This window comes from Micrococcoides hystricis, assembly GCF_042434215.1.
Classification (GTDB): domain Bacteria; phylum Actinomycetota; class Actinomycetes; order Actinomycetales; family Micrococcaceae; genus Micrococcoides; species Micrococcoides hystricis.
Window position 1 is genome coordinate 288,169 of the sequence record NZ_JBHLUB010000001.1, and the last position, 115,343, is coordinate 403,511.

Annotated in this window: 100 protein-coding genes and 1 pseudogene (1 of these 101 running past the window's edge); 26 read left to right on the forward strand and 75 right to left on the reverse strand. The window is 61.1% G+C overall.

Translation table 11 applies throughout. The features are described from left to right. The 4 genes from qcrB to ACFFFR_RS01330 all read left to right on the forward strand — a co-directional run. A protein-coding gene (gene qcrB / locus ACFFFR_RS01315) for a cytochrome bc1 complex cytochrome b subunit (RefSeq protein ID WP_377457533.1) crosses the window boundary here: on the forward strand, positions 1 to 169 show its end. Its footprint begins 1,568 nt before the window's first position; 169 of the gene's 1,737 nt are visible here — the last part of the coding sequence; the start codon falls outside the window, past its left edge; the stop codon is at positions 167 to 169. 172 nt (positions 170 to 341) lie between these two features. After that, positions 342 to 1,616: a sensor histidine kinase gene (locus ACFFFR_RS01320; RefSeq protein WP_377457535.1), complete on the forward strand. Its 1,275-nt coding sequence runs from the start codon at positions 342 to 344 to the stop codon at positions 1,614 to 1,616. Next, complete coding sequence (locus ACFFFR_RS01325; RefSeq protein WP_377457537.1) at positions 1,604 to 2,272, forward strand: response regulator; 669 nt, start codon at positions 1,604 to 1,606, stop codon at positions 2,270 to 2,272. Before ACFFFR_RS01320 ends, ACFFFR_RS01325 begins: the two co-directional genes overlap by 13 nt. Continuing rightward, positions 2,269 to 3,105, forward strand: coding sequence for a DUF4097 family beta strand repeat-containing protein (locus ACFFFR_RS01330; protein ID WP_377457539.1), 837 nt, complete (start codon positions 2,269 to 2,271; stop codon positions 3,103 to 3,105). The genes ACFFFR_RS01325 and ACFFFR_RS01330 overlap by 4 nt, the downstream gene beginning before the upstream one ends. Here ACFFFR_RS01330 and ACFFFR_RS01335 read toward each other — a convergent pair. After that, a complete protein-coding gene (locus ACFFFR_RS01335) occupies positions 3,102 to 4,508 on the reverse strand; it encodes an MFS transporter (protein WP_377457541.1) in 1,407 nt (468 codons plus the stop codon). The genes ACFFFR_RS01330 and ACFFFR_RS01335 overlap by 4 nt on opposite strands. A gap of 91 nt (positions 4,509 to 4,599) precedes the next feature. Between ACFFFR_RS01335 and ACFFFR_RS01340 the strand changes: the two genes are divergently transcribed. Next, positions 4,600 to 5,199, forward strand: coding sequence for a helix-turn-helix domain-containing protein (locus ACFFFR_RS01340; RefSeq protein WP_377457543.1), 600 nt, complete (start codon positions 4,600 to 4,602; stop codon positions 5,197 to 5,199). 90 nt (positions 5,200 to 5,289) lie between these two features. Here ACFFFR_RS01340 and ctaF read toward each other — a convergent pair whose 3' ends face one another. From ctaF to ACFFFR_RS01365, 5 genes are all read right to left on the reverse strand, one after another. After that, positions 5,290 to 5,691, reverse strand: coding sequence for an aa3-type cytochrome oxidase subunit IV (gene ctaF, locus ACFFFR_RS01345; RefSeq protein ID WP_377457545.1), 402 nt, complete (start codon positions 5,689 to 5,691; stop codon positions 5,290 to 5,292). A 9-nt stretch (positions 5,692 to 5,700) separates the two neighbouring features. Continuing rightward, positions 5,701 to 7,419: an aa3-type cytochrome oxidase subunit I gene (ctaD, locus tag ACFFFR_RS01350; RefSeq protein ID WP_377457547.1), complete on the reverse strand. Its 1,719-nt coding sequence runs from the start codon at positions 7,417 to 7,419 to the stop codon at positions 5,701 to 5,703. Between the two features lie 2 nt (positions 7,420 to 7,421). Continuing rightward, complete coding sequence (gene ctaC / locus ACFFFR_RS01355; RefSeq protein WP_377457548.1) at positions 7,422 to 8,285, reverse strand: aa3-type cytochrome oxidase subunit II; 864 nt, start codon at positions 8,283 to 8,285, stop codon at positions 7,422 to 7,424. A 220-nt stretch (positions 8,286 to 8,505) separates the two neighbouring features. Next, a complete protein-coding gene (gene erpA / locus ACFFFR_RS01360) occupies positions 8,506 to 8,865 on the reverse strand; it encodes an iron-sulfur cluster insertion protein ErpA (protein ID WP_377457550.1) in 360 nt (119 codons plus the stop codon). A gap of 60 nt (positions 8,866 to 8,925) precedes the next feature. Next, the gene (locus ACFFFR_RS01365) at positions 8,926 to 10,353 is read right to left on the reverse strand and encodes a dipeptidase (RefSeq protein ID WP_377457552.1); all 1,428 of its coding nucleotides are present in this window, start codon (positions 10,351 to 10,353) and stop codon (positions 8,926 to 8,928) included. 95 nt (positions 10,354 to 10,448) lie between these two features. Between ACFFFR_RS01365 and ACFFFR_RS01370 the strand changes: the two genes are divergently transcribed. After that, positions 10,449 to 10,988, forward strand: coding sequence for a DUF3043 domain-containing protein (locus ACFFFR_RS01370; RefSeq protein WP_377457554.1), 540 nt, complete (start codon positions 10,449 to 10,451; stop codon positions 10,986 to 10,988). 91 nt (positions 10,989 to 11,079) lie between these two features. Here ACFFFR_RS01370 and ACFFFR_RS01375 read toward each other — a convergent pair whose 3' ends face one another. Then, positions 11,080 to 12,177, reverse strand: a complete 1,098-nt coding sequence (locus ACFFFR_RS01375; RefSeq protein ID WP_377457556.1) for a quinone-dependent dihydroorotate dehydrogenase — start codon at positions 12,175 to 12,177, stop codon at positions 11,080 to 11,082. A gap of 282 nt (positions 12,178 to 12,459) precedes the next feature. On the opposite strand from ACFFFR_RS01375, the gene ACFFFR_RS01380 reads away from it, so the two are divergent. Then, positions 12,460 to 13,473, forward strand: coding sequence for an alpha/beta hydrolase (locus ACFFFR_RS01380; RefSeq protein ID WP_377457558.1), 1,014 nt, complete (start codon positions 12,460 to 12,462; stop codon positions 13,471 to 13,473). Here ACFFFR_RS01380 and ACFFFR_RS01385 read toward each other — a convergent pair. The 7 genes from ACFFFR_RS01385 to ACFFFR_RS01415 all read right to left on the reverse strand — a co-directional run bounded on the left by ACFFFR_RS01385 (position 13,452) and on the right by ACFFFR_RS01415 (position 20,860). Further along, a complete protein-coding gene (locus ACFFFR_RS01385) occupies positions 13,452 to 14,234 on the reverse strand; it encodes an isoprenyl transferase (RefSeq protein ID WP_377457560.1) in 783 nt (260 codons plus the stop codon). The genes ACFFFR_RS01380 and ACFFFR_RS01385 overlap by 22 nt on opposite strands. A 6-nt stretch (positions 14,235 to 14,240) precedes the next feature. Continuing rightward, a complete protein-coding gene (gene recO / locus ACFFFR_RS01390; RefSeq protein WP_377457562.1) occupies positions 14,241 to 15,020 on the reverse strand; it encodes a DNA repair protein RecO in 780 nt (259 codons plus the stop codon). Between the two features lie 32 nt (positions 15,021 to 15,052). Next, positions 15,053 to 16,792: a 2-isopropylmalate synthase gene (gene leuA, locus ACFFFR_RS01395; RefSeq protein WP_377457564.1), complete on the reverse strand. Its 1,740-nt coding sequence runs from the start codon at positions 16,790 to 16,792 to the stop codon at positions 15,053 to 15,055. 267 nt (positions 16,793 to 17,059) lie between these two features. Then, entirely contained in the window at positions 17,060 to 18,022 is a 963-nt protein-coding gene (gene era, locus ACFFFR_RS01400; protein ID WP_377457566.1) for a GTPase Era, read from the reverse strand. After that, entirely contained in the window at positions 18,012 to 19,334 is a 1,323-nt protein-coding gene (locus tag ACFFFR_RS01405; protein ID WP_377457568.1) for a hemolysin family protein, read from the reverse strand. Before ACFFFR_RS01405 ends, era begins: the two co-directional genes overlap by 11 nt. A gap of 24 nt (positions 19,335 to 19,358) precedes the next feature. Beyond that, positions 19,359 to 19,859 carry an rRNA maturation RNase YbeY gene (gene ybeY / locus ACFFFR_RS01410; RefSeq protein WP_377457570.1) on the reverse strand — a complete coding sequence of 167 codons (501 nt, stop codon included), beginning with the start codon at positions 19,857 to 19,859 and terminating at the stop codon, positions 19,359 to 19,361. Beyond that, positions 19,856 to 20,860 (reverse strand): PhoH family protein, encoded by a 1,005-nt coding sequence (locus ACFFFR_RS01415; RefSeq protein ID WP_377457572.1) that lies wholly within the window; start codon positions 20,858 to 20,860, stop codon positions 19,856 to 19,858. The genes ybeY and ACFFFR_RS01415 overlap by 4 nt, the downstream gene beginning before the upstream one ends. Before the next feature lie 214 nt (positions 20,861 to 21,074). Here ACFFFR_RS01415 and ACFFFR_RS01420 point away from each other — a divergent pair, with 214 nt between their 5' ends. Then, positions 21,075 to 22,166 carry a GerMN domain-containing protein gene (locus ACFFFR_RS01420; RefSeq protein WP_377457574.1) on the forward strand — a complete coding sequence of 364 codons (1,092 nt, stop codon included), beginning with the start codon at positions 21,075 to 21,077 and terminating at the stop codon, positions 22,164 to 22,166. Positions 22,167 to 22,169: 3 nt separating this feature from the next. Here ACFFFR_RS01420 and ACFFFR_RS01425 read toward each other — a convergent pair whose 3' ends face one another. From ACFFFR_RS01425 to hrcA, 3 genes are read right to left on the reverse strand one after another with little or no spacing between them, the layout of a single operon-like run. After that, complete coding sequence (locus ACFFFR_RS01425) at positions 22,170 to 22,949, reverse strand: 16S rRNA (uracil(1498)-N(3))-methyltransferase (protein WP_377457575.1); 780 nt, start codon at positions 22,947 to 22,949, stop codon at positions 22,170 to 22,172. A 30-nt stretch (positions 22,950 to 22,979) separates the two neighbouring features. Then, positions 22,980 to 24,110 (reverse strand): molecular chaperone DnaJ, encoded by a 1,131-nt coding sequence (gene dnaJ, locus ACFFFR_RS01430; RefSeq protein ID WP_377457577.1) that lies wholly within the window; start codon positions 24,108 to 24,110, stop codon positions 22,980 to 22,982. Positions 24,111 to 24,134: 24 nt separating this feature from the next. After that, on the reverse strand, positions 24,135 to 25,184 hold the full coding sequence (gene hrcA / locus ACFFFR_RS01435) for a heat-inducible transcriptional repressor HrcA (protein WP_377457579.1): 1,050 nt from the start codon (positions 25,182 to 25,184) through the stop codon (positions 24,135 to 24,137). A gap of 137 nt (positions 25,185 to 25,321) precedes the next feature. Here hrcA and ACFFFR_RS01440 point away from each other — a divergent pair, with 137 nt between their 5' ends. Both ACFFFR_RS01440 and ACFFFR_RS01445 read left to right on the forward strand, forming a co-directional pair. Continuing rightward, positions 25,322 to 26,197, forward strand: coding sequence for a DUF3097 family protein (locus tag ACFFFR_RS01440; RefSeq protein ID WP_377457581.1), 876 nt, complete (start codon positions 25,322 to 25,324; stop codon positions 26,195 to 26,197). Between the two features lie 121 nt (positions 26,198 to 26,318). After that, positions 26,319 to 26,720 carry a DUF4870 domain-containing protein gene (locus tag ACFFFR_RS01445; RefSeq protein ID WP_377457583.1) on the forward strand — a complete coding sequence of 134 codons (402 nt, stop codon included), beginning with the start codon at positions 26,319 to 26,321 and terminating at the stop codon, positions 26,718 to 26,720. Between the two features lie 101 nt (positions 26,721 to 26,821). On the opposite strand, the gene ACFFFR_RS01450 is transcribed toward ACFFFR_RS01445, so the two are convergent. The 3 genes from ACFFFR_RS01450 to lepA are packed head-to-tail and all read right to left on the reverse strand — an operon-like array spanning position 26,822 to position 30,961. Next, positions 26,822 to 27,844, reverse strand: coding sequence for an asparaginase (locus tag ACFFFR_RS01450; protein WP_377457585.1), 1,023 nt, complete (start codon positions 27,842 to 27,844; stop codon positions 26,822 to 26,824). 21 nt (positions 27,845 to 27,865) lie between these two features. Further along, positions 27,866 to 29,104 carry a radical SAM family heme chaperone HemW gene (gene hemW / locus ACFFFR_RS01455; RefSeq protein ID WP_377457587.1) on the reverse strand — a complete coding sequence of 413 codons (1,239 nt, stop codon included), beginning with the start codon at positions 29,102 to 29,104 and terminating at the stop codon, positions 27,866 to 27,868. Between the two features lie 3 nt (positions 29,105 to 29,107). Beyond that, positions 29,108 to 30,961 (reverse strand): translation elongation factor 4, encoded by a 1,854-nt coding sequence (gene lepA / locus ACFFFR_RS01460; RefSeq protein ID WP_377457589.1) that lies wholly within the window; start codon positions 30,959 to 30,961, stop codon positions 29,108 to 29,110. An 89-nt stretch (positions 30,962 to 31,050) separates the two neighbouring features. Here lepA and ACFFFR_RS01465 point away from each other — a divergent pair, with 89 nt between their 5' ends. Both ACFFFR_RS01465 and rpsT read left to right on the forward strand, forming a co-directional pair. Then, positions 31,051 to 31,629: a type II toxin-antitoxin system PemK/MazF family toxin gene (locus ACFFFR_RS01465; protein WP_377457591.1), complete on the forward strand. Its 579-nt coding sequence runs from the start codon at positions 31,051 to 31,053 to the stop codon at positions 31,627 to 31,629. Between the two features lie 196 nt (positions 31,630 to 31,825). After that, a complete protein-coding gene (gene rpsT / locus ACFFFR_RS01470) occupies positions 31,826 to 32,086 on the forward strand; it encodes a 30S ribosomal protein S20 (RefSeq protein WP_377457593.1) in 261 nt (86 codons plus the stop codon). Positions 32,087 to 32,201: 115 nt separating this feature from the next. Here the strand turns inward: rpsT and holA are convergent, their stop codons facing one another. The 6 genes from holA to glpK all read right to left on the reverse strand — a co-directional run bounded on the left by holA (position 32,202) and on the right by glpK (position 41,646). Next, positions 32,202 to 33,206 carry a DNA polymerase III subunit delta gene (gene holA / locus ACFFFR_RS01475; protein WP_377457595.1) on the reverse strand — a complete coding sequence of 335 codons (1,005 nt, stop codon included), beginning with the start codon at positions 33,204 to 33,206 and terminating at the stop codon, positions 32,202 to 32,204. Positions 33,207 to 33,231: 25 nt separating this feature from the next. Continuing rightward, positions 33,232 to 35,742, reverse strand: a complete 2,511-nt coding sequence (locus tag ACFFFR_RS01480) for a ComEC/Rec2 family competence protein (protein WP_377457597.1) — start codon at positions 35,740 to 35,742, stop codon at positions 33,232 to 33,234. Continuing rightward, on the reverse strand, positions 35,723 to 36,421 hold the full coding sequence (locus ACFFFR_RS01485) for a helix-hairpin-helix domain-containing protein (RefSeq protein ID WP_377457598.1): 699 nt from the start codon (positions 36,419 to 36,421) through the stop codon (positions 35,723 to 35,725). The genes ACFFFR_RS01480 and ACFFFR_RS01485 overlap by 20 nt, the downstream gene beginning before the upstream one ends. 128 nt (positions 36,422 to 36,549) lie before the next feature. Continuing rightward, a complete protein-coding gene (locus ACFFFR_RS01490) occupies positions 36,550 to 37,527 on the reverse strand; it encodes a DegV family protein (RefSeq protein WP_377457600.1) in 978 nt (325 codons plus the stop codon). A 15-nt stretch (positions 37,528 to 37,542) separates the two neighbouring features. Further along, complete coding sequence (leuS, locus tag ACFFFR_RS01495) at positions 37,543 to 40,056, reverse strand: leucine--tRNA ligase (protein ID WP_377457601.1); 2,514 nt, start codon at positions 40,054 to 40,056, stop codon at positions 37,543 to 37,545. 99 nt (positions 40,057 to 40,155) lie between these two features. Continuing rightward, positions 40,156 to 41,646: a glycerol kinase GlpK gene (gene glpK, locus ACFFFR_RS01500; protein WP_377457603.1), complete on the reverse strand. Its 1,491-nt coding sequence runs from the start codon at positions 41,644 to 41,646 to the stop codon at positions 40,156 to 40,158. Between the two features lie 85 nt (positions 41,647 to 41,731). Between glpK and ACFFFR_RS01505 the strand changes: the two genes are divergently transcribed. Beyond that, on the forward strand, positions 41,732 to 42,721 hold the full coding sequence (locus ACFFFR_RS01505; protein WP_377457605.1) for an alpha/beta fold hydrolase: 990 nt from the start codon (positions 41,732 to 41,734) through the stop codon (positions 42,719 to 42,721). 5 nt (positions 42,722 to 42,726) lie between these two features. On the opposite strand, the gene ACFFFR_RS01510 is transcribed toward ACFFFR_RS01505, so the two are convergent. From ACFFFR_RS01510 to ACFFFR_RS01635, 26 genes are all read right to left on the reverse strand, one after another. Continuing rightward, positions 42,727 to 43,422 carry a PKD domain-containing protein gene (locus ACFFFR_RS01510; protein WP_377457607.1) on the reverse strand — a complete coding sequence of 232 codons (696 nt, stop codon included), beginning with the start codon at positions 43,420 to 43,422 and terminating at the stop codon, positions 42,727 to 42,729. A gap of 284 nt (positions 43,423 to 43,706) precedes the next feature. Beyond that, positions 43,707 to 44,384, reverse strand: a complete 678-nt coding sequence (locus ACFFFR_RS01515) for a DUF6318 family protein (RefSeq protein WP_377457609.1) — start codon at positions 44,382 to 44,384, stop codon at positions 43,707 to 43,709. Positions 44,385 to 44,503: 119 nt separating this feature from the next. Further along, complete coding sequence (locus tag ACFFFR_RS01520) at positions 44,504 to 46,654, reverse strand: primosomal protein N' family DNA-binding protein (protein WP_377457611.1); 2,151 nt, start codon at positions 46,652 to 46,654, stop codon at positions 44,504 to 44,506. A 65-nt stretch (positions 46,655 to 46,719) separates the two neighbouring features. Next, on the reverse strand, positions 46,720 to 47,913 hold the full coding sequence (gene metK / locus ACFFFR_RS01525) for a methionine adenosyltransferase (RefSeq protein ID WP_377457612.1): 1,194 nt from the start codon (positions 47,911 to 47,913) through the stop codon (positions 46,720 to 46,722). Positions 47,914 to 47,960: 47 nt separating this feature from the next. Then, complete coding sequence (gene coaBC / locus ACFFFR_RS01530; protein WP_377457614.1) at positions 47,961 to 49,205, reverse strand: bifunctional phosphopantothenoylcysteine decarboxylase/phosphopantothenate--cysteine ligase CoaBC; 1,245 nt, start codon at positions 49,203 to 49,205, stop codon at positions 47,961 to 47,963. 2 nt (positions 49,206 to 49,207) lie between these two features. After that, a complete protein-coding gene (gene rpoZ, locus ACFFFR_RS01535; protein ID WP_377457616.1) occupies positions 49,208 to 49,477 on the reverse strand; it encodes a DNA-directed RNA polymerase subunit omega in 270 nt (89 codons plus the stop codon). 80 nt (positions 49,478 to 49,557) lie between these two features. After that, positions 49,558 to 50,136, reverse strand: coding sequence for a guanylate kinase (gene gmk, locus ACFFFR_RS01540; protein WP_377457618.1), 579 nt, complete (start codon positions 50,134 to 50,136; stop codon positions 49,558 to 49,560). A 2-nt stretch (positions 50,137 to 50,138) separates the two neighbouring features. Beyond that, positions 50,139 to 51,020 carry an orotidine-5'-phosphate decarboxylase gene (gene pyrF, locus ACFFFR_RS01545; RefSeq protein WP_377457620.1) on the reverse strand — a complete coding sequence of 294 codons (882 nt, stop codon included), beginning with the start codon at positions 51,018 to 51,020 and terminating at the stop codon, positions 50,139 to 50,141. A gap of 53 nt (positions 51,021 to 51,073) precedes the next feature. Then, a complete protein-coding gene (carB, locus tag ACFFFR_RS01550; RefSeq protein ID WP_377457622.1) occupies positions 51,074 to 54,370 on the reverse strand; it encodes a carbamoyl-phosphate synthase large subunit in 3,297 nt (1,098 codons plus the stop codon). Positions 54,371 to 54,391: 21 nt separating this feature from the next. Next, positions 54,392 to 55,552, reverse strand: coding sequence for a glutamine-hydrolyzing carbamoyl-phosphate synthase small subunit (gene carA / locus ACFFFR_RS01555; RefSeq protein WP_377457624.1), 1,161 nt, complete (start codon positions 55,550 to 55,552; stop codon positions 54,392 to 54,394). Further along, on the reverse strand, positions 55,549 to 56,085 hold the full coding sequence (locus tag ACFFFR_RS01560) for a PH-like domain-containing protein (RefSeq protein WP_377457626.1): 537 nt from the start codon (positions 56,083 to 56,085) through the stop codon (positions 55,549 to 55,551). The genes carA and ACFFFR_RS01560 overlap by 4 nt, the downstream gene beginning before the upstream one ends. Before the next feature lie 15 nt (positions 56,086 to 56,100). After that, complete coding sequence (locus ACFFFR_RS01565; RefSeq protein ID WP_377457628.1) at positions 56,101 to 57,438, reverse strand: dihydroorotase; 1,338 nt, start codon at positions 57,436 to 57,438, stop codon at positions 56,101 to 56,103. After that, a complete protein-coding gene (locus ACFFFR_RS01570) occupies positions 57,435 to 58,436 on the reverse strand; it encodes an aspartate carbamoyltransferase catalytic subunit (protein ID WP_377457630.1) in 1,002 nt (333 codons plus the stop codon). The genes ACFFFR_RS01565 and ACFFFR_RS01570 overlap by 4 nt, the downstream gene beginning before the upstream one ends. Before the next feature lie 6 nt (positions 58,437 to 58,442). Beyond that, positions 58,443 to 59,051, reverse strand: a complete 609-nt coding sequence (gene pyrR / locus ACFFFR_RS01575) for a bifunctional pyr operon transcriptional regulator/uracil phosphoribosyltransferase PyrR (protein ID WP_377457867.1) — start codon at positions 59,049 to 59,051, stop codon at positions 58,443 to 58,445. Between the two features lie 221 nt (positions 59,052 to 59,272). Beyond that, positions 59,273 to 59,683 carry a transcription antitermination factor NusB gene (gene nusB / locus ACFFFR_RS01580; RefSeq protein WP_377457632.1) on the reverse strand — a complete coding sequence of 137 codons (411 nt, stop codon included), beginning with the start codon at positions 59,681 to 59,683 and terminating at the stop codon, positions 59,273 to 59,275. Next, positions 59,680 to 60,243, reverse strand: coding sequence for an elongation factor P (efp, locus tag ACFFFR_RS01585; RefSeq protein ID WP_377457634.1), 564 nt, complete (start codon positions 60,241 to 60,243; stop codon positions 59,680 to 59,682). The genes nusB and efp overlap by 4 nt, the downstream gene beginning before the upstream one ends. A 120-nt stretch (positions 60,244 to 60,363) precedes the next feature. Continuing rightward, positions 60,364 to 61,464 (reverse strand): 3-dehydroquinate synthase, encoded by a 1,101-nt coding sequence (gene aroB / locus ACFFFR_RS01590; RefSeq protein ID WP_377457636.1) that lies wholly within the window; start codon positions 61,462 to 61,464, stop codon positions 60,364 to 60,366. Between the two features lie 78 nt (positions 61,465 to 61,542). After that, positions 61,543 to 62,130, reverse strand: a complete 588-nt coding sequence (locus tag ACFFFR_RS01595; RefSeq protein WP_377457638.1) for a shikimate kinase — start codon at positions 62,128 to 62,130, stop codon at positions 61,543 to 61,545. Next, positions 62,123 to 63,364, reverse strand: a complete 1,242-nt coding sequence (aroC, locus tag ACFFFR_RS01600) for a chorismate synthase (protein WP_377457869.1) — start codon at positions 63,362 to 63,364, stop codon at positions 62,123 to 62,125. Before aroC ends, ACFFFR_RS01595 begins: the two co-directional genes overlap by 8 nt. Before the next feature lie 23 nt (positions 63,365 to 63,387). Further along, positions 63,388 to 64,275, reverse strand: a complete 888-nt coding sequence (locus tag ACFFFR_RS01605; protein ID WP_377457640.1) for a shikimate dehydrogenase family protein — start codon at positions 64,273 to 64,275, stop codon at positions 63,388 to 63,390. Continuing rightward, positions 64,265 to 65,980 (reverse strand): endolytic transglycosylase MltG, encoded by a 1,716-nt coding sequence (gene mltG, locus ACFFFR_RS01610; RefSeq protein ID WP_377457642.1) that lies wholly within the window; start codon positions 65,978 to 65,980, stop codon positions 64,265 to 64,267. The genes ACFFFR_RS01605 and mltG overlap by 11 nt, the downstream gene beginning before the upstream one ends. A 3-nt stretch (positions 65,981 to 65,983) precedes the next feature. Then, on the reverse strand, positions 65,984 to 66,493 hold the full coding sequence (gene ruvX, locus ACFFFR_RS01615; protein ID WP_377457644.1) for a Holliday junction resolvase RuvX: 510 nt from the start codon (positions 66,491 to 66,493) through the stop codon (positions 65,984 to 65,986). Positions 66,494 to 66,525: 32 nt separating this feature from the next. Next, on the reverse strand, positions 66,526 to 69,204 hold the full coding sequence (gene alaS, locus ACFFFR_RS01620; protein ID WP_377457645.1) for an alanine--tRNA ligase: 2,679 nt from the start codon (positions 69,202 to 69,204) through the stop codon (positions 66,526 to 66,528). Between the two features lie 20 nt (positions 69,205 to 69,224). Next, positions 69,225 to 69,482 carry a hypothetical protein gene (locus ACFFFR_RS01625; protein WP_377457647.1) on the reverse strand — a complete coding sequence of 86 codons (258 nt, stop codon included), beginning with the start codon at positions 69,480 to 69,482 and terminating at the stop codon, positions 69,225 to 69,227. Between the two features lie 149 nt (positions 69,483 to 69,631). After that, a complete protein-coding gene (rpsD, locus tag ACFFFR_RS01630; protein WP_377457649.1) occupies positions 69,632 to 70,264 on the reverse strand; it encodes a 30S ribosomal protein S4 in 633 nt (210 codons plus the stop codon). Between the two features lie 167 nt (positions 70,265 to 70,431). Continuing rightward, positions 70,432 to 72,024 (reverse strand): replication-associated recombination protein A, encoded by a 1,593-nt coding sequence (locus tag ACFFFR_RS01635; protein WP_446686088.1) that lies wholly within the window; start codon positions 72,022 to 72,024, stop codon positions 70,432 to 70,434. A gap of 40 nt (positions 72,025 to 72,064) precedes the next feature. Here ACFFFR_RS01635 and dtd point away from each other — a divergent pair, with 40 nt between their 5' ends. Both dtd and ACFFFR_RS01645 read left to right on the forward strand, forming a co-directional pair. Next, positions 72,065 to 72,559: a D-aminoacyl-tRNA deacylase gene (gene dtd, locus ACFFFR_RS01640; protein WP_377457651.1), complete on the forward strand. Its 495-nt coding sequence runs from the start codon at positions 72,065 to 72,067 to the stop codon at positions 72,557 to 72,559. 169 nt (positions 72,560 to 72,728) lie between these two features. Further along, positions 72,729 to 74,243, forward strand: coding sequence for an HNH endonuclease signature motif containing protein (locus ACFFFR_RS01645; RefSeq protein ID WP_377457653.1), 1,515 nt, complete (start codon positions 72,729 to 72,731; stop codon positions 74,241 to 74,243). 114 nt (positions 74,244 to 74,357) lie between these two features. Here ACFFFR_RS01645 and aspS read toward each other — a convergent pair whose 3' ends face one another. Further along, positions 74,358 to 76,184 carry an aspartate--tRNA ligase gene (gene aspS, locus ACFFFR_RS01650; RefSeq protein WP_377457655.1) on the reverse strand — a complete coding sequence of 609 codons (1,827 nt, stop codon included), beginning with the start codon at positions 76,182 to 76,184 and terminating at the stop codon, positions 74,358 to 74,360. A gap of 76 nt (positions 76,185 to 76,260) precedes the next feature. Beyond that, positions 76,261 to 77,604 (reverse strand): histidine--tRNA ligase, encoded by a 1,344-nt coding sequence (gene hisS / locus ACFFFR_RS01655; protein WP_377457657.1) that lies wholly within the window; start codon positions 77,602 to 77,604, stop codon positions 76,261 to 76,263. A 179-nt stretch (positions 77,605 to 77,783) separates the two neighbouring features. On the opposite strand from hisS, the gene ACFFFR_RS01660 reads away from it, so the two are divergent. Further along, positions 77,784 to 79,151: a DUF349 domain-containing protein gene (locus ACFFFR_RS01660; RefSeq protein WP_377457659.1), complete on the forward strand. Its 1,368-nt coding sequence runs from the start codon at positions 77,784 to 77,786 to the stop codon at positions 79,149 to 79,151. Positions 79,152 to 79,265: 114 nt separating this feature from the next. After that, entirely contained in the window at positions 79,266 to 80,015 is a 750-nt protein-coding gene (locus tag ACFFFR_RS01665; protein WP_377457661.1) for a hypothetical protein, read from the forward strand. Here ACFFFR_RS01665 and ACFFFR_RS01670 read toward each other — a convergent pair. The 8 genes from ACFFFR_RS01670 to ACFFFR_RS01705 form a co-directional block, all read right to left on the reverse strand. Next, entirely contained in the window at positions 79,989 to 82,343 is a 2,355-nt protein-coding gene (locus ACFFFR_RS01670) for a RelA/SpoT family protein (RefSeq protein WP_377457662.1), read from the reverse strand. The genes ACFFFR_RS01665 and ACFFFR_RS01670 overlap by 27 nt on opposite strands. A 141-nt stretch (positions 82,344 to 82,484) precedes the next feature. Next, positions 82,485 to 83,540 (reverse strand): protein translocase subunit SecF, encoded by a 1,056-nt coding sequence (gene secF / locus ACFFFR_RS01675; RefSeq protein ID WP_377457664.1) that lies wholly within the window; start codon positions 83,538 to 83,540, stop codon positions 82,485 to 82,487. After that, a complete protein-coding gene (secD, locus tag ACFFFR_RS01680) occupies positions 83,533 to 85,269 on the reverse strand; it encodes a protein translocase subunit SecD (RefSeq protein ID WP_377457666.1) in 1,737 nt (578 codons plus the stop codon). Before secD ends, secF begins: the two co-directional genes overlap by 8 nt. A gap of 89 nt (positions 85,270 to 85,358) precedes the next feature. After that, positions 85,359 to 85,811: a preprotein translocase subunit YajC gene (locus ACFFFR_RS01685; protein ID WP_377457668.1), complete on the reverse strand. Its 453-nt coding sequence runs from the start codon at positions 85,809 to 85,811 to the stop codon at positions 85,359 to 85,361. A gap of 84 nt (positions 85,812 to 85,895) precedes the next feature. Then, positions 85,896 to 87,005 (reverse strand): Holliday junction branch migration DNA helicase RuvB, encoded by a 1,110-nt coding sequence (gene ruvB / locus ACFFFR_RS01690; protein WP_377457670.1) that lies wholly within the window; start codon positions 87,003 to 87,005, stop codon positions 85,896 to 85,898. 42 nt (positions 87,006 to 87,047) lie between these two features. Beyond that, positions 87,048 to 87,686, reverse strand: coding sequence for a Holliday junction branch migration protein RuvA (gene ruvA / locus ACFFFR_RS01695; RefSeq protein ID WP_377457672.1), 639 nt, complete (start codon positions 87,684 to 87,686; stop codon positions 87,048 to 87,050). A gap of 100 nt (positions 87,687 to 87,786) precedes the next feature. Beyond that, entirely contained in the window at positions 87,787 to 88,479 is a 693-nt protein-coding gene (gene ruvC / locus ACFFFR_RS01700) for a crossover junction endodeoxyribonuclease RuvC (protein ID WP_377457674.1), read from the reverse strand. Positions 88,480 to 88,488: 9 nt separating this feature from the next. Then, positions 88,489 to 89,247: a YebC/PmpR family DNA-binding transcriptional regulator gene (locus tag ACFFFR_RS01705; protein WP_377457676.1), complete on the reverse strand. Its 759-nt coding sequence runs from the start codon at positions 89,245 to 89,247 to the stop codon at positions 88,489 to 88,491. A 150-nt stretch (positions 89,248 to 89,397) separates the two neighbouring features. On the opposite strand from ACFFFR_RS01705, the gene ACFFFR_RS01710 reads away from it, so the two are divergent. Then, entirely contained in the window at positions 89,398 to 91,455 is a 2,058-nt protein-coding gene (locus ACFFFR_RS01710) for a M3 family metallopeptidase (RefSeq protein WP_377457678.1), read from the forward strand. 7 nt (positions 91,456 to 91,462) lie between these two features. Here ACFFFR_RS01710 and ACFFFR_RS01715 read toward each other — a convergent pair whose 3' ends face one another. The 7 genes from ACFFFR_RS01715 to ACFFFR_RS01745 form a co-directional block, all read right to left on the reverse strand. Then, the gene (locus ACFFFR_RS01715) at positions 91,463 to 92,254 is read right to left on the reverse strand and encodes a GOLPH3/VPS74 family protein (protein WP_377457680.1); all 792 of its coding nucleotides are present in this window, start codon (positions 92,252 to 92,254) and stop codon (positions 91,463 to 91,465) included. 14 nt (positions 92,255 to 92,268) lie between these two features. Continuing rightward, positions 92,269 to 92,898 (reverse strand): phosphatidylinositol phosphate synthase, encoded by a 630-nt coding sequence (gene pgsA, locus ACFFFR_RS01720; protein WP_377457682.1) that lies wholly within the window; start codon positions 92,896 to 92,898, stop codon positions 92,269 to 92,271. After that, a complete protein-coding gene (locus tag ACFFFR_RS01725; RefSeq protein WP_377457684.1) occupies positions 92,898 to 93,524 on the reverse strand; it encodes an HIT family protein in 627 nt (208 codons plus the stop codon). Before ACFFFR_RS01725 ends, pgsA begins: the two co-directional genes overlap by 1 nt. Further along, entirely contained in the window at positions 93,521 to 95,551 is a 2,031-nt protein-coding gene (gene thrS / locus ACFFFR_RS01730) for a threonine--tRNA ligase (protein WP_377457686.1), read from the reverse strand. The genes ACFFFR_RS01725 and thrS overlap by 4 nt, the downstream gene beginning before the upstream one ends. Positions 95,552 to 95,687: 136 nt before the next feature. Beyond that, positions 95,688 to 99,206, reverse strand: a complete 3,519-nt coding sequence (locus ACFFFR_RS01735; RefSeq protein WP_377457688.1) for a DNA polymerase III subunit alpha — start codon at positions 99,204 to 99,206, stop codon at positions 95,688 to 95,690. Positions 99,207 to 99,257: 51 nt separating this feature from the next. Further along, positions 99,258 to 99,623, reverse strand: a complete 366-nt coding sequence (locus tag ACFFFR_RS01740) for a DUF6504 family protein (protein WP_377457690.1) — start codon at positions 99,621 to 99,623, stop codon at positions 99,258 to 99,260. A 93-nt stretch (positions 99,624 to 99,716) separates the two neighbouring features. Beyond that, on the reverse strand, positions 99,717 to 100,511 hold the full coding sequence (locus ACFFFR_RS01745) for an SOS response-associated peptidase (RefSeq protein ID WP_377457691.1): 795 nt from the start codon (positions 100,509 to 100,511) through the stop codon (positions 99,717 to 99,719). Between the two features lie 81 nt (positions 100,512 to 100,592). On the opposite strand from ACFFFR_RS01745, the gene ACFFFR_RS01750 reads away from it, so the two are divergent. Next, a complete protein-coding gene (locus ACFFFR_RS01750; RefSeq protein ID WP_377457693.1) occupies positions 100,593 to 101,684 on the forward strand; it encodes an S-(hydroxymethyl)mycothiol dehydrogenase in 1,092 nt (363 codons plus the stop codon). Between the two features lie 69 nt (positions 101,685 to 101,753). Further along, a complete protein-coding gene (locus tag ACFFFR_RS01755; RefSeq protein ID WP_377457695.1) occupies positions 101,754 to 102,401 on the forward strand; it encodes an MBL fold metallo-hydrolase in 648 nt (215 codons plus the stop codon). A gap of 19 nt (positions 102,402 to 102,420) precedes the next feature. On the opposite strand, the gene ACFFFR_RS01760 is transcribed toward ACFFFR_RS01755, so the two are convergent. Both ACFFFR_RS01760 and ACFFFR_RS01765 read right to left on the reverse strand, forming a co-directional pair. After that, positions 102,421 to 103,203 carry a lipoate--protein ligase family protein gene (locus tag ACFFFR_RS01760; protein ID WP_377457697.1) on the reverse strand — a complete coding sequence of 261 codons (783 nt, stop codon included), beginning with the start codon at positions 103,201 to 103,203 and terminating at the stop codon, positions 102,421 to 102,423. Positions 103,204 to 103,205: 2 nt separating this feature from the next. Then, complete coding sequence (locus tag ACFFFR_RS01765; RefSeq protein ID WP_377457699.1) at positions 103,206 to 104,000, reverse strand: thioesterase family protein; 795 nt, start codon at positions 103,998 to 104,000, stop codon at positions 103,206 to 103,208. Positions 104,001 to 104,144: 144 nt separating this feature from the next. On the opposite strand from ACFFFR_RS01765, the gene ACFFFR_RS01770 reads away from it, so the two are divergent. Continuing rightward, entirely contained in the window at positions 104,145 to 105,146 is a 1,002-nt protein-coding gene (locus ACFFFR_RS01770; protein WP_377457700.1) for a pirin family protein, read from the forward strand. 6 nt (positions 105,147 to 105,152) lie between these two features. Here the strand turns inward: ACFFFR_RS01770 and ACFFFR_RS01775 are convergent, their stop codons facing one another. After that, positions 105,153 to 106,391, reverse strand: coding sequence for an MFS transporter (locus tag ACFFFR_RS01775; RefSeq protein WP_377457702.1), 1,239 nt, complete (start codon positions 106,389 to 106,391; stop codon positions 105,153 to 105,155). A gap of 146 nt (positions 106,392 to 106,537) precedes the next feature. On the opposite strand from ACFFFR_RS01775, the gene ACFFFR_RS01780 reads away from it, so the two are divergent. Beyond that, on the forward strand, positions 106,538 to 107,695 hold the full coding sequence (locus tag ACFFFR_RS01780; RefSeq protein ID WP_377457704.1) for an ArsO family NAD(P)H-dependent flavin-containing monooxygenase: 1,158 nt from the start codon (positions 106,538 to 106,540) through the stop codon (positions 107,693 to 107,695). Here ACFFFR_RS01780 and ACFFFR_RS01785 read toward each other — a convergent pair. The 3 genes from ACFFFR_RS01785 to rarD all read right to left on the reverse strand — a co-directional run bounded on the left by ACFFFR_RS01785 (position 107,692) and on the right by rarD (position 110,595). Continuing rightward, positions 107,692 to 107,877 carry a hypothetical protein gene (locus tag ACFFFR_RS01785; protein ID WP_377457706.1) on the reverse strand — a complete coding sequence of 62 codons (186 nt, stop codon included), beginning with the start codon at positions 107,875 to 107,877 and terminating at the stop codon, positions 107,692 to 107,694. The genes ACFFFR_RS01780 and ACFFFR_RS01785 overlap by 4 nt on opposite strands. Positions 107,878 to 107,948: 71 nt before the next feature. Beyond that, a complete protein-coding gene (locus ACFFFR_RS01790) occupies positions 107,949 to 109,592 on the reverse strand; it encodes an SDR family oxidoreductase (RefSeq protein ID WP_377457708.1) in 1,644 nt (547 codons plus the stop codon). Between the two features lie 115 nt (positions 109,593 to 109,707). Next, complete coding sequence (gene rarD, locus ACFFFR_RS01795) at positions 109,708 to 110,595, reverse strand: EamA family transporter RarD (protein WP_377457710.1); 888 nt, start codon at positions 110,593 to 110,595, stop codon at positions 109,708 to 109,710. Positions 110,596 to 110,733: 138 nt separating this feature from the next. Between rarD and ACFFFR_RS01800 the strand changes: the two genes are divergently transcribed. The 4 genes and pseudogenes from ACFFFR_RS01800 to ACFFFR_RS01815 all read left to right on the forward strand — a co-directional run bounded on the left by ACFFFR_RS01800 (position 110,734) and on the right by ACFFFR_RS01815 (position 114,393). Beyond that, entirely contained in the window at positions 110,734 to 111,912 is a 1,179-nt protein-coding gene (locus tag ACFFFR_RS01800; protein WP_377457712.1) for a calcium:cation antiporter, read from the forward strand. Then, a complete protein-coding gene (locus ACFFFR_RS01805; protein ID WP_377457714.1) occupies positions 111,899 to 112,189 on the forward strand; it encodes a hypothetical protein in 291 nt (96 codons plus the stop codon). Before ACFFFR_RS01800 ends, ACFFFR_RS01805 begins: the two co-directional genes overlap by 14 nt. 393 nt (positions 112,190 to 112,582) lie before the next feature. Next, positions 112,583 to 112,786, forward strand: a complete 204-nt coding sequence (locus ACFFFR_RS01810) for an EamA family transporter (protein ID WP_377457716.1) — start codon at positions 112,583 to 112,585, stop codon at positions 112,784 to 112,786. 193 nt (positions 112,787 to 112,979) lie between these two features. Further along, positions 112,980 to 114,393: pseudogene (locus ACFFFR_RS01815) on the forward strand (IS3 family transposase). The last annotated feature ends 950 nt before the right edge of the window (positions 114,394 to 115,343 follow it).

Consider the following 115,343-nt stretch of genomic DNA (forward strand, 5'->3'; position numbering starts at 1 on the left):
CGCTAAGGGCCGGATCACTCGCGGTGAGAAGAGCCGCGCACGCTGGTCCAAGCTGTTCTTCGAGGACCGCGTGGCCCCAGTGACCGCAGCAGAGTTGGCCGAAGCCCGCAAGCACAGCGCCGAACTGGCCCTGATGCAGCAGCGCGGACACCAGGATCAGCTCGACTAACGTCACGGCACAGTTACAGTAGCCACAAGATGGGTGGTCTCCCGACAGGGAGGCCACCCATTTCTTGGTTTAACGCACGATCGCTCCCCCCCCCTACATTCCGGTTAACCGGAAGAACACTTCTGCCCACCACCATGTCAGGGCTATACACCCGGCCTATAGGATCGAAAACATGAACAGTACAGTCTCGGCGCCTCACCCACGATCCACGAGCAGACCAACAGCCAAGTTCCTCCAGACCTTCCTCCACCTGATCGCATTCGGTCTTATTGGTACCAGTGTGATCGCGGTGCTGTTTACCCTGCTCGGCTTGGGAATCGGACTGCTCTTAGTAGCAGGTATCGGTGTGTTGTTCCTCATCGGCTTGGTATACGCCCTCTTCGGCGTTGGTTGGCTCGAGATTGAACGCGTGCGAAGTCTGTACGAGCTACCCGTTTCTCCCCTGCGCTGGCTACCGCGAGAACGACCAGGACTGGGCGGCTTCTTTCGAAACCTGGGTCGCAACCTTGGCCAAAGTCGAATGTGGGCCGGCGTCGGAAGCTTCTTTCTTGCCACCCTGATGGGTGCCCTTTTGGTCCAAGTACTCAACGCTTTGTGGAACCTGCTCCTGGGCGCATTCGCTCCCGCTGACGGTCCAGAAAGCATCCATGTCGCCTTCCTGCTGTATCTAAACACAGACCAGAAGATCTGGTTCTTTGTCGGCGCACTCCTGTGTGTCATCATCGCAGCCGGAATTGTGGCGGTACACCGCCCCAGCTGCGGATCGATCATCAACGCCCTCGGACGTTCTGAACAACTACAACGCCAAGTCGACACCACCAGCCGCCAACGCCAAGGCGCAGTACGGGCAGCAGAGGTGGAACGAACCCGGATCGAACGAGACCTGCACGATGGCATCCAGCCACGGCTGGTATCAATCGGGATGACACTCGGTCTGGCACAGCAGAAACTTGCAGCCGATCCACAGGCCGCTGGCGAACTCGTTAAAGAAGCCCATGTCTCGACCCAAGCGGCCATCACAGAGCTGCGCCAACTGACCCGAGGCATCTACGCCTCGGTCCTAGAGGATCGCGGTCTGGACGCTGCGCTCTCGGCGCTGGCCTCACGGACGCACATACCTGTTCACTTGGACATTAGACTTTCCAAACCCTGCGGAAAAAACGTAGAGGCCGCCGTTTACTTCACCATCGCTGAGGCACTCACCAACGCCTCAAAACACTCCCGTGCGACCGAATGCCGAGTCATTGCCCGCACGCAGGATCACCACGGCTCCCCCACCCTCTGGGCTCGTGTAGAGGACAACGGGATCGGCGGGGCCAGAGTTATCCCTGGCGGCGGCCTAGACGGGGTGGCTAATCGCATCCTCGCGGCCGGAGGATCGTTTGACTTGAGTAGCCCAACAGGCGGACCTACAGCGATAGAGGTGCGAGTGCCGTGCGAATCCTGATCTGTGAAGATTCCGTCCTTCTGAGGGAAGGGCTGATACGGCTCTTAGAGGATGCCGGTCACCTCGTGGTGGACGCGTTGTCGGAGGACACCGACGTCATGGACGTGGTTGCCAGGCACGAACCGGAACTGTTGATCATGGACGTCAGGCTCCCACCCACCTATTCAGATGAAGGGATCCGTGCGGCCCTCAAGGTGCGTCAACAACGACCGGATCTACCCCTGCTAGTACTCTCACAATACGTCGAGGAACGGTATGCCACCGAACTCGTCGTCGCGCACGCCGAGAGCTTGGGATACCTGCTCAAAGACCGCGTCACCGACGTCACGGAGTTTTTGGAAACCCTAGAACAGATTCGCCAAGGAGCGACGGTCTTAGATCCAGAGGTGGTAGCTCAATTACTCACCAGACGGCAGCATGATCACCGAATGCAATCCCTCACTGATCGGGAACGCACTGTGCTGGCCGCAATCGCCGAGGGTAAAACCAACCAAGCCATCGCCAAGCTTCTACACCTCTCCGAAGCCAGCGTAGAAAAGTACACCTCCTCGATCTTCACCAAGCTCGGACTTGAAGCCGACGGAGAAGGCAATCGGAGAGTCTTAGCTACCCTCGCGCACCTCGAAAACACCAGTCAAGGAAGAACCACGCCATGACCCAGCAAACTTTGTACCGGCCGACACCTCCTGCCGGCGCGCCAACCGACCCTGCCCAACGAACATCTGCGGTCAGTATGATCTTCACCGTTCTGGGTGGATTGTGTCTCTTCTTCATGCTGCTCGTGGCCATCCTCAACATCGGCGCGGTGACACGAGCAGGAAGCAGCTTCCAATCTGCGGATATCCGAGGCATTAACGCCGTCGTGGTCGATGCAGCCGACGCGACCGTCGAGGTGAAATTTGCAGACATAGACAAGGCCGAACTTCAGCTCACCAATACCGACGAAAGCAAATGGCATTTTGGTCGCGAGAACCAAACACTTCTCCTGAGCAAGTCAAGCTCGATCGGTTTCTGCGTTTTCAACTGCGGCATAGACCGGGATAACGTCGTACTGACCCTACCCCAAGAACTCTCTGACGGTTCCTTGGCGGGAGACTTCACCGTCAGTAGCGGAAGCATCGAGATCGCCGGGAACTACGCCCAATTCAGTCTCAACGTTGATGCTGGCTCTGGAAGTTGGGTCGGTCAAGCTCACGATGTCAACGTGGAGGTGAATGCCGGACGAGCTGATATCCAAGCCGATGATGTCAGCCAGGCCGCCCTGCGAGTTTCTGCCGGTCGACTCTCCGGGACCCTCAGTGGGAACCAACCCGAGAATACTGAGCTGGAAGTCAACGCGGGAAGATTGGATGTGCGGCTGCCGCAGGGCACCTACCACGTCGAAACCGATGAAGCTGCCGGTTCAGTCGAGGAACGACTCCAGCACGACCCTACGAGCCCTCACCGGGTATCCATCAGTGTCTCTGCCGGTAGCGCGACCGTCCGTTAGTTACTCGAGACTGGACGCTTGAATGCGGACCGGCTCAAGAGGACGCCAAACAGACCGAACACGGCAGCGAGGCCAAACGCGATCTGCATACCCAATGTCACCCCGGCCGCACCAGGCTGGGAGGCGGTGGCAAGGTCGAACAGGAAGGACAAGAGCGCGGTCGCGGTGATAAAGCCCAAGTACCGCGACAGGTTGAGCAACCCGGAAACCGAACCTTGTTCGAGCTTGTCAGCCCGGCTCATGACCGACGTATTGTTGCCCGCCATGAACATCTGGTTGCCCGGGGTCAACAACACCGCCGCCAGCAAGAAACCGAGGAGTCCCCACATCGGTGGCAAGGTCACGAACGCGATCCCGGCTAGGGTCATGGCGCTAAGCCCCAACACTGTCATCCGCGGGGCTCCTAGACGGTCTACAAGGATTCCGGCAGGCACCCCGGAAAGAATGGCCATGACGGGCCCAACAGCCATCACCAGGCCCATCCAGCCGGTGTCAAGCCCTAACGCCATGGTCTGATAGAACGGCGGGATAATCGTGAAGGTCATCATGACGAAGGCGCCGGCGAAAGTCATACCGAGTTGCGGCATGATCTGCAGTTTGGCCAGCATCTGGAAGTTCACCAGTGGTGCAGCAGCACGCTTTTCAATACGTACAAAGAGTACGGTGAGCAGGATAGAACCCATCAGGAGCGCTGAAGTGCCCAACCATCCGCCGGGAGTCAACGTCACCGCCAGGGCATAGCTGCCCAACAGCAGCGCAAGGACGACCAGCCCGGCTAGGTCTAAAGGGCGCCGAGCTTGTTCGGCCTGAGAGGTCGGGAGGAACTTCCAGACCAGCAGCATCGCAAGCAACGTTAGCGGTAGGAAAAATAAGAAGGCCCCGCGCCAGCCAAGATCAGTGCTGCCAAGCAAACCTCCAACGGCTGGACCCATGGCCATGCCGGCGGCCATCGAAGAGCCAATAGTGCCCATGGCGCGGCCAATCTGGTCTGGGCGCACCGTTTGCCGAACCAACGCCACCGGAAGCGAGAGCATCGCAGCTGCCCCGATGCCCTGAACGGCACGGCCGATGATAATCAATCCAAGGTTAGGCGCGAGGGCACCGAGCAGTGAGCCGACCAGAAAGACCCCGATACCGCCTAGGAGGACTCGGGATTTACCGAGCCTGTCCCCCAACCAGCCTGCAGGCACGATTAAAACGGTGCTGGCCAGCAGGAAGGCCAGAGTTGCCCACTGGACGGTGGACATGTCCGTAGCGTAGTCCTGCACGATCAACGGCAGAACGACGTTGACGAGGCTGGTACCCAACGCGGCGACGATGGTTACCACGGCAAGCGGCGCTATCTTTGCAAAGACCGATCCCGCTGCGTCCGCCGCTGGAGCCGCCTCAGGATTCTTGGTCATGGTTGTACTCATATCTGCAGCATAAGTAACTGCGAATCATTCTCGCAAAGCTGTTTGCTGTTTTGGCAAAACACCTCGTAGGCTGAGGCGTATGAGCCAGAATGAAAGTCATGAGCACATCCTCCGTGACGTTGGTCCTCGGCTGCGGAGCCTGCGGATGGAACGCAACCTAACTTTGGGCGAGCTTGCCGAGCAAACCGGGATCTCCGTCTCTACCCTGTCTCGACTGGAGAGTGGTCAGCGCCGGCCCACTCTTGAAATGATGCTGTCGTTGAGCCAACGGTATCAAGTACCCTTGGATGATTTGGTCGGCATCCCCGAACCCGCCGATCCGCGCGTACGCTTGCAGCCACGGCAGATCAGTGGCGGTAGGACGGTCTGGCCGCTGACGAACAACTCCGAAGGCGTACAAGCCTGGAAGATTGAGTTGCCGCCGAGTACGCGTCCCCCGCATATGCACATCCACGAAGGTTACGAATGGTTTTACGTGCTGCGTGGACGCGTCCGCTTAATTCTGGGCGAACAAGACATGGAGTTGGAACCGGGCGAAGCAGTCGAATTCGATACCTGTATCCCCCATTGGTTTGGAGCGGCCGGGACGGAACCGGCCCAGATCCTGAGTCTGTTTGGTCGCCACGGAGAACGGGTCCATTTGCGTGATGAACTGGACGGGGACCACCCGGAAGACTGACGTTGGATCGATATCGGGATTTCGAACACGAAGAAGCCCCCACCGAATTATTCGGTGGGGGCTTCTTACTAGGAAGGGTTTGTGTGTCGCTTAGTGAGCGTGGTCGCCCTTGCTGAACTCGAAGGACCAGCCAATCACGAAGAACAGCGAAACGCCGATCGCGATGTAGAAGATCCACCAGCCGACAGCGATGCCCAGCAGCAACAGGGCTGCACCGGCGCCGAGGCCCAGTGGCCACCAGCTCCAAGGTGCGAAGTTGCCGTAGGTGCCGGCGTAGTCCTTGATTTCACCGTCTTCATCATCCATGGAACCCGGACCGGTGACCTTCGCAGTCTTACCTGAGTACCAGGCAAGCATGAAGGCGAACATCACCAAGACCAGAATCATGGTCATGCCGATTGGCTCGTTGAACTCCGCAACGATGGAGTAGAACGCCAACGCGGCGATGAAGAAGACTCCGATGATCCAGAAAATATGAGCGTTGATTTTCATGGTGAATAACTACCCCATATCTTTCTGGTCTGCAGGACCAAAGATCTTACCAGTCACACCGGTTGGGGTGTAGGTCTGGGAGAGCTCTGGGTGGTGCAGGTCAAGAGCAGGACGCTCGGAGCGGATACGTGGCAGGGAGTAGAAGTTGTGCCGTGGAGGCGGGCAGCTGGTGGCCCACTCGAGGGAGCCGCCAAAGCCCCATGGGTCATCAACTTCGACCTTCTTGCCGTTGCGCCAGGTGATGTACACGTTCCAGAAGAACGGGATCATGGACAGACCCAGCAGCATGGAGAACACGGTCGAGAACTGGTTCATGTTGGTCCAGTTGTCTTCGATCATGTAGTCGGCGTAGCGACGTGGCATACCCATGACACCCAGCCAGTGCTGGACCAGGAAGGTGCCGTGGAAGCCGACGAACAGCAACCAGAACTGGATCTTGCCCAAGCGTTCGTTCAGCATCTTGCCGGTGAACTTTGGCCACCAGAAGAAGAAGCCTGCGAACATCGCGAACACCACGGTACCGAAGATCACGTAGTGGAAGTGCGCGACCACGAAGTAGGTGTCAGAGACGTGCCAGTCCATTGGAGGGGAAGCTAGGACAATACCGGTCAGACCACCGAAGAGGAAGGTGACCAAGAAGCCTAGGGACCACAGCATTGGGTTTTCGAAGGTAATCGAGCCGCGCCACATGGTACCGATCCAGTTGAAGAACTTCATACCGGTTGGGACCGCGATGAGCATGGTCATCAGGGCGAAGAACGGTAGCAGCACGGAGCCGGTGACGTACATGTGGTGTGCCCACACGGTCACGGACAGTGCAGCAATCGCGATGGTTGCGAAGACCAGACCCTTGTAACCGAAGATCGGTTTGCGGGAGAAGACCGGCAAGATCTCGGAGACGATACCGAAGAACGGTAGGGCGATCACGTAAACCTCGGGGTGGCCGAAGAACCAGAAGATGTGCTGCCAGAGCATGGCGCCACCGTTTTCTGGGTCAAAGATGTGTCCACCGAACCGTCGATCCATACCCAAGCCGAACAGTGCAGCGGCCAGTGGTGGGAACGCCATCAGGACGAGAATACCGGTCACCAGGGTGTTCCAGGTGAAGATCGGCATACGCCACATGGTCATACCAGGTGCACGCATCGTCAAGATGGTGGTGATGAAGTTGACGGAACCGAGAATGGTACCGAAGCCCTGCAGGGCGAGACCGAAGACCCAGAGGTCACCACCGACGCCCGGTGAATACGTTGTATTCGATAGCGGCGCGTAGGCGAACCAACCGAAGGAAGCGGCACCCTGTGGGGTGAGGAAGCCGGCCATCGCGATCAGCGAGCCGAACAGGAAGAACCAGAAGGCCAGCGCGTTCAAGCGTGGGAAGGCAACATCTGGTGCGCCGATCTGCAGCGGCATGATGACGTTTGCGAAACCAGCGAACAGCGGGGTCGCGAACATCAGGAGCATGATGGTGCCGTGCATGGTGAACAGCTGGTTGTACTGTTCCTTGGTGTGCAGGATCTGCATGCCTGGCTCAAAGAGCTCGGCACGAATCATCAGCGCCATCACGCCGCCGATGCAGAAGAAGATGAAGGAGGAAATCAGGTACATGTACCCGAGAACCTTGTGGTCCGTGGAGGTGATCCAAGAGACGAAGAGACGTCCCTTGGAACGGGGTACCACGCGTGGTGCCTCCGTTACCTCATCAGTGGCGTATTCGTAGGTAGTCACCTTTAGTTCCCTTCCCCAACTGGATTCTGGTTCGGGTTGCGATCGTACTTGTCATCGAGCAAGCCGTCTTCCAGCGTGTTCAGATGATCAATGAATTCAGATTCTTCGACAACCTTGACGTTGAAGAGCATCTCAGAGTGGTACTCACCGCACAGTTCTGCACACTTACCGTCGAAATCACCGATCTCGCCCGGGGTCAGGTACATGTAGTTCGGCTTACCTGGGATCATGTCGCGCTTCTGCAAGAAGGCTGGAACCCAGAACGAGTGGATCACATCGCGGGAGGTCAGCTCCAGCTTCACTGGAACGTCAACCGGCAGGTACAGGGTTGGCAGGGTGTCCCGCTTGCCGTCCTGACCGTCCAGGTGGGCCTGGATGGTTGGATCGTTCTTTTCCATGCCCTTGTACTCGTAGTTGAAGTCCCAAGCCCACTGCTTGCCAACCACGTTGACAACGAGCTCTGGTTCTTCAGCCGGTGGAGTATCAACGGCGCGCTGGACCTGATCGGTGAAGCCGAAGAGGACAAACACCATGACCAGAGGTACGACGGTGTACAGAATTTCCAGCGGTACGTTGTACGCGAGCTGCTTCGGGTAGCCAACGTCGTTCTTGCGGCGGCGGTATGCGATGATCACCCAGATCATCAGACCCCACACCAGAAGACCGATAGCGGTGGCAGCAATCCACGAGTTGACCCACAGGTCGGTCAGGTATGGATTGTGGTTGGTTGTCTCACGGGAGCCTGGGAGCCAGCCACGCTGGACTTCCTCGGAGCAACCCGTCAGCACCAACGCTGCGGTGCTTGCGACCGCAACTCCTTTAAGGAGCCGTGAACGTCGATTATTGGTTCGTTTGTGCGAACTCACTGACGGCCCTTCCTCTTTGTAGTGCGATGTGATGCGTAAAGCTTGATGTCATCCCGGTGAACCTGGCTGGACCCCGGGAAGAGGGCAAGACACACTTTGCCCCTTTACATTTACTACCTACTGTAGATGTTCTTGTGTCAAAGTGCATAGCTGTGACACACCGAGGGCCCATCAAAACACTGTTTTGACAGGCCCAATGCGGCATAGATCACATGAAGATTTAGTGGAATGAATCGCCGCAAGCGCAGGAGCCGCCCGCAGCAGGGTTATCGATGGTGAACCCGACCTTCTCAATGGAATCTTCAAAGTCGATGGTGGCGCCCGCCAAGTATGGGACGCTCATCTTGTCCACCACTACCCCAACACCGTTGAATTCGACGATGGCGTCCCCATCCAGGGTGCGTTCATCGAAGTACAACTGGTAGATCAGACCGGAACAGCCACCTGGTTGGACGGCTACGCGCAGGCGCAGGTCATCGCGGCCTTCCTGCTCCAGCAGGTCGCGGACTTTATTGGCCGCAAACTCGGTCAGTGTGACCTCGTGGGTCGGGGTCGAATTTTCGGTGGTCGCGGTGCTCATGTACTGAACCTTCCCTTCGAAGAAGTATCACCTAACTAACAGGGTACAACTTCTGTTGCCTTATTTTTTATTCCGCTCAGCCAAGCTTGCCAAGAAAAGGGCTTCGGCTTCGATCGCGTGTTGGAAGTCGGTGAGGTGCAACGATTCGTTGGCGGCGTGGGCACGGGTGTCCGGGTCCTCGATGCCGGTGATCATGATTTCGGCATCCGGGAACTGGTCCTTCAGGTCTGCCACAAAGGGGATCGAGCCGCCCATGCCGATGGTCACGGCCTCGGTTTCCCAGGCAGCGGTGAAGGCCGCCATCTGTAGCTGAGCAATCTCTGAGTTGGTATCGGCAGAGAAGGGGTGGCCCTGCTCGCCCTCGATGAAGAGCACCTCAGCACCCATCACGTCTTGAGCTAGGACATGCGCCTTCAAGGCAGCCATGGCCTGAGCAGGATCCTGTCCTGGGGCCAGCCGCATCGACACTTTGGCCCGCGCGGTAGGCAGTAGCGTGTTGGACGCAACCGCGACAGCCGGTGCGTCGAAACCAATCAGGTTGATGGCGGGTTTGTTCCAGAGCCGGTCCGCGATCGAGCCGGTGCCGGCGAGTTGCAATGAATCAATGATGCCGGCGTCGCGGCGGTAGTCGGCCTCAGCGTAGTCGATCTCTGCCACATCGTGGCTGAGAAGACCCGGTACAGCCACGCTGCCATCGGCAGTGTGCAAGGAGGCGATGATACGAGCCAACAGGGTCGGGGCATCTAGCACCGGGCCACCAAACATGCCGGAGTGAACCGCGTGCTCCATCACCTTGACCTCAATGGTCGCATCCAGCATCCCGCGCAGCGACGAGGTCAGTGCAGGTTGGCCCACCTTCCAGTTGGAGGAGTCCGCTACCACGATCACGTCGGCATCGAGGACCTCGTGATTGTCCTTGAGGAAGTTTGCAAAAGAAGGGGATCCGGCTTCTTCTTCGCCTTCGATGAAGACCGTGATACTGAGTTGATCCAGGGTCTGCGGGGTGACATCTGCCAACGCTTCCAGTGCGGCGAGGTGCACCATGATGCCAGCTTTGTCGTCTGCAGTGCCTCGGCCATAGAGACGGCCGTCGACTTCGCTGGCGACGAGCGGCTCGGTATTCCACAGCGCCTCGTCCCCGATCGGCTGGACATCGTGGTGGGCGTAGAGCAATACTCGCGGTGCCCCGGCCGGGCCAGGCCGATGTGCCACAACAGCTGGGGCGCCCTGCTGTCCTGCGCGGTCAGAACGTTCTGCCGTCAGAATCTGGACATCGGTGAAGCCGGCCTGTTTGCACTGTTCTGCGACAAACTTGGCTGATTCCTCGAGCAGCGCCGGATCGTAGGCATCCCAGGCCATGGCCGGGATTTTCACGTGTTCACTCAGCGTGGCCACGGTGGCCGGGAAGGCATTGGCCACGCTGGTCTTCAGCTCGGCAATGACAGCTGGGTCCAGCGGGAGGTTAGCGGCAGGATGTGAAAGAGTCATGGAGCAATTCTTGCACGTTCTTCACGTACAATGTGGGAGTGTTTGGTCGTAAAAAAGAAGTGAAATCTAGCCCAGAACCCGTCGAAGAGCCGCAAGTGCAACAGCCTGCTGGGTCCCAAAAGAAGGGACGTCCTACCCCGACTCGTAAAGAGCAGGAAGCTGCCCGGCGTCGCCCGCTTGTACCGGATGATCGCAAAGCTGCTCGGCAGGCTCAACGCGAAGCAGCCCGGCGCGCCCAGATGGAAACCCGTATTGCCTTGGAGACCGGTGACGAATCTCGGATGCCGGTCCGTGACCGCGGCCCGCAGAAACGATTCGCCCGTGACTATGTCGACGGCAAATGGAGCCTTGGCGAATGGCTGATGCTGATTGTGGTTGCGTGGCTGATTGCCTCGTTCACGGTCACCGGTAACTTCCAGGCCCAAGCCGTCATGTACGGTGTGCTCTGGGCCGTGATGGGCTTGGTGCTGTTGGAGGCTTTCCTGCGTAGCCGCGGGCTGAAGAAGGCTCTGCTGGCTCGCTTTGGTGAGATCGAACCGGGCACCGTGTGGTACGGCGTGACCCGTCAAATGCAGTTGCGTCGCCTGCGTATGCCGCGTCCCCAGGTGGCCCGCGGTGAGGAGCCCCGCCGCTAAAAACCGGCACACGCAACGAGGTCAACATACAACAGCGGCCGATCCGGATCAGTGTAGATCCAGATCGGCCGCTGTTGTTGTGTGGAGTGATTTAGCCGCGTTTGATGGGTTGGGCTTTGAGCATCATCGCTAGTTCGGTATTGATCCGGTGGGCCCACATGGGTCCTTCGTAGAGGAACGCCGTGTAGCCTTGCACCAGATCGGCTCCGGCCACCAAACGCGCATACACGTCCGTTGCGGTCGTGACGCCACCGACTGAGATGATGGCCTTCTCGGTTGGCAGTTCGGCGCGCAGAAGCCGCAAGACTTCCATGCTGCGTTCCTTCACCGGCAGACCGGAGACCCCGCCTGCCCCTAACTGTTCAACCTCGTGCGGGTCGGTGCTGAGCCCGGCGCGGGAGATCGTGGTGTTGGTTGCCACCACGCCAGCAAGATCGAGCTTCAGAACAAGTTGCGCAACAGCCTTGACGTCCTCATCGGCCAAATCTGGGGCGATTTTCACCAGCAACGGCACCCGTCGACCGGTGACCTCGTCAGCGGTGCGTTGGACGGCTGCCAACAGCGGCTCCAGCGAGGAGATCTCCTGGAGCTGGCGCAAACCGGGAGTGTTCGGGGACGAAACATTGACGACCATATAGTCGGCGTGCATCGCCAGACGGCGGGTTGAAAACTCGTAATCGGCCGCGGCGTCCGCCAACTCGACAACTTTGGTCTTACCGATATTTACGCCGATGATGGGCCGAGTCCGGTAATTGCGCTCCGCGAGCTTGGCCTGGGAGGTCATCAGCCGGGAGGCGATCACGGCGGCACCGTCGTTATTGAAACCCATCCGGTTAATCAGCGCCTTGTCGGCGGGAAGCCGGAACAGCCGCGGGGTGGGATTGCCCGGTTGCGGCTGGCCGGTGATGGTGCCCACTTCGACGTGCCCGAAGCCGATGTCCAACAATGCGGTGGTCCCATCCCCACCCTTGTCGAAACCGGCTGCCAAACCGAACGGTGTCGGGAAGTCTAGCCCCATGACGGTGCGGGCTAAGACAGGATCCGGGGCGGTTGCCTTACGCAAGAGTGCACCCGCCCCTGTCTTCTCAGCGGCCTTGATGGCGTTAAAACCGAAGTGGTGAGCTTTTTCAGCGTCCATGTGGCTGAAAACGTTCTTGAAGATCAGGGGGTAAATGCGAGGCAAAGACATACCTTTAAAATCCCACGCGGGAGGCAACGGGAGCAACTTATCAGCAATACTGGTGGGTATGGTTCCTATCACCCAGCCGAAATCAGTTTCGACAACGGCGAGAGATTGGAGACCCGCTACCAAAAGGAGAAGCCTGCAATGTGAACCAAGCACATCGGTTCTGCAGGGGAAGGGCCGGGCCAGCAAAATCTTCAAGGAGCATGTCGCCGAGCAATCGCGTTTTTGGGTTGATTACGGTGCGTCCTGCCGGATCACGCTCCGACCACGGTGGGAGGCCCGTCTTTGATCACCTACCCGGATAGCTACGCCTCTTCCACCCCGCCCGGGCAATGGGTCACCGACGTTCTGGGATCAGACTTTTTCGCCCGCACGCTGCCACTGGCCCGCGACGAGGAGGGCGAGGTGGTGGCCACCTTGGTCAAACACGCACCCGAAGACAAAACCTTGACCAAAATCCCGGTACTGTTCGTCCACGGGTGGAGTGACTATTTTTTCAACCGTGGTTTCGCCGAGTTCTGGACCGATCGGGGCCATCCGTTCTACGCACTGGATTTGCGTAAGTATGGGCGCAGTCTGCGGTCTTGGCAGTCCCCCGGGCTGGTCAATGACTTAGTCCAATACGATGAAGAAATCTGGCAGGCATACCGGCTGATCCGCTCAGAACATGGCAGCCATCAGGTCCCGTTTCAGCTCATCTTGTCCGGGCACTCCACCGGTGGGCTCACGCTGGCCCTGTGGGCGCATCGGAACCCGCGCCGAGTCCGAGCCATGGTGCTGAATTCACCGTGGCTGGAATTCCAGGGCTCGGCTTTGATGCGCCAGTTCACCGCGGCCATGATTGACCCGTGGAGTGTGCTAACACCTCGACGCGAACTTCATCTGCCCAAACCTGAGCACTACTACCGCTCAATGGCTGACACAGACAGTGGTGAGTGGTCACTGCACCCCACCTGGCGGCCCCGCGGCGGCTTCCCCGTATACCCGGCCTGGGTCAAAGCAATCCTGTCTGGCCACGCAACCGTCGCGCAAGGGTTACAGATCCCGGCACCGATCTGGGTGAGCTTAGCTGCCAAAAGTCAGTTTTGGTCGGCCTGGCGTTCCCGGATGCAGCAGGTCGACATCGTCCTGGACGTGGAGCAAGTTGCTGCCCGGGTGTTCCGGCTCGGCCCCGAAGTCAGCCTGTATCGGCAGCGGGCGGCCATGCATGACGTATTTGCTTCGCGTGCCGAGGTGCGGGCTGAAGCGTATGCTGCGTTGGAGCGGTGGCGAGTCGGCTACTTAGCTGAGCCGACCTGATCGATGGCCCCTCCGAAGCGCCTGTCCCGGCCAGTGTAAACATCGATCGCGGACAAGATACTCTCTTCGGTTACATCCGGCCAGAGTTCTTCGAGGAAGAGCATTTCTGCGTAGGCCGACTGCCAGAGCAAAAAGTTTGAGATCCGCTGCTCCCCCGAGGTGCGGACAAAAAGATCGACGTCTGGCACATCCGGCAGGGCCAACCGTTGCCCAATCATGTTCTCGGTAATCCGGTTAGCCTTAATTTTCCCGGCGGCTGCTTCGGAGGCCAGCTGTTGGACCGCGCCCAATAGTTCTGCCCGTCCACCGTAGTTCACGCACATGATCAACTGCGTGCCGGTGTTGTTCTTGGTCAGTTCTTCTGCCTCTTTGAGCTCTTTGATCACCGAGGACCACAGCCGTTTTTCCAACCCGTTCCAACGGATCCGCACATTCCAAGAATGCAACAGGTCCCTGCGTCGGCGCAGCACATTTCGTGAGTAGCCCATCAGAAAACGGACTTCGTCGATGGAGCGTTTCCAGTTCTCGGTTGAGAACGCGTAAACCGAGACGTATTTGACTCCGGCGTTGATCGCGCCCGCCAAGGCGCGCAACAGGGCAGCTTCCCCGGCACGATGTCCGTCGGTGCGCGGCAAGCCCCGTTGGTTGGCCCAGCGTCCGTTGCCGTCCATGACGATCGCCAAGTGTTCTGGGACCGTGCCGGGTTGGTACCCGGCTGATGCGGGCACGGGGGTGGCCGGAACCTGATCTGTGGGGCTCATGGATGTTTATGACTCCTGGGGGCTGGCGTTTCGCGCGGTGCGGTGCACGTGGGCAAGGGCTTTGACCTGTCGTTCTAAATGGTAGTGCACAAACGAGTTCACGAACCGTCCGGCATCGGCTTTGGCATGGTCCGCAGCCTGGTCCGCCACCGACCAGTCCCCCGCCAGTAACGCGGCCAGCAGTTCGATGGCCTCCGCTCCGGGCGTTTGGGACCCGGGTGGTCGGCAGGAGGAACAGCAGACCCCACCAAGGGGGACGTTCAGGGAGGAATGTGGGCCGGGCGCACCGCAGCGAACACAATCGGTAAACGACGGCGCCCACCCGGCGGCTGCCAGAGCGCGCAGCAGGTACGAGTCCAGGATCAGCTGGGGATCGTGTTCGGCTTTGGCCAAGGTGGCGACCGCGCCGTAAAACAGCCGGTATTGGGCGCTGTAGTACCCGGTTTCTACTGCGGTGAGCCGTTCGGCGGTTTCCGCCATGGCACACGCGGCCGTGTAGCGGCTGTAGTCTGCTGCTAAGTATTGTCCGTAGGGGGCTCTGGTCTGCGCTTGGGTCAGGATGTCCAGACTCCGCCCGTGGACGAGTTGCACGTCCACGAGGGTGAATGGTTCACAGCTGGCGCCGAAACGGGAGGAGGTCTTCCGGATCCCTTTGGCGACGGCTCGGATGATGCCGTGTTCGGCAGAAAGCAATGTGATGATGCGGTCTGCTTCGCCCAGCGGTTGGGTCCGCAACACCAAGGCTGTAGCCCGGTAGCTGCGGGCGGCAAAGGTGGCCCGGCCCATCTGCTGTTGTCCTGCTCTACGGTTCCGTCTTGTTAGCGGTCCCGCAGAGCTCGGTTGGCTGCGGACATGACTGCACGCAGCGCCGCGACGTTGGTGTTGGCGTCAATTCCGATGCCCCAGAGCAGCCGATCGCCGACGGCGCATTCGACGAATGCTGCGGCCTGCGCGTTGTCACCTTCACTCATGGCATGCTCGGTGTAGTCCAACACGCGAATGTCGACCCCGTCTGCCTGCAGCAGAGAGACGAGTGCGGAGATCGGGCCGGTGCCGGAGGCGACACGGGTCTCGGTCTTGCCGTTGACGTCCCAGTCGATGTTCAACTCAAAGGAGCCTTCGGCATCCGTGCTGGCGGTCACCGCGTTCAGCCGGTAGGTGCCCCACCGCTGTTCGCCGGCTTCCAAGTCGGCAGGCAGGTATTCGTTGACGAACATGTCCCAGATTTCGGCCGAGGACATTTCCCCACCCTCGGCGTCGGCACGTTTTTGCACGATTTGGGAGAACTCGACTTGGGCCCGGCGGGGCAAGTCAACCCCGTGTTCGGTCTTCAGCAGGTACGCAACCCCACCCTTACCGGACTGGGAGTTCACGCGGATGACGGCCTCGTAGGTGCGGCCAATGTCCTCCGGGTCGATCGGCAGGTATGGCACTTCCCAGACCATGTCATCGATGTGCTTGCCTTCCTTCTCAGCCTGGACTTCCATGGCCTCGAAGCCCTTCTTGATGGCGTCCTGGTGGGAGCCGGAGAAGGCGGTGAAGACCAGATCGCCCGCCCACGGGGAGCGTTCGTGCACCGGCAACTGGGTGCAGTATTCGGCGGTCTGGCGGATTTCTTCCATGTTGGAGAAGTCAATCTGTGGGTCAACACCCTGGGAGAACAGGTTCATGCCCAAGGTCACCAAGTCGACGTTACCTGTGCGCTCACCGTTGCCGAACAGGCAGCCTTCGATCCGATCCGCGCCGGCCATGTAGCCCAGTTCGGCTGCGGCCACACCGGTGCCCCGGTCGTTGTGCGGGTGCAGGGAGAGGATGATGCCTTCGCGGTTCTCCAGGTTGCGGTGCATCCACTCGATGGAGTCGGCGTAGACGTTCGGGGTGGCCATCTCCACGGTCGCCGGCAGGTTCAGAATCATCTGCCGGTCGGTGGAGGCCTCTAGGACGTGGGCGACTTCATTGGAGATGCGGGCGGCAAAATCCAGTTCGGTGCCGGTGAAGGATTCCGGGGAGTACTGGTAGATGATGTCGGTGCCGGTCAGCTGCTCTTCGTACTTGCGGCACAGGCGGGCACCGTTCAGTGCGATGTCGACGATGCCATCCATGTCTTGGCGGAACACGACCCGGCGCTGCAGCACAGAGGTGGAGTTGTACAGGTGCACGATCGCCCGGTGGCAACCTTCCAGCGCCTCGTAGGTGCGCTCGATGAGGTGTTCGCGGGACTGGGTCAGCACCTGGATGGTGACGTCCTCAGGGATACGGTCCTGTTCGATGAGTTCACGCACGAAGTTGAAGTCGGTTTCTGAGGCGGAAGGGAAACCAACCTCGATCTCCTTGAACCCCATCTTCACCAGCAGGTCAAACAGGCGGTGTTTGCGGGCGGAGTTCATCGGATCGATGAGAGCCTGGTTGCCGTCACGCAAATCGACCGCGCACCAGCGGGGGGCCTTGGTGATCTTCTTGTCCGGCCACGTCCGGTCCGGCAGTTCAACGGTGATCTGCTGGTCGAACGGCACGTACTTGTGGATGGGCATGCCCGAGGATTTCTGATAATTCTTCATGATCAGTGGTAACTACCTTTTGCGTTGCGGCGTCAAAAATGGGTCAAGATTTTTTAGTGCAGTACTGGAACAGGGCCAGTGAGAAAGTCGTGGGCTGCACGTGTGGAAGGCCGAAGAAGAGTAACTCCGTAACGAGGAGGGCCTGACCGCGGAAGTTTTATGCACCTAGCCGCGGCCGTGACAGATCCCCGTCACGGCGGCTAAGAAGAAGAAGTCGGTGCATGTGCATGCTCCCACTGTAACGCCTTGGCCTGCTCCAGCCCAACTCTAGAACCCGAGTCGGTCCAATTGTTTCGGGTCACGCTGCCAATCCTTGGCAATTTTTACGTGCAAGTCCAAGTAGATGGGGCTGCCGAGGATTTCTCGGATCTGCGGGCGGGCGACCGAGCCGATCTCTTTGAGCCGGGAACCGCCCTTACCGATGATGATGCCCTTCTGGGAGGAGCGTTCCACGAACAGGTGAACGCGCACATCCAGCAACGGCTTATCTTCCGGCCGGTCCTCACGTGGCACTATCTCATCGACAACCACGGCCAATGAGTGCGGCAGCTCCTCGCGGACGCCCTCCAAGGCGGCTTCGCGGATGATCTCGGCGATCATCTTGGTCTTGGACTCGTCGCTGATCTCCCCTTCCGGATATAGCGGCGGGGAGACCGGCAAACGTTCGATAATCACGTCGGTCAGGGCGTTGAGCTGTTCGTCGGTGACCGCCGAGACGGGCACGATGTCCGCGAACCCACCTCGCTCGCCAAGGATCTCTTCACCGAGGGCGTGCACCGCCATCAGCTGCTCGGCGACGACCGGCTTTTTCACGGTGTCTATCTTGGTCACCACCGCGATGACCGGAGCCTGGGTCAGGTTGGCCAGATGTTCGGCAATGAACCGGTCACCGGGCCCGATCTTCTCATTGGCCGGGATGCAGAAGGCGATGACATCAACGTCGGCCAGTGTCTCGGCGACCAGATCGTTGAGACGTTGCCCCAGCAAGGTGCGCGGCCGGTGCAAACCAGGTGTATCCACCAGGACGATCTGGGCTTTCTCCAGGTGCATGATGCCGCGGATGGTGTGCCGGGTCGTCTGCGGTTTGTTTGAGGTGATCGCGACCTTTTGTCCAACCAGCGCGTTGGTCAGGGTGGACTTGCCGACGTTGGGGCGACCGACAAAGGACAAAAAGCCCGAGCGGAAGTCTTCCGGATAGTCGGTGCGGAAGGTGAATGCTTCAGTGTTCATGTTCGGACTCCTGCGGTGTGGTCTCTGCGGTGGCCAGCGGGTAAACCGTGGCGATGACGTGGCTGATGCGGTTGCGGCGGCCTTCTCGTCTCTCGGCCACCAAGTGGACGTGATCGATGTCGACTTCGGAACCGACCAGCGGAACTTTGCCTAGTTCTTGGGAGAAGAGACCGCCGAGGGTGTCCACATCCTCGTAATCCAGTTGCTCCAGACGTAGATTAACCAGATCGGCGAAGTCATCCACCGCCATCGCGGTGGCTAACCGGTATTTCGGATGGCCCTGCTCATCGGGGGCGAGCTCTTCGATCTCCGGGGTTTCTTCGTCGTACTCGTCGACGATTTCACCCACAATTTCTTCGATCAGGTCTTCCAAGGTCACCAGACCGGCGGTACCACCGTACTCATCAACGACGATCGCCATGTGGATGCCGGCTGCCTGCATGTACTCCAAGAGTTCGGAGACGAGCTTGGACTCGGGGATGAAATGGATGGCCCGCTGCAGCTCGGTGACGGTCATCTCCCCCTGCACCGTCTCGGTGCCGAAGAGCTCACCGGCAACGTCTTTGAGGTAGAGCACCCCGCGGATGTCGTCGGTGTCTTCACCAATGACCGGGATGCGGGAGTTGCCCGAGCGCAAGAACAGGCTCATGGCTTGTTGCAACGTTGCATCATGATCGATCGTGATCATGTCGGTGCGCGGCACCATCACGGCACGAACCCGGGTGTCCGAGAGGTCGACGACGGACTGGATGAGTTCGACCTCGGAATCTTCGATGACCTCGGCTTCACTGGCGCGGGTGACGAATTCCATGAAGTGCTCTTCGGCGAAGAACACGGTGTCTTCCGTGGGCGCCGACGGGGTGAGCTTGCGGCCCAGGCCGGCCAGCCACTGCGGGATGGGGCCCAGCACCAGCCGCAGGATATGTACCAGTGAGGCGGTGGCGGAGACCAGCTGATGGTCGTAGCGGCGTCCGAGCTGGCGTGGGGAGATGCCGACGAAAACGAAGGAGACCACGGCCATCATGACGGTCGCGCTCAGAAGCGCGATCCAGATGGTTTCGATGACGCGCAGAAACAGGGCGGTGACCAGCACGGCGGACAGGAATTCGAACCAGATCCGCCAGAACCGGAGCGCATCGGTATGGTCCCGGGGGTTGTCAAAGACCTTCGACAGCGCGCCTTTGGGCTTCTTGCTGACGAGGTCTTCGGCTTCTTTGCGCGGCAGGTAGAGGAATGCAGCTTCCGCCGCGGCCAACACACCGGCCAAAATCAAGGAGAAGACCACCAGGGTGATGGTCAGTCCAATACTCATTCTTTAGTGACTACCCTTCAGCGATTACTGTCCGGCCGTTGCGGAGGTGGGAGCGGGCCGGCCCAGGAAGCTTGATAGTAGCTGCTCCTGCAGTTGGAACATTTCCGAGCGTTCAGCGGGCTCGTAGTGATCGTGGCCGAGCAGGTGAAGCAAACCGTGCGTTGCCAGCAGCAGGATCTCATCGTCGGTGCTGTGCCCTTCTGCTTGGGCGGCAGCAACGGAGGGGCAGATCACGATGTCCCCGAGTATGCCGTCCTCCACCGGTTCTTCGGCAGTTCCGGCGCGTAACTCATCCATGGGAAAGCTCATCACGTCGGTGGGCCCGGGCAAGTCCAACCAGCGTACGTGCAGCTCCTCGATGGTGGGTTCATCCACAAACGTCACCGACAGTTCCACGGCCGGACCCAGATGCAGGGCGGCGTAGTGGTGGGCGAACATCTTCCGCAACTGCTCCAGCGGCAACTGGTCATCGGCGATGTCGGTGGTGTTCTCCAGCTCGAGGCTGGGGGTGGGCGAATCCGTCATGACTGCTCGTTTCCGGCTCCGGGGTGGCCGCTTCGGCGGTGTTGCGCGCGCACACCGGCACGGCGTTCAGCACGATTGCCGCCGGAGCGTGCCGGTTGAGAAAACTTGTCGTAGGCATCCACGATGCGGGCCACCAGTGCGTGGCGGACCACGTCCTCGCTGGTCAGATAGGAGAAGTTGATGCCCTCTACCCCATCTAAGATGCGCATGACTTGCCGCAGACCGGATGAGGCGCCGCGTGGCAGATCGACCTGGGAGATATCACCGGTGATGACCATCTTGGAACCGAAACCCAGTCGGGTCAGGAACATCTTCATCTGCTCGGCCGTGGTGTTCTGCGCTTCATCCAAAATGACGAAGGCGTCGTTGAGGGTTCGGCCACGCATGTACGCCAGCGGGGCCACCTCAATCACACCGGAGGCCATCAGACGGGGAATCTGATCCGGGTCCAACATGTCGTGCAGCGCATCGTAGAGCGGCCGCAAATACGGGTCAATCTTCTCGCTGAGAGAGCCAGGCAAATACCCCAGCCGCTCCCCCGCCTCGACGGCCGGGCGGGTCAACACGATGCGGTTGACCTCTTTGCTCTGCAGCGCTTGGACCGCTTTGGCCATGGCAAGGTAGGTCTTACCGGTACCGGCGGGACCGATCCCAAACGTCACGTCGTGCTCGTCGATCGCATCCACGTATTTTTTCTGGTTCGCCGTCTTCGGGCGGATCTTCCGTCCCCGGGAGGCCAGAATGTTGGTGCTGAAGACCGCCGCAGGCTCAGGTTCCCCGCTGCGTTGCAGGGCCAAGGTGCGTTCGATGACCTCATCGGTGATCGGCACTTGCGCCCGGGCCATGGACTTGAACTGTTCGATGGCATCGACCACAGCTGTCCGTTCCGGTTCAGCGGCCCGGACGGTGACCTCGTGTCCGGCCGCGGTTAAGATCGCTCCCGGGTACACGCCTTCGAGTACGCGCAGCAGTCGATCGGCTGCGCCCAAGGTTGCCACCATGTGTTCGTCCGAGGCAAAGCTAATAGTTGTGGTGTTCTCCCCGTGGGGATCCTGTGCAGGGATACCTGACTCCTGAAATATGTGTAGCTAATTCCAACTGCTCATCAACAGTTTATCGCGCCGGTAAGCACTTGCCTCATCGCCACAGGCAGATAAGATGGGACAGACTTCTCGCACCATCGAGAAACATGTATTGAAAGAGAGTTCTTGGACCATGAGCGCAGCACCGCGTCTCACACGGTCGGTTTATCGTTCCGGGCCCGCACTGCTGGTCGCCGGGACGATCATTGCCGGTACGTTGGCAGGATGTGTACCCGCTGATCGAACCGCTACCCCAGCCCCGGAAATTGTGGGTCGGGATGCAGCTGACGAAGAGTATGGGATCCCTGTCGAATCTGGCAGCGACGCCAAGTTTTCGGCCAGTGTAGGTGCCGACACCGATCAGGCCACCGAGCCAGAATCCGATGCGGATGACGCCGCAGCCGGCCGTGACGCCAACCTAGAAAACCGCCAGCTACAGCCCAAAACCGAGGACGGGCTGGTGCGTCCCACCCAGCAAGATAACGGGGCCATCCGGGAGAGAACGGTACCTGTCTACTGGGCTGGCGACACCGCCGAAGGGCTGAAGTTGTTCCGCGAATTCCGGACCGTACCAGATCACGGGGATCCGATCGCAACCGCGGTGCTGGCCATGTTCAATGAGCGCCCCCTTGCTCCGGACTACGCCCACCACCTGAGCAACATCGACACCGTCGGGGTGTCCCTATCGCTGCAAAACGTCATCACCTTGGACTTCCCGGCCGAAGCATTCCAACGTCGCTACTCCCAAGAACTCGCGCACACGCTGATCCAGCAGATCGTGTACACGGCCACGGCGTCTGCAGCTCAAGCCTCGCTCGGTGACGGGAGCATCCCGTATTCGGTGCGGATCTTGGTTGAGGGACAGCCTAATCAGGAAGTCTTTTCCGCCCTGAACCTAGAGGACGAATACCACCGCGATAGCTCAACCTTGGCGGCCGTGTGGATCATCGATCCGCAGGAAGGCTCCAAGGTCGGACGCACCATCACCATCAAGGGCCTGGCCACCTCCGAGGCCGAAGACTTGAACTGGGTACTGTACCGCAAGGGCGAACGAGCCGATAGCTGGGTCCGAGACAGTGCGGACACGGTCGAGCTTTCCAGTGAGGACTCGCCCTACTCGCAGGTGTACACGCTTGAGCTAGAGCTGGACCCTGGCGAATACCGGTTGCAGGTGCAAGATCCCGAGTCCTCCAGCGTGGATAGCAAGGACTTCAGCGTCGACTAGCCGCTACCACCGTTTCAGCAGGTGGTTCAACACCGCCAGCAATGCGGGTCCAGCCGAGGAGGCCCGCATGATGATTTCACCCAATCGGACACCGACGGCACCGGCCTGAAACCAGGCGTTGCGTTCGGCGTCGCTGAACCCGCCTTCGGGCCCGATCACGATGGCGATCTGCCGGTAGTTGGCCAAAGAATCCAGTCCGCCCAGTTCTTGGAGTGCTGCGCGCAGATCAGCGTGGCCGGTCTCATCGAGCACGATGACCAGCGTGTCCGGTTCCCGGCACAGTTCGGTCACATCGGTGCCCTCTAAGAGCGGACCCAAAACCGGTATCCGAGACCGGCGGGCCTGCTGTCCGGCCTTAGCAACCAAGTTCTCCCATTTCTGGTGTGACTTGGCGGCACGGTTGCCTTTCCAGCGCACGATGCAGCGTTCTGATTGCAGCGGGGAGATCTGATCGACACCGTATTCGGTGGCGGTTTCCACGGCCTGCAGGTCCCGATCTTGTTTGGCCAGCGCTTGGATCATGTGCAGCACCGGGGTCGGTGTCGCTTCGGTGCCACGGTCATCGACCTGCAGTTGCAAGGACACATCCCGGCCTTGGCCGGTGACCTCGGTGATGGTGGCGTCGACCCAAGACCCTTCGCCGTCGGCGTAGCGGATCTGGTCTCCGGCACCCAGCCGCACCACATTGTGAGCGTGATGGGCTGGCTGGCCGGTGATGGAAAACGTCTGTGAGTCGGTGGGGAAAGTGTTCTCAGAGCCTTGGTAGAACAACGGCAACGTCATGGTTTTACTCTACCGGTTCTGCGCCGAGAATTAGTGGGTGGCTTCTTCCCAACGGTCACGGAGTTTGGAGAAGAACCCGCCGCGCGTGTTCACTTTGCCTTCGGCGGCTTCTTCCCCGCGCAGTTCGGCGAGCTTGCGCAACAGTTCGCGCTGCTCCTCATCCAGTTTGGTTGGGGTTTGCACGTCGATGGTGACGCGAATCGAACCGCGGCCGGCACCCCGCAGGCGTGTCACGCCCAACTCCGGCAGGGTCAGCACGGTCCCCGGTTGGGTACCCGGTTCCACATCAAGGGTGCGTTCCCCGTCGAAGGTCTCAAACGGGATGGACGCACCCAGCGCGGCGGCAGTCATCGGCACGGTCACGTGTGCGAGCAGGTCGTCCCCGTCGCGGGTGAAGACCGGGTGGCTGCGCACGGAGATTTCCACGTACAGGTCGCCCTGCGGCCCGCCACCTGGACCGACCTCGCCCTCGCCGGGCAAGTGGATCCGGTTGCCGGTGGCCACGCCGGCAGGAATCTTGATGGTGAGTTTGCGGCGGTCGCGGATGCGGCCCTGGCCGGAGCATTCGTGGCAGGGGTGTTCGATGATGGTGCCGAAACCTTGGCACTGGTAGCAGCGCTCGGTGGAAACCACCGGGCCGAGGAAGGATTGGACTTGACGCTGGGTCATACCCTGGCCGTGGCAGATATGGCAGGTGACCGGATGGGTGCCTTCGGCGCAGCCCTTGCCACCACAGGTCGGGCACGTGACCGCGGTTTCGACTTCGGTGCTCACTTCCCCACCGAAGACCGCATCCTGCAGGTCGATCCGCACCCGAATCATGCCGTCCTGGCCGGGCTGGGTCCGGGACATCGGTCCTTGGTGTCCGCCGCCGGCGGCATTGAAGAACGTTTCGAACAGGTCGGAGAACCCGAACCCGCCGGCGCCACCAAAACCAGCCTGCGGGCGGCCGTTCTCGTCACCGGTCGCATCATAGTTCCGGCGACGCTCGGTATCGGAGAGCACCTCGTAGGCGTGGGTGACCTTCTTGAACTCCTCGGCAGCTTCCGGACCAGGGTTCACGTCCGGGTGCAGCTTGCGCGCCTTCTTGCGGTAAGCCTTCTTGATCTCTTCAGCAGAGGCGTCGGCAGACACACCGAGGGTCTGGTAGTGAGTACTCACTGAGTTTGGGTTCCTTCCAACGTTCTATCGTTGAGCCAAAATTTTGGACAAGTATTTCGCGATGGCGCGTACGGCCGCCATCGTGCCGGGATAATCCATCCGGGTCGGTCCCATCACGCCCAATTTCGCGTGCGTGTCGGCGGTGCCGTAGTTGGCCACCACCAGTGACGTTTCCGCCAACGAACCGTACGGGTTTTCCCGTCCGATCTTCACGGACAGGCCGGAGGCATCCTGTTCCATCTCTGATAACAACCGCAACAGCACAACTTGTTCCTCAAGGGCCTGCAAGATGGGGCCGATGCTGTACGGGAAGTCCGAGTTCGAGCGGGCTAGATTGGCTGTCCCAGCCATCACAATGCGCTCGGTTGCGCGGGCGTCGGCCACTGCAGCGACCGTTTCCAAAAGGATGCTAGCCGTGTTCAGTTGGTGCGCCGGCAACAGCAGCTCAAAAGGGATCTCCGCCGACGGTAGCAGAGCCATGGGCTGTCCGGCCAAGTGATCCAGCAAGATCGCCTTGATGACTTGTAAGTCTTCGTCGCTGACGGCGTCAGCGGTGGTGATGACCCGCTGCTCTACTTTGCCCGCCGAATCAATCACCACGACCAGGTGCTTGGTGGCGGCGAGAGCGACAAATTCGAGGTGACGCAAGGTCGCCGCGTCGGTGCTCGGGATCTGCAGCACCGCGACCTGATTGGTCAGTTGAGACAGCAACCGCACGGTCCGACTGAGCATCTCGTCTAAGTCCCCGGAGGACTCCAACAGGGTGTGAATCGCATTGCGTTCTGCTGCCGAAAGCGGCTTCAACTCCGCGATCTGGTCAACGAAGAGCCGGTAACCCTTGTCGGTGGGGATGCGGCCGGCGCTGGTGTGCGGGGCAACAATCAGGCCCTCTTCCTCCAGCGACGCCATGTCATTGCGGACCGTGGCCGAAGAGACACCGAGGTTGTGCCGCTCCACTAAGGCCTTGGATCCGACAGGCTCTCGTGAGTGCACGTAGTCTTCCACGATGGCGCGCAAGACTTGAAGTTTTCGGGGTTCGGCTCCCCGTGCTGCAGGTCGATCCGGGTCAGACATGGTGAAACCTCCCTTTGTTACCTCACGCATGGAACCATCTAGGTGTTAGCACTCCCTAGTGGCTAGTGCTAAAACTGCTCTATTCAGTGTAATACCTTTACCCGGTTTTGTCGGCGCGCACGCGTACAGTAGTGGTCATGAACACGCAGTGGGGACCGAGCGACCTCGGAGATTTGCGCGCCGGCCAAGGTCGGCAGATCCGTCAGCAGCCAGCCGAATCGGGACTGGTGATCGAAGAAACCGAATCCGGGTGGGTCGGTGCCATCCTTCGTGTCGAAAAAGCTGGCGGCATGCACGTGGTGGTCCTAGAAGACCGGCACGGCAAGACACGATCCTTCCCGTTGGGCTTCGGTTTCTTACTCGAAGGCGAACCAGTCGAACTGACCCCATCGGCCACACCCAAGGCACCGCGGCCGAGCACGTCAAACCGCACAGCATCCGGCTCGCGTGCGCGCAGCAGCCAGCAGGCCACGGTTGCGCGGGCGGCGAAATTCTGGGTCGAAGGAACGCACGATGCGGAACTGGTCGAGAAAATCTGGGGCGAAGATCTGCGCGAACTCGGTATCGCGGTGGAACCGATCGGCGGAATCGACGATTTGCCCGCCATGATTCAAGCGTTCGGTCCGCACCGTCAGGCTCGACTAGCGGTCCTCGTCGATCACCTCGTTCCCGGCTCTAAGGAGACGCGAATCGTAGAGCAGGTGCGCGCCAACCGGCAGTGGGCTGACACAGTTCTGGTTCTCGGACACCCCTACGTAGACGTGTGGCAATCAGTGAAACCCAAGGCACTCGGGATTGCGGCCTGGCCCAGCATTGACCGCAGCGTGGAATGGAAACGCGGCGTGTTGCAGGCCTTCGGGCTGCCACATGGCAACCAACGAGACATTGCTCACGGTTGGAAGCTCATTCTTGCCCGAGTGCGCAACTATGCCGACCTGGAACCCTCATTTCTGGGCCGTGTAGAGGAACTCATCGACTTTCTCACCCAAGACGATGAAGACAGATACGCCTAGAAAAGCCGCGTAACAGGCGAGTCTACGCGCAGGTAGTTGCAGATTGATGGATTAGAATGGAAGCAAAATTTGCACCCGATGACGCCACTGACGGCCTCACCGTTTCTGAGAAAGAGTGTTAATGACAACCGCCAATCAGGGAAACACTGGACAGCAACAGGTCCCACAGGATCCTGCCCCGGCTGTTCCGCCGTTGACCCCGGCTGAAGACCGCCAGTGGGCTACCATCGCCCACTTCGGTGCGATTCTGGGCGCGTTGCCGTCACTGGTCATCTACCTCATCTTCCGTGACCGCGGCCCGTTCACCGCGCAAGAATCCAAAGAAGCACTCAACTTCACGCTGCCGCTCACAGTGATCTTCATCCTGGCCAACATCTTGGCATTGCTGCCCTTGTTCGGCTGGATCTTCGGCCTCGGCGCCGTCATCGTCTGGATCTTCATGACCATCTCCGGGGTCATTGCCGGCATCGAATGCAATAAGGGCCGCCCGTACCGGTACCGCTTCAACCTGCGTCTGCTCTAGACCCAACGACGAAGCTTTAAAAGAACCGTCAGGAACACGCAGAGGTTCCTGGCGGTTCTTTTGTTTCCGCCGTTTTATCAGCTGCGCCGTCAGCCTCGCCTTTAGTAGGTGGCGAAAGCTTGTTCGATCGCTGCCGGACCAAACCCGTGGGCGAGGCACAACTGCAGCAAAATCCGTGCGTGCTGGGGTGACAAATCACTGTTCGGCACCAGCTTTCGGTCCAGCAACGAGGTCCGGCTCAACACGCGTGGGTCATCAAAAGCCCGGGTAGCCTGTACGACTACCACCCCGGATGCGACGGCTTCATCAAGCGCCTCATCAATGCCCGGGGTATTAGTACCCGGTGGGAACCCGATGGCAATCAAACCGGTCGCACCCGCCTCCACAAACGCCCGAACCGCTACCCCATCGGCCTGACCGTATCCGTACACGATGTCTACCCGGGGCAAAGATGCGTCGGTCTGATGGTCCCGGCACGTTTGCTCCCAACAGCGGGCGAAGGCACTGGTGCTGGTGTGTAGCTGGACCGGTACACGCGAGATTCGTACAGACCCGTCCACCGTGACGCCCCCGACAGGCCCAGCCACCGGACTGGTCAGAGCGTCCAAGCGGTGGTTACTACGTTTGGTGACATCGCGTGCACTGTGCACCGTCTGATCCATGACCACCACGACGCCAAGCCCCGAAGTCTGCTCAGCAGCCGCGGCACGAACCGCGTCAACAAAGTTCAGCTGGGCATCGCTACTGAGGGTGCGTGGCGGTCTCTGCGAACCCACGATGACCACTGGTTTTTCGGTGTCGAGAACCAGATGCAGGAAGAAGGCGGTTTCTTCCAGCAGACCGGTGCCATGAGTGATGACTAAGCCATCGACATCGTCTTCATCCAGAGTTTGCTGAGCCATGGCAGCCAACCTGAACCAGTCGGCAGTGCTGAGTCGTTTACTGCGCAACTGCCCGAAAGGCAGCGGAGAAATCTCCGCGACCTCCCGGATCTGGGGATTCAACGCCAACACGTCTTCGGTGGATAAAACCTGGCCAGAATCCAAATAGCTCAGATAATCCAGAGACCCGGTTCCAGCATTACTGATGGTCCCACCCGTGCCAATGACAGCAATTCGTTTCATACCCGAAGCATAGCGCCGCGATCAGAAATCGAGGAGACGCCGAACCACTTCATCCGCCAACAGCCGCCCCTTCAGGGTCAACACAATTCTTCCCCTCTCCAGGGCTGCTGGATCAATAAGACCTTGCTCCAGCAGCGGGGTGCAGCGATGCGCCAAGGTTTGCGGTGAGAGTCCAAGACGGCTCTCAGCCATCCCCTCAACCAAGCGTGTCTGCAGCAGCACATCCTCAAGCAGTTGGGCCTGCTCATCCGGGATCTCCATCCCCAGAGCCGGTGAATGGCCCGCCTGAAGACGATCGGCGTAAGCACGTGGATGCTTTACATTCCAGAACCGATAATTGCCCAAGTGCCCGTGCGCGCCCGGTCCATAGCCCCACCAGTCTTGATTCAACCAGTAGTAGCGATTGTGGGCGGAGCGGCGGTCATCGCTGCGCGCCCAGTTGCTCAGTTCATACCACTGGTACCCTGCGGCGTTCAGCAATTGGTCCGTGAGCTCGTATTTCTCCGCCTGATCATCCGGGTTCGGGTACGGGTAAACCCCACGCTTCATCTGGGCTGCCAGCTTGGTACCCTCTTCGATGATCAAGGCGTAGGCGGACACGTGGTCAGGTTCCAGTGCTGTGACCAGCTCCAAGGTGTGCCGGTAGTCGGCAACGCTCTCCCCCGGCGTCCCATAAATCAGATCTAGGCTCACCTGCAGGCCCGCAGCCTTGACCAGTTCCACGGCATCGGGGATGCGGGCCGGGTCATGAGTGCGGTCAAGGACCTCGAGCACATGGGGCACGGCGGACTGCATGCCGATTGAGACACGATTGACCCCGGCGTCGGCAAGCGTCTGGACCAGCTCGGCGGTGATGGTGTCCGGGTTGGCTTCAACCGTGACCTCCGCACCCGCTTCAAGCCCGAAGGTCTCCTGCAGGGCCACGAGGATCTTGGCCAAGTCCGCACCCGGCAACAGGGTCGGTGTTCCCCCGCCGAAGAAGACCGAAGACAAAGCTCGTGCCGGGATGCCGGTCTGGGCCATGACACGCTGTGACAGCTCCACCTCTGTGAGCAATGTCTGCGCATAGTTCAGCAGATCAGCCCCGCCACCCAACTCGTGGGCAGTGTAGGTATTGAAGTCGCAATAACCGCAGCGCACCGCGCAGAACGGGATATGGACGTACGCGGAGAAGGTGCGCGCCTCTTCGGCGCGGGCCTGGGGCGGGAGGCTGCCATCCAACGCTGGAATGGCAGACCCGTCCAGTTCATGGGCGGGCATGAACTATTTGCGGCCCTTCTCGGTGCCACCGTCGGCCGAGAGCGCGGCGATGAAGGCTTCCTGCGGGACCTCCACGCGCCCGACCATCTTCATGCGCTTCTTGCCTTCCTTCTGCTTCTCCAGAAGTTTGCGCTTACGAGAGATGTCACCGCCATAACACTTAGCAAGCACGTCCTTGCGGATCGCCCGGATGTTTTCACGCGCAATAATCCGGGAGCCGATGGCGGCCTGAATCGGCACCTCGAACTGCTGCCGCGGAATCAACTCACGCAGCTTCTGGGTCATCATGACACCGTACGAGTACGCCTTGTCCTTGTGCGTGATCGCGGAGAACGCGTCCACCTGCTCGCCCTGTAGCAAGATGTCCACCTTGACCAGATCGGAAACCTGTTCCCCGTCGGCCTTCCAGTCAAGGGATGCGTAGCCCTTGGTCCGGGACTTGAGCTGATCGAAGAAGTCGAAGACGATTTCTGCCAGCGGGATCCAATAGCGCAGCTCGACACGTTCCTCGGAGAGGTAGTCCATGCCGCGCATATTGCCTCGTTTGGACTGGCACAGCTCCATGACGGCACCCACATAGTCGGAAGGGGTGATGATGGTGGCGTTCACCATCGGTTCGTGAACCTCAAGGATCTTTCCTTCCGGGTATTCGGAAGGGTTCGTCACCTTGAAACGGGTCTTATCCTCGGTCACGACCTCGTATTCAACGTTCGGTGCAGTGGAAATCAGGTCTAGGTTGAACTCGCGTTCCAGCCGCTCCCGCACAATCTCCAAGTGCAGCAAGCCAAGGAAGCCAACACGGAAACCGAAACCAAGGGCCACCGAGGTTTCTGGTTCATAGGCCAGGGCCGCGTCGTTGAGCTTGAGCTTATCCAGTGCATCACGCAGCACCGGGTAGTCGGACCCATCAATCGGGTACAGCCCGGAGAACACCATTGGTTGCGGTTCTTCGTAGCCGCCCAAAGATTCTTCGGCCGGGTCCGCGGCCAAGGTGACGGTGTCACCCACCTTTGACTGGCGCACGTCCTTGGCGCCGGTGATCAGATAACCCACTTCTCCAACCGAGAGGCCTTTGGCCGGTTCTGGGGTCGGTGACGAGACACCCACTTCCAGCAGCTCGTGGGTTGCCCCGGTGGCCATCATTTCGATCTTCTGGCGGGGGCCAATCTTTCCATCGACCATGCGCACATAGGTGACCACACCACGGTAGGTGTCATAGACCGAGTCAAAAATCATGGCGCGGGCCGGAGCGTCCGCCACACCCTCAGGTGGCGGGATCTCACGAACAATCTTGTCCAACAGTTCCTCTACACCGACGCCGGTCTTGCCCGAAACGCGCAACACATCGTCGGCGTCCACGCCGATGAGGTTCGCAATCTCGGCCGCGTACCGGTCAGGGTCAGCTGCGGGCAGATCGATCTTGTTCAGCACCGGGATGATGGTCAGATCGTGTTCCATCGCCAAGTACAGGTTGGCCAGGGTCTGCGCTTCAATCCCCTGAGCCGCATCTACCAGCAGCAATGCGCCTTCACACGCTGCCAAAGAACGCGAAACCTCATAGGTGAAGTCCACGTGCCCGGGGGTGTCGATCATGTTCAGGATGTGAGCTGTACCCTCGACGTCCCAAGACATGCGTACAGCCTGAGACTTAATGGTGATGCCACGTTCACGCTCAATATCCATGTTGTCCAGATACTGGGCCCGCATCTCACGCTGCTCCACCGTGCCAGTGGACTGCAGCATGCGGTCTGCCAGCGTCGACTTGCCGTGGTCAATGTGCGCGATGATGCAGAAGTTGCGAATCACCGAAGGGTCGGTGGCGCCAGGTACCGGTGCGGTACGGGCGTGAGGAGACATACAGCTCTTCCCTTTCCAGAAAAACTACAACACCCCATTGTTTCATGTTTTAGTCTCCACCATGGTTTGGAGGTGGTAGCGTAAGGAAAATGAGTAGTCCTTTTCCGCGTAATCTCCGGCAACTCATGGGCACCGCGCGCCGCTTAAAGAACGCGCTCTCCCCACTTATGCGCTCGTCTTCGGGCACAACCAAGTCACGGCAGCAAAGCCGAGGGCGCTCTCCCCAGAATTCCGCCAACTGTACCGCCGATCAGCATCTAGGACGCGCCTACCCCGGCGACTTCACCGGAAGCGCACAGTTGGAGTACTCCCCCAAAGCCGATGGGAAACCCGATCCCGGTGAAATCGTCTGGACGTGGGTTCCCTACGAAGAAGATCACTGCCAAGGAAAAGACCGCCCGGTCCTGCTCGTCGGACGCAATGGGAAATATCTGCTGGCCGCCATGCTGACCACCCGGGACCGCAACAACACGCACGAACATGACCCGAATTATCTGGACATCGGTACCGGGCCATGGGACCGGAAACGCCGCCCCAGCGAAGTGAAATTAGACCGGATTCTGCAGATTCATCCCGACGATGTCCGCCGCAACGGCGCCATCCTTGACGAGCAACGATTCCGTTTTGTCCAGGAGCGGCTGGAACAGAATCACGGCTGGTACCACTAGGGGCGCGTGTGTTGTCAACCAACGGACGAAAAGTCTGTTAGAATTTTTAGCTGTGTGTCCGCGTAGGTCATCGGGCACATCCAGCACGTTTCGTTGCCCGGCATTCCCCCGCCACATCTCAGTTGCAGCGAACGACGCGGATAATCCCTCACCGACCAAACCGCATAAGACAACCAACCAGAGAGATTTTTACTCCGTGGCAAACATCAAGTCCTCCAAGAAGCGCATCCTCGTCAACGAAAAGGCTCGCGTCCGTAACGTCGCCGTTCGTTCCGAACTGAAGACTGTGGTGCGCAAGGTCAACAAGGCTGTCGAGGCCGCCGAAAAGGAACAGGCTCAGGAAGCCCTGCAGGTTGCCAGCCGCAAGCTGGATAAGGCCGTCTCCAAGGGCGTTATCCACAAGAACCAGGCTGCTAACCGCAAGTCCAAGCTGGCCGCTAAGGTCAACGCCCTCTAAGTAGGCTGCCGCTTAGCCGCATTCAATATTTTCTGAAGGCCGACTGCTCGACTGAGCGGTCGGCCTTCAACGTTTAACCGGCCTCATGTTTTTGCAAGCCGCTCACGGCATCGGGCTAGACGTCCCGGCCGACGGCTAGCTGGGAAACTTTCAACACGACCTGCTCGCAGGCGTATTCGGCGTCCCGGCTCAGGCCCTTGACCTGGTGGTCTGCGTGGGCAATCAGCTCTAGGGCTCGACCGATACGACGGCCGTCCCAATGCCGGGCCGAGCGTGCGGCATGTTCGGCCTGCCACGGTGGCAGACCGAGTTTTGCGGCGGCACTTTGGGAAGAATATGCGCCATCAGAAATCAAGGCGATCTGTCGGGCCTTGGCCGCCAAGGCGGCGACAACCAGCAACGGTGGAGTGCCCGTTTCCAAACAGTGGCGGTTCAACTCCAAAGCAGAGGTGATCTGACCGCCCAATGCAGCATCGGCGACCTTGAAGGTGGCTACCTCGACGCGTCCGCCGTAATACTGTTCAACGGCATCGACACCCACATCACCGGTGACGATGTTGATCAGCTGCTCGGCACCGGCGGCAAGTTCGGCCACGGAGTTACCTAAGGCCGAGACCAGAACGGTAGCAGCCTCCGGAGAGATACGGCGTTTCTCGTCAGCAAAAATACGCCGCACCAGTTCGGTCTTGTCTCGCTCCGATTTGATTTCCGGGCATTCCACGACCGACGCCTTCTTCTTCAAGGCATCTAGGAGCCGCTTGCCCCGGTTCCCGCCGCGGTGCCGGTAAACCAAAACCGCATCGGGTTCGGGGCCGGACAAGAGATCAAGTGCGTCCGTGAGGAACGCGTCATTCATCTTCTCCAACGAGTCCACGTAGATGGCGTTGGCGCCACCGAATAAGGAAGGTGCGGTCAGCATGGTTAGCTGTCCGGCCTCGTAGCTGGGGGCATCGAGCTGGTGAATCTGAATATCGGGGTCTTGGGCCCGTAGCTGTTCCCGGACACGCTGCCAGACCCACGAGGCAGAATAGTCTTCCTTACCGGCCAGCAGCATGAGCGATGCGGGAGTAAACTGGCGGAAGCTCAACACATCCGTGTTTCTTCGCTTCGGTGACGCCATCGGTAAATACTCTCCTTGCCCTGTCCTAGAATTGGCCCACAAGAAAACCGTTGTCGGTAAATTGGACCCATACTGATCCTAGTTCATCGGTGCGCACCACATGTGCCTGTTCTTCCTTCAGCGCCGCCACAATTTCTGGGTGCGGGTGCCCGTAATCGTTGTCAGCTCCGACAGAGATGAGAGCCAGCGAGGGGCCGAGCAGCTGCGGGACACGCGCGCTTCCATTGCGCGCCCCGTGGTGAGCCACTTTCAAAACATCGATGTTTTCAGGGATCATTCGATTTGCTTGAAGCCGGTTAAATTCCTCCTCTTCCAAGTCCCCGGTGAACAACAAGGACACATCCTCGTGTTTCAAGTGGACATGCAGCACGAGGGAGGCGTTGTTTTCGGTGTGATGTGGTTTCCTTCCCGGGGTGAGCGCCGTGACGGTCACGTGTGGGGTGCCAGCTTCACCACCGAAGGTGAATCGTTCTCCTTGCCGGGGAAAGCGAGGCTGGGTGCCCAGCTGTGGAATCTGGACATGCTTCTCCGCCGTGCCCACGCTGAGGGCTGCAACGGCCCTGTCGCGGAAGACCCCTTCGACTCCCCCGTAATGGTCGGTGTGTTGGTGGGAGATGAACAAGTGTTCAACATGGGTGACACCCAGTTCTTTCAGACACTGATCAGCTGCTTGGGGATCCGGTCCGGCGTCGATGACTACCGCCTGATCAGCTCCGGTGTTCATCACGAACATGTCGCCTTGGCCGACATCGCAAACAGCCAGATGCCAGTTGCTGCCCAGCCCCGTTGGTCGGAGCCACACCCCTAGGCCGATAAGGCAACAGCACGCGATGATGGTCGCTGCCAGCCAGCCGCTGGAACGCCCCAGATGGAAACGAAACCAGTTCCCAACAGAGCCATAACGAACGATTCGAATCATGGTTCGTATCCCTTCAGCCCGGTTGCGGTCAAGCGCCTGACTTCGCCGGCTAAGAACATGGGTACTGATCGCGACAAGCAACACGATGAGCATGCCCAAGCCATAACCGAGGCTTCCTTCCGGCCACGGCAGGAGCGCACCGGGCAGCCCCGCGGAAAAATGGCCCACGGCTCCAACGCCAATGGTGAGCCAACCGACCGGGTACAGCAGAACCTTGGCTAGGGCCGGCAGCCACAGAACAAACGGCAACGCGGCCGTCCCAAGCAGAGTAATCAACGGCACCAACGGGGTGACCAACACGTTGGCTGCCACCGAGTGGGTCGGCAACGCGCCCGTGGCCGGGCCGAGCACCGGAATGGTTGCGATGGTCGCCGCGACCGCCACGGCGGTGGCTTGGGCAAGGATTCTTGGCACCCAGACCGGAAAGAGGTTGCTCAACGCAGTACCCCAGACGATGATCCCCCACGTCGCGGCCACGGAGAGCTGAAATGCAAGATCGGTGACGTACCACGGGTCGAAGAGGAGGAGCCCGATACACGCGACGTACAGAAGCGGAAGCGTTTTTCGGCCGCGTCCGGCGAACACTGCGATCGCGCCGACAAGGCCCATCACCCCGGCACGCAACACGGACGGTTCAAAACCAACAACTAAAATAAATAAAATCAGGGCCACGGAACTGGCGAGCATCTGTAACCACATCGGCAACCTGAGCCTGCGCATCAGGGTGGTGACAACCCCGAAGACGAGCGCACAATTAGCTCCGGAGACGGCACTGAGATGTGACAGACCGGAGACTTTCATGTCAGTGCGCAGCTGCTCATCGTGTTCGGAGGTGTCCCCCACGATCATGGAGGCGATCAGTGCGCTACCGCGCTGGTGCTCGGTACTGGCATCGATGCCGTCAAAACCGGTCCGGTGTTCCCGCCCAAGTTCCAGCAGACGCTCCCGGAGCCGCTCGAAAATGTCGGGGTCTTGCTCGCTGAGAACTTCGACGGGACCTCGCACGGTAACGAATGCCTGAATCCGAGACAGTGAGGGCGGTTCTTGAGCGAGGACGATCCCGCGAACCACCGTCCCCGCCCCGTAGGTCAGGGGTTGATCCGAGCGCAACCACACGGGCCAAGCGCTCTTCACCGGCTGGTCAACCCCGTTGCGGTGTTGTAACGCCAACACATGGGCGGCCGCTTCATAACTGGTTTGGCCGAACTGGTTGGTTCTCTTCTGAGGCTGTTGAGATAGCTCGATCACCGCCCGGAAGCTTTGCTGCTCGCTCATGTAGTGGCGAAAGTTGGCCTCGTCCCAAGAGCTTTTCTGGGCTGCAACGGAAGAGACAACGATAACGCTGGCCGCGCAAATCAGAGCGACATGTAAGATGCTCATGCGCAACCAGCGCCGGCCCCGGCAGGTCTCTAGGGGCGAACGGTACGCCCACCAAAGGTACCCGCCGGCAGTCAATGCTATGGCTAAGCCGATCCGCCAAAAAAGTGCCAACTGCGGTTCCGGCAGCACAACCGCCAAGAGGGTGACCAGCACGAGCCCGGCGGTCAGGGGCACCAGACGCCAATCGCCGGGAGATTTACGGCGGGATGGACTGTGGTTAGAACTCGAGTTGGTCACGGAACTTCTCGACCGTGGCAGGACCTATCCCCCGGACCGCGGTCAATTCTTCGGGCGATGCGAAGGGCCCAAACTGTTCGCGATGGCTGATGATCTTCGCGGCGGTGGCGGGTCCAACACCCGGCAGTTGCTCTAGGCCGGCGGCATCAGCCGTGTTCACGTTCACCTTCACACCATCACCAGCGGCGGACTGCGAACCATCAGGTGGAGTACTTGCAGTCTGGTTCCCAGGCCGCTGTCCGGGTGGGCTGGCTGGAGCTTGCTTGGCCTCTTTCTTTGTCAAGATCCGTATCTGGGCACCGTCTTGGATCTTCTCGGCCAGGTTGACCGAGTCGGGTGCGGCCTCGGCACTGAGACCGCCAGCTTTTTCAACGGCTTCAAAGACCCGTGCGCCTTCTGCCAAGAGGACGATCCCGGGCTTGGCTACGGCGCCGACCACGTGCGCGGTGACTCGACCGCCATCTTCTTCGGTGGCGACAGCCTCCTCACCGGGACGTGGTTCGACCGGTCCCTCTTCTTCGTGACTCAGGGTCTTCGGTGGTGTTTGAACGTGCGTGTGGTCAGGCTCGATGAGTTTGAGAAACACGAAGACCGACGTGGCCAAGATGGCCAGCAGCACGACACCCATTCTCAGGTTCAGGCGTGGGCGAAGGCTGGCGGTACCGGTTGCGGATCTCATGCCGTGACAGTGACACAAGAAGACATGTCAGATCTGCGACAACCCAACACACCTGCGTATCTTCAGGCTCATGTCCTATCTGTGGAGGACAGGGAGTGGTGGTGAGCCGTTGCCGGCTCACGGCGGGGCTAGGCGGGCTTGCGCTCCTGATGCGGGCTGAGCGTCACCCCGATAGAGCCCAAGCCGGTGTGGGCCGCTAGGACCGCCGGTAGCGGCAGGAGCGGCACGGGCAAACTGGAGAGTGGCTGGAAAGTCTTGATCAGGTTTTCTGCTGCAGTGCGGTCCCCGAAGTAGTGCACGGCGATCCGGTGCGGACTGGAGCTCGCGGTCGTGGTGACCAAATCACTGATGCGCTCTAAGGCCCGGTCGAAACTACGGGTGTTTTCCGCTAGTTGGATCGCGCCGTCGGAAAGGTACAGCACGGGTTTGACGTTCAGGATCGCGCCGAGCAATCCGGAGAGGGCGTTGATTCGTCCGCCCCTGCGCAAGGCTTCCAGATTCGCCACCGTGAAGAACGCCCCCTGGGCTTTCTTTTCCGCATCAAGAAAATCCGTGACCTCGGTGGCGTTGTACCCTAGCGCGATGAGCAGCAGGGCGTCGAGCACCATATAGCCCTGGGCCATGGCTGCTGCCCGAGTGTCAATGACGTCCACCGGAATCGTGACGTCTTCGGCGGCGAGGATGGCCGCATCCACGGTGCCGGAGAGTCGGCCGGACAGATGCAGGGAGATGATGTGTTGGTAGCCTTCACGTTCCAGCTGCTGGTAGACCTCGCGGATGTGTCCGGGCGCCGGTCGGGAGGTTTGGATGCGTTTACCGGTCGCCAGTGCGACGGGTAGCTCGGAGCCGGGTCCGGTGACCCCTTCGGTGTAGATTTGTCCGTCGACCATGACCGGCATCGGGATGATCCGTAAATGCTCGGTGCCGGGGATTTCCCGTATTTCCGGTGGCAACGCGCACGCCGAGTCCGTGACGACGGCGATGCGGTTGCGTTTGGTCAGCGACCGCAGCAGTACCTGAAAGGAGGGCCGGTGCTTTTTGAGTTCACTGCGGATCCCTTCCAACCACTGTGGAAGGGATCCATCGGTGAACTCTGCCGCGACCATCTGGTGCCGGTGACCTTAGTTGTTCGGGACGATATTGATCAGTTTCGGGGCACGGTTGATGATCATGCGTACACCCTTATCCCCGATGGCGCGCTGCACATTGGCCGAGGCCAGCGCGAGGGCTTCGAGCTCTTCTTCGGAAATGTTCGGCGAGACTTCAAAGCGGTCACGGACCTTGCCCTTGACCTGGGCGACGGCGGTGATGGTGTCTTCCACCAACAGGGCCGGATCGACTTCAAGCCAACTGGACGTGGCCACGGATGGCTCGTAACCGAGCAGCTCCCACATCTCTTCGGCCGTGTACGGGGCAACCAAGGACAGTAGCTGGGCGACCACCGTGACGGCTTCATGCACGGCCGGGTCGGTCACACCGGCGCCGGAGTCAATCTGCTTGCGGGTGGTGTTGACCAGTTCCATGGTGCGGGCAATGACCACGTTGAAGCGCTGGCTGTCCAGCAGACGGGCGGCCTCATCGACCGTCTTGTGGGTGGCCTGCCGCAGCGCGGTGGCACCTTGGCTGTAGTCAACGTCCGGGCCGACGCCTGCGGCGTTGAGGTCCGCGGCAAGACGCCAAGCGCGGTTCAGGAACTTTACGGAGGCGCCCGGGGAAACATCGGCCCAGTCGATGTCATCTTCCGGTGGGGAGGCAAAGACCATGGTGAGCCGGATGGCGTCAACACCGTACAGGTCGAGCTGCTCCCCCAAATCCACGCCGTTGCCCAGCGACTTGCTCATGGCTTTACCGCCGTTGAGTACTTGGCCCTGGTTCAGCAAGGCGGAAAACGGTTCGTCAAAGTCGATCAGTTTCAGATCGTGCAGCACCTTGGTCAGGAACCGGGAGTAGAGCAGGTGCAAGATGGCGTGCTCAACGCCGCCCACATACTGGTCGACTGGACCCCACTTGTTGACTTCGGCTGAGTCAAAAATCTTCTCGTCGTTGTTCGGGTCGATGTAGCGCAGGAAGTACCAGGACGAGTCCACGAAGGTGTCCATGGTGTCGGTGTCACGCACGGCGGCACCACCACATTGCGGGCACGGTACGTTCTTCCAATCATCGTTGGCGGCCAGCGGTGACTGGCCTTTCGGTGCCAAGTCCTCGCCGCGCATGTCTTCTGGCAGCGTCACCGGTAGCTGTGCCTCGGGCACCAGCACTTCGCCACAATCGTCGCAGTGCACCACCGGAATCGGGGTGCCCCAGAAGCGCTGGCGGGAGATCAACCAGTCACGCAGACGATAGTTCGTCGCGGCCTCACCGGTGCCGGCCTCACCGAGCAGTTCGATGGCCTTGGCAATGGCTTCATCCTTGGGCAGACCATTCAGCGGGCCGGAGTTGACCAGCACACCATCACCCATGGTCGCCACCTTGGAGACAGCCGGGTCTTCTTCACCGGTGTCCACCACCATGCGGATGGGCAGATCCATAGCGGCGGCAAATTCGATGTCTCGGTCGTCATGGGCCGGCACAGCCATAATCATGCCGGTGCCGTAATCGGCCAGAACATAGTCGGAGGCCCACACCGGGATTTCTTCGCCGGAGAGTGGATTGATGGCGGTGCGGCCTAGGTAGACACCGGTCTTCTTCCGTTCGGTGGAGAGCCGGTCAATGTCGGAGAGGTGGGACAGCTGCTCGCGGTACGCGTCCAACTCGGCAGCATGCTCGGGAGCAACCAGCTCCTCCGCCAGCGCGGCATCGGCGGCCACGACCATGAAGGTGGCACCGTACAGGGTGTCTGGCCGGGTGGTGTAGACGGTCACGTCCTTGCCGGCCTGCGCGCCCTGCTCCTTGATCTGGAAGCGGACGGTGGCACCGGTGGACTTGCCAATCCAGTTGTTCTGCATGGCCAGGACCCGCTCGGGCCAGTGCCCGTGCAAGCCTTCCATGTCGGCCAGTAGCTCTTCGGCATATTCGGTGATCTTGAAGTACCACTGATTCAGCGTCTTCTTGGTGACCTCGGTACCGCAGCGTTCACACAGCCCGCCAACAACCTGCTCATTGGCTAGAACGGTCTGGTCTTTCGGGCACCAGTTGACCGGGTGGTCCTTCCGGTAGGCCAGGCCGGCCTTATGCAGCTGCTGGAAGATCCACTGAGTCCACTTGTAGTACTCCGGATCCGAGGTGTGCAGACGGCGGGACCAGTCGGATGCAATCGCGAAACGTTTGAACGACTCGGCCTGAGTCTCAATGTTGGCGTAGGTCCACTCGGATGGGTGCGCGTTGTTCTTGATGGCTGCGTTTTCCGCAGGCAGGCCGAAGGAGTCCCAGCCGATGGGGTGCAGCACATCGTAGCCGCGCAGTTTCCAGTAGCGGGCGACGACGTCCGCCATCGCAAATGCTTCGGCGTGGCCCATGTGCAGGTCCCCTGACGGGTACGGGAACATGTCCAGCACGTAGCGGCGTTCCTTGGAGCCGTCATCGAGGGGTTTGAACACCTGAAGGTCTTCCCAGACGGGCATCCATTTAGCTTCGAGCTCCTTGAACGAGTAGCTGCGTTCAGTGGTGGGTGCATTCTGGGAGTTGGTCGTGCTCAAGTTCTTCCTACCTTGTGTCTAAAAAGCTCAACTCAGTTTATCAGTGATCACGGCTCACTCCGGCCAGCCCCAGCTGTCGTCAAAGCCCTGTGATCGGGCCTATCCGAGCCAGTTGCGGGTACGCTCAATCGCGCGGTGCCAGTACCGCAGCAACTCGGCCCGTTCTTCCGGATCCATGCTCGGGCTGAATTCGGTATCCAGCTGCCAGAGTTCGGCAAGATCCTCAAGGTCGGTGAAGTGCCCGACGCCGAGACCGGCAGCCAGGGCGGCACCTCGTGCAGTCGTTTCGATCACCGTGGGGCGTTGCACAGGAACGTTCAACAGGTCAGCCTGGAACTGGAGGAGCTGATCGTTGACGGCCATCCCACCATCAACCTTGATGGACTCCAGATCCTGCCCGGTGGAGTCAGCCAACGCGGTGAGCACATCCACTGACTGATAGGCCGTCGACTCCAGTGCCGCCCGCAAAATATGGGCGTTGGTGGTGTACCCGGTCATGCCGATCAACAGCCCTCGAGCATTGGTGTCCCAGTACGGGGCATAAAGTCCCGAGAACGCCGGGACGAAGTAGACTCCCCCGGTGTCATCCACGGAGGCGGCGACCTCCACCAAAGTCTCGGTGTCCGGCACCAGTTGTACCTGATCGCGCAGCCATTGCAAAGCGGAACCCGCAACGGCAATGGAGCCTTCCAGTGCGAAGCTGCGCGGCTGATCACCGATCTGATAGGCCACGGTCGGAATCAGCCCGTGTTCAGAACTGGGGATCTCGGTACCGGTGTTCTGCAGCAGGAAGCAGCCGGTCCCGTACGTGTTTTTGGTTTGACCCGCACTCACCGCGTGCTGGCCAAAAGCCGCAGCCTGCTGATCGCCTAAAATAGCTGTGATCTTCACCCCAGCAATACACTCCGGCATCGTCACGGTGCCGAAGTCCCCGGCCGATGGGCGGATCTGAGGCAAAATCTCAGCCGGAATCTCGAACAACTGGCACAGCGTTTCGTCCCATTGATCCTCTTGAAGGTTGTAGAGCATCGTGCGGGATGCATTGGTCACATCCGTTGCAAAGACCTCCCCGCCAGTGAGGTTATGCAACAACCATGTATCCATGGTCCCGACACATACCTCACCACGTTTCGCGCGATCGGCCAGATCTGGATCATGCCGCAAAAGCCACGAGATCTTCGAGGCGGAGAAATAAGCCGTCAACGGTAACCCCGAACGCTTCTTCACCTCCGCAGAAAGAGTGTCGGAGTGCTCGTCCAACCAGTCCTGAGTACGGCTGTCCTGCCAGACGATCACCGGGGTCAGAGGCTCTCTGGTCTCCCGATCCCAGAACACCACCGACTCACGTTGGTTCGTGATGCCTAACGCCAAGAGCTGCTCGAGCTCGACTTCGGCCGCAGTCATCACGTTCTCGATGACCTGGCTGGTATTGGACCAAATCTCTTCGGCGCTGTGTTCCACCCAGCCCGGCTGCGGGTGGTACTGACGATGCTCGGCTGCAGCAACCTCACGGATCTGACCGTCCACGGTGAAGAGAATTGCCCGGGTCGAGGTCGTGCCCTGATCAATCGCCAAGAAGTATTGCTCCATGAAAACCGAGATTACCCCAGCAGCGAGGGCTCATGAAGGAACTCAAGCGACACTGGTGCGTGTGAAGCAACGGTAGGCTACAAGAGTGACTTCACTCTTGACCCGTATCCAAGGCATCATCCGGGCACCCCAGCTGGCGAGTACGCCGGAGCAACTCACCGGCTTCCCCGCTCGGACAGACAACCTGCCACGCTGGCAGCAGAGCCAGGCGAGCGATGCCATCTACTCGGCACAACTGAGCAAGGGTGAAATCAAGTACTGGGTGTACCCCACTGACACGGATCCATCGAACCGACCATGGCTGCTCATGATTCACGGTTTCCGAGGGGACCACCACGGCCTGTCTAACCTCGTGGACGGACTGGGCGATTTCAACCTGTTGGTACCTGATCTGCCAGGTTTTGGTCTCAGCCCGGTCATGAACCAAACCCACAGTGTTGGCAACTACGCCGCCATGCTGCGTGAGCTTGTTAACCAAGTCCTGCCCCAAGAACCGTTCTATCTTTTAGGTCACTCATTCGGCTCGATTGTCGCCACTAAACTTGCCACCGATCTGCCGAACCTCGCAGCTCTCGTGCTGGTCAATCCGATTGCGGAGTTGCCCCTCTCTGCCAGCAACAAAGTGATGTCGGTGCTGACCGCGCAATATTACCGAGCGAGCTCCCTACTGCCCCGCCGATTAGGTTACGCACTGCTGCGCTCGCCATTGGTCGTACGGTTCATGACCGAATTCATGGTCGTCAGTTCCGATGAACAAATCCGTGCACTGGCCCACGAACAACACGATCGGTACTTTTCGGGTTTCGCATCACGACAGGTGCTCGAAGAAGCATATCGGGCGTCCATCTCACATCACTGTGGCATGGATGCCGCCGACGTTCCGGTTCCCGTCCTGCTCATAGCTGGTGCGCTAGATCCCCTAGGTTCGGTTGAGGCTCAACAAGAACTGGCGGCGCTGTTCCCACGTCAGACGCAGTTGGTCGTCCTGCCAGAGGTCGGTCATCTGATCCACTACGAAAAAGCCCCTGAAGCCGTAGAAGCAATCCGGCGTTTTCTACCCGTGGAGCTCAACTAAGCTGATCAGCCAGTCGGTCCCTCTTCTTGGAAGAGGGAGTCGCAGCCGAAGCCGTTGGGATTTTCGTCGCAGTTTTCATCCACCGGGTAGACCTTCTTGCGCCAGATATCCATGGACGCTGTCTCCGAAGGGATCTCCAAGAACCCGACCACGGGTACCCACTCCCCGGTGCCGACCCGGAATTGTCCGCCGTAAGAGACCGTGACTTGGGCGGTGTAGGTGCCGGTCTCGGTGTAGGCGTGACTGGTCTTGGTCTCACCCTCGAACGTGCTGTCCACGGCCCCGCCACCGGTGGTGGTGGTTTGGGTGCTGCCATCTCCGTAATCCCACAGATACGACACCGGGGTGAGCTTGATCTGAACCTGCTGACCCAGCATGCTGATGGTTCGGGTGATTTCCCCGGCTTCGGTCCACATATGGATCGGCTGCTTGCGCAACCCGACGTACTTGCCCTCGCGCTTAAAATTCGCAGACAACACCTTCGTCGGAGAAACCTTCAACTTTTGCAGGTCCTCAAGGGTAACGACGATCTGGACGGTTTGGCCTTCGGCTGGTTCGACTACGGTGCCGGGGGCTGCTTCAACATCATCGGTGGCGCTGCACCATTGATGCCCGGTTGGGATCTTGGTGTTGTTGTTCCCGATCCGGTACTCCACCATCAGGTACTGTCCATCCGGGCACAAACCTAGATCGGTTTGCATGCACTCAACATCAAGGGCATCAGTCTCTGATAGCTGAGTGCAATACGGCAACGAAACCGTCGGCGGCTTCTTCGAAACGACGGACTTGTTTTCAGAATGATCAGGAGCCGGTGCTGGAGGGGCTATACCAACTTGCGGTCCTCCGGGGACTGGGTCGGAAATCACTTGCGTGGCTGTTTCCGTCTTAGCGCTAAGTTTCACCGTATCTTGATCAGCAAAGTTCACATCAGGTGATCCAAGTGCAAGGATCGCACCAAACAAGACCTGACTTACCAATCGCTTAATCATGATGTTGGTTGAGAATCAGTAGGGCCATAGTGAAGCACAACCACGCGTTGTTTCTTGGGCCAATACTGCACCCACAGAGTCCCCTTTGATAGGGAGCCAGGCTGCTCATCGTATTCGAGAGAGCTATCGTTCTTTTCGACAGCTGTTCCTGGGTTCTGTTTGACGCTGAAATTGATCCGGTAGCGTCCGTGTTCGTCGACCTCTGGTTGTTCTTGAAGCTCTAACGAGTGTGCCTTGGAGTCCACAATCCAGCCACCGGTACGGTAATGGTCGCCAATTCGTTTCTGGTACGTGTAGCAGAGCTCACAAACAGGATGAGAGACTTCGTCGAGAGCGTCCCTCTTGCCAGTTTCTTTGACGTAGTTCAAAGCTTCAAAGAAGTACCTAGCAGCTGCTTCTCGGCCTTCCTTGTTGTCCTTCTTCCCGGTTTCCGGATACTTAGGGACCTGAACGTTTTGGGCAGGATGTTCGAGAGTTGCGGGCTTGTACTCACCGGAGGTGGATGGCGAGGATCCTTGGCCCGAAGGAGATGGACTTGAAGGTGGTGTGCTTGACCCCGGGGAAGAGTTCTCTGGTGATGGTGTCTGTCCCGGAGTTTCTTCGTCGCCACAGGCAGACACAAAGAGCAGTGGCACTGCCAACGCGAGAGAAAGCAGTCGCTTGGGCAAGTTCATAGAACACTCCTTGGTGGCACACATCACGCTTTATCAATGTGGTCCACTCTAACCACGAGATTCCATCTCGGCGAAGAGTTTTCCACACCGTGACTTCATGCCATGTCACAAAGGAGGTCCTATAAGACTCCGTCAGGATCGACTTTCACCCGGACAGGATCATGCTGATACCGCTTCTTCGCACTGAAAGCGGCCTTCGTTCCGCGTAGCGCGGCCGAGACCGCGGCCCCATCTCGGTAGCTGTAAAACAGCAGGGTACGAACCTGCTTGCCGTCTGGGTCTAACGGTGAGGGGCCGATGACGGATACCGTGGGCGGATGCTCCGGATCGGCACTTGTTTCGAGCAGTTGATGCTGGACATGCTCGACGAAGCTCTTTACATCTACCGGTGCCCCGTCGACCGTTGCGTAGCGGCGCACGGGCGGTAGCTGGGTTTGCTGACGCTGGTGGTACAAGTGCGAGAAATAACCGGGTATATCTAGCCGAGCGAGCGTGTTGACTTCTTGGCCAGGGTCGGCGGTGATAACGCAGAGCCCGTCTTGGTGATGTGGCTGAGCCAGAGCGAGTGCGTCAGTCCAGCGGTGAAATACGTCGGCCGGCGCATCCAGCCCTTCACGGGCGAGCATGGTGTTACCGTCCAACAGGATGACGGCAGCGTAGCCTTCCGGTGCCACCGGTTCCCCACCGGGGGTCGCTACCACCAGCACAGACTTTTGCGTGATGGTGGTCCGAATGTGGTCCCCGGCAGATGAGATCACCGGAACGTTGGCGAAAGCTCGCCCGAGTTCTTCTGCAGTCCGTTCAGCCCCACGATGAGCGGCTTTGAAAACTGTCGAGGAGCATTCTTGGCACTGTGGCTGGTGTTCGTGTCGGCCACACCAGCGGCACACGAGCGTCCCGGATTCGGTGTCACTCTTGTCTTGGTAGCCGAGGGGTCCGGTACATTCCGGACACCGCGCTTGGGTGCCACAACGTACACATCGCACAGCTGGAATGAACCCGGTACGAGCCACTTGGACGAGCACCGGCCCACGCTTCAGCGCCCGGGTGATGACCTGCCACGCTACGGATGGGATCCGATGTGAGCCTGGCCCGTATTCGCGTTCTTGGTAGTACTCGTCAGCCGCGACAATCACGCGCGGATAGAGGCTGCCTCTGCGTTCTCGGAGCGGTTGGTAGTCTTCCAGATAGCCGATTTCCACGAGGCGTTGCGTGTGGACGGACGGGCTCGGGCCGATGAAAAGCAGACTCGTGTCTTGCTGCTGGGCTCGCAGCAATGCCACGTCGCGGGTATTCCAGTACGGTGCCCGGGGTTCGCTGTGATTGTGGTTCGCATCGTCCACCACGATCATGAGTGTTTCGTCTTGAACCGGTGCGAACACTGCAGAGCGGGTCCCGATGACGATCTTAACCTTCCCGGTGGCTACTTTCAGATAGTTTCGATACCGCGGGGTTGGGCCGTCTTCTGCTGTCAGACGCGCATATACTTCTTCCGTGAAGCCGGCACCTTGAAGTTCCTCTTCGAGCCGGTCGAGGTTTTGTTGATCCGGGACGATAACGATCGCGCCTTGCTCGGCTTCATAGACGGTGGCCAACATGGATGCGACAAGCTGCGGCCAGCCCTGTGGGCCGTACCGAAGGGGTGTCACAATCCGAGCGCGGATATGCTCTTCGGCCACCATCTTCGCCGCAAGTCGGGACACTTCATCCGGAAAGCCCTCGCTCTCCCAATGTGGGTTAAGGGCCTTACGGATCTGCTGGGCGGAGTCCTCAGTACTCTCATCGGTGCTGTTTTCGTCACCTTGCTGTTCGGCAGCAGCAAATTCTTTGTCGATGGAGGCCACTCGGGGTGGAACCGCCGACCGCAAGACATCTGCCACAGTACCGGCAAAGCGCGCCGCTACCTGCTTGCAAAGACGGTAGGTACTTTCCGGCAGGACGGGGTGAGCGGAGAGAACCTTGTCCAGTTCCTGGAGTTTCGCGTCGGTCCGGGTGGTCGACATACGCTCCAGAACGAAGCCGTTGAGGAACTGGTGCCCGAATTTGGCCCGGATCCGGGCGCCGGGTTGGGCGCTCTCCCCCAGCTCGGTGGGCACCAGATAGTCAAAGGTCCGATCCAGGTGCGGTACTGGGGTTTCTAGGTGGACACGGGCCAGTGGCGGGTCCGCCAAATCGGCTCGGCCGGAGAAATCCCGTTCGGTATCGATAGGACCGAACAACTCGTCCTGGCCATCATCGGGTTCAAAGGCGAATAGCGTCTCATCCGACACGCGATTCACCTCCTTCAGACCGTAACCAGTTACCTTCCGGCGCGCTGACCTACTCCCCTTTTAGCTTATGCGTTGAAGTAGTTCTTCAGATCTGCGACCTTGACCAACGCTTCCCACGTGAAATCGGGGTCGTTGCGGCCGAAGTGTCCGTGTGCTGCGGTCTTCTGGTAGATCGGGCGCTTCAAGTCCAGGTCTTCGATGATGCCCAAGGGGCGTAAGTCGAAAATCTCTTGGATGGCCGAGGCGATCTTCAAGGGGTCAACGGTTTCGGTGCCGAAAGTGTCCACGTACAGGCCCACCGGACGTGCTTTCCCGATCGCGTAGGCTACCTGCACTTCAGCGCGGCGCGCCAGCCCTGCCGCCACCACATTCTTGGCGACCCAACGCATGGCGTAGGCGCCGGAGCGGTCCACCTTGGACGGGTCTTTCCCGGAGAAGGCGCCGCCGCCGTGGCGGGCCATGCCACCGTAGGTGTCCACGATGATCTTCCGTCCAGTCAGCCCGGCGTCCCCGACTGGGCCACCAATCACGAACGGTCCACCCGGGTTCAAGATCAATTCGACATCGGTGATGTCGAGGTCGGCGACCTCCAAGACCGGTTTGACCACGTAGCGTTCCAGATCTTCCTTGAGCCGGTCCTGATCGAAACCGTCCACGTGCTGAGACGAGACCACCACATTTTCTACCGTGACGGGCTCGTCCCCGTCGTAACCGATAGTGACTTGGGTCTTGCCATCCGGGCGCAGGTACGCCAATTCTCCGGTCTTGCGCACCTCGGTGAGACGTTCGGAAAGCCGGTGGGCCAGCCAGATGGGGGTCGGCATAAATACATCAGTTTCATCGGACGCGTAGCCGAACATGATGCCCTGGTCCCCGGCCCCTTGCATGTCACGGTCATCTTCGGCCGTATTGGAGCGGGCTTCCAAGGAGGTGGTGACGCCGGCAGAAATCTCGGGTGACTGGTTGCCGATGGAGATGTTGACACCGCAGCGGTTGCCATCAAAGCCGTTGGCTGAGGAATCGTAGCCGATCTCCAAGATGGTCTTGCGGACGATGTCCGGGATTTCCACGTACCCTGCCGTGGTGACCTCGCCGGCTACCTGCACCAGACCGGTCGTGGTCAGGGTCTCTACCGCCACCCGTGAATTCGGGTCAACCTTCAGGAGCGCATCCAAGATGGCGTCGGAGATCTGGTCGCAGATCTTGTCTGGGTGCCCGTCAGTCACTGACTCAGAGGTGAAAAGGCGTAGACCTGTCACAGATTTGTTTCCTTATAGCTAGGGTGCAGAGCAATCATGAACAAAACTTAGAGCCGGTCGGCGATGGTGCGAATCATGGTTTCGGCAACATCGTCCTTGCTGCCGGCAACCTCCGCCACCGGGGTGTCCTGGTCCAGTGCCAAGATGGTGACCGCGTTGTCGTCCCGACCGAATCCGGCGCCACCGGAAACATCATTGACGAACAGCAGGTCGCACTGTTTTTTCTCCAGTTTGGCCTGCCCGTACTCCAATACGGAGTGTTCTTTGTCGCCGGTTTCTGCGGCGAAGCCGGCGATCAGGCGCGGCCGTGGTTTCTTGCGCTGGCTTGGCCGACGCTTGGCGTTGCGCTTGGCCACGGCTTCGGCCAGAATGTCTGGGTTTTCCACCAGTGTCAGGGTCAAGGAGTTCTCCCCCGGCCCCTTTTTCATCTTTGCCTCGGCAACGCTCTCCGGGCGGTAGTCGGCGACCGCCGCTGCCATGATCAACACGTCGTGGCTGGGAGCCTGTTTGGTCACGGCTGCCTGGAGATCAGCTGCGGTGGGTGTGGGAATCACTTTGACGCCCGCAGGGGGTGCAACATCCATGTGGGCTGCCAGCAAGGTGACCTCGGCACCTGCTCGGCGGGCGGCGGCAGCCAAGGCGACGCCCTGTTTGCCGGAGGAGCTGTTGCCCAAGAAGCGCACCGGATCTAACGGTTCGCGAGTTCCACCGGCGGAGATCAGGACTTTGCGTCCGGTTAGCGGCCCCATCCGGGTTCCGGAGGATAGGTCTACGACCTCGGCGTTCAAGAACGCGACGATATCCTCGGGCTCCGGTAAGCGTCCCGGACCGGAGTCTTGACCGGTCAATCGGCCGGATGCCGGTTCCATCACGATGACCCCGCGGCTTCGCAGGGTTTCAACGTTGGCTACGGTCGCCGGGTTTTGCCACATCTCGGTGTGCATGGCGGGGACCAGCACGACCGGTGCCGTGGTAGCTAGCACGGTGTTGGTCAGCAGGTCCGGGGCCAACCCGGCGGCGATCTTGGCCAGGGTGTCGGCGGTGGTCGGGGCGATCACGACCAGATCCGCGTGTTGACCCTGGGCCACATGGTTGACGTCCTCGACGGCAGCAAAAGTGCTGGTGTGAACCGGGTTGCCGGAAAGCGCCTCCCAGGTGGCTTTACCAACGAAGTTCAGTGCCGCCTCGGTGGGGATGACGTGTACTTCGTTACGGGCTTCGGTCAGCAGGCGCAACAGCAACGCAGCCTTGTAGGCGGCGATGCCTCCTGTTACACCGAGGACGATTCGCATGCTTAGGCCGCGTCAGTGTTTTCTTCGGCGGCGGTAGCGACCAACAGGCCGTCGTTGACTTCACGCAGTGCAATCGACAGTGGCTTTTCGTTCAGCTTGGTGTCGACCAGCGGCCCGACGTACTCGAACAGGCCTTCATGCAGCTGTGCGTAGTAGGCGTTGATCTGGCGGGCACGCTTGGCGCTGAACAGCACCAGTGCGTACTTGGAATCAACTTTTTCCATCAACTCATCAATCGGTGGGTTGATGATGCCTTCGTAGTGCTCAGACAAAGTGTTGTCTCTTTCTGTCAGAAAATTCGTGGTGTGCGGATCAAACCGTCAGGCGAAAAGGAAACCCGATGTGGGTGGGCCTATTTGCCCAAGCCCATCAAGGACACAAGCTCGCCGGCGCAGCGCTCGACCGTGTCATTAACGATGGTGGTGTCGAACTCTGTTTCCGCAGCGAGTTCTAGTTTAGCGGTTTCCAAGCGTTTTTGCTGTTCAGCGGCGCTCTCGGTCCCCCGACCAATCAGCCGATCCACCAATTCGTCCCAGCTTGGCGGTGCCAAAAAGACGAAATGTGCATCCGGCATGGTTTCCTTCACCTGGCGGGCACCTTGCAGATCGATTTCCAGCAGCACCTTCTTGCCTTCGGCAATGGCCCGCTCGACGGTCGAACGGATGGTGCCGTAGCGATTCAGCCCGTGCACCAACGCCCACTCCAGCATTTGGCCAGAATCGACCAGTTCATCAAACTCGTCGTGGCTGACGAAGAAGTAGTGTTTGCCGTGTTCTTCGCCCGGGCGTGGCTGCCGGGTTGTCGCCGAGACGGACAGCCACACCTCCGGGTAGTTATCCCGGATGTAGGTGGACACAGTCCCCTTCCCCACCGCGGTGGGCCCGGCTAGGACGATGACGTTGTGACCATTCTCATGTGCGATGGCGTTCATGCTCAGCTCTGCTCCTTCAATTGGTCGGTCACCGCGGTGATGGCGTCGATGAGCGACTGCCGATCCGGTCCGGCCTTCAGGATCCCGCGGGAGGAGTTGGGCACCACTTGGGGGTACGCCTGACCGAAACCGGAACGCAGGTCCGCCACGGTCGCGCCCTGGGCACCCAAACCTGGGGCCAGCAATGCCGCCCGGGAACGGGCCAAGTCGATACCCAATGCCTGCGCCTGTTGGGCGACTGTGGCGCCCACGACTAGCCCGATGGGGCCGAGCTTGGCCGGTTCAATCAGCGAGGACATGAAGTAATCGTTCTCGTCCTCGGCCGCTTTCACGATGGCGGCGGCCACCGAGCCCTGCCCGTCCCGGTCCCCGAGGTGCTGCACGGAGGCCCCTTCCGGATTAGAGGTGAGCGCCAACACGAACAGGCCGCGGTGATTCTGCTCGGCCAAGTTGATGGCCGGACGCAAGGATTCAAAACCCAAGTATGGGCTGACGGTCAGCGCGTCCCCGGCCAACGGTGATCCGTCGGCCAACCAGGCCTCTGCGTAGGCCTGCATGGTGGATCCGATGTCGCCGCGTTTGGCATCATTGATCACCAGCATGCCGGCGGCCTGAGCTTCGGCAATGACCTTCTCCAGCACGGCGAAACCGGCCGAGCCGAAGCGCTCGAACAGGGCCACCTGCGGTTTGAGGATCCCGACGCGGCCGGCCCCCGCCTCCACCACGGTTTTGGCGAAGGCGGACAGGCCAGCAGCTGAGTCATCCAGCCCCCACGCCTTCAGCAGGCTGGGGTGCGGGTCCAGTCCAAGGCACAGCGGGGAGTATCGCTCCATCGCAGCTGCTAGCCGGTGACCGAAGGTCGGCACAAGCTCGAACTCTCTCATGGGTGACTCTTTCTACGTTGAAGGGGAAACCGAGAACAGTAGCCAGCAGAAGGTTACTTCCCTGCCGCGGCGGCTACCGTCTTCGCGTGTTCTTGCAGTGAGGTGATGTTCCACTCGTATTGGCGCAACGCCTCGATGGCCTGTACGGCTGCGGAGAACTCGGCGACGGTGGTGATCATCGGCACGCCCACCGAGGTGGCTGCGGCTCGAATCTCGTAGCCATCCCCGCGCGCGGATCCGCCGGATGGTGTGTTCAGGATCAGGTCGATGCTGCCGCCGTGGATCTGCTCCAGGATGGTGCCGGTACCGTCCGGATCGGTGGCGTCGGCGATCTTCTCCACGACCTCGCACTGGATCCCGTTGCGGGCCAGCACATCGGCGGTACCGCCGGTGGAGACGATCTTGAAGCCCAGATCGGCCAAGTGCTTGACCGGCATGATGGCCGAGCGCTTGTCCCGGTTGGCCACGGAGACGAAGACCCGACCGTCCTTGGGCAACGGGTTGTTCGCGGCCGCCTGCGACTTGGCGAAAGCGGTGTCGTAGTACTTGTCGATGCCCATGACCTCACCGGTGGACCGCATCTCCGGGCCTAGCAGCGCGTCAACCACGCGTCCTTCCGGGGTGCGGAACCGGGCGAACGGCAACACGGCTTCCTTCACGGAGACCGGGGTGCCCAGCGGCAGGGAGGCACCGTCGCGGCCGGCCGGCAACATGCCCTCGGCGCGCAAGTCGGCGATGGTCTTACCCACACCAATCAGGGCCGCGGCCTTGGCCAGCTGAACGCCGGTGGCCTTGGAGACGAATGGGACGGTGCGGGAGGCACGCGGGTTCGCCTCGATCACGTACAGCACATCGGAGGCCAGCGCGAACTGGATGTTGATCAGGCCACGCACGCCCACGCCCTCGGCGATCGCCTTGGTGGCGGCCACCACGCGCTGCTGCGTGTCGTTGCCCAGCGAGATCGGCGGCAGCACACACGCGGAGTCACCGGAGTGAATACCGGCCTCTTCGATGTGCTCCATGATGCCGCCCATGTACAGTTCTTCACCGTCAAACAGGGCGTCCACGTCGATTTCAATGGCGTCTTCCAAGAAGCGGTCCACCAAGACCGGGTGATCCGGGGTGATCTCGGTGGCGTTCTCGATGTAGCGGGCCAGGGATGGCTCGTCGTACACAATCTCCATGCCGCGGCCACCGAGCACGTAGGACGGGCGCACCAGCACCGGGTAGCCGATCTCGTCGGCCACGGCCTTGGCTTGGTCGAAGGAGACGGCGGTACCGTTCTTCGGGGCGATGAGGTTGCCACGATCCAGCACGCGGGCGAATTCACCGCGGTGCTCGGCCAAGTCGATGGCCTCCGGGGAGGTACCCAAGATGGTGACCCCGGCATCGGCCAAGTCTTGGGCCAGCTTCAGCGGGGTCTGGCCGCCGAGCTGGACGAAGACGCCCTTGACGCCACCGGTGCGTTCCTCGGCGGCAATAACTTCCAGGACATCCTCGAGGGTCAGAGGCTCGAAGTACAGGCGGGAGGAAACATCGTAGTCCGTGGAGACGGTCTCCGGGTTACAGTTCACCATCACGGTGTCGTAGCCCTTTTCGCGCAGCACCATGGAGGCGTGCACGCAGGAGTAATCAAACTCCACGCCCTGGCCAATCCGGTTCGGACCCGAACCCAAGATGATGACCGTCTCACCCTGATGCTGCTGGACTTCGTCCTCTTCATCGTAGGAGGAGTAGTGGTACGGAACCTTGGCCTCAAACTCGCCGGCACAGGTGTCCACGGTCTTGTAGACCGGACGGATCCCCAGTGCGTGGCGCAGCCCGCGCACCACGGCCGGGTCCATGTGCCGCAACGCGCCGATCTGCGCGTCGGAGAACCCGAAGCGCTTAGCCTTGCGCAACAACTCTGCGTCCAGTTCGGTGGCGTCGCGGACCTCGAGGGCTACCTCGTTGATCAGCTGCAGTTGGTCGGAGAACCACGGGTCGATGCCGGTGGTCTCGAAAATCTGCTCCGGGCTCACCCCGGCCAGCAGAGCGCGCTGGACCTGCTTGAGCCGCTCGGTGGTGCCGGTCTTCATCTGCTCGAGCAGCTGGGCGGCCTCGGCCTCGTCGGGTACGTCGAAGGTCAGTTCGGCACCGGACTGCTCCAGGGAGCGCAGGGCCTTCTGCAGGGCTTCGGGGAAGTTCCGGCCCAGTGCCATAGCTTCACCGACGGACTTCATGGTGGTGGTCAGTTCCGGATCGGCAGCCGGGAACTTCTCGAACGCGAACCGTGGGACCTTCACCACGACGTAGTCGATAGCCGGCTCGAAGGCGGCCAGCGTGTCACCGGTCAGATCGTTCGGGATCTCATCCAGGGTGTAGCCTAGGGCCACCTTGGTGGCGATCTTGGCGATCGGGTAACCGGTGGCCTTGGAGGCCAGGGCGGAGGAACGGGAGACACGCGGGTTCATCTCGATGACGACGACGCGGCCGGTGTCCGGCTCGATCGCGAACTGAATGTTACAGCCACCGGTATCCACACCGACTTCGCGGATGATCTTAATGGAGATATCCCGGATCTTCTGGTACTCGGCGTCGGTCAGGGTCACGGCCGGTGCCATGGTGATGGCGTCACCGGTGTGCACGCCGACCGGGTCGAAGTTCTCAATCGAGCAGATGACGATGACGTTATCGTTCTTATCGCGCATCATCTCCATCTCGTACTCTTTCCAACCGAGGATGGATTCTTCCAACAGGACCTCGGAGGTGGGGCTGTACTGGATGCCGGCGCCGGCGATGCGGTGCAGATCGGCCTCGTTGTAGGCCATCCCGGAGCCCAGCCCACCCATGGTGAAGGATGGCCGGACCACTAGCGGGTAGCCCAGCTCCTCGGCCGCCTTGACGGCCTCGTCCATGGAGTGCACGATGACGGAGCGGGCGGATTCGGCGCCGCAGCGCTCCACCACGCCCTTGAACAGCTCGCGGTCTTCGCCCAGTTCGATAGCGTCAATGTTCGCGCCGATCAGCTCAACGTCGTATTTGGCCAGCACCCCGGCCTTATCCAACGCGATGGCGGTGTTCAGCGCGGTCTGCCCGCCGAGGGTCGGCAGCAGGGCGTCCGGGCGTTCTTTGGCGATGATTTTCTCCACCACGTCTGCGGTGATGGGTTCCACGTAGGTGGCGTCGGCGAACTCCGGGTCGGTCATGATGGTGGCCGGGTTGGAGTTGACGAGGATGACCCGGATGCCCTCTTCTTTCAGCACGCGCAGTGCCTGGGTTCCGGAGTAGTCGAATTCGGCGGCCTGGCCGATGACGATCGGGCCAGAGCCGATCACCATGACGGAGCGCAGATCAGCACGTTTTGGCATTGTGTGAGTCTCTTCCTACTCTTAGTTACCCGTGCGGGCGGTCAACAATTCTACAAAGCGATCAAAGTTGCTGGCGGCATCCAGCGGGCCGGCACCTTCGGGGTGGAACGCGGTGGCGAACACGGCCTTGTCGGCCAGCTCGATCCCCTCCACAACCCCGTCGTTCAGGGACCGGTACGTGACGGCGACACCGTCGATGCTGGTACCGGCGGGAATGTCCAGTGCGTACTGGTGCGACTGGGCGGTGATCTCCACCTTGCCGGTGGCGGTATTGGTCACCGGCTGGTTGGCCCCGTGGTGGCCCACGGCCAACCGGGTGGTTGGTACACCGGCGGCCATACCGATGATCAGCTGGCCTAGGCCGACGCCGAAGACGGGCAGGCCGGCCTCGATCAGCTCTTTGACCGTCTCAGCGCGTTCGGTCAGCTGTTCCGGGGTACCCGGTCCGTCGGAGACGAAGACACCGGCAACCCCGGCTTCGGTGACCTCGGCCGAGCCCGCATCGGCGCTCAGCACGGTTAGTTCCGCGCCGCGGCGGGCCAGCGAGAGCAGATCGGACTTCTTCACACCGTTGTCCAAGACGGCCACCTTCACGGCCGGTCCGCTGACCTCATCCGGGTTCAGCCCTAGATCGGTGGCGGTCAGGGTACGGGCCTGGGCGCCGGCTGCTGAGGCGCGGTAGGCGTCGGTGTCCACGGTTGTGTCGGCGACCTTGCGGGTCAGCTCGGCCACCGGTGCGGCGGCGTCTTCACCCACAAAGATGCCGGCGTTCATCACACCGTGGTCCCGGATGTGGTGGGTCAGGGCGCGGGTGTCAATACCTTCGATGCCGGTGATGCCCTGGGCAGCCAGGTCTTCTTCCAGCGAAGTTTCGCTGCGCCAGTTCGAGGGGCGGCGGGAGAGCTCACGCACAATGAGACCGGCGGCCCAGACCTTAGTGGACTGGGCATCTTCGGTGTTCATCCCGGTGTTGCCAATGTGCGGGAAGGTCAGGGTGATCATGGTGCCAGCGGAGGCCGGGTCGGTCAGGGCTTCCTGGTAGCCGGACATGGCGGTGTTGAAGTTGACCTCACCAAAGCTGGTGGTGTTGGCGCCGAAGGCGCGGCCGGCAAAGGTACGGCCATCGGCAAGGACCAACAGGGCTTGCGGCCGGTGCTGGCGGCTGGTGTTCTGCGTGTTCACGCGTTCTTCTCCTTGGGGGTGCTGGCCATGAGCTCTTCCAGAGCCTGACGAAGTGGTTTCTTCTCTTCTGCGTAGCGGACGCGAAAGCCGGTGGTCACCAGGTGGGTCTGCTCCGCACCTTCGTGTTTTCCGAGCGTCCAGGTGACCATGATCAGGCCGTCTTTTTCCACGAATTTGCCGCTCTGACCGGAGCCGTAGCCGACCTCGGTGATGGCGGAAGCGGGGATGAACAGGTCATCCTCCCCGGCCCGGCGGTAGCAGAGCCCGCCGGGATAAACCTCCAGGACCGCCAGAGATTTATTGCCGAGGCTGTGCGCGTTGACCCGGGTTAGCAGGTCGTGCGCGAACGCCGTGGAGACGTATTGGCCTTCCACCGCCAGCGCGGCCTGGCCCAGCTCGGTGCCGGCCGGTACCGGTGGTGGTATCGGGGTGTTGGCGTGGCGGCGTTGTTGGGCGCGCCATCCCCACAGCATCGCTGCGATGATGACGACGATGATGCCAATCGTGATCAGAATGGCCGGTACGTATTCCACGTGCTGTGCGTCCTGTTAGTGCCGGGCTTGGCTGGTCGTGTTGGGGGTGTTCAGTTGGGCGTCGGCGACGACGGGGTGGCCCATGTAGAAGGTGTAGGCCACCTTGCCGGTGACCTCTTTGCCACGGTACGGGGAGTTGCGGCCCTTAGAGGCGTGTTCCTCCGGCACCACGGTGTAGCTGACTTCCGGGTCCACCAGGATCAGGTTGGCGTTGGCGCCGGCCGCGATTTCCTGGCCGAACATGTGCTCGAGGTTGCCGATCTTGGCCGGGGTGTAGCTGGCGATGCGGGCGAAGTCGGCCCAGCTGATCTTGCCGGTGTCGATGAGCGCGGCCTTGACGATCGGCAGCATGGTCTCCAGCCCGGTCATCCCCATGGCGGCGTACGGCCATTCGCAGCACTTGGTTTCTGCGGTGTGCGGGGCGTGGTCGGTGCCGATCACGTCGATGGTTCCGTCGGCGACGGCGTCGCGCAGCGCCATGACGTCTTCTTCCCTGCGCAGCGGCGGGTTGACCTTGTAGACCGGGTCAAAGGTTTCCACTAGTTCCTCGGTCAGCATCAGGTGGTGCGGGGTGGCCTCGGCAGTGACGTTGATGCCCTGGGACTTGGCCCAGCGGATGATCTCCACCGAACCTTTAGTGGAGACGTGGCAGACGTGCAGCCGGGAGTTGGTGTGCTGGGTCAGCAGCACGTCCCGGGCAATGATGGCCTCTTCGGCGACCGCCGGCCAACCGGGCAGGCCGAGCTTGACCGACAGGTCGCCCTCGTTCATCTGGGCGTCCTCGGTCAGCCGGGGTTCTTGGGCGTGCTGGGCGATGACCCCGTCGAAGGCCTTCACGTACTCCAGGGCCCGGCGCATCATGGCCGGATCCCACACGCAGATGCCGTCATCGGAGAAGACCCGCACCTTGGCGCGAGAATCTGCCATCGCGCCCATCTCGGAGAGCTGCTCCCCGGCCAGCCCGACCGTGACCGCGCCGATGGGTTGGACGAAGGTCCAACCGGAGTCTTGGCCCAGCTGGTACACCTGCTCCACGACGCCGGCGGTGTCCGCCACCGGCATGGAGTTGGCCATGTTCAGCACGGCGGTGAAGCCGCCCAAGGCTGCGGCCCGGGAACCGGTCTCCACGGTTTCGGCGTCTTCGCGGCCCGGTTCGCGCAGGTGCACGTGCGGGTCCACCAGCCCGGGCAGGGCGATGAGCCCGGCGGCGTCGATGTGCTCGAAGCCCTCCGGGGCGGTGGGGTTCTCAGCCGCGTCGGTCACGGCGGTGATGGTGCCGTCTTCGATGGTGATGTCGGAGAGCTTCTCCCCCAGCAGGTTCGCGCCGGTGATGAAGTACTTGGTGGTGGTCATGTGGATACTCCTTCATTCAGCGTGCTAGCGCTGGGTCGATTCTCGCCGGTCAAAGTTAGATACAGCACGGCCATCCGGGTGGCGACGCCGTTGGCGACTTGCTTCAAAACAACGTTCTTTTCCGAGTCTGCGGCTGCGGCGCAGATCTCCAGTCCCCGGTTCATCGGGCCCGGGTGCATGATGATGGTGTTGGCGTACGCCTCGGTGGTCAGCAAGTCGTAGCGCTCCTGAGTCAGCCCCCACTTGCGGGTGTATTCGTGGGCCGAGGGGAAGAACGCGTCATGCATGCGCTCACCTTGCACGCGCAGCATCATCACGGCGTCGGGGCGCTGGGCCAGCGCCTCATCCAGGTCGTAGTAGATGGTGGCCGGCCACGCTTCACAGCCCACCGGCAGCAGGGTTGGTGGGCCGGCGAAGGACACCTCCGCGCCTAGGGTCTTCAGCAGCCACAGATTGGAGCGGGCCACCCGGGAGTGCAGGATGTCCCCCACGATGAGCACTTTCACCCCGGCCAGGTCTGCACCCCGGGAGTCGGAACCGCGTACGGCGGCGAGGTGCCGGCGCAGGGTGAATGAGTCCAGCAGGGCCTGGGTGGGGTGTTCGTGGGTGCCGTCACCGGCGTTGATGATGGTGGCGTCGGTCCAGCCGGCCGAGGCCAGCTGCTGGGCGGCGCCGGTGGCCCAGTGGCGCATCACGATGGCGTCTGCGCCGATGGCCTCTAGGGTTTGGACGGTGTCTTTCAGGGATTCGCCCTTGGATACAGAGGATCCTTTGGCGGAGAAGTTGATGACGTCGGCGGAAAGTCTCTTGGCGGCGGCCTCGAAGCTGATGCGGGTACGGGTGGAGTCTTCAAAGAAGAGATTGACCACGGTGCGGCCACGCAGGGCCGGCAGTTTTTTGACTTCGCGGCCGGAGATGGCGGCCATCTCCTCGGCCACATCTAGGATGTTGATGGCGTCGTCGTAGTTCAAGTCGAAGGTCGACAGTAGGTGGCGCATATCGCTCTAGGCTCCAGCCGGGTTTTCGATGCGGACTTCTTCTTGTTCTGTGGCCACGTCATCCACGGCGCTGGAGAGGACCCGCACCTTCTCCCGGGCCGCTGTGGGCAGGTTTTTGCCCACAAAGTCCGCTCGAATCGGTAGTTGCCGGTGGCCCCGGTCGACAAGGACGGCCAGGCGGACGGCGGCGGGGCGACCGAAGTCGGAGATCGCATCCAGTGCGGCCCGGATGGTGCGCCCGGAGTAGAGCACATCGTCAACCAGGACCACCACTTTGTTGTCGATCCCACTGACCGGCAGCCGGGTGGGTTGTGGGGTGCGGGAGGTGGAGTGGCGCAGATCGTCCCGGTACATGGTCACATCGAGCTGACCGACGATGGACTCGGCGTCGAATGCTGCGGATTCCGGGGTGGCCGCGATGGCGGCGATTTTTGCGCCCAAGCGTTGGGCTAAAGGAAAGCCACGACGCGGGATGCCTAACAGAATGAGGTCATCGGTACCGCGGTTAGATTCAACAATTTCGTGGCTGATACGCGTCAGTGCCCGATCGATGTCCGCGGCGGTCATGACCGTGCGGTGCTCGGGTGCGTTTTCATGGCCACTGTTCGGTTCCATGGTGCTCATGGGCCCGCTCCTTCCCCGCCTCACAGGACGAAATTTAAAGGATGCACAGTGCTTTTCTAGCTGAGTTTCACACTATCACAGGGCCATCTTCTGACCATGACGGGACCATTGTCGTTCCGGTCACAGCCAGCTGGTCTTAAACGACATCGGCGCCATCGAATCCGAAAACAGGATGCGATAGCGCCGACGCGGAATTTCCGTCGCTGAAAAAACTAGGAAACGTAGAGGTCCTTGACCTTGGCGATGCGGTCGAGCAGGCCGTTGACAAAGCTGGGCGAGTCATCGGTGGAGTACTCTGCTGCGATTTTGGTCGCCTCGGAGATCGCGATCGGATCATCCAATTTGGTTTCGTACAGGATCTCCCACACGGCCACCCGCAGGATGGCTAGGTCCATGGCGGGCATCCGGTCCAAGGTCCAACCGCGCGCGTGGGTGGCGATGACCTCGTCGATGTCCGTTTCGTGTTCCTGCACACCGCGGACGATCTTCTTGGTGTAGCTGGCCAAGGGTTTGCCGGCCACGTCCTCGCGGGTCTGTGCCACGTCCACGGGTTTGCGTTTGCGTTGGGCCGCCTCGAAGACGATCTCTACGGCATCGAAGCGGATTTTTCGGCGGGAGCTCACTCGGTGACGCGTCCTAGGTACTCACCGGTGCGGGTATCAACTTTGACCTTGGTGCCCTGCTCCAAGAACAGTGGGACCTGAATCTGGTGGCCGGTTTCCACGGTGGCTGGTTTGGTGCCGCCGGAGGACCGATCGCCCTGCAGACCCGGTTCGGTGTAGGTCACTTCCAGTTCCACCGAGGCGGGCAGCTCGATGTAGAGCGGGGTGCCCTCGTGCATAGCGACGATCACATCAAGGTTTTCCAGCATGAACTTGGAGGCATCGCCCACGGTTTCGGCCGGTACGGTGATCTGATCGTAGGTGGAGGTGTCCATGAACACGTAGTCGTCGCCGTCCTGGTACAGGTACTGGTAGTCCCCGCGGTCCACGGTGGCGGTATCGATCTTGGTGCCGGCGTTGAAAGTACGGTCCACGGTCTTGCCGGTGAGCACGTTGCGGATCTTGGTGCGGACAAACGCGCCGCCCTTACCTGGCTTGACGTGCAGGAATTCGATGACCTGCCAGAGCTGGCCGTCAAGTACCAGCACGGTACCGTTGCGAATATCGTTTGTGGTCGCCACTAATGATCCTTCTTATCGTCTACGTGTAGCGGGCGGCAGAATTGCTTTGATCGAACGCCCGCACCTATTTTACGCACATTTCGCCTGCGCGTCAGATTTGTTCGGTTGTGCTGGCCGCCCTTAGGCCTCCTCGGCCGCGATCTCCTGGTAGGCAGCAAACAGGATGCCGGTATCCGGTACGGTCAGCACGGCTGGTTTCGCCAAACCTTCGAGGATGATGAAACGCAGCTGATCGCCCCGGTTTTTCTTGTCCCGGCGGATGCCTTCCAGCAGGGTCTGCCAGCGATCCCCGCGGTACTGGGTGGGTAGCCCCAACAACTCGAGGATGCTGCGATGCCGGTCCGCCAATGCGTCATCAATCTTGCCCATCGAGCGGGCCAGCTCCGCCGCGTAAACCAGTCCGACGGACACTGCGGCGCCGTGTCGCCACTGGTAGCGTTCAGCTAGTTCGATGGCGTGCGCCAAGGTATGACCGTAGTTCAAGAAATGCCGGGCGCCGGATTCTTTCAAGTCGTTGGAGACGATGTCCGCCTTGACCTGGATGGTGCGTTCGACGATTTCCCGCAGTACCGGCGAATCCGGATCGGTGGCGGCCTCGGGGTCCTGCTCGATGAGATCCAAGATCACCGGGTCGGCGATGAAGCCGCACTTGACGGCCTCGGCCATCCCGGCCACGAGCTCGTTCTTAGGCAGGGTCTTGAGGGTGTAGAGGTCAGCGATCACACCCGCCGGTGGGTGGAAGGCGCCGACGAGGTTTTTGCCCTCGGCCGTGTTGATGCCGGTTTTACCGCCGACGGCGGCATCCACCATGCCCAACAGGGTGGTCGGAATATGCACGACCTTGACGCCACGCAACCAGGTGGCGGCCACGAATCCTGCCAAGTCGGTGACGGCTCCGCCGCCGACCGCCACGATGGCGTCCGAGCGGGTGAAGTCGTTTTGTCCCATCACCTGCCAGCAAAACGCGGCCACTTCCACGCGCTTGCCTTCTTCGGCATCGGGGATTTCCGCCGCCACCGCGGTGAAGCCATTGGCCTCCAGGTCGGCGCGGACAACATCCCCGGTGGAGCGCAACGCACGCGGGTGAATGACCAGCACGCGGCTGACCCCCGTGCCGAGCATCCCGGTCAGTTCCCCCAACAGGTTGGTGCCCACCAGCACATCGTAGTTTTCCTCCGGACGCTCGCCGGTGACCTCAATGACGGTGGTGTTGGCTGACATGGGTGTAGATGCTCCTTGCGAACGGGTACAGGTAGGCGGGTATGCGGTAGGTGGCCGGTGGCGGCACCGAGTCGGGGCTCAGGCCAGCTGGAAATGCTGGATGATCTCCTCGGTGACGGCTGCTACGTCCTTATCCGAGGTGTCGATCTCCAGGGTTGAGGTTTGCCGGTACAGCGGTAGGCGCTGTTGGAAGATGCGGCGCCAATTCTCTTGGGGGTTCCCCGCCAAGACGGGCCGGTTGGCGCCACCGCCGATGCGCTCTAAGGCGATGTCCTCGTTGACCGAGAGGAAGACGGTGTCCAGTTGCCCGATGCGTTTGCGGGTGTCCTCGGCCAGCACCGCTCCCCCGCCCAGACTGATCACCGCGTTGGCGGCGCCATCTAGTGCCCGGTTGATGGTGGCGGCCTCCAAGTTGCGGAAGTAGTCCTCACCGCGTTCGACGAAGATTTCCGGGATCTCCCCGTGGCTGGTGACAATCAGTTCATCGGTGTCGATGAGCTGCCAGCCGAGCCGCTGGGCAAGTTCTGCGGCGATGGTGGACTTACCGGCGCCCATGGGGCCGGTCAAAACGATGACCTGTCCGCGCGGGGTCGGCTCGGTGGCCCGAATGATTGGGATGGAACGGGTATTCAGGTCCGCCCCCAGATCGGGTGGAAATTCAGACATTCTCTGGTCCAATCATGCATGGTGCGCTCTCGTGATTCTGCCCCATGTCCGACTCGGCGTAGGCGAGGCGGTTCAGGTAGTTGCGTAGGTTGGCGGCGAGGTCGGTCATGTTGTCGCCACCGAATTTCTCGGTCAGCTGGTCAGCGATGACCAACGCCACCATGGCTTCGGCTACCACGCCGGCGGCCGGCACGGCACACACGTCGGAGCGCTGGTGGTGGGCGGTCGTGGCTTCACCGCTGGTGGTATCAACCGTGGCCAGGGCGCGAGGCACGGTGGCGATCGGTTTCATGGCCGCGCGCACGCGCAGGGTCTCACCGGTGGACATGCCGCCTTCGATGCCGCCGGAGCGGTTCGAGGAACGGCGGATCCGGCCCTGCTCATCCCGGTAGATCTCGTCATGGGCGGCAGAACCGCGTCGGGCGGCCGTGGCAAACCCGTCGCCGACTTCCACGCCCTTGATCGCCTGGATGCCCATCAGGGCGCCGGCCAGCTTAGAGTCAAGACGACGGTCCCAGTGCACGTAGGATCCCAGCCCGGCTGGCAGACCGTAGACCAGAACCTCGACCACGCCACCGAGGGTTTCGCCCTCCTTGTGTGCCTTATCCACCTCGGCGACCATCGCCGCAGAGGTCTCGGCATGAAAGCAGCGCAGCGGGTCCGCGTCCAACGCGTCAACATCGGAAGCCAGCGGCAGATGCGCATCCTCGGGCACGCTCACGGTCCCCACCGCGGTGGTGTGGGAGACCAGCGTGATGCCCAGCTGGTTCAAGAAAGCACTGGCGACGGCCCCGAGGGCGACGCGGGCGGCCGTCTCACGGGCGGAGGCGCGTTCCAACACGGGCCGGGCCTCGTCAAAGTCATACTTCTGCATGCCGGTGTAGTCGGCATGCCCTGGCCTTGGGCGGGTCAGCGGCTTGTTCCGGGCCAGACCAGCGAGGGTTTCTGGATCGACCGGGTCCGCGGACATGACCTGTTCCCACTTCGGCCATTCGGTGTTGGCCACCTCGATGGCCACCGGCGAGCCCATGGATACCCCGTGGCGGAAGCCACCCAAGATCCGGACCTTGTCCTGTTCGAACTTCATTCGGGCACCACGACCGTAGCCAAGACGACGGCGCGCCAAGGCATCTTGGATATTTGTGGTGGTAAGTTCTACCCCGGCCGGTAACCCTTCCAGAACGGAAATCAGGGCCTCACCGTGGGATTCTCCAGCAGTCAACCAACGCATAATGTCTATCTTGCCAGAACTGGCGGCTAAACCTTTCGTCGAGGAAGTTTTACGGCGTCACACATGGCATCAAGAACATCTTGGCTCTTGCCCTGCGCCCAGTGACTCGGGGCGAAAAGCTTGATTTGTTCCACCGCCTGATACAACAGCATCTCTAATCCGGAGAGCACTGCCCCACCACGATCCTGCCAACCGGTGGCCAACACCGACGGCCACGGTTCGTAAGCCACATCGAGTAAGGGTGGCAGCAGCAGCTCACCTCTGGGCCAGTTTTGCAGCCAGGTATCGGCGGCACCGGCCGGCAGCGTTGAGACGACGGCGGCGTGCCCACGCGCTAGCTCGGGAGTGAACTCGTCCGGGGCATACACCGTGCTGGCTAATCCGTAGCGGGAGGCCAGCTCGGTGGAACCGGTGGCTCGTTGCCGGTTGCGGGCCACAAAGTTCACGGCGGTGGCTCCTGCCTCGGCTGCGGCGGCGATGGCGGCGGCAGCGGTATTTCCGGCCCCAAGAATCAGCCACGGGCCAGCAGCAAGGGTGCCTGCAGCGTGCGCCAAGGCTTTTCTAATGCCGTCCACATCGGTGTTTTCGGCGCACCAGACGGTTGCTCCGTCCGGGGCGGTGCGACGGTAGACCGTGTTCAGGGCACCCAGCCGCTCCACGCGGGAAGAGCGGTGATCCAGTTCAGCTAAGAACTCGGCCTTCTGCGGCATCGTGACCGACAAGCCGATGGCGGACGGGTCCGCGGTGAAGCTGCGGTAGAACGCCACCCCCTCGCCGGTCGCCACCTGATAGCGGGCGTAGGTGCAGTCAAGGCCCAGCACCTGATAGGCCGCCCGGTGCAGATCCGGAGACTTGGAATGCTCGATCGGATCCCCGATGACCCCCGCTCGGTGCGGGCTGAGGTTAGTTGCCACAGATATCCGGGTTGTCCTTACAGTACTCGTCGTATTCGGCCTTGTACCGGTTGTGCTCGGCGTAGGTCTTGGCGAACTTGGTCTCACCGGTCTCGATGTTGGTCGTCACCCAGTAGTAGAAGTCATTCTCTTCCGGGTTAGCGGCGGCTTCCAATGCTTTCTGCGATGGGGCCCCAATCGGACCTGGTGGCAGACCCTTATGCGCGTACGAGTTGTACGGGTTGGACTTGTCGGCCTTCTCCTCGTTCGTGAACTGCAGGCGGCGCACATCCAGACCGTAGATCACGGTCGCATCGATCTGCAGGTAACCGTTAGTCTGCGGGTTGTTTGGCTTCAGCCGGTTCTCGATGATGCCGGCGACCTTCGGGTAGTCCTCCGGGTTGGCTTCGCCGACCAAAATGGAGGCGATCGTCAACGCGCGGTACTGTTCCTCAGGGTCCGTCACCCCCAGTTCTTCCAATGCCTTGAACGTCGGGGCGGTCATGTCCTTGAGGATGTCTTTTGGCTTGGCATCCACCGGTACCCGGTACTCACCGGGGCGAATGTAGCCTTCCAAGGTTTCAGCATCAGCGGGCAGCCCAAAGTCGGCAGGCTTGGCCGCCGCGGTGATGTCGTCCTCGGACAACCCGGTGGACTCAGAAATCTCCTTGTACACCTCGGAGACACGCAGCCCAGGCCGGATGGCGATGTAGTGCACCTTGTCGGCCTCTTCAAGCAGGCGGTCCACCGCGTCTGAAGCCTTCATCTCAGAACGCATCTGGTACTCGCCGGGCTGAATCTCCCGATCAGAGGTGTTGGTGGACAGCGCGTCCATGAAGGCTCGCGTGCTGGCAACCACGCCTTCTTCGGTCAGGCGATTGGCGATCGAAATAGTGCCTTCACCCTGCTGGACCGTGAAGTCGACCTGTTCCCCACCGGGGCCTGGGAAGTCCTTCGGCGCGGCGTCGCCCATCACATTGGAGATGAACATGGCCACCACCACGATGGCTAACGCGAACACGCCCAGTGAGGTGAGCAGCACCAGGGTCTTCTTGCGGTTCTTCCGACGACGATTGGCCAGCAATTCCTCGGCGGGAGTATCGGCGAGCTCAATGGTCTGATAGCCGAGCAGATCCCGGTGCTCATCAACGACGGTACCTGACTTGTTGGCCTCGATGATCTCGATGGCCTCGGTTTGGTAGGCCTCGGTTTCCGCCAGCTGCTCTTCCGGCAGCGGGGTGGCTTCTTCGGTCTCGACCTTCGGCATCGCCCAGGCAGCATTCTGCTCCCGGATGTGCTGCAAGATCCGGTCTTTTTCCCGGTGCGCCCGACGTTGTTCTTCAGCGGCGCGTGCCGCCGCTTCTGCACGGGCCTTAGCCTCGGCAGCACGGCGTTCATCGTCGGCACGCTTGTGCTCGCGCTCAATCTGTTCCTGATCGAAGAGGCTGCCGCGTTCGCGCCGACGCTCCTCCATCAAACGGGCTTCGCGACGGCTGCGCGGTTGCGGATTTTCCTGGTCAAACGGGACATCGGAGTCAGACTCGGTCACGGCGGGGACCGGTGGTGGAACCGCGCCGGATGAGGAGGCGCCGGAATGGCGGTACCCGGTACCGGAGAATTCGGAGCTGGACTGAGACTGTTGCTGACGAGCCCTGCGCAAGGCACGCCGTGTCAGCGGCTGGTCCGAGCTCTGCCCTTCGCCCGGGGGTGGTGTCTCTCTAGTCACAGATTAGTGTCCTTCGGTTCTGCCATCGACGAGTTCGCCAACGGCGCGCTGCAAAGATTCTTGCATATGAAGTGCTTGCTGCAGAATTTCGATCGCTGCCTGCTGATCGATCACCGCACGTTGTTTCTTAGCTGATCGGCCCGCCTGCTGAAGCTTTTGCGAGGCACCCACGGTGGAGAGGCGTTCATCAACCAAGCGCACCAGCGTGGCGGAACCGGTTGCGGCTAACGTTTTTGCCAGCAAGCCCGCCCAATCCCGTGCGGCCTGGGTGGATGGCGTATCCGCCCCGCGCAGATTCAACGGCAATCCGACGAAGACGGTGTGCACCGTTTCTTCATCCATCAGCTGAACCAACTGATGAATATCGGTGTTGCCCTCCGGATCCCGAGTCAGGGTTGCAACAGGCATGGCCGGCAGCAATGTTGACACGCTGCGGGCCACGCCCACGCGGGCTGCTCCGACGTCCACGCCGTAGCAGATCCCGGTTGCTACACCTTGTTCGTCCACGCTCACGCTACTTCAGTATTCCTATAGGGGGCGCGGGCCTAGGCCAGCTCGGTCACGGCTTGTTCGATGGCGGCCAAGGCGGCAGGAATCTGCTCGGCGTTCTGGCCGCCACCTTGGGCGACGTCGTCGCGGCCACCGCCGCCACCACCCAACACGGAGGTTGCGGTCTTGACCAAGGCACCGGCCTTAGCCCCGGCGGCACGAGCGGCATCGTTGGTGGCCACCAAAACCAGTGGGCGATTCTTAGCGACACCGGTCAGCGCGACCACAGCCGGTTCTGAACCCAAGCGTTCACGTAGATCCAAGGCCAGCGTGCGCAGCTCATCGGCACCGCCAATCTCGGCGGCGTTATGGCTGAGTACCCGGAACTGACCCAGCTGCTTGGCGTTTTGCACCAAGGTGCCTGCCTGCGCCTGCAATTGGGCGGCCTTGAGCTTATCCAACTGCCGTTCGGCCTGCTTGAGCTTCTCCAGCGTGGCCGCCACGCGGTCGACCACCTTGTCGGAAGGAACCTTCAGCAGTTCGGATAGCTCGGAGACGAGGGTCCGTTCGGCCGCCAAATGGTTGAAAGCGTCCAAGCCAACCAGCGCCTCGATGCGGCGGTTGCCGGAACCCACGGACTGCTCCCCCAACAAAGCCAAGGACCCGATCTGCGCCGTGGAACCAACGTGGGTACCACCACAGAGTTCGCGGGACCACGGGCCATTGATCTCCACCACACGCACCACATCGGAGTACTTCTCCCCGAACATCGCCATGGCGCCGAGGGCGCGGGCCTCATCCAGGGACATGGTGGAGGTGCGGACCACGTGGTTGTCGCGGATCGACAGATTGACGATCTCTTCTAGCTCTTGGCGGGCCGCCGCAGAGGGCTGCTCGCCCCAGCGGTAGTCAAAGCGCAGGTAGCCTTCCTTGTTGAAGGAACCAGCCTGGGATGCCTGCGGGCCAAAAACTTGGTGCAGGGCGGCATGCACCAAGTGCGTACCGGTGTGTGCCTTCTCTGCATCCAGTCGGCGCTGAATATCGATCGCGGCCACCGCGGCGGCGCCGGTGTACACCTCGCCCTCCTTCACGGTGGCCCGGTGTACCGTCAGCCCTTTCAGCGGGGATTGGACGTCCTGAACCTCAAGCACAAAACCGTCACCGGTGATCAGCCCGGTGTCAGCTGCCTGACCGCCAGCCTCGGCATAGAACGGGGTCTGCGGCAGGACGATCTCGATCTCGGTGCCGGCCTCGGCACGGTCCACCAGCTGGCCGGCGGAGATAATGCCGGCCACATTGGATTCGGTGGTGTGCTCGGTGTACCCGGTGAAAATGGTGTCGTGCTCGTGCAACGGCGCGTACACGGAAGCGTCCACGTGGCCGGCCTTCTTCCCCTTGGCGTCGGCGCGGGCACGGTCACGCTGCTCCTTCATCAGGGAGCGGAACGCCTGTTCGTCGACCTTCACGCCGGCCTCTTCGGCCATCTCGAGGGTCAGATCGATCGGGAACCCGTAGGTGTCGTGGAGCGCGAAGGCGTCGGCGCCGGAAAGCTGGCTGCCGGACTTCTTGGCAGCGGCCACCGCTCCTTCTAGGCGAGTGGTGCCCGCAGCGATGGTGCGCAAGAAAGCGCGTTCTTCGGCGTAGGCGATCTTGGAGATCCGGGCAAAATCGGTCTCTACCTCCGGGTAGACACCCTTCATGGCGTCCCGGGAGACCGGCAACAGTTCCGGCAACACCGGTTCGGTCACACCCAGCAGGCGCATTGCGCGCACGGCGCGGCGGATCAGCCGGCGCAGCACATAGCCGGCGCCCTCATTCGACGGGGTGACCCCATCGGCGATCAGCATCAGGGCCGACCGCACGTGGTCAGCCACCACGCGGAACCGCACGTCGTCGGTGTGCCGCGGGTCGTTCGGGTCCTCGGTCGCGCCATAGGTTTTGCCGGAGAGCTCAACGGCCTTATCCAGCACCGGACGGACCTGGTCGGTCTCGTACATGTTGTCCACGCCCTGCAGCAGCATGGCCAACCGTTCCAACCCGAGGCCGGTATCAATGTTCTTGTTCTGCAGTTCCCCGGCGACGTCGAAGTCCTCTTTGGAGCGAACTTCGGAAAGCTGGTACTGCATGAAGACGAGGTTCCAGATCTCCATGTAGCGGGAATCGTCGACGACGGGGCCGCCTTCTTGGCCGTAGGCCGGACCACGGTCGTAGTAGATCTCCGAGCACGGTCCACCCGGGCCGGGCTGGCCGGTGTTCCAGTAGTTATCGGCTTTGCCCATGCGCTGAATGCGCTCGGTGGGCAGTCCGATTTGTTCGTGCCAGATGTTGAACGCTTCATCGTCGTCTTCGTAGACGGTGACCCAGAGCTTATCTGCCTCCAGCCCGTAGCCGCCCTCGGCGGTCGGGGTGGTCAGCAGTTCCCACGCCATCTTGATGGCGCCGTCTTTGAAGTAGTCCCCGAAGGAGAAGTTGCCGGCCATCTGGAAGAAGGTGCCGTGCCGGGCGGTCTTGCCGACTTCTTCGATGTCGGCGGTGCGGATGCACTTCTGTACCGAGGCGGCGCGCTTGTACGGCGGGGTTTCCACACCGGTGAGGTATGGGATGAACGGGACCATGCCCGCGATGGTGAACAACAACGAAGGATCGGGGGAAACCAGGGATGCCGAGGGGACGATGGTGTGCTCGTGCTTGGCGAAGAACTGGTTCCAGCGTTCAGCGATCTGCTGAGATTTCATAGTGGTTGCAAAAATCCTAGTTAGTGGCTCTGGTTGGGAGTGTGGTGGGCACCTGGGTTGGCTCCTGGGTTGGTGCCCTGGTCGGTTTTCTTCTCCACGATCAGTGCCTTGAGGTTGTGAAAGACAAATCCGGCGGACTGTTTGGCGACGTCGATGGAGAACGCGAGACCTTTGTCGGCGATCCGACGCTGCACGTGAGTCTTAGTTTCCTGGTACTTCTGGTTGCCCAGCCAGCCGGCGGTGGCGCCGATACCGACCCACAGCAGTCGTTTGATCATGACGGTCTACTCCTTGCAGTCTTACTTCAACAAATTAGTTTACGCAGGTTTAGCCCAAATAGTGGATCTGACACCGTTAACCACGTGTGGCCCACCGACGACTGCCGGCAGGCCACACGGTGCTCGCATTTGGAGCGGAGAATTACCGCTTAGCGAGCGTAGTACTCAACCACCAGGTTTTCTTCACAGGTGACTGGGATTTCAGCACGCTTTGGTCGGCGGACCAAGGTAGCCTGCAGTTTTTCCAGTTCAACGTTCAGGTATGGTGGCACGGCTGGCAGTACATCGCGGTGTGCACCGGCAGCGGCAACCTGGAATGGTTCCATCTTTTCGCTGCGCTCGTGCACGTGGATCATCTGGCCTTCCTTCACACGGAAGGATGGGCGGTCAACACGCTTACCGTTGACCATGATGTGGCGGTGGACCACCAGCTGGCGGGCCTGGGCGATGGTGCGGGCGAAGCCGGCACGCAGAACCAGGGCGTCCAGACGCATTTCCAGCAGCTCGACCAAGTTTTCACCGGTCAAACCTTCGGTGCGCTTTGCTTCTTCGAACACGCGAGCCATCTGGGCTTCACGGATACCGTACTGAGCGCGCAGACGCTGCTTCTCGCGCAGACGCACGGCGTAGTCAGAGTCGGTGCGACGACGGGCGCGGCCGTGCTGGCCTGGACCGTACGGACGGCGTTCCATGTACTTCTCGGCCTTTGGGGTCAGAGCGATCCCGAGTGCACGAGAAAGGCGCACAGTGCGGCGCGATTCTTGAGCGTGGTTGTTAGCCATAGGGGCTTTTTGCCTTTCGTAAAGCGGTAATCTTCGCTAAAGATTCTGTGCCCGAAAAAAGCAGCAGAAAGACTGGCCTCCGAGGATGGAGAGTTGGGGCTTACCGCGTACCCTTGTCCTACAACAAGTACGCAAGGAACTTGCTTGCCAGAGCGGAAGCTAGTTTATCAGTTCTGTTGGCCGCGAACCATTTGACGCAACAGCTCCACGCGGTGATTCAACTCACGTTCAAAACCGTTGGTGGTGGGCACGTAATACTCGCTCGCTTGCAGGTCATCGGGCAAGTACTGTTGCTGGCTGACCGAATGCGGGTAATCGTGGGAGTACTTGTAGCCTTTCCCGTGGCCCAAGGCTTTTGCCCCGGGATAGTGGGCGTCTCGTAGATGCGGTGGCACCTGGGCACCTTTGCCAGCACGCACATCGGCGATGGCCTTATTGATGCCCATGTAGGACGCGTTCGATTTGGGTGCGGTTGCGATGTGCACCACCGCCTGCGCCAGCATGATGCGCGCTTCGGGCATCCCCACCAGTTGCACCGACTGGGCGGCGGCGACCGCAACCTGAAGGGCCTGCGGGTCGGCCATACCGACATCCTCGGAAGCACAGATCATGATTCGCCGCGCCACGAACCGGGGGTCCTCCCCCGCCTCCAACATGCGTGCCAAATAGTGCAGCGCAGCATCGGGGTCGGAGCCACGCATGGACTTGATGAAGGCCGAGACCACATCGTAGTGCTGATCGCCGTCCTTGTCGTAGCGTTGCACCGCCTGATTTAGGGCCTGTTCCGCGTGAGCCAGTGTGATTTCCGGGACTGATGAATCCGTTTGGGAAGCTTGCGGCGTCTCGGTCTCCGCCTCCATCTCAGCTTCGACATCAAACGGGACATCGGCGTGCCCGGACGTGTCCTCGGCAGCCTCGGCATCGTCCTCGTCAACGGCCTGGGTCGCAACCTCAGGCTCTTGGGCCGAAGCACTGTGGTCGGCGGAACGGGCAGCATCTTCCAGTGCGACCGCGGCTGCGGCTTCTAGCGCGGTCAGCGCGCGCCGGGCATCGCCTTGGGCCGTGCGCACCAAATGCTCCTGGGCATCAGCCGAGATGGTCACCGAGTTGTTCAACCCACGCTCACTTTCCAGCGCGCGTTGCAGCAGCACCGCGATGTCGTCATCGGTCAACGGCTTCAACGTCAACATCAATGACCTGGATAGCAGCGGAGACACCACGGAGAAGGACGGGTTCTCCGTAGTCGCTGCCACCAGCACGATCCACCCGTTTTCCACCCCTGGTAACAAGGCGTCCTGCTGCGCCTTATTAAACCGGTGGATCTCATCGAGGAACAAGATGGTGGTACGCCCGTAGAGGTCACGATCCAGCAGCGCCTGGTCCATCACGGCCCGGACGTCCTTGATGCCGGAGGTGATGGCGGACAGCTCGACAAACTTCCGATCTGAACCAGCGGCCAATACGTGGGCCAGCGTGGTCTTGCCGGTGCCCGGCGGGCCATACAGAATCACCGAGGACAGTCCGGCAGGACCTTTACCGGTGCCGGTGGCCAACTGACGTAACGGCGAACCAGCCTTCAGCAAGTGCTGCTGGCCCACCACCTCATCGATGGTGCGTGGGCGCATCCGAGCGGCCAACGGCTGATGCCCGCGCCGGCGGGTCGGCTCAGATGTCGGCTGGTCCTCGGGTTCAAGATCGAATAATCCGTCCACCCGTTCACTGTATCGCAGCAACAGGTACCCTGGGACGGGCCTGCACATACAGCCCACGTTGGCTCCGGCCCGCGTTAGGCTGGTGGGTATGCGCGCCCTTATTCAACGTGTCAGCCACGCCCATGTAGATGTCATTGACGATGGTGAGCTCACCGATCCTGAGGTTCCGCGCCGCCGGGTCGGGACGATTGGTGCGGGTCTGCTGATCCTGGTGGCCAGCACCCCGGACGATGACGCGGCGGTGGCCGAAGCCTTGGCCGAAAAGATCTTCCAGCAGCGCATCCTGCACGATGAGAAGTCCTTGGCCAGCACCGGCGCTGACGCGCTGATCATCAGCCAGTTCACCCTCTATGCGGATGCCCGTCGTGGTCGGCGTCCCTCCTACTCCGCCGCTGCTCCGGGGCACCTGGCAGAACCGGTCTACGAAGCGTTTTGTGCGGCCCTGACCGAGCGCGTCACGGCCGCCGGCGGCACGGTTGCCTACGGTGAATTCGGGGCGATGATGGAAGTCAGTTCCACCAACGCTGGCCCCTACAGCCTGTGGTTGGACACCGAGGAGCTCAACCGTCCGCGCCGCGGCTAGCGCAGGAAGCAAGCTCTTTCCCGCACATGTAGTGTCAAATCCTCCACTCAAGGCCCAGCCCGGGGCCCTTCTACATGCCCGCTTCCTCCCCTAGCAGCCCAGAGACCACAATCTGGTTTGCTGGAAAGCAATCGGCTCAACAACGTTTGCTTCAAGGGAGGTTCGGGCCATGTCAACACACCAGCACGTCATCGCCGGAATCGACCTCGACGCGCCTGAAACCGCTGCGGAACTAGCAGAGGTGGTTGCCGCCGATGAACTGGCGATACGCAAGGCCACCGCAAAAGCCTATCTGCACGGCTTCCAATTCCTCCTGGCTCAAGCACGCGAGCATCGGACGAGCATGCGCGCAGATCAGCTCACCGCCCATTACTTGCAGCACATCGACAAAGGCAAGCTCATGCGGCAAAGCGTTCCGGCCTATGCACGCTTGCGGCGCCTGACTGAAGCCAAAGCGCAGAACTTCTTGCTGCTGGCCGTGAACCTCATCCTGCACGCCCCAAACCTAGTTGAACAGCTCCACCATGGCCAGATTCCCCTCGAACACGTGCGTGCCGCCGGAGAGAAACTCAAGTCCATTCCCCCACCGAGGCCGGATCAAGACTGGACCGGGCAGCCCTGGCAGGACGGACACTACGAGGACGCCGTCGCCCGGACAGATGCCGCTAAGAACGACTTAGGCTCCAAGCTTGAAGACTTAGCCGCACCGGACATCCCCGAAACCGAATACACCAGCAAAGCAGCCCAGCTGCGCGACGCTCACCACCCGGAAAATCAGGCGGCACGGCATCGAGCCGCTAGGGCCAAGCGTTGTGTGCGCATCAGCCCCGCCGCAGACGGCATGGCCAACCTCAGTGCCCACATCAGTGCCGGGGACGCAGCCACGATTCAGCGGGCCCTGAACGATGTTGCCCGCACTAAGTCACCGTCCGATCAACGCACGCTGACGCAACGTCAAGCAGATTTGTTCGTGGAGTTACTCACCGTGAACAAACATACCGTCCAAGATTCGGAGCCAGCTTCGGCTCAGGGGTGCGGCTGCCAGAAACAGGCGCGCCCAACGCGTCGCATCTTTGCCTACCTGATGATCACGCTCGATCAGTGGCTAAGTCTCGGCGGGACCCTGAAGGCCAACCAGTTCGAGTTCCTTACCCCGCCAGCTGCGTCCCAGAACCAGACAAGAAACGGACTGAAGCACAAACCGAGTTCTTCCGTCCTCGGCCAACAGCACAAACTCAGCGCCCCGGAGTTGGCTCGACTTCTTCAGCAGGTGAGTACCCTACAAGCTGTTCTGACGCATCCGGCATCTGGATATCCGATCGGTCTGAGCGTCCGAACGCGCAGACCCGCGCCGAGAATCAGAGACTTACTCCTCTTGCGAGATCAACACTGTCGCTTCCCCGGATGCCGGGTACCTGGCACCGAGTGCGAGGTGGACCATGTCAACGATTTCGCACTCGGCGGCACCAGTGAGCTTTACGGTTTGGCGCTGCTGTGCAAGAAGCACCACGGCGGTAAATCAGCCGGTTGGTGGGAGGTGTCCCTGCGCCCGGAACGTGGCGATGGTGTTCTGGAGTTCAGATTCCCACAAACCGGGCAAAGTGAATTCACTTATCCGCGCTTACCGCTGCACCCGAACGCATGGGAGCAGATCCGACAACAACTGGAAGAACCCCCGTTTTAGCGAAGCGAGGAAGACCCGCGCAGCAAGTGACCCCGGCACCCAACACATGCTTGACAGCAATGTGGATACCGGGGTCACTTTTGTAAAGTTGGCCGGAAATTCTCCGATTCTCAGTTACTGCTTGGCAGGCTCAGCAGACTTGTCTGCGGCTCGGCCTTCAGCGGCATCCTTCTTCTTGTCCTTCGGCTCAGGCTTGGCGTCCACACCAGCTTCTTTACGCTGCTGGGCGGTGATCGGAGCAGGCGCCTCGGTCAGCGGATCGAACCCGCCGCCGGTCTTCGGGAACGCGATCACTTCACGGATCGAGTCGTGACCGGCCAACAGCGCCACGGTACGGTCCCACCCGAAGGCGATGCCACCGTGTGGAGGTGCGCCGTACTTGAAGCCTTCCAGGAGGAAACCAAACTTCTCCTCGGCCTCGGCTTCATCGATGCCCATGACCTTGAAGACACGCTTCTGGACTTCCTGGTTGTGAATACGGATCGAACCGCCACCGATTTCGTTACCGTTGCACACGATGTCGTACGCATAGGCCAGCGCAGAACCGGGATCGGTGTCGAAGGTATCCATGAACTCTGGCTTCGGAGAGGTGAAGGCGTGGTGGACGGCGGTCCAAGCGCCGCCACCAACCGCGACGTCACCGGAAGCAACAGCGTCGGCGGTTGGTTCAAACATCGGGGCATCAACGACCCAGAGCAGGGACCACTCGCCGTCCTTTATCAAACCGGTGCGGTGACCGATCTCAACGCGGGCCGCACCCAGAAGTGCGCGGGCGGACTTGGCGTCACCGGCTGCGAAGAAGATGCAGTCTCCGGCCTCGGCACCCACCGCGGCACACAGGCCCTCGCGTTCGGTGTCGGTGAGGTTCTTGGCCACGGGCCCGCCCAAGGTGCCATCTTCCTGAACCAGAACATAGGCCAGCCCCTTGGCACCACGCTGCTTGGCCCATTCCTGCCACGCATCCAAGGTGCGCCGTGGCTGGGAAGCGCCACCGGGCATCACCACAGCGCCCACGTAGGGGGCCTGGAAGACGCGGAAGGTGGTGTCCTTGAAGTATTCGGTGAGCTCAGTCAGTTCCAGACCGAAACGCAGATCCGGTTTGTCGGTACCATATTTGGCCATGGCCTCGGCATAGGTGATCCTTGGCAACGGGGTCGGGATGACCACGTCGATGAGTTTCCACAACTCGGTGATCAGCTTTTCGCCCAAGGCGATGACGTCGTCCTGATCGACGAAGGAGGCCTCGATGTCCAGCTGGGTGAACTCCGGCTGACGGTCGGCCCGGAAGTCTTCATCGCGGTAGCAACGGGCAATCTGGTAGTACTTCTCCAGACCGCCGACTTGCAGCAACTGTTTGAACAGCTGCGGGGACTGCGGCAGGGCATACCAGGAACCGGGTGCTAGACGTGCCGGAACCACGAAGTCGCGGGCACCTTCCGGCGTGGAGCGGGTCAGGGTTGGGGTCTCGACCTCAAGGTAGCCCTCATCGTGCAGCACGTTGCGCGCGACCCGGTTGGCTTCAGAGCGCAGCCGCATCGCCTTGGCAGGGCCAGGCCGGCGCAGATCCAAGTAGCGGTGCTTCAAGCGGGCTTCTTCGCCCACTTCTACGTGCTCATCGATCTGGAATGGCAGCGGTGCGCAGGTGTTCAGCACGGTCACCTGGTCGGTGATGACTTCAATCTCACCGGAGGCGATGGCCGGGTTTTCGTTACCTTCAGGGCGGCGTTCGACCGTTCCGGTCACCTGCAGCACGTATTCGTTGCGCAGCTGATCGAACTCGTCCTCGTCCCGGACCACAATCTGGGCAACGCCGGAGGCATCGCGCAGATCCACAAAGGCAACACCGCCGTGGTCACGACGACGGGCAACCCACCCGGTCAAGGTGACTTGTTGGCCGATGAGCTCGCTGTTTAGTTCTGCAAGGGTGTGGGTGCGAAGCACGGTAGTGCGATTCCTTCTGTGGTGCTGTGGTGGCGATACGAATTCTTCGCCGGGTCGAAAGTCCTAAGGGACAAGTTTAGCTGTTTTCAGCCAAGCTAATAAACGGACGTAGGTCTTCTTCAGCCGGGCACCACGTCAGCGCATCGGCCGGGCTCTGTTCACCGCTGCGCAGGTCCTTCACCTCATGGGTGCCATCGGAGTGCGTGAACCAAACGTACGGGATGCTGCGGCGGTCAGCGTAACGGATCTGCTTGCCGAACTTCTCCGCGGATGCGGCAACCTCGCAGGCGATGCCTCGGGAGCGCAGCTGTTGGGCGATCTTCTGCGCGGCGGGCCAGTCTTCATCGGTGGCGAGGGTGATGTACACGACCGAAGGCACAGGGCGGGATGCGCTGACGAGCTCTTGACCGAGCAGCCGGGACACGAGCCGGGTGACGCCGATGGACAGGCCCACACCCGGGTAGTTTTTCTTGCCCTTGGTGGCTAACGCGTCGTAGCGGCCTCCGGAGCAGATCGAACCCAAGTCTTCGTGACCGACCAGCACCGTCTCGTAGACGGTGCCGGTGTAGTAGTCCAACCCGCGGGCAATGGACAGATCGGCCACGCCCCTTCCGGGTGCCTGCTCATTGACCGCGGCGATGACGGCGGACAGTTCGGACAGGCCCTCCTCCAGTTGGTCACCGCTGACGCCGAGGGCGCGGACCTCGTCCACAAAACTGGTGTCCTCACTGCGGATCTGGGCCAGCGCGAGGGCCTTGTCAGCTTGTTCGGCGGAGGCACCGGCGTGTTCGATGAGGTTTTCCCGCACCGCATCGGCACCGATCTTTTCCAGTTTGTCGATTTCACGCAGCACAGCGGCGGTGTCGGTCAGGCCCAGACCAGTGTAGAAACCTTCGGTAAGTTTGCGGTTGTTGATCCGCAGTTTGAAGTCACCAATGGGCAACTTGCTCAACGCTTCAGCCATCACCACGGCTAGTTCCACGTCGTACACGAAAGGCAAGGTGCCATCTCCGACGACGTCGATGTCGGCTTGCGTGAATTCACGGGAGCGACCATCTTGGGGGCGTTCACCTCGCCAGACTTTCTGAATCTGGTAGCGGCGGAATGGGAACGCCAAGTAGCCGGCGTTTTCCACCACGTAGCGTGCGAACGGCACCGTGAGATCGAAGTGCAGAGCCAACTGGCGAGATTTGGCGGCAGCCTCGGACGCCTCCTCATGGATGCGGGAGATCACGTAAATTTCTTTGTCGATCTCTCCTTTACGCAGGAGCTGCTCGACCGGCTCAACGGCGCGTGTTTCGATGTTGGCAAAACCATGCAGCTCAAAGGTTTTCGCTAACACCTCCAAGATATGGTTCTCGATCACCCGTTCTGCCGGTAGCAGTTCGGTGAACCCGGACAGGGAGGATTTACGTGCCATGAGGGCAGAGCGCTCCTTTGGTATGCCGATGAGGGAGGGAAAGATTTCGTCTTTGGCCTATCTTACCGCTGTTATCTCGTCTGATGCGCCACCGGTGCGGTAGGCTCATCTGTGAGCTAGGGCAACTTGGCTCACCTGAAGACAACAAGCTGATCACTCGATGCGAAAAGGTTTTAGCGGTGACTGAACGTCAACAATCCGACGAAACAAACAAGCCACGTCCACCGGCGGTGCCCTCCCCCGCGGCTTTTGCCAAGAAGAAACCGGCTTTGCCGGTGGTCCCAGCCGCCACGTCTGACTTTGATGCCGAAGCGGCGCATGCCTTCGGTTCCGTGAGCGAAGACGGCCACGTCAGCGTGAAATACCAAGGTGAAACCGTTCCGGTAGGCCAGTACCCCGATGCCACTAATGAAGAGGCATTGGATTACTTCGTCCGAAAGTTCGAAGACGCCCACGCCCAGTTGGTGCTGCTGGAACAACGGGTGAAGGCTGGCGCCAAGACCAGTGACATCACCAAGGCCGTGGAGACGCTTCAGTCACAGCTTGAACAGAAGAACATGGTCGGGGACATCGCCGATCTGGAATCCCGTTTGGAGAGCCTGACCCAGGACGCCGCGAAGCTGGCCGCCGAACAAAAGGAACAGGCCGCCGCCCGCGTTGAGCAGGAAAAGGCCAACCGGGAGGCCATCGTCGCCGAGGCCGAACAGATCGCTGACACCGATGTCAAGAAGATCATGTGGAAGCAGTCCACCGCCCGCATGAATGAACTCTTCGATTTGTGGAAAGCATCGCAGAAGACCGGCCCACGGTTGGGCAAGGCGGTTGAGGACGCGCTCTGGAAGCGTTTCCGTGCCGCCCGTACCCAGTATGACAAACAGCGCCGCGCCTTTTTCTCGCAGCTCGATGTCGAACGGGCCGAAGTCAAACGTGTGAAAGAAAAGCTGATCGCCGAGGCCGAAGCCATGTCTGACTCCACCGACTGGGGTCCGACCGCGGCCGCCTACCGAAACCTGATGGACCGGTGGAAGAAGGCCGGTCGAGCGTCCCGCAATCTGGATGACGCCCTGTGGGCACGGTTCCGTGCCGCCCAGGACAAGTTCTTCGACGCACGTCAGGCGGTCAACGCCGAGGTGGAGAAAGAACTGCAGGCCAACCGCGACGTTAAGGAAGCTCTCCTTGAGCGGGCCCAACAGTTGCTACCGGTGCAGGACCTCGCCGCCACCAAGAAGGCCCTAGGCCAGATTCAGGATGAGTGGGAAGAGGCCGGCCGGGTACCGCGGGCTGACCTGAATCGTCTGGAGTCCGGGCTGCGGAAGGTCGAAAACGCCGTCAAGGCAGCCGAAGACGAGCAGTGGCGCCGCACGGATCCGGAAATCGAAGCACGTGCCAACAGCGCCCTGAACCAGCTCCGCGATTCCATCAGCGAGCTGGAAAAAGAACTCGCTGACGCCCAGGCAAGCGGCGATGCGAAGAAGATCGCCGCCGCCGAAGAGGCCTTGGAAGCACGCCAGCAGTGGTTGGCAACCATCGAGGCCGCTACCGAATAACTCGGACGGCTCAACCGGCAGGCACGGTTACACAGCCTGAAACAACCCCAGTTTGTCCACAGCTACCGACAGTAACGGTGGCAGGACAGCTGGGGTTTGTTCATTCTTGAGGGTATGAGCCGCGCATCGATCACCCGCAAAGAATCCTCCTACCTGGTTCGCAACTTCACCATTGGAGACCTCACGGCCGCCTACCGGTTGGCCGACATCGAGAATCCCGACCCGTTTGCACCCGAGGAAGTTCACTTAGTGCACGCCGGTCGAGACCTCAGCAGAACGCAGCTGGCTAGTCTGCGTTACGATGGTGCGCTGGTGCCGGCGGTGGGCAGCGTGTATGCGGAGCGTCCGTTGCGGACCCCGGCTGAACGGTCGCGGGCGTTAGCGCTGATGATTGAGGATTCGTGGGGGCAAGATCCCGTCTTCTGCAGATGGAGTGCGGCCTGGCTGTACGGGGTGAGCGGGCCACCGGCCTTCGCCGAGTTTCTTTCGAGGTTGTATGTCCATCCCGCCAAGGATTATCGGAGTCGGGAATTCCGCTCCTACCAGCTGAACCTCGATAAGGATGAGTTCTACCGCGTCGGCGAAGTCGTCGCCATCTCCCCTGCCCAATGCGCGGCAGAACTGCTGATCCATGAGTACAGCCCCAAGGCGTGGGTGGCGGCAGCTGCATTGCTGAAAAAAGATGGCCTGCCGTGTCCGCGCAAAGTTGCCCAAGCACTAGCAGCTACGGAGCGATTGGGGCTGCCTGCCATGCGGCGCAGGGCGCAGCGGCATCTGACCGAATGGCTGGCGTGTTCGGCCCGGCCACTGCCAATCGATACCGAGGAAAAGAAGAGCTTAGCGGCGCCGTCGCCGGTCCATTGAACGGTAGACGTCGTACACGCCATCAATGCGCCGGATCGCGTTCAGGATGGTGTCCAAGTATTTGGAATCGGACATTTCGAACGCGAACATGGCGATGGCCACCTGTTCCTTGGTGGTTTGCAGATCCACCTTGCGGATATCGACATGGTGATCCGAGAGCACTTTCGTCACATCCAACAGCAGCGACGGCCGGTCCAACGCTTCCACCGTGATCTCCACTAGGAAGGTGGAATGAACGGTTTCGGCCCACCGCACCTTCAGCAACCGGCCCGCCTCTTCTTTCATGTGGCGGATGTTGTCACAATCGACCCGGTGCACCGAGATTCCCGAACCGCGGGTGACGTAACCGGTGATCTCATCCGGTGGCATCGGGGCGCAGCAGCGCGCCAGCTTCACCAGCAGGCCGTCGGCTCCACCTTCGACGATGATGTCGGAGCCGCCCGTTTCGATCGGACGGACCGTGGTGCTGCGATCGGTCAGCTCGGTTGGCACCTCATCGGAGTCTTCCTCCGGTGTCGGAGCGATGAGCTGATTCAGCTTCTCCAGCACATTCTGCGTGGAGATGTGCCCCTCACCGATGGCTGAATACAGCGCCGTGGTGTCGGCGTAGTTCATGGTTTCGGCGACTTCAGCAATGAGTTGTGGTGTTGCCTTCTCGTGCGCCGGCCCGTGCGATTTACGCAGGGCTTTGGAGAGCATGTCCTTGCCGACTTCGATGTTCTCAACGCGGCGTTCTTTGGAGTACCAATGCCGGATCCGGGAGCGAGCCTTGCCGGATTGGACGAAATTCAGCCAGTCGCGCGACGGGCTGGCCGTCGGAGACTTGGAGCGAATGATTTCTACGCGGTCGCCGTTCTCCAGCGTCGTGTTCAAGGGAACCAGGCGGTTGTTGACCCGGGCACCGATGGTGCTGTTGCCGATGTCGGTGTGGATCGCGTAGGCGAAGTCGACCGGAGTTGAGCCGGCCGGAAGCGACATGACGGTGCCCTTCGGGGTATAGACGAACACCTCTTGGGCATTGATTTCAAACTGGAGGGATTGGAAGAACTCGTTCGGGTCTTGGGTGTTCTTTTGCCAGTCCACCACCGAGCGCAGCCAGCGCATATCCCCGGTCTTGGAACCTTGTTTGTACTTCCAGTGCGCGGCAACACCGTACTCGGCCAGCTGGTGCATCCGGAAGGTACGGATCTGGATCTCCACGGGACGGCCCAACGGACCCACCACGGTGGTGTGCAGGGATTGGTACAGGTTGAACTTGGGGTTGGCGATGTAGTCCTTGAAACGACCACCCAGTGGTGTCCATCGGGCGTGGACGGCACCGAGGACGGCGTAGCACTGCCCCACCGTATCCACGAGGACGCGGACGCCGATCAAATCGTGGATATCGTTGAAGGCCTTATTCTGATTGACCATCTTCTGGTAAATCGAGAAGTAGTGCTTCGGCCTACCCGAGACCTGGCCGCGAATCTTCGCTTCACGCAGGTCTGCTTCGATCTCTTGGGTGACCCCGTTGACGTATTTTTCCCGTTCCGGGGTGCGCTCCCCGACCAACCGGACAAGTTCTTCGTAGATCTTCGGTTGCAGCGCGGCAAAGGAGAGGTCTTCGAGCTCCCATTTGATGGTGTTCATACCCAACCGGTGCGCCAGCGGGGCGAAAATATCGAGAGTTTCTTTCGCCTTGCGGGCGGAGGATTCTGGGGACACGTAACGCCAGGTGCGGGCATTGTGCAGACGGTCGGCGAGCTTGATCAGCAACACGCGGATGTCTCGACTCATGGCCACGACCATTTTGCGGAGCGTCTCTACCTTGGAGTCGGTACCCAAATCGACCGAGTCGAGTTTGGTGACGCCGTCAACGAGCAGGGCTACTTCTTCGCCGAAGTCTGCCGTGAGCTGCTCGAGCGTGTACTCGGTGTCCTCCACCGTGTCGTGCAGCAGTGCGGCGGCCAAGGTGGTGCCGCTGAGGCCCAGGTCCGCCAGGATGGTGGCGACGGCCACCGGGTGGGTGATGTACGGGTCCCCGGATTTACGGCGTTGACCTTCGTGATACTTCTCCGCGGTTTCGAAGGCGCGGATGATGAAGTCGAGGTCTTCGCGCGGGTGCTGGACTCGCACGGTCCGCAGCAGCGGCTCGAGCATGGGCGAATATTCAGGCCCGCGTCCCCCGAATCCTTTGAGCCGTGAGCGTGGTCGGCGCACGGTCGGCTTCGGTGGCGGCACAACTTGGATGGGCGCGGTCGGCGGGAACGCCACAGGTGCTGGGTTTGAGGGGCCAGCGTTCTGTGGCGGATTCTTCTGCGACCCGCCTGTGGGGTCAGTGCTCGTCATTCGTGTACCCCTCCTGACCTATACATTGATTAAATCACTATACCTAGGCCGAGCGCCGCAAGGATAAACCTCGGGCCGGTGCGCAACTTGTGTTGCTACACCGGCCCGAAAGTTTTTAGTGCGTTTTAGATGGAAGGCCGATTACTCGACTTCGGTGACCCGTCGATCGTGTGCCTTGATGTCCTCATCGTTGCGGCGCAGCCACGCATACAGCGGTGCCTGGATGAAGACGGTGGCCAAGGTACCGATGATGATACCGACGAAGATCGCCAGCGAGATGTCCCGCAAGGTGCCAGCGCCCAGCAAGAACGCACCGATCCAGAGAATCGAGCCGACCGGCAGGATGGCCACCACGGAGGTGTTGATCGAGCGGACCAGAGTCTGGTTGATTGCCAGATTAACCTTCTCGGCGAAGGTCCGCACCGGCGCCTCGGCGGTCGCTATATCCGCGGTGTTCTCCCTGATCTTGTCGAAGACCACCACGGTGTCATACAGGGCGTAGGACAGGATGGTTAGGAAACCGATGATGGCCGAGGGCGTGACTTCGAAACCAGAGGCCGCGTACACCCCAGCGGTAATGACGACCACCACGATCAGCCCGATGATGGCCGCCAGTGACATCTTCCACGTCCGGAAGTACAGGGCCATCAGCAAGGCGACCAGCACGATAAAGGAGATCAGACCGATCAACGCCTGCTTGGAGACGTCCGCACCCCAGGTGGGGCCAATAAAGGTGCTGGTCACCTGGTCCGCGGAGACATCGTAGCTCTCCTGCAGCGCTTGGGCGACGGCCAGAGTCTGGTCGTCGTCGAGGCGTTCGGTCTGCACCCGGATGGTGCCCGGGGCGATGTTGGTGACCGTGGCTTCTTGGGTTTCGGCCACGGAGCTGACTGCTTCCTGACCGGGGGCAATGTCGGTGTTCTTCACCTGTGAAATGGTGAATTCGGAGCCGCCACGGAAGTCGATCCCCAAGTGGAAACCGCCGCCAAAGAGCGGGATCAACAAGGAGATGATCATCAAGGCTCCGGCCACGGCCATGGAGATCGGGAAGATCCGCACGAACGGGTAGGACCGCTTACCGGTGTAGAGCTCGTTACCCCAGCGTGCTAGCGCGGAGACTTTCGGGGTGTTCTCCCCCTCGGGGCCGGCGTTGTGCTCGGGCTGCTGGGGGTTCTTATCGTGCATGGTCTCAGTCATTCTTGGTCTCCTCTGCGCCGGAGCTCGAATGCTCGAGGGCGGCCTGGCGTTTGCGTTCCGCAATGCTCATCCGTCGGGCTGCTTCCTTCTTGGCTTTAGCACCCTTGGCCTTACCCTTGCCGGAGGTCATGACCGGGGTTGGGTTGAAACCGCGGATCTTGCCGGCGCCTTGGTACAGCGGGACGACACCCAGCAACGACGGGTCAAGACCGGAGGCACGGTGGCCTTGGCCGAAGAACCGGGTGGTGGCCAGCAGCTGCATCACCGGGTGGGTGAACAGGAAGACCACAACCAAGTCAGCCACGGCGGTCAGACCCAGGGTGAACGCGAAACCACGGACGTTACCGACGGCGACGAAGTACAGGACCACGGCGGCCAACAGGTTGACCGCTTTGGAGGCCAAGACGGTGCGACGGGCGCGTTCCCACCCGTGCTCGACGGCACCGATGAGTTCTCGGCCGTTGCGTAGCTCATCCTTGATGCGTTCAAAGTAGACGATGAAGGAGTCCGCGGTCAGACCGATGGCGACGATCAGACCGGCGATACCCGCCAGGGACAACCGGTAGTTGTCACTCCAGCCCAACAACACGATCGCCAAGTAGGTCAGCACACCGGCCACGACCAGCGAGGCGATGGTGACCAGACCCAACATCCGGTACTGGAAGATCGAATAGACCGCCACCAGGATCAGACCGATGATGCCGGCCCACAGGCCCATGCGCAGCTGATCGGTACCCAAGGTTGCGGAGATCTGCTGCTCGGACTGGATGTCGAAGCTGATCGGCAGCGCACCGTATTTGAGCTGTTCGGACAGGGCCTTGGCAGAATTTTCGTCGAAGTTACCGGAAATCTGAGCCTGCCCGTTCGGGATCACCGCGTTGGTGGTCGGGGCAGAGATCACGGCATCGTCAAGAACCACGGCGAAGCGATTTGGGTTCCCCTGCAGTGGGGCCAACCGGGTGGTGACCTTGCGGAACGCCTCGGTGCCCTCGTTGTTGAAGGACAGGTTCACGGCCCACATGCCGGTCGATACACCGGTGTTGGACTGAACCAGGCCGAAGGACGCGTCGCTGATGTCCGATCCCTTGACCTCCATCGGGCCGAGGATGAACTTCTCCCCCGTGCTGTAGTCACAGGCCACCATCGGTTCTTCTGCCTTGGTGGCGGCACGGTCTTGCTCACCGGGGCCCTGCATGCAGTCGGTGGCCTCGAACTCTTGGTAGAGCTCCTTGGTGACCCAGTTCGGATCGGAACCGTTCTCCGGTTCCCCGGTTGGTTCTGGGATTTCTGCTTCTGGGGTCCGGTCCTCCTCCGGTACCGCGGTTCCGGCGCCGGCAGCGATGACCGGGCGGAACTCCATGGCGGCTGAGGCTTGGATCAGCCGGCGGGTCTCGGGATCGGGAATACCGGGCATGGAGACGACGACGTTGCGGCCACCTTGGGTGGTGATTTCGGCTTCGGAGACACCGGAGCCGTCAACGCGTTGGCGGATGATCTCCACCGCCTGGTCAAGGGTCTCTTGGGAGAGCTGGTTATCACCCTCGGTGTCCTCAACAATGGGGGCTAGCACCATCTGGGTGCCGCCTTCCAAGTCGAGGGCGAGTTTGACCTTGCCGTCGGTCTGGTTCAGGACCACGCCGGTGATGACAGCACCGGTCATGACCAGCAGAAGCAGCAGCAAACCGATGAGGGTTTTGCGTGCCGAGGCAGTAATGCCGTTTTTAGCCATGTGGCTACTTCTTTCTTACAAGGATGCAGCGCCCAACCGGGGCCAACTTGAAGCAGCTGACACCGGCGGGCGCTTGCGGTTTCACGTGCTTAGCGACGCTCTTCAGGGTTTTGTGGATCCTGTGGGTCGTGCGGGAACTGGTCGCGCTCTGCTTCTTGAGCTTCAACGTTTGGTTCGGAAACGACGTTCTCGTCGGTTTCGGCAGCCACGGTGGCCTCTTCTGCGTCGATGACGCGGGAGATGGTCTGCAGGTGGACGGTGGCGAAGTTACCCGGAGACAGTTCCAGGATGACCTCGGAGTTGTCCGAGTCAACGGAGACGATCTCGCCGAACAGACCGAACTGGGTCATGACGCGAGTACCTGGCTCCAAGGTTGAGCGCATCTTGACCTGCTCGGCCTGGGCGTTCTTGGACTTGCGGAACATCATGAACAGCAGCAGACCGGCACCGACAAGCAGGATGATGGTGAAGAAGTCGGGTCCGGAGTTGCCAGCGGCCTGGTCTTGGCCCTGAGCGAGTGTGAGCAGAGTTGGCTGAATCACGATGTGGGTGTCCTTAAGGTTTTCGATGCACAAAGATCACCGCTATTTTACGGTGTTTGAGCTGTGGTGACCAATCTACGCGCCCTACCAGAGCGGGGTTTCTGGATTGTCTTGATCCGGGTTCGCCCCGGATTGGTCGCTGACATTGCGGGTGGACATGCGCTGTCCCTGCTGGGCGTCATCGGGGGCGCGTAGGCCCAGATGCTCCCATGCTGCGGCGGTGGCGACCCGGCCCCGCGGGGTGCGCCCGAGCAGGCCTTCCCGGACTAGGTATGGTTCGGCGACGGTCTCCACCGTTTCGACTTCTTCGCCCACGGCGATCGCCAAGGTAGACAGGCCGACCGGTCCCCCACCGAATTTCAGGCACAGTGCCTCCAGCACGGCGCGGTCGAGCCGGTCGAGGCCGCGTTCATCGACTTCGTACATGTCCAAGGCTGCTTGGGCGGCCGCCACGTCGATGGTGTGGATTTGGTGCACCAGCGCCCAGTCGCGGACGCGGCGCAGAAGCCGGTTGGCGATACGGGGCGTGCCCCGGGAGCGGGAGGCGATCTCAACGAAGGCATCCGGGCTCAAACGCAAGTCCAACATCATGGCCGAACGACGCAGGACCAGCACCAGTTCGTCGACGTCGTAAAACTCAAGGTGCCCGGTGAACCCGAAGCGGTCCCGCAGCGGGCCCTGCAACAGACCGGCCCGGGTGGTGGCGCCGACCAGGGTGAACGGCGGCAGTTCGAGTGGGATAGCGGTGGCGCCGGCCCCTTTACCAACGATGATGTCGACGCGGAAGTCTTCCATCGCCATGTAGAGCATCTCTTCTGCGGTGCGAGAGATGCGGTGGATTTCATCCAAGAACAGCACCTCCCCTTCCGTGAGGGAGGACAGGATGGCGGCCAGGTCACCGGCGTGTTGAATGGCCGGGCCCGACGAAATCCGCAGCGGGGCGTTCATTTCTTGGGCGATGATCATCGCCAAGGTGGTTTTGCCCAGCCCAGGAGGTCCGGAAAGCAGTACGTGCTCGGCCGGGGCCTGGCGCAGCTGCGAGGCCTGCAGGACCAGCGACAGCTGTTGCCGGACCCTAGGCTGGCCGACGAATTCGTCGAGGTTCTTGGGACGGAGGGCGGCCTCCAGCTCCCGCTCTTCGGCGGTGGAGGTTGCATCTACCTGACGATCACCGTGCGGTGTGGGTTCAGTCATCGAGGATTCCTTCCAGCCCGGTCTGAGTTGCTGCTGCCACGGCTACTTCCGGGCTCCGGCACGGGTTCCGGTGTGCTGACCCAGATCCGCCAGCGTGCGGCGCAAGATCTGATCAACCGGAGCGTCGACCAATTCCGGGTTGGCCTTCAGGCTCGCGGACAGGGCGGCACCGGCCTCCTTGTTACTCCAGCCAAGCGTCGTCAGGGCCGCGATCACATGATCCTGATTGGAGGCCGTCGGGACCGCCTCGGCGGTGCTGTTGGCCGCGGCGGCATCTTCGGCTGGCAAGAGCTTTCCGGCCAGTTCCAAGATGATGCGCTTGGCGGTCTTCGGGCCGACGCCGGGAACCTTGGAGAGCGCCTTGTCGTCGTGGTCGGCGACGGCGGCACGAATCTGTGCGGGTTCATACAGGGCCAGCATGGCCAAGGCGAGCTTTGGTCCGATCCCGGAAACGCTGAGCAGCGTGTCGAAGACGCTGCGTTCATCGGCGGTACCGAAACCGTACAGGGTGAGGGCATCCTCGCGGACAATCAAGGCGGTCTGCAGCTGCAGCTCGTCCCCGTAGCGGACCTCGGCTAGGGCGCGCGGCGTGGTGTTCACCAGCATGCCGACCCCGTTGATGTCGAGCACCACCGTGCTCGGGCCGATGTGTTGAACCAGACCGGTCAGGGAGTGAATCATGTCCGTGTGTGCACCTTACATACGCAAAGAGTTGAAGTGGTGGAAGGCTAGCAGCCCCGCAGGATTCGAACGAATCTACGAATAGTCTAATCTGACCGGGCTACCCTTTCTTGGATTTGAACTGGCCCGCATTGCGCCGGGCGTTCTTTTCCGCCGCCAACCACGCCTGTTGGGCTTTCGTCAGGCCCCCTGCGGCCCGGCGGGGTGCGGGGCTGGATTGGCCCGCCTTGGCGGGGGTGACGGTGCTGGTTTGCCGATGCCCCAATCCCCCGCGCCACGCGTGTGCGATGGCCAGAGCCAGCGCATCGGCCGCATCGGCGGGCTTGGGCGGGGCGTCCAACTTCAGGATGCGGGTGACCATGTTGGTCACTTGGTCTTTGCCGGCTTGGCCGTTGCCGGTGACGGCCGCTTTCACCTCGGTCGGGGTGAGCAGCGCGACGGCGGTCCGGTGGCGGGCTGCCGCCGCGATGACAACACCCATGGCTTGGGCGGTCCCCATCACGGTGGAGACGTTGTCGTAGGCGAACACCCGCTCCACGGCCAGAACGTCCGGGCGGTGCTTGCTCAGATACGCTTCGATCTGCCGGTCGATGTGCCCCAGCCGCACGTCAAGCTCATCGTGGGGTTTGGTGCCAACCACCGCAACGTCAACCAAGGTGGCGGAACGGTTGCGGGCCACATCCACCACCCCGATGCCGCACCGGGTCAGTCCTGGGTCAACGCCAAGCACACGCACGCTAGTCGGCGGTGCAGCAAGACCTTGTTGGGGGCCGGGGGAAGATTGTGCGGACACGAAGAGAAGTTAGTCTTCCTCGGCGTGCAGCTGCTCGAGGACCTCCGGGGAGATGTCCACGTTGGAGTAGATGTTCTGCACGTCGTCGAGTTCTTCCAGCGCGTCGGCCAGTTTCATGAACTTCTTGGCACCATCGAGATCTAGGTCCACCTTGATGGAGGAGACGAATTCTGCCTCATCGGATTCATACTCGATGTCGTTTTCTTCCAGTGCTGCCACAACGGCGCGAAGATCCTGCGGATCCGAGTGAATCTCGAAGGAATTGGTGTCCTCAATGACCTCTTCGGCGCCGGCATCCAAGACGGCCATCAGCAGATCGTCTTCGGTCAGGTCATTCTTCGGCAACCGAACAACGCCCTTGCGTTCGAACTGGTAGGACACCGAGCCCGGGTCGGCGACGGTGCCGCCATTGCGGGTGATGGCCACACGGGTTTCCGAGGCGGCGCGGTTGCGGTTGTCCGTCAGGCATTCCACCAGCAGGGCCGACCCCTGCGGGCCGCGGGCCTCGTACATGATCTCGGTGTATTCGATGGATTCACCGGTCAGACCTGCGCCGCGTTTGATGGCGCGATCGATGTTGTCGTTGGGCACGGAGGCCTTTTTGGCTTTGGAGACAGCCAGTTCAAGGGCCGGGTTACCAGCCAGGTCCGCCCCACCTCGGGCGGCAACTTCAATCTGTTTGATGTAGCGCGCGAATGCTTTGGCCCGCCGGGCATCAATCACAGCTTTCTTGTGTTTGGTTGTTGCCCATTTGGAGTGGCCAGCCATTAATGCTCCTTGCGTTGTAAAGATTCTTGCGAAAAACGTTTCGTGTACCGTCCATTAGTTTACTCCTTGGCGGCAAATGCGGCGTATTTTATGCAAGACACGGCCAACAGCTGGTGCTATGGGCGCTCAGCTAGCCTGCCGGGGTGGCCCATGACTAAACTCGTGCCCATGACAAATCTGCTCTTGAGCCGCTCGACCCTGCCCTTCCAACTGCCGGACTTCGCCGGGATCAGTGATGCGGACATCTTGCCCGCGCTGCAGGCAGGCATTGATGAGCACGATGAGCAGATCACAGCCATCATCGAGAACCCGGCCCTGCCCGACTTTGTCAACACGGTGGAAGCACTGGAAACCTCGGGACAACTACTGCGCCGTGTGCTGCAGGTTTTCTACGCCCTGTATGCGGCTGATGGCACCGAGTCCCGGCAGAATCTCATTGCCGAGGTTTCTGCCCGCTACAGCGCCCACTCCAGTGAGCTGTTGTTAAACACCGCCTTGTATGAACGGTGCGCGGCCGCCTTGGAAACGACGGCTCAGGCCTTGACCGAGGAGCAACGCCGGACCACCCAGAAATGGCTGGATCAGTTCACCGAGGCCGGTGCGCACTTGCCGGAGGCGACGAAAAAGAAGCTCAAGGACATCAGTGCTGAGCTCTCGGCGGTGGCGACCGAGTTCACCCAGCGGCAACTGGCCGCGCAGAAGCAGGCTGCGGTATTGGTGACCTACCGGGAGCAGCTGGCGGGTCTTTCCGAGAGTCAGATCGAATCGCTCAAGGCCGCCGCGACCGAGTCCGGTCAGGACGGCTACCTGATTCAGCTGGAGCTGCCGATGATCCAGTCCTTGGCGGGCTCCTTGAGCCACCGCCCGCTGCGGGAACGGCTCTTCAAGGCCTCCTTTACCCGCGGGGACAGTGATACTCATGGCACCGATGAGCTGGTGCTGAAGATGGTGCGGTTGCGGGCCGAAAAGGCTGCCTTGCTGGGTCAGCCGGATTATGCGCACACGGTGCTGGCGCAGCGCACCGCACCGGATGCGGCTGCGGTAGAAAAGCTGGTCAATGATGTGGTGCCGGCGGCCATGGCGCAAGCCCGCGCCGAACGTGACCGGTTGGCTGAGTTCGCCCGTGACACTGACGGGTTGGAAGACTTCGCGGTGTGGGATCACGCCTACTACGAGACCAAGTTGCGCGCCGCCGAGTATGCCGTGGATGAAGACGAGACCAAAAAGTACTTCCAGCTGGAGAAGGTTCTAGAGGACGGCGTGTTCTTTGCGGCCGAAAAACTCTACGGGATCACCATGGTGCCCCGCACCGATCTTAGTGGCTACGCCCCCGATGTTCGGGTGTGGGAAGTCCGGGACGGCGACGGAGCCGCCATCGGGCTGTTCTTAGGTGACTACTTCACCCGTTCCACAAAACAGGGCGGGGCGTGGATGACCTCGTTCCGTGACGCGACCGATCTGCTCGATGAGCTGCCAGTCGTGCTGAACGTGATGAACATTGTGCCCGCTCCGGCTGGGCAGCCGACGCTGTTGAGCCTGGATGAGGTCACCACGGTCTTCCACGAGTTTGGTCATGCCCTGCACGGGCTGCTCTCCACGGTGGAGTACCCGAGTGTCTCCGGTACGTCCGTGCCGCAGGACTTTGTGGAGTTCCCGTCCCAGTTCAACGAGATGTGGGCGCTGTGGCCGGAGGTGGTGGCGAACTTTGCCACCCACGTGGACACCGGGGAGGTCCTGGACGCGGCGACGCTGGCCAAGATCGATCAGGCCCAAAAGTTCGGTCAGGGCTATGCCACGACCGAGTACTTGGCTGCGGTGTTGATTGACTGGGCTTGGCACCGGCTCTCGGCCGATGAGGCCGCCGAGATCCCCGATGTGGCGGCTTTCGAGGAGCAGGTGCTGGCGCAGGCTGGCATTGATACTTCGATTGTGCCGCCGCGGTACCGGTCGAACTTCTTCAAGCACGTGTTCTCCGGTCCCGGGTACGCGGCCGGCTACTACTCGTACTTCTGGTCCGAGGTGCTGGACGCCGATGCCGAAGCGTGGATGCGTACCAACGGCGGGCTGGACCGCACGGCGGGCATGAAATATCGCAACGAGGTGTTGGCGATGGGCGACGCGCGGGAACCGATGGAGTCTTATGCGGCTTTCACCGGCCGGCAGCCAAGCGCCGAGCACCTGCTGCGCCGCCGGGGACTGGCGGCCTAACTGAGGTCTAGCTGAGGTCGGTCCCGGTGGCTGCGACCGAGGAGACGGTCGCGAAATACGCCGCCTGGACCGCTTCTTGGACGGCGGTGGGCAGGGCCGCGCTGCAGACAATCTCGGAGACCTGTTCTTGGTCCACGTCGGTGCCTAAAACCTTGCGGGTCAGGCCGGTGGCTTGCAGCAACCCGAGCAGCACCGCCGCTGCCGTGCCCTGGTGGGCCCCAGCGATGCGCTGGCCAATGTGTTCGCGCAGTCGCTCTTCGACCTCGGGGCGCACTTCCGGGTAGCTGGTCAGCGGGATGATCCCCCACAGTCGGCGTTTGCGCCGATCCAAAATGCCCGCCTGGACCAGTGGTTCGGCGATGAGGTGGCGCAGGCCAGCCGGGGCCAGATCCGAGACCCAGTCGGTGGCGGTCTGCAGGTGTCGACTGCGCCGGATTTTGGCTAGCGCGTTGGCGCAAACGTTGGTGAGCAAGCCACCGAAGGTTCCGTCCCCGTCATCGTGGGCAAACTTCTCTTGCACGTGCACGTAAACGGCGTGCACATCGTGTCCAGACTGGGTGCGCCGGAGGCGGAAACGCCGCTCCCGGTGCGGCTCAGGGCCCTCGCCTTCTTCAATCGTGACGGCGCCGGTCAGGGCTAGTTCGGCCAGAATGGCTCCGGCTAGGCCGTGCTGGGCGCGCAGGGTGTCGGCCAGCAGGGTGCCCTCTTTTTCTTTCAGGCACAGCAGCAAGAAGGCTTGGGGCAGGGAGAGCCGGGTGCCGGGGGCAAGTTCGGGAAGGTCTGTGTTTTCGCTGTTCATGGTGGCGCGGCGCCTTAGGCGGACTTGGTCGTGTCGGTGGCGGCGGTGGCTTGCGCGTGCACGGTGCGCATGCGCTGGTAGACCGTGATGGCCGAGGCGATGGCCAGCAGGATCAGCACGATCAGCAGCACCGGTTGGGCCAAGCCGAGCCCGGTGAAACCGGTGAAGACTAAGGTAGCGACCATGCGTTCGGGGCGTTCGGCGATCCCCACGGCCGCCTCGAAGCCGAGGGCTTCGGCTTTGGCCCGGACATAGGAGACGAGGAAGCCTAAGCCCATGCAGGCTAACGCGGCGATGGCGATAGCCGGGTTGTTCCCGCCGGTGAAGAACCACCAGATGATGCCGATGAAGATGGCGGCGTCTTGGACCCGGTCCAGGCTCGAGTCGAGGAAGGATCCCCACGCACTGCTGCAGCCGGCCTCGCGGGCCATGAGCCCGTCCAGGACGTCCGAGAAGATGAACAGGGTGATGAACAGGGTGCCCCAGAACAGTTCACCGAGCGGGTAGAACGCCAAGGCGCCGACCACCACGCCGATGGTGCCGACGATGGAGACCCAGTCGGCGTGGATACCGCGTGCTAGCAGTGCCCGCGCCAGCGGACGCAAGAGCCGGTTGAAGAAGGTCTTGGCGTACCTGTTGAGCATTAGGCGCCCGGCCCCCGGTAACGGTTGGCCCGGTAGTACTCGGCCGCCTCGTCCCACGCGGCAGCGATGTCAGCCCGGTTCTCCCCCAGAGTCTGGACCATGGATTTGGCCCCGGCGATGATGGGCATGAAGTTCACGTCCCCGCTCCAGCGTGGGACCACGTGTTGGTGCAGGTGGGCGGCGATGCCGGCCCCGCCGGTGACGCCCTGATTCATGCCGATGTTGAAGCCGGTGGCCCGGGCGACGTGGCGCAGGCAGGTCATGGCGATCTGGGTGAGTTCGGCCATCTCTGCGGCCTCCTCGGGGCTGATGTCCGTGTAGTCCGGCACGTGCCGGTACGGACAGACCAGCAGGTGACCGGAGTTGTACGGGTAGAGGTTCAGCAGCACGTAGCAGGTTTGGCCGCGGTGCACGATGAGGGATTCCTCATCGGTGCGGTCCGGCCCGGCACAGAAGGGGCAGGTGGAAGGGTCCTTGACTTGGGATTGGCCACGTTTGATGTAGGCCACCCGGTGCGGGTTCCACAGCCGTTGGAAGGAGTCCGGCACCCCGGCCAAATCAAACTGATCGACCGGGATGTACTCCGTCTTGCCTTCCGGATCTACTCCGTGCTGGGGCTCGATCATGGGGTCTGTTCCCGGTTCTGCACGGCGGCTACGATGCGGGCGACGGCCTCGTCAACGGGCACACCGTTGTCTTGGCTGCCGTCCCGGAAGCGGAAGGACACGGCGCCGGCCTCGGCGTCTTCCCCACCGGCGATCAGCACGAAGGGGACTTTTTCCTTGGAGGCGTTGCGGATCTTCTTCGGGAACCGGTCCGAACCGGTGTCGATCTCCGCCCGGATGCCGGCATCCTTCAGCTTGGCAATGATTTCACCCATGTAGTCGTTGAAGGCTTCCGCGACGGGGATGCCGATGACTTGGACCGGGGCGAGCCAGGCTGGGAAGGCACCGGCGTAGTGTTCGGTGAGCACACCCATGAAGCGTTCGATGGAACCGAACAGGGCGCGGTGGATCATGACCGGGCGCTGGCGGGTGCCGTCGGCGGCCTGGTACTCCAGATCGAAGCGTTCTGGCAGGTTGAAGTCCAACTGGATGGTGGACATCTGCCAAGTCCGGCCGATGGCGTCGCGGGCTTGGACCGAGATCTTCGGGCCGTAGAACGCGGCTCCACCCGGATCCGGGACCAGTTCCAGACCGGAGGCCTCGGCGACCTCGGCGAGAGTCTGGGTGGCTTCCTCCCACACCTCATCGGAGCCAACGAACTTCTCCGGGTCCTTGGTGGACAGCTCCAGGTAGAAGTCATCCAGGCCGTAATCCTTGAGCAGGTCCAGCACGAAGGTGAGGGTGGTGGCCAGCTCGTCCTTCATTTGTTCGCGGGTGCAGTAGATGTGCGCGTCGTCCTGTGTCATGCCGCGCACGCGGGTCAGCCCGTGGACCACCCCGGATTTCTCATAGCGGTAGACGGCACCGAACTCGAACATCCGCAGCGGCAGCTCACGGTAGGAGCGGCCCCGGGAGCGGAAGATGAGGTTGTGCATGGGGCAGTTCATCGGCTTCAGGTAGTAGTCCTGGCCGGGTTTGAGCAGCTCGCCGGTCTCCGGGTCCCGGGTCTCATCGATGTGGATGGGCGGGAACATCCCGTCCTGGTACCAGTCCAGGTGGCCGGAGACCTCGTAGAGGTGGCCCTTGGTGATATGCGGGGTGTAGACGAACTCGTAGCCGGCCTTCACGTGCGCTTCGCGGGAGTAGTCCTCCATGGTTTTACGCAGGATGCCGCCCTTGGGATGGAACACCGGCAGACCGGAGCCCAGCTCGTCCGGGAAGGAGAACAGGTCCAGTTCGACACCGAGCTTGCGGTGGTCGCGGCGTTCGGCCTCGGCCAGACGGTCCTGGTAGGCCTTCAGGTCTGCCTTGGTAGGCCAGGCGGTGCCGTAGATGCGCTGGAGCTGCTTGTTGTTCTCGTTGCCCAGCCAGTAGGCGGCGGCGGAGCGAGTCAGCGCGTAGGCGTTGGAAATGAGTTTGGTGTTGGGCAGGTGCGGGCCGCGGCACAGGTCATTCCAGACGCCTTCGCCGGTTTTGCGGTTGACGTTGTCATAGATGGTGATCTCTTGGCCGCCGACCTCGACGGAGGCACCTTCGGACTGGGTTGCGGCGTCGTTCTTCTTGCCGAGGATTTCCAGCTTGTACGGCTCATCGGCCATCTCGGCCAGCGCCTCTTCTTCGGTGACGACGCGGCGGCGGAAGGTTTGGGAGGAGTTGATGATTTTCTGCATCATCTTCTCCAAGGTTTTCAGGTCCTCGGGGGTGAAGGGTTCGGCGACGTCGAAGTCGAAGTAGAACCCGTCTTGGATGTAGGGGCCGATGCCGAGTTTGGCGTCCGGGCGCAGCTGCTGGACGGCTTGGGCCATGACGTGGGCGGTGGAGTGGCGCAGCACGTTGAGCCCGTCCTCGGAGGCGATGTCCACGCCTTCGACCTCGGCGCCATCGGGCAGGGTGCGGAAGAGGTCTTGGAGTTCGCCGTTGACCCGCATGACGACGATGTTTTTCTGGTCTGCGAAAAGCTCAGTCCCGGTGGTGCCTGCGGGGTGGGTGGCTTCGGTCCCATCGACGGTGATGGTGATGGTGTGGGTCTGGTTTTCAACCGCAGACATCTGTGCGTTACTCCTTGTGTTTGCTCAGCTTCATAACTTGTGGCGTACGGCGGCCACAGTCAGCTTGTTCAAGCATACGATATTCGCACGAATTTTCCGTGTGCCGCAGGCGCTGCCCGCGGGTGTGAAGTGGCGCTTATTGGGGTGGTGTTGGTAACAGTTCCCAGGTTTCTGGGTGTGGGACCGGCACCGGCCTGTGGTGCTCGGGGCGCACCGGGGTGCTGGGGGCTGGTGCGTCGAGGTAGCCGGGGGCCGGCAGCAGTTCCGGACGCTGTAAGTCCCAGGCCCGGACCGCTTGGATGCTGATCCCGGCCGGGCCGGTGCGCCGGGTGTAGCCTTCCACCAACAGCATGGGGGTGGCGAACAGCAGCGGCCCGGAGGCGTGTTGGGCCTCGGTGAAGAAAGCGCAGTCCACGCACCCGGTGCCGTCATCGAGGCTGAGGAAGACCACGCGTTTGCCCCCGCGCATCGGCGGGGTTTGGGTGGCGACCCGGATGCCGGCGACCAAGACCCGGGTGCGGTTGTGCAGGCTGAGTAGCTCTTCGGCCCAGCTGACCCGTAACCCCGCCAGGGTGGGCCGGTAGGGGTCGAGGACGTGGCCGGAGAGTTCGGCGCCGAGCAGATCCAGCTCGGTCCGTAACTGGTTCGGGTCAGTGGCTGCCGGTGCGTGGTGTGTGCTCGGGCGGTTGGGGCTGCGGTTAGCCTGGTCGTTGGTTCGGCGCAGGTTTGCGAGTCGGTCGGCTTCGACCGGGGCTGCGGTGAGTTGGGCGCTCAGCGCGGTATTGCTGAAGGGCAGGGCGAGTTGGCCGGGGATTTCGGCGACGTTGGGGCTTGCTTGGTGGAGCATGGCTAGCAGTTCGTGCCGGTAGCTGGGGTGATAGTCCCGGTAGAGCTCGTCGAAGGCTCCGAGTTGGATGAGCCGTTCTAGGGTGCGTTTGGAGGGTTTGGCTCGTTGCCGCACGTCGGTGAAGCTGTCGAAGGGTTGGGCGGCGACGATGCGGGCGACCTCGGCGTCGCTGATACCGGCCAGCATCGGTAGCGCCATCCTGATCCCCCACCGGTACCGGGTCTTGGTTTCGGTTCCGTCTTCTTGGGGTGCCTTGCTGAGTTCTTCCAGGTGGAAGTGGGCGGTGGAGGCGTTAATGTCAATGGGTAGGATGCGGATGCCCATACGTTTGGCTTCGGCGATGAGCAGGCGGCGCGGGTACATGCCGGGGTCGTGTTCGAACAGGGCGGCCATGAAGGCTTCCGGGTAGTGGGTTTTCAGCCAGGCCGAGTGGTAGGTGGGGACCGCGAAGGCGGCCCCGTGGGCTTTGCAGAAGCCGAAAGAGCCGAAGGCCGCTAGGGTCTGCCAGACGTGGTCGATGACGGTGAGGCTATAGCCGCGTTTGAGTGCGTGGGCGCGGAAGTATTCCTCCACGGTGGGTTCCTGGTCGCTGCCTAGGATGCGGCGGAACTCGTCGGCGGCGGCCAAGGTGCAGCCGGTCATGGTGGCGAAGATGCGCAGGACTTGTTCGTGGAAGACCACTACCCCGTGGGTTTCGGCCAAGATCGGTTCTAGATCCGGGTGCGGGTAGCGTGCTTGGGCGAACCCGTGGCGTTGTTCTAGAAAGGGGCGGACCATGTCCGATTGCATGGGCCCGGGCCGGAACAAGGAGATGTCCACGATCAGGTCGTTGAAGGTTTGCGGGACGAGTTTGCCGATCAGCTCCCGCTGGCCCGGGGATTCGATCTGGAAGCAGCCCAGGGTGTGGGTGGTCTGGATCATGGCGAAGGTGTCCGGGTCATCCAAGGGCACCTGGTTGAAGTCGATGTGGACTCCTTCGGTGCGTTCGGCCTCGGCGACGGCGTAGGCGATGGTGGACTGCATACGCACCCCGAGCACATCGAGTTTGAGCAGCCCCATCGGGTCCATATCGTGTTTATCGAACTGGCTCATGGGCAGCCCCATGCCGGAGGGTTGGACCGGGGTGCGGTGCAGCAGGGTGGGGTCGGAGAGGATGACCCCGCACGGGTGCATGGAGATGTGTCTGGGCAGCCGGTCGAGTCGTTCGGTGATGTCCACCAGCAGGTCCAGTTGCTGGTGGCCGTTGGCTTTTTCGGTGGCCATGCGCTGACGGAAGGGCTCCAGTTCCGGCATTTTCTCTAACGCTTCCCGGAAGGTGGAGGCGGGGAACCGCCAGAGCTGTTTGGCGATCTGGTCGATGTCTTCGCTTTCCAGTCCGAGGGCCAGGCCCGCATCGCGGACGGCGCCGCGGACCCGGTAGCCGTTTTGCATACTCATGAGGGACACTCGTTCGGAGCCGAAGTGGCGGAAGATTTTCTGGTAGATCTCATGCCGGCGGGCAGATTCGACGTCGATGTCAATATCGGGCAGCGTGGAGCGGGCGTTGGAGAGGAACCGTTCGAAGACCAGGTTGTGGGCGATGGGGTCCACATCGCTGATGCCCAGCACGTAGTTGACCAGGCTGGAGGCGCCGGAGCCGCGGGCAGCCAGACGGATGTTGTCCTCGTGGATCAGGTCGCAGACCCCGGCGACGGTGAGGAAGAAACCGCTGAAGCCGAGGGTGCGGATGGTGTTGAGTTCTTGTTCCAGCCGGTTCTTCAGGTGTTGGGCGCTGGCGGTGGCTTTGAGGTTGGCCCCGCTAAAAGCTTCCGGGTAGCGGGTGGCCAGTCCGGACCAGCTGCGTGCGGTGATGGCGGTCTCTGCCGGTTCGGTGATGCCCAGCAGGCTGATTTCCGGGATCCGTGGCTGGCCCCAGCCTAAATCCGCGACGAGGTCGAGGGCGCAGGCGGCGGCCAGTTGTTCGGTTTCTTCCAGCAGCCGGCGGGCGGTGTAGGAGCCGTAGCCGGCGTGGTGGGCGATCTCTTTGGCCAGTTGGTGCATGCTGACGGCGGGTTTGAGCCAGCCTTGGGCGTTGGTTTGCAGGTCCGTGAGGGCAGACAGGCTGGTGAGGGTGCGGGCGGCGTCGAGGACGTCTGCGGTGGCGGCCTGATCCGGGGTGGCGTAGCGGACGGCGTTGGTCAGGACCGCACGCAGCCCGGTGTCTTTGGCAGCCTTAAGCATGCGTACGGCGTGGGAGACGCTGAGCTTGTCCCCCGGCGGGCTCAGGTGGCAGACGACCTCGAGGGCGAGCCGGTGGGCTGGGATCGCGGCCCGCCAGCGGTTCAGGGCGTGCACGCCGGGCTGGTAGCGGCGTTCGGCCAGCAGGGTGCCGGCGGTGGAGGCGGGGCCGATCAGCACGGTCAACCCGGTGGCTTCGGGCCCGTAGAGCCCATCGATATAGGGACCCAAGAATTCGGAGAAAGCTTCGAAGCTGATTTCTGGGCCGGCGCCGGGGGCTGCAGGCTTAGTTCCGTGCAGGGCGCTCACCAGTTCGCATAATAGCCGGTAGCCCGCCCCGGCGGTGGCGCCTTCGGCCAGGACCGTGACGCGCCCGGCCCCGGTGACGGCGAGGTTGACCCCGAGGATGGGATCTAGCCCGGCCTCGGCGCAGGCGCTGATGTGTTTGATGGCCCCGTAGAGCCCGTCCCGGTCGGTGCAGGCTAGCGCGGTGGCGCCATCGGCGGCTGCGGCTTGGGCCAGTTCTGCCGGCCAGCACACCCCGTAGTGGGCACTGTAGGCGGTGGCCACGTGCAGATGCGTAAAACCCATGACGGCGCGCCCCCTTGCGGTGGTCGTGGTGACCACTGGGAGGCGGCCACCTTAGGCGGATAATGCGGTGTCATGGACGTAGAGCAGGCGCCACGCGCCGGTGTCCTGCCGGTGGCTGAGGTCCAGGGTGCGCAGCCCGGAGCCAGCGAGGCTGACTTGGACGCGCCAGACTTCTTCTTCCACGCATCCGAGTAGGTCTTCTTTGGCGACACGGTATTCCTCTTCCCACCAGGGCCGGCGAGCGTACCAGCGCATCGGGGTGGCGGCGACTTTCCATGCCCGACCGCCCCAGTGCACGCGCAGCGGCTGACCGGAGGTGGTGGTCTCCACCCGGAGTGCCTGGGTGAACATCGCCGGCCGGCCGCGGCGGCGGTGTTTGGCTAGAAGAGCTGCGTCCTCATGCTGGTTGACATTCATAACTCCCATCCTGACCCCTTCAGTATATTCGAAGATGTGTTCTAATCAAGGTCAGCTTATGGGTGAGGGCAGACAGGATAAGACAGCTGCGCGCTAGCGCACGGGGGTGATGAGCTCCGGTGAGTTATTGCGCACATTTCCGACGGCCTTGCCGACCGGCTCAACGTGCCAGGTCTTGGCGATGTCGAAGCAGTGCTCGGCGGCGGAGGCGACGAGTCCTTGGGCCTCCTCGGTGGAGAGGTCTTGGGGTTGGATCCAGTGATCCAGCTGCGCCGGGTCCAGCGCGATGGGGATCCGATGGTGCAGGCGGGCCAGTTTGGCCAAGGTTGGGTCCGGGTCTTCGGGGGACGGTGAGTCCATGGTGAGCATGCTGGCAGAAAGCAACCATTTTCCTTCCGGGGTCTTCCACCACTGGTAGATCCCGGCGAAGAAGATGAGCCCTTCGCCCTCGGCCCCGCTGTTGGCCGGGTGGACGTAGTGCGGGGTTTTGTTCCCGGCGGAGTCTTTCTCCCATTCGTAGTAGCCGTCGGCCACCAGGGCGCAGCGTTGGGAGAGGATGGGCTTTTTGAAGGTGGGTTTTTCCGTGACGGTCTCGCTGCGGGCGTTGAAGGCCCGGGCCCCGACCTTGGTGTCTTTGGCCCACGGTGGGATCAGCCCCCAGTGGGCCAGGTGCAGTTCCCGTTTCAACTCCCCGTCGGCCTCGGCCCGTTCAACCAGCACCGGCACGGAGGTGGTCGGGGCGATGTTGTAGGAGGGCTGCCACAGGGTTTCGGCGGCCCAATCCGCCCCGGCGGCGTCGGCTAAATCGGCAGTTGCTTTGGCGATGACATAACGACCACACATGTTCTTTAGTGTGCGCTGATGGCGGACGAAGCGCAACGCAGCCACGTTAAGCCTTGTTCTGGAGCCGATGGAATGGGACAGTGTCTAGTGGAAGATATAGCCAAACGTGCATTAGAAGGAGTTTTCATGGCTTACACAGTCAAAGGTGTTGTGGTGAAAGCTAAGAACGAGCCGGTGAGCGTGGAAAACATCATCGTGCCGGATCCGGGTCCGGGCGAAGCCGTGGTGGACATTCTCACCTGCGGTGTGTGCCACACCGATTTGCACTATAAAGAAGGCGGGATTGGGGACGAGTTCCCGTACCTGTTGGGCCATGAGGCGACCGGCCGGGTTGCCGCCGTCGGCGAGGGCGTGACCAATGTGGCCGTCGGTGACAAGGTGATCCTGAACTGGCGTGCGGTGTGCGGTGAATGCCGGGCCTGTAAGAAGGGCCAGCTGCAGTACTGCTTCAACACGCACAATGCCACCCAGAAGATGACGCTGGAAGACGGCACCGAGCTCTCCCCGGCGCTGGGCATTGGCGCGTTCGCCGAGAAGACCTTGGTGGCTGCCGGGCAGTGCACCAAGATTGATGATGTCTCCGATGAGCAGAACGCGGCCGTGGGGCTGTTGGGCTGCGGTGTGATGGCGGGCATTGGTGCCGCGATCAATACCGGTGAGGTCAAGCGTGGCGAGACCGTGGCCGTGATCGGCTGCGGTGGCGTGGGGGCCGCGGCCATTGCCGGTGCAGCCCTCGCCGGTGCGACCACCATTGTGGCGGTGGATCTGGATGAGCGGAAGCTGACCAAGGCCAAGGATTTGGGCGCCACCCACACCGTGAACTCCAAGGAAACTGACGCGGTGGAGGAGATCAAGGAAGCCACCGGCGGTTTTGGTGCCGACGTGGTGATTGACGCCGTCGGCCGCCCAGAGACCTACAAGCAGGCCTTCTACGCCCGTGACTTGGCCGGCCGCGTGGTGCTGGTGGGTGTGCCGACCCCTGAAATGCAGTTGGAGCTGCCGCTGCTGGATGTGTTCGGCCACGGTGGCGCGCTGAAGTCCTCCTGGTACGGGGATTGCCTGCCGGAGCGGGACTTCCCGATGCTGGTGGAACTGTACCGTCAGGGCCGACTGGATCTGGACGCGTTTGTCACCGAGCGGATTGGGCTGGATGAGATTGAGCCAGCCTTTGAGAAGATGGCCGCCGGCGATGTGCTGCGCTCGGTCGTTGAACTCTAAGCCCGCGTTATTCGTTACCCGCTTCAAGTTCTGAAAAAAAGTTCACAACCATCACTTTTTGAAAGGCTGATGAATTCCATGGCAGTACGCCTCGAAAATATTGTCACCTCCGGTACGTTCTCCCTCGACGGGGGTACCTGGGATGTGGACAACAACGTGTACGTGTTGGGCGATGACACCGAAGTGCTGGTGTTTGACCCTTCCCACGATGCCCAGCAGGTCAAGGACCAGGTGGGTGACCGGAAGGTTAAGGCCATCATCTTGACGCATGCGCACGATGACCACATTTCCGAGGTGAAGGAGTTTCAGGAGCTGGTGGGTAACCCACCAACCTACCTGCACGAAGATGACATGGTGCTGTGGGAGAAGGTCTACCCGGGCACCAAGCCGGATCACTTCATCTCTGATGGCGACACGTTCACCATCGGGGATGTTGAGTTGAAGGCCCTGCACACCCCGGGTCACTCCCCCGGCTGCGTGTGCTTCTTCTTCGAGCTGGACGGTAAGCCGATCCTGATCTCCGGGGACACCCTGTTCAACGGTGGCCCGGGTGCGACCGGCCGGTCCTACTCCGATTTCGACACGATTATCGAGTCCATCAAGAACAAGCTGTTCGTCCTGCCCGGTGAGACCGTGGTGTACACCGGTCACGGGGATTCCACCTCCATCGGTGCGGAGAAGCCGCACCTGCAGGAGTGGATCGAGCGCGGCCACTAAGCCACGGAAGCGACTCGCTTTACAGGCCCAAGTCCTGCCAGGACCCGGGTACGACGGTGACATGGTCACGGTACTCATCCTGCAGGGCTTGGGCCATGTCCTTAACGGTGATGCCCGGCACAAGGTCTTCGGCGGCACCGGCCGTGGCGGGGCGCCAGTCGAGCTCTAGGGCCGCGTAGACGTCGGTCAAGACGGCGCGGATGGGCGCGGAGTCTTCCACCACGATGGATGAGGAGAACAGCCAAGCTCCGGCGATGACCCGTTGGGCAGTGCCCACCAATTTGATGTGGAAGTCTTCCCCACGCGGGTCCACCCCGTGGATGGAGTATTCTCCGGCACAGTACTCCCCTTCGATCTCCCCCATGGCGGCGGGGACGCCGGCGCGGGTGAAGGCCCGGGCGATGAGTTCACCGAAAAGCCGGAACCGTGGCAGCGCACCGGAGATGGCATCGCTGTGCGGTTCTAGGTGGTCTAGCACGAGAGAGCCGGGGTGGTAGGCGGCGGCACGTCCACCGGCTTTGCGGACCACGGGGGTGTAACCGTGTTCGTAGCAGATTTGCCGGGCCCGCTCGTATCCGGGCAGGCGCACGTCTCGTTGGCCGAACGCGAGTGTGGGTTCGGGCCGGTAGAGCCGGATGGTGGGCCCCAGCTTGCCGGCTTGGACACGTTTGAGCAGGCCCACGGCGGCGTCAAGATCCTCTTCGGCACCGAGGGTGTGCGGTTGCGTGTACCAGACCAGCTCACGGGCCGTGGCCGCGGCGTCCCATTCAGCTCTCCCGTAACCGCGGGCGGTGGTGGACATGCCTAGCGTACTTTCCGGATGGTGAGGATCTGCTCGGTGCGACCGAAGACGCCGTCCTCGTCGTTAAGCACGGCGGAGGTCAGCCCGATCCCGTCGGGGCCAACGTTCACGGTGGTGTCTAGGCCGAGCCAGCTGCCGACCGGTTCGCGGTACAGGTGCACCTGCAAGTCGATGTTCGGGAAGATGTAGCCGGAGGCGTTCGGGTCCATGGCCGGGGCGACCCCGTTGGCGGTGTCCGTCATGCCCAGCAGTTTGGTCATCGGGTGGGTGGGTTCGCCCTCGACCATGTCGAGCTCGTTGGTAATCCAGAGGGCGTTGCGGCCGGGTCTGCGCTGATGGGCTGGGTCTTGCAGACCGGTCAGGGAGGCGATGTAGCCGCCGGCCCACTCGTGCAGCTCATCATCGGTGGCGCAGTCGGCCCGTGGGGTCATCGGTTCATCGTGGATGATGGCCACCGGGGTGCTGTCGGCGGTGACGAGGCGCCATGCGTAGAGCCGTATGGCGGTGCGCTCTTGGACGATCAGGTCCGCTTGGACCAGTTCGATGGTGCGGCCGGGCCGGATGGTCTGGACCTTGACCTCGAATTCGTCAAAGTGGATGGTCCCGAGGATCTCGAAGCTAAACCGGCAGAAGCGGACGTCCTGACGGGGTTCGTGGCGCAGCAGCTCGTGCACGAGGATCCCGGAGGCCGGGGCCATGTGCTGCTCGGTGTCCCGCCAGGCTCCGGAGGCATGTTCGGTTGGCACGAAGGTGTGCTCACCGGTGCGGCGGTAGTAACTGGTTGGCTGTGCAGACATGGTCCTCCTCGATCAGGGAAATACTCCTTGTACGAATATATGTGATGTGCCCAAGCGGCGCCGATTCTGCGCCGCTAACGGAAGGGTCTTTGAAGAGGTCCTAAGTGCCTATTGAAGCGGCAACCGGTTGGCTAGGATAAGTCCATGAGCAACACTGAACTACACCCGGACGAAGTGGTGTGCGCCGCCGAGGATGGACACCGGCAGATCAAGGTTTTGGAGCCCCGGCCCGTGCCGTTGGGCGGGCTGCGTGCCATGACGGTGCGCCGGACGTTGCCCCAGCGTGGACACACACTGATTGGTCCGTGGTGTTTTGTTGACCATTACGGCCCCGATGACGTGGCCGCCACCGGTGGCATGAACGTCAACCGGCACCCGCACACCGGTCTGGCCACCGTGTCCTGGTTGTTCAGCGGGGCCATCGATCATCTGGACTCGGTTGGTACCTCGGCCAAGGTGGTGCCCGGCGAGGCCAACATCATGATCGCCGGTAAGGGCATCACTCACTCGGAGTTCTCCACCGAGGACACCACGGTGTTGCACGGGGCCCAGCTTTGGTTCGCGCTGCCGGAAGAACACCGTCACATGGACCCGGAGTTCCACCACTACGTACCCGAGGTTCTTCAAGCAGACGGCACCGAACTGCGCGTCTTTTCCGGGACCATCAATGGACACACCTCCCCCATGGAGATGCCGGTTGAACTAATCGGGGCGGAACTTGTCATGGAACCGAACGCTCGTTTTGAGCTGACACTCGCCCAAGGCCGTGAGTACGGTCTGCTGATCGATTCTGGTTCCGTGACCATCGGTGAACAGCCTGCGGCGCAAGAGCAACTGATCTTCTTGGGCGACTGCCCGGATGAAGACCGCACAGTTACCTTGGTGGCCGGGGACACGCCGACTCGCCTACTGATTCTGGGTGGCAAGCCTTTCGGCGAGCAGATCATGATGTGGTGGAACTTCATCGGACGCACCCACGAGGAGATCGTGGAGTACCGCGCTCGCTATCAGGCCGAGATCGGTGCCGAGGGTGAGTTCCCCACCGACGGTGAGGAAATCTTCGGTTCCTTCCCGGACGGCCAACCTGCCGCGTTGCCGGCCCCGACGATGCCAACGGTGAAACTCCGTCCCCGCGGCAACGACTAGGCGGTCTTAGACCCGGGCCTTGGTTGGGGCGTCATCTTCGATCATCCGTTTTGGGTTGATGATGACCGCGCCGATGAGCATGACAACCAGTGCTGCCGCCAGTAAGAGGAAGGTCACCGGCCAGCTATTGGTGGCGTCATGAACGATGCCAAAGAACATGGGAGCTATCGCAGCACCGGCGTAACCGATACCTTGGCTGAACCCGGATAGAACGCCGGAACCGTACGTGGTGCGGGAGCGCAGGTTGACCATGAGCAGCGCGATCGCGAAGGTGCCTTGGGCCAGCCCGGAGAACGTGATCCAGATCCAACCGTATTCTTGGGGGCTGATGAGCAGGCCGGTGTGTCCGACGATCCAGAACAGGCTGAAGAAGCCAATCGCGACGATGGGGTGTTTCAGCTTCGGGACCCACATCGGGATGATGAGCGATACCGGCAGCATCAGGATCGCGAAGTAGGCCAGCATCGACCCTGCGGTCAGCTCATCGATGCCGCGGTCCTGCAGGTACGGTGGCAGCCAAGTGAAGTAGACGTAGGTTTGGGCTGAGTTGCCCGCCAGGTAGATGGCCAGACCCCACGCGACCCGGGAACGCCACGGGTTGATGTTCGCTTGCATGGGCACGGTGGTGGCTGCGGTCTGAACTTTGACATCCGCCCGGCCGGCAGCCCGGTCAGCCCGCAGCTGCAGAACCCACGGGATGGCGACGATGGCCGAAAGCAGTGCCCAGAAGGCGATGGAGAATTCCCAGTTGACGGCGTTGGCCAGCGGGACGGCAAACTGCGGGCTGATCCAGGTGCCGACCGCCAGCAAGGTGACGTATCCGCTGGTGATGGTGGCGATCTTGTCCGGGAAGTATTTCTTCACTAGGGGCGGCAGGACCACGTTTCCGATCCCGTAGCCGCCCAAGGTCACAATGGACAGGGCCAGAAAGACCCACGCGTTGGGGGCGAAAGGGCGCAGTAGCTGGCCCAGAACCGCTAACCCGATCGCCACGAAAAGGGTCTTACCTAGACCCCAGGTGTTGATGAGCCGCGGGGTGAAGATCCCGAAGATCGCGAAACAGACGGGCGCCAACATGGCCAAGAAGCCCGTGGTCAGCGGGGTGAAGCCGACGGCCGGGGTGATCTGTGCCAGCAGCGGTGGTACCGAGACGACCGCCGCTCGCAGCGACAGGGCCAGTAGCAGGATGCCCAGCAACGCGCCAATGCGGCCACTCATGCGTTGCTGTTCGGCGCTCAGAGTCATGGATTCCTTTAGACGTGTGGGTGGGAAAGACGGTGCCATCCTGTGCGTGGGTGGCCCTTGGTTCAGGATACCCCCGCTCCGGTAGGTCACCGCAGAATGCTGGCTGGTTCGTGTGGGCCGGTGTAACTCTCCTACACTGAGGTGTCGTGACGAACTCTGCCCCGGCTGACACTGAATCCGTGCACCAGGTTGACGTGGTCATCATCGGTGCCGGGCAAGCGGGCCTAGCTGCCGGGTTCTATCTGAACCGGTTGCGCCGGGATGCCCGCACCGGACGGATCCCTGCAGCACCCAGCTTCGTGCTCCTTGATGCGGAAGAAACTCCGGGCGGGTCGTGGCAGCACTATTGGCCGTCTTTGGAGCTCTTCTCCCCCGCCCAGTTCAGTTCACTGTCCGGCTATCAGATGCCGATCAATCAGGGCCCCAACAATCCCGGAAAAGATCACGTGGTGGAGTATTTGACCACCTATGAGCAGCGGTACGCGCTGCCGATCGAACGCCCGGTGACCGTCACCCGGGTTGATCCGGATGAGCACGCCTTCGTGGTGCACACGGACCGTGGCCGGTGGCGGTGCTGTTGGGTGATCTCCGCGACCGGAAGCTGGAACTTACCTTTCGTCCCGGACGTCCCGGGCCGGGAAACTTTCGAGGGCACCCAAGTGCACACGCACGACTATGCCGGACCGGAACCGTATGCGGACCAACAGGTGGTGGTCGTTGGCGGGGCGAACTCCGGGGCGCAGATCGCAGCAGATGTTCTGCCGCACGCCGCCAACGTAGACTGGGCGACCCTGCGTGAACCGGTCTATCTGCCGGATCATGTGGACGGCCGGGCGCTTTTTCAGATCGCTTCACGCCGTGTGCGGGCGTTGGCTGCCGGCGATGAAGAGCCGGTTTCGGTTGGCTCTTTGGGTGACATCATCGTGGTTCCGTCAGTGAAGGCAGCCCGCGATGCCGGAGACCTGGTTTCTCGGCGGATGTTTGTTGAGCTGACCCCTGCTGGGCCGCGCTGGCCCGATGGATCGGTCAGCCACGCGGATGCGATCATCTGGTGCACCGGGTTCAAGCACGATCTCCGGCATGTATCCGGGCTGGCAGGGCTAGGCGGTGGTGAGGATGATGCGCCGCGCACCCAGTCACCGTTGTTGACGGCTTCTGTCGATCATCCGGGACTGTATTTTCTGGGGTACGGGGATTGGTGTGGTCCGGCCTCGGCGCCCCTGATCGGTGTTGGTACTTGGGCCCGAGATACGGTGGCCGCTATCGCCGCAGAGTTTGCTTCCGGTGCCGATAGCGAGTTCTAGCGCTCGAGGTTAGACCACGAGTTAGCCAGCTCTGCAACGATTCCAGCGAGAACATCGGGCCTTGGCAGCTCTTGTCCGGTATACATGAGTGTCAGTACCCGATGTACGTGGCGGCGCTGCGGTTCCTTCAGGTTTGAGACGAACGAAGGATCTAGCGGCAGATCCATGTGTGTTGCACTCATGACTCCAGTAGTAATCGGCTCAGGTGCCCGAACATCGACGGCCACCTGAACAACAGGTGACCAAATGATGGTCAGCTGGTCTGTTCGAGCTCTTGGGCACCGCTGATGATGCGTTGAGCCATGGTGGAAAAGATCATCCCGTGGAACGGAAGCATGCTGTACCAATAGAGATGTCCGGATAGGCCCTTCGGGAAGAAAGTGGCCCGTTGCCAGTATTGGGTTCCGTTTTTGCTGTGGCTGATCCCCAGTTCCAGCCATGCCCGCCCGGGCACATACATTTCGGCGCGTAGTCTGAGCAGTTCTTCTGGGACAATTGTCTCGACCCGCCACACGTCAATGGCGTCCCCGACTTTGATGTGTGAGGAAGAGCGCCGACCACGTTTGAGGCCTACCCCGCCTATGGCGCGGTCGATAAAGCCACGTAAGCTCCACAGCAGAGGGGCTGAATACCAGCCACGATCCCCACCGACTTGGGAGATCATTTTCCACACGGCCGGTACCGACGCGTGTGTGTCGAACGTTCGTTCGTCTGTAAACACTGTCCGTCCTGCCCAGTCGGGGTCAGAAGGAAGTGGTTGGCTCGGGGCTGTGGCGATCTGGGCATCAATCCAACTGGTCTCAATTGCGTCGAGCTTGATCCGGCTCGGGGCTGTGGCGATCTGGGCATCAATCCAACTGGTCTCAATTGCGTCGAGCTTGATCCGGCTCAGGGCAAGGCCGACCGCTTCCCGATACGGAGTGAGACCGGCGCGCGGAGGTGTGATCCAAGCATCAATGTCATGGTCCTTCATGACACATTCATGCTGCAGGGATTCAACAAGAGGTCGGGCGATCTGTTGGGGTACCGGAGTGACCAGTCCAACCCAGTAGGAGGCCAACCGAGGTGTCAACACTGGTAAGGCCCTAATGTGCCTCGGTGGCAGGCCCGCCTCGTGGGCGTAACCGTGCATCAGCTCCCCGTAGCGCAGTGCTTCAGGTCCCCCGATATCGAAGGCCCGATTCTGGACCGGTTGCGCCCCAGCGGCCCCAAGTAGGTAATACAAGACGTCGCGAACAGCAATGGGCTGGATATGGTTGCGCACCCATTGCGGCGCCGGCATCACCGGGAGAACTTCGGTGAGGTGCCGGATCATTTCAAAGGACGCCGACCCAGATCCGATAATGACCCCAGCTTGCAGAACGATGGCGGGTACGGGTCCGTCGAGCAGGATCTTGCCGACTTCAACGCGAGAGGCCAGATGATCCGACAGCTCTACCCCATCGGGGTGTAATCCGCCCAAGTAGATGATGCGGCCAACTCCGGCATCGGCTGCGGCGGTACTCACTGCTTGGGCGATAGTTCGGTCGGTGTCGGCAAAGTTCTTACCTGCTGACATGGAATGCAGCAAATAGTACAGAACGTCAACGTCATGGCAGGCAGCCGCAACATCCTGCACACTGCTGGCATCCCCGGTATGAATCTCAACCTGGTCGGACCACGGCATGGCTTCGGTGCGCTCGCGGGAGCGGGTCAACACTTTGATCCGGTACCCGGCGTTAAGCAGACGCGGTATGAGCCTGCCACCCACGTAACCGGTTCCACCCAAGACAAGAACTACGGGCTTGGTTCCATCGTCAAGGGTTGGTGCCTGCAGATCAGGTTCAGTCCCGGTAGGAAAGCTCAGTTTTTGATGCGTAGTTGGTTCTTGCTGATGGTCGGATGGTCGTTCTGTCATGGTGAAGTCCTTCCGGAGCGGCAGCAGCTTCGTGAGAAAGCAGTGTCATGTTTTGTTCTGCCGTACGGAAAGCCTATCGCCTACCTCATCCATGTACGAGGGGCTGAGCAGATGGCTACGCTTCTTTGGGTACGTGGTTGATGCGTGTTCGTCGCGCTTGTAGAAGGTACAGGACGACACCAATCACGATGCATACCAAGGCAAAAACTTGCAGTCCACTGACGCTTTCCCCGAAAACAGTAACGCCCAGACCCAGTTGCACCACAGGAAGGATGAACTGCAGCATGCCCAGAGTTCCCAGTGGCAGGGTCTGGGCATAGTGAGACAGTGCAATCAGCGGGATCACGGTGATGAGACCGCTAATGACGAACAGGGTCCACGTTGATCCGGTGAGGTTGCTGCCGGGGGTGAGAACCCCGGTCAGAATGAGTACGATCGACAGCGGTGCTAGGAGGGAAGACTCAACGAACATGCCTGGCACGGCATCGATTGTCACGGATTTCTTGATGGCGCCGTAAACGGAGAAGGTCGCCGCAATGCTGAAAACCACAAGGAGACCTATCCCCGAGTGGCCCCAACCGTAGATCAAAGATCCACCTGCCGTCAAAATAATCGCTAGCCATTGCCGGACGGTGATAGCTTCACGAAAAAACACGGATCCGAGCAGCACACTCATGAGCGGGGCCACGAAATATCCCAGTGCTGCATAGGACACGAAGCCGCTGTTGACGGCCCAAATATAGATGCCCCAGTTAGCGGCCACCACCACAGAAGAGAACACAAGGCGGATGGAGATCCCCGAGAAGATTGGTTTGGTTCTGCGTGAACGTGGCCTTGTGATGGCGCTCACGAGTAACCAAATCCCGCTGAACACGGCAGCCCAGATGATCCGATGTGCCAACACATACGTTGCACTGACGTGGTCGAGAAGTTTCCAGAAAAGCGGCAGAAGTCCCCAGAGCACATAGGTCAGTGCTACTGCACTACTGGCTTGCCGCTGCATCGTTGATGTCACTCTTCACATATATCACCTAGAGCTGCCCCGCTTAGCTGGTTCAGGCCGAACTAGCTGTGCACCGTGGTGCAAGCTAGGCTAGTGGGGTTGGAAGTTGCTGCCGGGACGACCCGTGCAGCGAAGAGAATGAGCCGGGACGACCCTGCAGAACAGGTCACACCCGTGCCACTCTCCTCCACCCTACGAACACTCCTGACCCCATCAGTGATTGTCCGGATTCTGCTCGGCTGGGGCACATTTGGGGCTCTACTACTTGCCCAGCCACTCGTAACGGGACATCTAGCTACGCAAGTTCTGTTCCTCATCCTTGCCGTGATCGTGGCCGTGATCACTGTGAGCGCCAGTGGGGTCGTTACTCAAGCCGAGCATCTCGCCCATCGCCTCGGCGATCCTTACAGCACTCTCGTGCTGACGCTATCAATCGTCCTCATCGAGGTTGTCCTGATCTCTTCGGTCATGCTGGGCCCTGGCGAGCATGCCACCATCGCACGCGACTCAGTCATGGCTGCGACCATGATCGTGCTCACCCTCGTCATCGGCGCCGCCTTGCTTGTCGGTGGTCTCGGCCACGAGAACTTACGTATCAATCGCACCGGAATTTCCAGCTATCTGTCGTTATTGGTCGTGTTGCTGACTGTTGCGTTCGCCTTCCCAGCTTTCGTCGGCACAGGCGGAGCTTATAGCCCTGGTCAAGAGATACCCGTGCTGATCCTCACGGTCCTGTTGTACGGATTTTTCCTGTACCAACAGACCGGGGCCCAAAACACCGACTTTCAAGAAGTCACCTCGGCGGTTGCCGGTAGCGAGGAGACTGGGGCGCTGACCAGCGTCAGAGGTGTGTTGCGGAAACATCGCAGCGAAATAGTGGGCCGGGTGTTAGTGCTGCTGGTGACGGTTATTCCGATTGTGTTGCTCTCCCACGACATGGCTGTTTTGCTTGATGACGGGCTGAACCGGTTCGGCGCTCCGATCGCCCTCTCCGGTATCCTCATCGCGATGATCGTGTTTTTGCCCGAAGCGATCACCACCGTCCGTGCCGCATGGATGGGCGAAGGTCAGCGGGTGACAAACCTCGCCCATGGCGCGCTCGTGTCCTGTGTAGGGCTAACCCTGCCGGTGGTGCTGGCTATTGGACTCTTCACCGGGCAGACCGTCATCCTCGCCGAAAGTCCCGCCAACTTGCTCCTGCTTGGAGTGAGTTTGCTATTGAATGCGACTACTTTCATGGCCGAACGCCTCACCGCACCTCACGGAGCTGCGCACCTGTTCGTGTTTCTGCTGTACGGCATGAGTGTCTTTTCGTAGCCCGTGGTCTGGGTCCGCAGTCGAATCAGGCTCGAAGGCCGCCGCCGAACGCGTCATCCGTGCCCGCCAAACCGCGGCAACACTCAAGGACGCACAAGGAGGAACTGCTGGGTCTCATGGGATCGTGGCGATCACCGAAACCCGCTGCACTTGGGTACAACTAGCACCGCTGATACCGTCGCTGGGAGACGGCCCCTCCGCGATCGGGACTTCCGCTCTCGGTATCGGCGGACTCTTGCAGTCGTCTTTCGCTGTCCCGGGGTTACGCAGGGCGTAGCCGTTGTTACAAACCCGCACCGGTCTGATCATTGTTGGCGGCATGGCTATGGCCTTCTAGCCGCTGGCCGTGTAAAGCTCGATGCTCTATGCCGGCGTCGCTATCGGCTCCGTCGTCTCGTTGACGTCTGCCTCACTGGCATCGGGATTGCTGGAAGGATCGCCGAGAGCCTTCGACTCCGCCGACGATGGATGTTCGTGTCGATCTGAGCACCATCGGTGGCACCCAGTTGTATCTGTCTAAGCTTGATCAGCGGGCATCGACGATGAAAGGCTTGGGCGGCATCTTGGTCGGGTAGTGGACGGGCAGACCTATGCAACGTATTCTTGGGCGGAGTATTGTCTTATGCACGGCAGTATCTGCCGATCCGCTTCGATGGATTCCGTGTTTGGTGTGGGCGGAGTTCTGCTGATCCCCAGACTCGTCAGCACCGGCGTACCACTGCTCGCCACCACTCAGGCATTCCCAGTTGACGCTTACAAGGCATTGATTCCGAGGTTCCGCGGCTACTTGCTCTTCGGATACGGTCTTACCCGGGTGCCGGCTAGCACGGCGACTACCATTACGCTTACCGAAGCCGCCGTTGTCGGGATTTAGGCCATCACCATTGTTGGCGAACGGCTCCCCTATCTGTCAGGGTTGGATGAGACCAGCGGCTCTTAGCAAGTTCACGTTTTGATAGGGCCTGTTTGAAAAGAGATTTTCCTTGACGACTTCTTCGTATTCCTTCCTTTCGCCGACCGTGGCTGGATCCGTTTCGGGTTTAGCCTCGGTGTCGGACAATGGGGTTATGAGCACTGATGGTTCCACCGATAAAGCCCGCCGCAGAGTAATCAGCATCGCCGAGAAACTAGCGCATCTAGAAGCTTATGATCAGGCGATCCAAACTCAGCAAGGTGGCGCGTATTTACGCGCCAATGGGTTGTATTCCTCCCAAATTGTCCAGTGGCGCAAACAACGTGATGCTGGCATGTTTGAGGACAAACAGCCCGGTGAGACCATTGGCAAGCCCACCAAGGAACAAGCCGAGATTGCCCGGTTGAAGCGCCAACTGGCTCAGCGGGAACAGGACTTGGAGACCACCCAGACTGCTCTGGATATTATGGGAAAAGCGCACGCGCTCTTGGAACAGCTCTCCAAGAGCGCGGACTCGGACGACGCCAAGCGCAACAACCGCTAAGCACCGCCTACCTGCAGCTGGTCGAGGCCAAGGTGCCCACCCGGCAGGCCGAAGCATTGACCGGCGTCAGCCGGTCCACGATGCACCGAGCGGCCCAGGCCGAAGCTACCGGTGGCACCGGCGACAAGCACCCGGTGGCCCGGCCGGAACCAGCCAATAAGCTGTCCGAGACCGAACGAGACCAAGTGTTGGCGGTGTTGCATAGCGACCGGTTCGTGGACCAGGCCCCGCAGCAGATCTATGCCACACTGCTATCGGAAGGCACGTATTTATGTTCGGTGTCCACGATGTACCGGCTGTTGCACGAGCACGCCCAGGTGACGGAACGCCGCCGGCAAGCACGCCACCCAGCCCGGAAGGTCCCCGAGTTGGTGGCCACCACACCCGGGGAGGTCTTCACCTGGGATATCACCAAACTGGCAGGCCCAACCAAGGGGATCTATTACAACGCCTACGTGATGCTGGATATTTTCTCACGGTTCATTGTCGGCTGTGTCGTTCACGCCCGCGAGACCGCCGGGTTGGCCGAGGACTTCATGGCCACTGTCTTCGGCGTCTATGGCATTCCCAAGGTCGTCCACGCCGATCGAGGCTCATCCATGACCTCCAAACCGTGACCGCACTGCTCTCGGATTTGGAGGTGGTCAAAAGCCATTCCCGACCAAAAGTATCTAACGATAACCCCTACTCAGAGGCAGCTTTCAAAACACTGAAATACCTGCCCGAATTCCCGGAACGCTTCGGATCCCTCCAGCACGCCCGAGCGTTTATGGCCGACTTCGTCGAAGCTTATAACCACGAACACCGGCATTCCGGCATCGGATTTCACACCCCAGCCGATGTGCACTTCGGGTTGACCACCGAGGTAGACCAAGCCCGACACCAGGCGATGCAGACCGCCTGGCAGGCCTATCCAGAACGCTTCGCCAAACACCAACTACCCAAGACCCTGCAACTGCCCGATGCTGCCTGGATTAACCAGCCCGCCCAACCGTCACAGGAGGACACACACCTCGCCGCCTAAACACCCGCTGGCCTCACCCGCCTTGAAAATTTCCGCTCACGCCACTTGGCTGGATCGGCTTTGGGTGGTCATTACCCCTGTCTTATTGGCCCTTGCTCTCGCACTGACGAACACAACCGCGGCTGAGCTCGGGCCGGCACTTGGTCAGAGTGTGATTTTGTCTGAGGAGTCACTTACAGCGAGGCTCTGAATAGAGTTTTTCGAGGTCGAGGACTGCGTCTAGTACGGAGAGAGGCCCCGTACCGCTTCCCTGCGGCGCGGTACCGGACCTGAAACGTTTGTTTGTGTTGGCTTTGGAGTCCCAGTCTTCGTCGTGTGCTCCCTAGCTGCGTAGGTTCTCAGGAGTACAGCGGGGAGATACCCACTCGCCGCACCGATCCGAGGGGAGGTTCCATTGACGCCTGGTGGGGTGCTTATCCCCCCCAGACTATAAACGATGGGGACAAATAGCCACACCAGAACCAGCGACCAAGCCCTTGATTAGACCTAAGACATAACCTAGAAGGACTTGCAAATCAATGTAACGGGGCTGAGCCCTTCTCAAACGGTAATAGTGCTAAGGCGTTAGCTTACGGTGTACAACCAACAACGATTATATTGGCAACATTATCGTTACCGCAGTGGTGGCGGAGAATGCTCTTAATAACATGCGCACGATCTATCTGTTTAAGATCAGAAAAGAAGAACAAGCTGGTGAGGAAGGCTAATCGGTTCCAGAGGTCCAATAAGTGATCACACGAGTCCAGCTGTAACGAGAGGTCCAGAAAGTTCTCACGACCAGACATGGGGTTGAGTTCTCACTAAATTCCTTGCCCAACATACCCTGACAAGTTCCTGCCTTGTACACAGCGATCGATGGATGATTTCAAGGTCACGTTGATCGGTACTGTTCGATTGAATGCAGACCATGGCAAATCTTAATTGGTAGATGAATCCAAGACGACTGCTCT

What these genes read in the sequence shown, in the direction of transcription:
- ACFFFR_RS01320 (WP_377457535.1), top strand. Translation starts at nt 342, where the DNA reads ATGAACAGTACAGTCTCGGCGCCTCACCCACGATCCACGAGCAGACCA.
- ACFFFR_RS01330 (WP_377457539.1), top strand. Translation starts at nt 2,269, where the DNA reads ATGACCCAGCAAACTTTGTACCGGCCGACACCTCCTGCCGGCGCGCCA.
- ACFFFR_RS01335 (WP_377457541.1), bottom strand. Translation starts at nt 4,508, where the DNA reads ATGACCAAGAATCCTGAGGCGGCTCCAGCGGCGGACGCAGCGGGATCG.
- ACFFFR_RS01340 (WP_377457543.1), top strand. Translation starts at nt 4,600, where the DNA reads ATGAGCCAGAATGAAAGTCATGAGCACATCCTCCGTGACGTTGGTCCT.
- ctaF (WP_377457545.1), bottom strand. Translation starts at nt 5,691, where the DNA reads ATGAAAATCAACGCTCATATTTTCTGGATCATCGGAGTCTTCTTCATC.
- erpA (WP_377457550.1), bottom strand. Translation starts at nt 8,865, where the DNA reads ATGAGCACCGCGACCACCGAAAATTCGACCCCGACCCACGAGGTCACA.
- ACFFFR_RS01365 (WP_377457552.1), bottom strand. Translation starts at nt 10,353, where the DNA reads ATGACTCTTTCACATCCTGCCGCTAACCTCCCGCTGGACCCAGCTGTC.
- ACFFFR_RS01375 (WP_377457556.1), bottom strand. Translation starts at nt 12,177, where the DNA reads ATGTCTTTGCCTCGCATTTACCCCCTGATCTTCAAGAACGTTTTCAGC.
- ACFFFR_RS01385 (WP_377457560.1), bottom strand. Translation starts at nt 14,234, where the DNA reads ATGAGCCCCACAGATCAGGTTCCGGCCACCCCCGTGCCCGCATCAGCC.
- recO (WP_377457562.1), bottom strand. Translation starts at nt 15,020, where the DNA reads ATGGGCCGGGCCACCTTTGCCGCCCGCAGCTACCGGGCTACAGCCTTG.
- leuA (WP_377457564.1), bottom strand. Translation starts at nt 16,792, where the DNA reads ATGAAGAATTATCAGAAATCCTCGGGCATGCCCATCCACAAGTACGTG.
- era (WP_377457566.1), bottom strand. Translation starts at nt 18,022, where the DNA reads ATGAACACTGAAGCATTCACCTTCCGCACCGACTATCCGGAAGACTTC.
- ACFFFR_RS01405 (WP_377457568.1), bottom strand. Translation starts at nt 19,334, where the DNA reads ATGAGTATTGGACTGACCATCACCCTGGTGGTCTTCTCCTTGATTTTG.
- ybeY (WP_377457570.1), bottom strand. Translation starts at nt 19,859, where the DNA reads ATGACGGATTCGCCCACCCCCAGCCTCGAGCTGGAGAACACCACCGAC.
- ACFFFR_RS01415 (WP_377457572.1), bottom strand. Translation starts at nt 20,860, where the DNA reads ATGGTGGCAACCTTGGGCGCAGCCGATCGACTGCTGCGCGTACTCGAA.
- ACFFFR_RS01420 (WP_377457574.1), top strand. Translation starts at nt 21,075, where the DNA reads ATGAGCGCAGCACCGCGTCTCACACGGTCGGTTTATCGTTCCGGGCCC.
- ACFFFR_RS01425 (WP_377457575.1), bottom strand. Translation starts at nt 22,949, where the DNA reads ATGACGTTGCCGTTGTTCTACCAAGGCTCTGAGAACACTTTCCCCACC.
- hrcA (WP_377457579.1), bottom strand. Translation starts at nt 25,184, where the DNA reads ATGTCTGACCCGGATCGACCTGCAGCACGGGGAGCCGAACCCCGAAAA.
- ACFFFR_RS01440 (WP_377457581.1), top strand. Translation starts at nt 25,322, where the DNA reads ATGAACACGCAGTGGGGACCGAGCGACCTCGGAGATTTGCGCGCCGGC.
- ACFFFR_RS01445 (WP_377457583.1), top strand. Translation starts at nt 26,319, where the DNA reads ATGACAACCGCCAATCAGGGAAACACTGGACAGCAACAGGTCCCACAG.
- ACFFFR_RS01450 (WP_377457585.1), bottom strand. Translation starts at nt 27,844, where the DNA reads ATGAAACGAATTGCTGTCATTGGCACGGGTGGGACCATCAGTAATGCT.
- hemW (WP_377457587.1), bottom strand. Translation starts at nt 29,104, where the DNA reads ATGCCCGCCCATGAACTGGACGGGTCTGCCATTCCAGCGTTGGATGGC.
- lepA (WP_377457589.1), bottom strand. Translation starts at nt 30,961, where the DNA reads ATGTCTCCTCACGCCCGTACCGCACCGGTACCTGGCGCCACCGACCCT.
- ACFFFR_RS01465 (WP_377457591.1), top strand. Translation starts at nt 31,051, where the DNA reads ATGAGTAGTCCTTTTCCGCGTAATCTCCGGCAACTCATGGGCACCGCG.
- holA (WP_377457595.1), bottom strand. Translation starts at nt 33,206, where the DNA reads ATGGCGTCACCGAAGCGAAGAAACACGGATGTGTTGAGCTTCCGCCAG.
- ACFFFR_RS01485 (WP_377457598.1), bottom strand. Translation starts at nt 36,421, where the DNA reads ATGAGATCCGCAACCGGTACCGCCAGCCTTCGCCCACGCCTGAACCTG.
- ACFFFR_RS01490 (WP_377457600.1), bottom strand. Translation starts at nt 37,527, where the DNA reads ATGGTCGCGGCAGAGTTCACCGATGGATCCCTTCCACAGTGGTTGGAA.
- glpK (WP_377457603.1), bottom strand. Translation starts at nt 41,646, where the DNA reads ATGGAGCAATACTTCTTGGCGATTGATCAGGGCACGACCTCGACCCGG.
- ACFFFR_RS01510 (WP_377457607.1), bottom strand. Translation starts at nt 43,422, where the DNA reads ATGCAAACCGATCTAGGTTTGTGCCCGGATGGACAGTACCTGATGGTG.
- ACFFFR_RS01515 (WP_377457609.1), bottom strand. Translation starts at nt 44,384, where the DNA reads ATGAACTTGCCCAAGCGACTGCTTTCTCTCGCGTTGGCAGTGCCACTG.
- coaBC (WP_377457614.1), bottom strand. Translation starts at nt 49,205, where the DNA reads ATGCGAATCGTCCTCGGTGTAACAGGAGGCATCGCCGCCTACAAGGCT.
- gmk (WP_377457618.1), bottom strand. Translation starts at nt 50,136, where the DNA reads ATGAACGCCATCGCACATGAGAATGGTCACAACGTCATCGTCCTAGCC.
- pyrF (WP_377457620.1), bottom strand. Translation starts at nt 51,020, where the DNA reads ATGAGAGAGTTCGAGCTTGTGCCGACCTTCGGTCACCGGCTAGCAGCT.
- carB (WP_377457622.1), bottom strand. Translation starts at nt 54,370, where the DNA reads ATGCCAAAACGTGCTGATCTGCGCTCCGTCATGGTGATCGGCTCTGGC.
- ACFFFR_RS01565 (WP_377457628.1), bottom strand. Translation starts at nt 57,438, where the DNA reads ATGACCACCACCAAGTACTTCATCACCGGCGCGAACCTGCTGGGGGAG.
- ACFFFR_RS01570 (WP_377457630.1), bottom strand. Translation starts at nt 58,436, where the DNA reads ATGCGCCACCTACTGTCGACCTTCGACTTGAACTACGACGACGCCATC.
- pyrR (WP_377457867.1), bottom strand. Translation starts at nt 59,051, where the DNA reads ATGGAACCGAACAGTGGCCATGAAAACGCACCCGAGCACCGCACGGTC.
- aroB (WP_377457636.1), bottom strand. Translation starts at nt 61,464, where the DNA reads ATGTCAGCCAACACCACCGTCATTGAGGTCACCGGCGAGCGTCCGGAG.
- ACFFFR_RS01595 (WP_377457638.1), bottom strand. Translation starts at nt 62,130, where the DNA reads ATGTCTGAATTTCCACCCGATCTGGGGGCGGACCTGAATACCCGTTCC.
- alaS (WP_377457645.1), bottom strand. Translation starts at nt 69,204, where the DNA reads ATGAAATCTCAGCAGATCGCTGAACGCTGGAACCAGTTCTTCGCCAAG.
- ACFFFR_RS01625 (WP_377457647.1), bottom strand. Translation starts at nt 69,482, where the DNA reads ATGATCAAACGACTGCTGTGGGTCGGTATCGGCGCCACCGCCGGCTGG.
- rpsD (WP_377457649.1), bottom strand. Translation starts at nt 70,264, where the DNA reads ATGGCTAACAACCACGCTCAAGAATCGCGCCGCACTGTGCGCCTTTCT.
- ACFFFR_RS01635 (WP_446686088.1), bottom strand. Translation starts at nt 72,024, where the DNA reads ATGTGCAGGCCCGTCCCAGGGTACCTGTTGCTGCGATACAGTGAACGG.
- dtd (WP_377457651.1), top strand. Translation starts at nt 72,065, where the DNA reads ATGCGCGCCCTTATTCAACGTGTCAGCCACGCCCATGTAGATGTCATT.
- ACFFFR_RS01645 (WP_377457653.1), top strand. Translation starts at nt 72,729, where the DNA reads ATGTCAACACACCAGCACGTCATCGCCGGAATCGACCTCGACGCGCCT.
- hisS (WP_377457657.1), bottom strand. Translation starts at nt 77,604, where the DNA reads ATGGCACGTAAATCCTCCCTGTCCGGGTTCACCGAACTGCTACCGGCA.
- ACFFFR_RS01665 (WP_377457661.1), top strand. Translation starts at nt 79,266, where the DNA reads ATGAGCCGCGCATCGATCACCCGCAAAGAATCCTCCTACCTGGTTCGC.
- ACFFFR_RS01670 (WP_377457662.1), bottom strand. Translation starts at nt 82,343, where the DNA reads ATGACGAGCACTGACCCCACAGGCGGGTCGCAGAAGAATCCGCCACAG.
- secF (WP_377457664.1), bottom strand. Translation starts at nt 83,540, where the DNA reads ATGACTGAGACCATGCACGATAAGAACCCCCAGCAGCCCGAGCACAAC.
- secD (WP_377457666.1), bottom strand. Translation starts at nt 85,269, where the DNA reads ATGGCTAAAAACGGCATTACTGCCTCGGCACGCAAAACCCTCATCGGT.
- ruvB (WP_377457670.1), bottom strand. Translation starts at nt 87,005, where the DNA reads ATGACTGAACCCACACCGCACGGTGATCGTCAGGTAGATGCAACCTCC.
- ruvA (WP_377457672.1), bottom strand. Translation starts at nt 87,686, where the DNA reads ATGATTCACTCCCTGACCGGTCTGGTTCAACACATCGGCCCGAGCACG.
- ACFFFR_RS01705 (WP_377457676.1), bottom strand. Translation starts at nt 89,247, where the DNA reads ATGGCTGGCCACTCCAAATGGGCAACAACCAAACACAAGAAAGCTGTG.
- ACFFFR_RS01710 (WP_377457678.1), top strand. Translation starts at nt 89,398, where the DNA reads ATGACTAAACTCGTGCCCATGACAAATCTGCTCTTGAGCCGCTCGACC.
- ACFFFR_RS01715 (WP_377457680.1), bottom strand. Translation starts at nt 92,254, where the DNA reads ATGAACAGCGAAAACACAGACCTTCCCGAACTTGCCCCCGGCACCCGG.
- pgsA (WP_377457682.1), bottom strand. Translation starts at nt 92,898, where the DNA reads ATGCTCAACAGGTACGCCAAGACCTTCTTCAACCGGCTCTTGCGTCCG.
- ACFFFR_RS01725 (WP_377457684.1), bottom strand. Translation starts at nt 93,524, where the DNA reads ATGATCGAGCCCCAGCACGGAGTAGATCCGGAAGGCAAGACGGAGTAC.
- thrS (WP_377457686.1), bottom strand. Translation starts at nt 95,551, where the DNA reads ATGTCTGCGGTTGAAAACCAGACCCACACCATCACCATCACCGTCGAT.
- ACFFFR_RS01735 (WP_377457688.1), bottom strand. Translation starts at nt 99,206, where the DNA reads ATGGGTTTTACGCATCTGCACGTGGCCACCGCCTACAGTGCCCACTAC.
- ACFFFR_RS01740 (WP_377457690.1), bottom strand. Translation starts at nt 99,623, where the DNA reads ATGAATGTCAACCAGCATGAGGACGCAGCTCTTCTAGCCAAACACCGC.
- ACFFFR_RS01750 (WP_377457693.1), top strand. Translation starts at nt 100,593, where the DNA reads ATGGCTTACACAGTCAAAGGTGTTGTGGTGAAAGCTAAGAACGAGCCG.
- ACFFFR_RS01755 (WP_377457695.1), top strand. Translation starts at nt 101,754, where the DNA reads ATGAATTCCATGGCAGTACGCCTCGAAAATATTGTCACCTCCGGTACG.
- ACFFFR_RS01760 (WP_377457697.1), bottom strand. Translation starts at nt 103,203, where the DNA reads ATGTCCACCACCGCCCGCGGTTACGGGAGAGCTGAATGGGACGCCGCG.
- ACFFFR_RS01765 (WP_377457699.1), bottom strand. Translation starts at nt 104,000, where the DNA reads ATGTCTGCACAGCCAACCAGTTACTACCGCCGCACCGGTGAGCACACC.
- ACFFFR_RS01770 (WP_377457700.1), top strand. Translation starts at nt 104,145, where the DNA reads ATGAGCAACACTGAACTACACCCGGACGAAGTGGTGTGCGCCGCCGAG.
- ACFFFR_RS01775 (WP_377457702.1), bottom strand. Translation starts at nt 106,391, where the DNA reads ATGACTCTGAGCGCCGAACAGCAACGCATGAGTGGCCGCATTGGCGCG.
- ACFFFR_RS01785 (WP_377457706.1), bottom strand. Translation starts at nt 107,877, where the DNA reads ATGAGTGCAACACACATGGATCTGCCGCTAGATCCTTCGTTCGTCTCA.
- ACFFFR_RS01790 (WP_377457708.1), bottom strand. Translation starts at nt 109,592, where the DNA reads ATGACAGAACGACCATCCGACCATCAGCAAGAACCAACTACGCATCAA.
- rarD (WP_377457710.1), bottom strand. Translation starts at nt 110,595, where the DNA reads ATGCAGCGGCAAGCCAGTAGTGCAGTAGCACTGACCTATGTGCTCTGG.
- ACFFFR_RS01800 (WP_377457712.1), top strand. Translation starts at nt 110,734, where the DNA reads ATGAGCCGGGACGACCCTGCAGAACAGGTCACACCCGTGCCACTCTCC.